Annotated in this window: 77 protein-coding genes and 1 pseudogene; 32 read left to right on the top strand and 46 right to left on the bottom strand. The window is 42.6% G+C overall.

Annotated features, from left to right (window positions below; all coding sequences use genetic code 11):
• Positions 1-280: 280 nt before the first annotated feature.
• The 4 genes from fusA to JMX95_RS10870 form a co-directional block, all read right to left on the bottom strand.
• Complete coding sequence (gene fusA / locus JMX95_RS10855) at positions 281-2,407, bottom strand: elongation factor G (protein ID WP_055125899.1); 2,127 nt, start codon at positions 2,405-2,407, stop codon at positions 281-283.
• Positions 2,408-2,752: 345 nt separating this feature from the next.
• Positions 2,753-3,226, bottom strand: a complete 474-nt coding sequence (gene rpsG / locus JMX95_RS10860) for a 30S ribosomal protein S7 (RefSeq protein WP_021814163.1) — start codon at positions 3,224-3,226, stop codon at positions 2,753-2,755.
• 206 nt (positions 3,227-3,432) lie between these two features.
• Positions 3,433-3,807: a 30S ribosomal protein S12 gene (gene rpsL, locus JMX95_RS10865; protein ID WP_011281154.1), complete on the bottom strand. Its 375-nt coding sequence runs from the start codon at positions 3,805-3,807 to the stop codon at positions 3,433-3,435.
• Between the two features lie 458 nt (positions 3,808-4,265).
• Positions 4,266-5,459, bottom strand: coding sequence for an EcsC family protein (locus JMX95_RS10870; RefSeq protein WP_201560797.1), 1,194 nt, complete (start codon positions 5,457-5,459; stop codon positions 4,266-4,268).
• Positions 5,460-5,955: 496 nt separating this feature from the next.
• On the opposite strand from JMX95_RS10870, the gene JMX95_RS10875 reads away from it, so the two are divergent.
• Both JMX95_RS10875 and JMX95_RS10880 read left to right on the top strand, forming a co-directional pair.
• Positions 5,956-7,191, top strand: coding sequence for a beta-ketoacyl-ACP synthase II (locus JMX95_RS10875; protein WP_201560798.1), 1,236 nt, complete (start codon positions 5,956-5,958; stop codon positions 7,189-7,191).
• A gap of 38 nt (positions 7,192-7,229) precedes the next feature.
• Positions 7,230-8,897 carry an anthranilate synthase component I family protein gene (locus JMX95_RS10880; RefSeq protein WP_227676051.1) on the top strand — a complete coding sequence of 556 codons (1,668 nt, stop codon included), beginning with the start codon at positions 7,230-7,232 and terminating at the stop codon, positions 8,895-8,897.
• A gap of 124 nt (positions 8,898-9,021) precedes the next feature.
• Here JMX95_RS10880 and hisC read toward each other — a convergent pair whose 3' ends face one another.
• The 8 genes from hisC to JMX95_RS10920 form a co-directional block, all read right to left on the bottom strand.
• Positions 9,022-10,155 carry a histidinol-phosphate transaminase gene (gene hisC / locus JMX95_RS10885; RefSeq protein WP_198330253.1) on the bottom strand — a complete coding sequence of 378 codons (1,134 nt, stop codon included), beginning with the start codon at positions 10,153-10,155 and terminating at the stop codon, positions 9,022-9,024.
• Between the two features lie 79 nt (positions 10,156-10,234).
• The gene (gene hisD, locus JMX95_RS10890; RefSeq protein WP_201502556.1) at positions 10,235-11,530 is read right to left on the bottom strand and encodes a histidinol dehydrogenase; all 1,296 of its coding nucleotides are present in this window, start codon (positions 11,528-11,530) and stop codon (positions 10,235-10,237) included.
• Between the two features lie 289 nt (positions 11,531-11,819).
• Positions 11,820-12,515 (bottom strand): ATP phosphoribosyltransferase, encoded by a 696-nt coding sequence (hisG, locus tag JMX95_RS10895; protein ID WP_201560800.1) that lies wholly within the window; start codon positions 12,513-12,515, stop codon positions 11,820-11,822.
• Between the two features lie 130 nt (positions 12,516-12,645).
• A complete protein-coding gene (murA, locus tag JMX95_RS10900; RefSeq protein WP_201540651.1) occupies positions 12,646-13,914 on the bottom strand; it encodes a UDP-N-acetylglucosamine 1-carboxyvinyltransferase in 1,269 nt (422 codons plus the stop codon).
• A gap of 105 nt (positions 13,915-14,019) precedes the next feature.
• Entirely contained in the window at positions 14,020-14,271 is a 252-nt protein-coding gene (locus JMX95_RS10905; RefSeq protein WP_010200621.1) for a BolA family protein, read from the bottom strand.
• A 122-nt stretch (positions 14,272-14,393) separates the two neighbouring features.
• Positions 14,394-15,401, bottom strand: a complete 1,008-nt coding sequence (locus JMX95_RS10910; RefSeq protein ID WP_227676052.1) for an alpha/beta hydrolase — start codon at positions 15,399-15,401, stop codon at positions 14,394-14,396.
• A gap of 448 nt (positions 15,402-15,849) precedes the next feature.
• The gene (locus tag JMX95_RS10915) at positions 15,850-16,689 is read right to left on the bottom strand and encodes a BON domain-containing protein (RefSeq protein ID WP_201560801.1); all 840 of its coding nucleotides are present in this window, start codon (positions 16,687-16,689) and stop codon (positions 15,850-15,852) included.
• 216 nt (positions 16,690-16,905) lie between these two features.
• On the bottom strand, positions 16,906-17,391 hold the full coding sequence (locus tag JMX95_RS10920; RefSeq protein ID WP_201560802.1) for a YraN family protein: 486 nt from the start codon (positions 17,389-17,391) through the stop codon (positions 16,906-16,908).
• A 135-nt stretch (positions 17,392-17,526) separates the two neighbouring features.
• On the opposite strand from JMX95_RS10920, the gene rsmI reads away from it, so the two are divergent.
• Positions 17,527-18,495 carry a 16S rRNA (cytidine(1402)-2'-O)-methyltransferase gene (gene rsmI / locus JMX95_RS10925; RefSeq protein WP_201560803.1) on the top strand — a complete coding sequence of 323 codons (969 nt, stop codon included), beginning with the start codon at positions 17,527-17,529 and terminating at the stop codon, positions 18,493-18,495.
• Positions 18,496-18,549: 54 nt separating this feature from the next.
• Positions 18,550-19,569, top strand: coding sequence for an adenosine kinase (locus JMX95_RS10930; RefSeq protein ID WP_198330257.1), 1,020 nt, complete (start codon positions 18,550-18,552; stop codon positions 19,567-19,569).
• A gap of 139 nt (positions 19,570-19,708) precedes the next feature.
• Here the strand turns inward: JMX95_RS10930 and JMX95_RS10935 are convergent, their stop codons facing one another.
• Both JMX95_RS10935 and nfuA read right to left on the bottom strand, forming a co-directional pair.
• Entirely contained in the window at positions 19,709-21,031 is a 1,323-nt protein-coding gene (locus JMX95_RS10935; RefSeq protein ID WP_201502561.1) for an O-acetylhomoserine aminocarboxypropyltransferase/cysteine synthase family protein, read from the bottom strand.
• Positions 21,032-21,237: 206 nt separating this feature from the next.
• Positions 21,238-21,921, bottom strand: a complete 684-nt coding sequence (gene nfuA / locus JMX95_RS10940; RefSeq protein ID WP_045455268.1) for a Fe-S biogenesis protein NfuA — start codon at positions 21,919-21,921, stop codon at positions 21,238-21,240.
• Between the two features lie 859 nt (positions 21,922-22,780).
• Between nfuA and JMX95_RS10945 the strand changes: the two genes are divergently transcribed.
• The 4 genes from JMX95_RS10945 to JMX95_RS10960 all read left to right on the top strand — a co-directional run bounded on the left by JMX95_RS10945 (position 22,781) and on the right by JMX95_RS10960 (position 27,345).
• On the top strand, positions 22,781-23,740 hold the full coding sequence (locus tag JMX95_RS10945) for an alpha/beta fold hydrolase (protein ID WP_201560804.1): 960 nt from the start codon (positions 22,781-22,783) through the stop codon (positions 23,738-23,740).
• A gap of 177 nt (positions 23,741-23,917) precedes the next feature.
• On the top strand, positions 23,918-24,967 hold the full coding sequence (locus JMX95_RS10950; RefSeq protein WP_201560805.1) for a bifunctional nicotinamide-nucleotide adenylyltransferase/Nudix hydroxylase: 1,050 nt from the start codon (positions 23,918-23,920) through the stop codon (positions 24,965-24,967).
• A gap of 133 nt (positions 24,968-25,100) precedes the next feature.
• Positions 25,101-26,498: a nicotinate phosphoribosyltransferase gene (locus JMX95_RS10955; protein ID WP_201560806.1), complete on the top strand. Its 1,398-nt coding sequence runs from the start codon at positions 25,101-25,103 to the stop codon at positions 26,496-26,498.
• 4 nt (positions 26,499-26,502) lie between these two features.
• Entirely contained in the window at positions 26,503-27,345 is an 843-nt protein-coding gene (locus JMX95_RS10960; RefSeq protein WP_201560807.1) for an SGNH/GDSL hydrolase family protein, read from the top strand.
• Positions 27,346-27,485: 140 nt separating this feature from the next.
• Here the strand turns inward: JMX95_RS10960 and JMX95_RS10965 are convergent, their stop codons facing one another.
• Positions 27,486-27,767: a type B 50S ribosomal protein L31 gene (locus JMX95_RS10965; protein WP_011281173.1), complete on the bottom strand. Its 282-nt coding sequence runs from the start codon at positions 27,765-27,767 to the stop codon at positions 27,486-27,488.
• Positions 27,768-28,234: 467 nt separating this feature from the next.
• Here JMX95_RS10965 and JMX95_RS10970 point away from each other — a divergent pair, with 467 nt between their 5' ends.
• Together JMX95_RS10970 and JMX95_RS10975 are read left to right on the top strand one after the other, a co-directional pair.
• Positions 28,235-28,858 (top strand): YceI family protein, encoded by a 624-nt coding sequence (locus JMX95_RS10970; protein ID WP_201560808.1) that lies wholly within the window; start codon positions 28,235-28,237, stop codon positions 28,856-28,858.
• 228 nt (positions 28,859-29,086) lie between these two features.
• A complete protein-coding gene (locus tag JMX95_RS10975) occupies positions 29,087-30,175 on the top strand; it encodes a peptidoglycan bridge formation glycyltransferase FemA/FemB family protein (RefSeq protein ID WP_201560809.1) in 1,089 nt (362 codons plus the stop codon).
• A gap of 109 nt (positions 30,176-30,284) precedes the next feature.
• Here the strand turns inward: JMX95_RS10975 and JMX95_RS10980 are convergent, their stop codons facing one another.
• Positions 30,285-30,719 carry a hypothetical protein gene (locus JMX95_RS10980; protein ID WP_045447953.1) on the bottom strand — a complete coding sequence of 145 codons (435 nt, stop codon included), beginning with the start codon at positions 30,717-30,719 and terminating at the stop codon, positions 30,285-30,287.
• A 499-nt stretch (positions 30,720-31,218) separates the two neighbouring features.
• On the opposite strand from JMX95_RS10980, the gene JMX95_RS10985 reads away from it, so the two are divergent.
• Positions 31,219-32,859: an FAD-dependent oxidoreductase gene (locus JMX95_RS10985; RefSeq protein WP_201560810.1), complete on the top strand. Its 1,641-nt coding sequence runs from the start codon at positions 31,219-31,221 to the stop codon at positions 32,857-32,859.
• A 122-nt stretch (positions 32,860-32,981) separates the two neighbouring features.
• Here JMX95_RS10985 and JMX95_RS10990 read toward each other — a convergent pair whose 3' ends face one another.
• Positions 32,982-33,659, bottom strand: a complete 678-nt coding sequence (locus JMX95_RS10990; RefSeq protein ID WP_045455284.1) for a TIGR00730 family Rossman fold protein — start codon at positions 33,657-33,659, stop codon at positions 32,982-32,984.
• A gap of 286 nt (positions 33,660-33,945) precedes the next feature.
• Here JMX95_RS10990 and JMX95_RS10995 point away from each other — a divergent pair, with 286 nt between their 5' ends.
• Positions 33,946-34,833 carry an alpha/beta fold hydrolase gene (locus JMX95_RS10995; protein WP_201560811.1) on the top strand — a complete coding sequence of 296 codons (888 nt, stop codon included), beginning with the start codon at positions 33,946-33,948 and terminating at the stop codon, positions 34,831-34,833.
• Positions 34,834-34,872: 39 nt separating this feature from the next.
• Here the strand turns inward: JMX95_RS10995 and JMX95_RS11000 are convergent, their stop codons facing one another.
• The gene (locus JMX95_RS11000) at positions 34,873-35,562 is read right to left on the bottom strand and encodes a putative quorum-sensing-regulated virulence factor (RefSeq protein ID WP_201560812.1); all 690 of its coding nucleotides are present in this window, start codon (positions 35,560-35,562) and stop codon (positions 34,873-34,875) included.
• Positions 35,563-35,757: 195 nt separating this feature from the next.
• On the opposite strand from JMX95_RS11000, the gene JMX95_RS11005 reads away from it, so the two are divergent.
• Entirely contained in the window at positions 35,758-36,360 is a 603-nt protein-coding gene (locus tag JMX95_RS11005) for a M23 family metallopeptidase (RefSeq protein WP_201560813.1), read from the top strand.
• Here the strand turns inward: JMX95_RS11005 and phoR are convergent.
• The 3 genes from phoR to dtd all read right to left on the bottom strand — a co-directional run bounded on the left by phoR (position 36,357) and on the right by dtd (position 38,857).
• Positions 36,357-37,460, bottom strand: coding sequence for a phosphate regulon sensor histidine kinase PhoR (phoR, locus tag JMX95_RS11010; RefSeq protein WP_201502572.1), 1,104 nt, complete (start codon positions 37,458-37,460; stop codon positions 36,357-36,359). The genes JMX95_RS11005 and phoR overlap by 4 nt on opposite strands.
• Positions 37,461-37,540: 80 nt before the next feature.
• Complete coding sequence (gene phoB / locus JMX95_RS11015) at positions 37,541-38,245, bottom strand: phosphate regulon transcriptional regulator PhoB (RefSeq protein ID WP_201560814.1); 705 nt, start codon at positions 38,243-38,245, stop codon at positions 37,541-37,543.
• A 156-nt stretch (positions 38,246-38,401) separates the two neighbouring features.
• Positions 38,402-38,857 (bottom strand): D-aminoacyl-tRNA deacylase, encoded by a 456-nt coding sequence (dtd, locus tag JMX95_RS11020; RefSeq protein WP_201560815.1) that lies wholly within the window; start codon positions 38,855-38,857, stop codon positions 38,402-38,404.
• Between the two features lie 112 nt (positions 38,858-38,969).
• On the opposite strand from dtd, the gene asd reads away from it, so the two are divergent.
• On the top strand, positions 38,970-39,806 hold the full coding sequence (asd, locus tag JMX95_RS11025) for an archaetidylserine decarboxylase (RefSeq protein ID WP_201560816.1): 837 nt from the start codon (positions 38,970-38,972) through the stop codon (positions 39,804-39,806).
• A 287-nt stretch (positions 39,807-40,093) separates the two neighbouring features.
• Here the strand turns inward: asd and JMX95_RS11030 are convergent, their stop codons facing one another.
• The 7 genes from JMX95_RS11030 to fadB all read right to left on the bottom strand — a co-directional run bounded on the left by JMX95_RS11030 (position 40,094) and on the right by fadB (position 48,811).
• Positions 40,094-40,699: a DUF1287 domain-containing protein gene (locus tag JMX95_RS11030; RefSeq protein WP_201560817.1), complete on the bottom strand. Its 606-nt coding sequence runs from the start codon at positions 40,697-40,699 to the stop codon at positions 40,094-40,096.
• Positions 40,700-40,814: 115 nt separating this feature from the next.
• A complete protein-coding gene (locus tag JMX95_RS11035; protein WP_201560818.1) occupies positions 40,815-41,444 on the bottom strand; it encodes an HD domain-containing protein in 630 nt (209 codons plus the stop codon).
• Positions 41,445-41,624: 180 nt separating this feature from the next.
• Complete coding sequence (locus JMX95_RS11040; RefSeq protein WP_045447933.1) at positions 41,625-42,200, bottom strand: isochorismatase family protein; 576 nt, start codon at positions 42,198-42,200, stop codon at positions 41,625-41,627.
• 202 nt (positions 42,201-42,402) lie between these two features.
• Positions 42,403-44,121: a rhomboid family intramembrane serine protease gene (locus JMX95_RS11045; RefSeq protein ID WP_201560819.1), complete on the bottom strand. Its 1,719-nt coding sequence runs from the start codon at positions 44,119-44,121 to the stop codon at positions 42,403-42,405.
• A 17-nt stretch (positions 44,122-44,138) separates the two neighbouring features.
• A complete protein-coding gene (locus JMX95_RS11050; protein ID WP_201560820.1) occupies positions 44,139-45,068 on the bottom strand; it encodes a hypothetical protein in 930 nt (309 codons plus the stop codon).
• Positions 45,069-45,220: 152 nt separating this feature from the next.
• Entirely contained in the window at positions 45,221-46,393 is a 1,173-nt protein-coding gene (gene fadA, locus JMX95_RS11055; RefSeq protein WP_201560821.1) for an acetyl-CoA C-acyltransferase FadA, read from the bottom strand.
• 258 nt (positions 46,394-46,651) lie between these two features.
• The gene (gene fadB, locus JMX95_RS11060; protein ID WP_201560822.1) at positions 46,652-48,811 is read right to left on the bottom strand and encodes a fatty acid oxidation complex subunit alpha FadB; all 2,160 of its coding nucleotides are present in this window, start codon (positions 48,809-48,811) and stop codon (positions 46,652-46,654) included.
• A 771-nt stretch (positions 48,812-49,582) separates the two neighbouring features.
• Here fadB and JMX95_RS11065 point away from each other — a divergent pair.
• The 3 genes from JMX95_RS11065 (at position 49,583) to JMX95_RS11075 (ending at position 52,574) form a co-directional block, all read left to right on the top strand.
• The gene (locus JMX95_RS11065) at positions 49,583-50,686 is read left to right on the top strand and encodes a polyprenyl synthetase family protein (protein ID WP_201560823.1); all 1,104 of its coding nucleotides are present in this window, start codon (positions 49,583-49,585) and stop codon (positions 50,684-50,686) included.
• 41 nt (positions 50,687-50,727) lie between these two features.
• On the top strand, positions 50,728-51,546 hold the full coding sequence (locus JMX95_RS11070) for a DUF72 domain-containing protein (RefSeq protein ID WP_201560824.1): 819 nt from the start codon (positions 50,728-50,730) through the stop codon (positions 51,544-51,546).
• An 83-nt stretch (positions 51,547-51,629) separates the two neighbouring features.
• Entirely contained in the window at positions 51,630-52,574 is a 945-nt protein-coding gene (locus tag JMX95_RS11075; RefSeq protein ID WP_201560825.1) for a hypothetical protein, read from the top strand.
• 93 nt (positions 52,575-52,667) lie between these two features.
• Here JMX95_RS11075 and JMX95_RS11080 read toward each other — a convergent pair whose 3' ends face one another.
• Positions 52,668-53,297 carry a superoxide dismutase gene (locus tag JMX95_RS11080; protein ID WP_045448006.1) on the bottom strand — a complete coding sequence of 210 codons (630 nt, stop codon included), beginning with the start codon at positions 53,295-53,297 and terminating at the stop codon, positions 52,668-52,670.
• A 557-nt stretch (positions 53,298-53,854) separates the two neighbouring features.
• Between JMX95_RS11080 and rdgB the strand changes: the two genes are divergently transcribed.
• The 6 genes from rdgB to JMX95_RS11110 all read left to right on the top strand — a co-directional run bounded on the left by rdgB (position 53,855) and on the right by JMX95_RS11110 (position 61,463).
• On the top strand, positions 53,855-54,508 hold the full coding sequence (rdgB, locus tag JMX95_RS11085) for an RdgB/HAM1 family non-canonical purine NTP pyrophosphatase (protein ID WP_201560826.1): 654 nt from the start codon (positions 53,855-53,857) through the stop codon (positions 54,506-54,508).
• A 513-nt stretch (positions 54,509-55,021) separates the two neighbouring features.
• Positions 55,022-56,365: a trigger factor gene (gene tig, locus JMX95_RS11090; protein WP_193008522.1), complete on the top strand. Its 1,344-nt coding sequence runs from the start codon at positions 55,022-55,024 to the stop codon at positions 56,363-56,365.
• A 448-nt stretch (positions 56,366-56,813) separates the two neighbouring features.
• Complete coding sequence (clpP, locus tag JMX95_RS11095) at positions 56,814-57,518, top strand: ATP-dependent Clp endopeptidase proteolytic subunit ClpP (RefSeq protein WP_270896824.1); 705 nt, start codon at positions 56,814-56,816, stop codon at positions 57,516-57,518.
• A 115-nt stretch (positions 57,519-57,633) separates the two neighbouring features.
• Complete coding sequence (gene clpX, locus JMX95_RS11100; protein ID WP_201560827.1) at positions 57,634-58,947, top strand: ATP-dependent protease ATP-binding subunit ClpX; 1,314 nt, start codon at positions 57,634-57,636, stop codon at positions 58,945-58,947.
• A gap of 225 nt (positions 58,948-59,172) precedes the next feature.
• Positions 59,173-60,183 (top strand): SDR family NAD(P)-dependent oxidoreductase, encoded by a 1,011-nt coding sequence (locus JMX95_RS11105; RefSeq protein WP_201560828.1) that lies wholly within the window; start codon positions 59,173-59,175, stop codon positions 60,181-60,183.
• 329 nt (positions 60,184-60,512) lie between these two features.
• Positions 60,513-61,463 (top strand): c-type cytochrome, encoded by a 951-nt coding sequence (locus JMX95_RS11110; RefSeq protein ID WP_201560829.1) that lies wholly within the window; start codon positions 60,513-60,515, stop codon positions 61,461-61,463.
• Between the two features lie 104 nt (positions 61,464-61,567).
• Here JMX95_RS11110 and JMX95_RS11115 read toward each other — a convergent pair whose 3' ends face one another.
• The 3 genes from JMX95_RS11115 to argS form a co-directional block, all read right to left on the bottom strand.
• Positions 61,568-62,662 (bottom strand): PTS transporter subunit IIC, encoded by a 1,095-nt coding sequence (locus tag JMX95_RS11115; protein WP_201560830.1) that lies wholly within the window; start codon positions 62,660-62,662, stop codon positions 61,568-61,570.
• Between the two features lie 145 nt (positions 62,663-62,807).
• Positions 62,808-63,623, bottom strand: a complete 816-nt coding sequence (locus tag JMX95_RS11120) for an SPOR domain-containing protein (RefSeq protein ID WP_109592480.1) — start codon at positions 63,621-63,623, stop codon at positions 62,808-62,810.
• A 102-nt stretch (positions 63,624-63,725) separates the two neighbouring features.
• Positions 63,726-65,555, bottom strand: a complete 1,830-nt coding sequence (gene argS / locus JMX95_RS11125; protein ID WP_201560831.1) for an arginine--tRNA ligase — start codon at positions 65,553-65,555, stop codon at positions 63,726-63,728.
• A 732-nt stretch (positions 65,556-66,287) separates the two neighbouring features.
• Between argS and JMX95_RS11130 the strand changes: the two genes are divergently transcribed.
• The gene (locus JMX95_RS11130) at positions 66,288-66,506 is read left to right on the top strand and encodes a DUF2788 domain-containing protein (protein ID WP_045448016.1); all 219 of its coding nucleotides are present in this window, start codon (positions 66,288-66,290) and stop codon (positions 66,504-66,506) included.
• A 156-nt stretch (positions 66,507-66,662) separates the two neighbouring features.
• Here the strand turns inward: JMX95_RS11130 and JMX95_RS11135 are convergent, their stop codons facing one another.
• The 4 genes from JMX95_RS11135 to cmoA all read right to left on the bottom strand — a co-directional run bounded on the left by JMX95_RS11135 (position 66,663) and on the right by cmoA (position 71,404).
• Positions 66,663-67,790, bottom strand: a complete 1,128-nt coding sequence (locus tag JMX95_RS11135) for a DUF1176 domain-containing protein (RefSeq protein WP_201560832.1) — start codon at positions 67,788-67,790, stop codon at positions 66,663-66,665.
• Positions 67,791-67,827: 37 nt separating this feature from the next.
• Positions 67,828-68,889: a tRNA 5-methoxyuridine(34)/uridine 5-oxyacetic acid(34) synthase CmoB gene (gene cmoB / locus JMX95_RS11140; protein WP_201560833.1), complete on the bottom strand. Its 1,062-nt coding sequence runs from the start codon at positions 68,887-68,889 to the stop codon at positions 67,828-67,830.
• A 186-nt stretch (positions 68,890-69,075) separates the two neighbouring features.
• Complete coding sequence (locus tag JMX95_RS11145; RefSeq protein ID WP_201560834.1) at positions 69,076-70,443, bottom strand: P-loop NTPase fold protein; 1,368 nt, start codon at positions 70,441-70,443, stop codon at positions 69,076-69,078.
• A 160-nt stretch (positions 70,444-70,603) separates the two neighbouring features.
• Entirely contained in the window at positions 70,604-71,404 is an 801-nt protein-coding gene (cmoA, locus tag JMX95_RS11150; RefSeq protein ID WP_201560835.1) for a carboxy-S-adenosyl-L-methionine synthase CmoA, read from the bottom strand.
• A 203-nt stretch (positions 71,405-71,607) separates the two neighbouring features.
• Between cmoA and msrA the strand changes: the two genes are divergently transcribed.
• The 4 genes and pseudogenes from msrA to JMX95_RS11170 all read left to right on the top strand — a co-directional run bounded on the left by msrA (position 71,608) and on the right by JMX95_RS11170 (position 75,442).
• Positions 71,608-72,129 carry a peptide-methionine (S)-S-oxide reductase MsrA gene (msrA, locus tag JMX95_RS11155; RefSeq protein WP_045448022.1) on the top strand — a complete coding sequence of 174 codons (522 nt, stop codon included), beginning with the start codon at positions 71,608-71,610 and terminating at the stop codon, positions 72,127-72,129.
• Between the two features lie 172 nt (positions 72,130-72,301).
• Positions 72,302-72,955, top strand: a pseudogene (tmpT, locus tag JMX95_RS11160) (thiopurine S-methyltransferase).
• Positions 72,956-73,016: 61 nt separating this feature from the next.
• Entirely contained in the window at positions 73,017-73,730 is a 714-nt protein-coding gene (locus tag JMX95_RS11165) for a DUF1499 domain-containing protein (RefSeq protein ID WP_201560836.1), read from the top strand.
• Positions 73,731-73,960: 230 nt separating this feature from the next.
• The gene (locus tag JMX95_RS11170) at positions 73,961-75,442 is read left to right on the top strand and encodes a lytic murein transglycosylase (protein ID WP_201560837.1); all 1,482 of its coding nucleotides are present in this window, start codon (positions 73,961-73,963) and stop codon (positions 75,440-75,442) included.
• A 130-nt stretch (positions 75,443-75,572) separates the two neighbouring features.
• Here JMX95_RS11170 and JMX95_RS11175 read toward each other — a convergent pair whose 3' ends face one another.
• The 4 genes from JMX95_RS11175 to JMX95_RS11190 form a co-directional block, all read right to left on the bottom strand.
• A complete protein-coding gene (locus JMX95_RS11175; RefSeq protein ID WP_201560838.1) occupies positions 75,573-75,872 on the bottom strand; it encodes a hypothetical protein in 300 nt (99 codons plus the stop codon).
• 276 nt (positions 75,873-76,148) lie between these two features.
• Positions 76,149-77,147 (bottom strand): DUF4062 domain-containing protein, encoded by a 999-nt coding sequence (locus JMX95_RS11180; protein WP_201560839.1) that lies wholly within the window; start codon positions 77,145-77,147, stop codon positions 76,149-76,151.
• Between the two features lie 165 nt (positions 77,148-77,312).
• Positions 77,313-78,320, bottom strand: coding sequence for a glutamate racemase (gene murI / locus JMX95_RS11185; RefSeq protein ID WP_201560840.1), 1,008 nt, complete (start codon positions 78,318-78,320; stop codon positions 77,313-77,315).
• Positions 78,321-78,495: 175 nt separating this feature from the next.
• The gene (locus tag JMX95_RS11190) at positions 78,496-79,191 is read right to left on the bottom strand and encodes a DUF1285 domain-containing protein (RefSeq protein WP_201560841.1); all 696 of its coding nucleotides are present in this window, start codon (positions 79,189-79,191) and stop codon (positions 78,496-78,498) included.
• Positions 79,192-79,804: 613 nt separating this feature from the next.
• Between JMX95_RS11190 and JMX95_RS11195 the strand changes: the two genes are divergently transcribed.
• Complete coding sequence (locus tag JMX95_RS11195) at positions 79,805-81,442, top strand: electron transfer flavoprotein-ubiquinone oxidoreductase (RefSeq protein WP_060492314.1); 1,638 nt, start codon at positions 79,805-79,807, stop codon at positions 81,440-81,442.
• 113 nt (positions 81,443-81,555) lie between these two features.
• Here the strand turns inward: JMX95_RS11195 and JMX95_RS11200 are convergent, their stop codons facing one another.
• On the bottom strand, positions 81,556-83,052 hold the full coding sequence (locus JMX95_RS11200; protein ID WP_060491926.1) for an alanine/glycine:cation symporter family protein: 1,497 nt from the start codon (positions 83,050-83,052) through the stop codon (positions 81,556-81,558).
• 1,109 nt (positions 83,053-84,161) lie between these two features.
• On the opposite strand from JMX95_RS11200, the gene JMX95_RS11205 reads away from it, so the two are divergent.
• The 3 genes from JMX95_RS11205 to JMX95_RS11215 all read left to right on the top strand — a co-directional run bounded on the left by JMX95_RS11205 (position 84,162) and on the right by JMX95_RS11215 (position 87,201).
• Positions 84,162-84,422 carry a DUF4212 domain-containing protein gene (locus tag JMX95_RS11205; RefSeq protein WP_045448034.1) on the top strand — a complete coding sequence of 87 codons (261 nt, stop codon included), beginning with the start codon at positions 84,162-84,164 and terminating at the stop codon, positions 84,420-84,422.
• Between the two features lie 4 nt (positions 84,423-84,426).
• A complete protein-coding gene (locus tag JMX95_RS11210) occupies positions 84,427-86,295 on the top strand; it encodes a sodium:solute symporter family protein (RefSeq protein WP_055125849.1) in 1,869 nt (622 codons plus the stop codon).
• A 360-nt stretch (positions 86,296-86,655) separates the two neighbouring features.
• A complete protein-coding gene (locus JMX95_RS11215; RefSeq protein ID WP_060491928.1) occupies positions 86,656-87,201 on the top strand; it encodes a hypothetical protein in 546 nt (181 codons plus the stop codon).
• 84 nt (positions 87,202-87,285) lie between these two features.
• On the opposite strand, the gene JMX95_RS11220 is transcribed toward JMX95_RS11215, so the two are convergent.
• The 5 genes from JMX95_RS11220 to JMX95_RS11240 all read right to left on the bottom strand — a co-directional run bounded on the left by JMX95_RS11220 (position 87,286) and on the right by JMX95_RS11240 (position 92,210).
• A complete protein-coding gene (locus JMX95_RS11220) occupies positions 87,286-87,891 on the bottom strand; it encodes a rhomboid family intramembrane serine protease (RefSeq protein ID WP_045448040.1) in 606 nt (201 codons plus the stop codon).
• A gap of 40 nt (positions 87,892-87,931) precedes the next feature.
• The gene (locus JMX95_RS11225) at positions 87,932-88,981 is read right to left on the bottom strand and encodes a 5'-nucleotidase (protein ID WP_201560842.1); all 1,050 of its coding nucleotides are present in this window, start codon (positions 88,979-88,981) and stop codon (positions 87,932-87,934) included.
• 336 nt (positions 88,982-89,317) lie between these two features.
• Positions 89,318-90,607, bottom strand: coding sequence for a TRAP transporter large permease (locus tag JMX95_RS11230; RefSeq protein WP_045448043.1), 1,290 nt, complete (start codon positions 90,605-90,607; stop codon positions 89,318-89,320).
• Positions 90,604-91,131, bottom strand: a complete 528-nt coding sequence (locus JMX95_RS11235; RefSeq protein ID WP_201560843.1) for a TRAP transporter small permease — start codon at positions 91,129-91,131, stop codon at positions 90,604-90,606. The genes JMX95_RS11230 and JMX95_RS11235 overlap by 4 nt, the downstream gene beginning before the upstream one ends.
• 17 nt (positions 91,132-91,148) lie before the next feature.
• Entirely contained in the window at positions 91,149-92,210 is a 1,062-nt protein-coding gene (locus JMX95_RS11240) for a TRAP transporter substrate-binding protein (protein WP_045448046.1), read from the bottom strand.
• Between the last annotated feature and the right edge of the window lie 423 nt (positions 92,211-92,633).

Here is a 92,633-nt window from a genome sequence, read left to right on the forward strand (position 1 = left end):
CCGATTGTACCGACGTTGACGTGTGGCTTTACGCGTTCAAACTTGGCCTTTGCCATGGGTATTTCCTCTTTTTTTGGGGTCAAATGCTAAGCTCGTATAAATACGATAACAAAGACGATCTTGACCACATTAAGATAATTGTTAAAAGGGTACACATACTAATGTGCAGATATTATAAGAAAATCACCGCCAATAACAAGTCTTTTAACCAATTATTGGCGTATTCTTCTATGACAACATAGAGATAATAGCTACATTGTCATATTTAATAGACGATTACTTACTCGTCATCATCTTTATTGTTGAATTTAGAGATGATGTCAGCAGCAACTGATTTTGGAATCTCAGCGTACTTTTGGAATTCCATTGAATAAGTAGCACGGCCTTGTGACATTGAGCGCATTTGTGTGGCATAACCAAACATTTCTGCTAATGGCACTTCGGCACGGATCTGCTTAGTACCGCCAGGTAGGTCTTCCATACCCTGTACCAAACCACGACGACGGTTAAGATCGCCCATGATATCGCCCATATAATCTTCAGGCGTTTCAACTTCAACTTTCATGATTGGCTCAAGTAGCGCTGGATCTGCTGCCATGAAGCCTTTTCTGAATGCCATAGAACCAGCCATCTTAAATGATAGCTCATCCGAATCGACGTCATGATAAGAACCGTCATACAAGGTCGCTTTTACGCCAACCACTGGATAACCAGCAAGTACGCCATTTTTCATGCGTTCTCGGATACCTTTATCAACAGCACCATGGAATTCTTTCGGTACAGTACCACCAACAACTTCTTCAGCGAATTCATATTCAGTATCGCCTGCTGGATCAAGTGGCTCAAGACGTAACCAAACGTGACCGAATTTACCACGACCACCAGTCTGACGTACGAATTTGCCTTCTTGCTCAACCGTGTTACGAATCGTTTCACGATAAGCAACCTGCGGCGCACCGATGTTCGCTTCAACGTTAAACTCACGCTTCATACGATCAACAAGAATCTCTAGATGCAGCTCACCCATACCACTGATGATCGTCTGACCAGACTCTTCGTCAGTATGTACACGGAACGATGGATCTTCTTTCGCCAAACGACCTAAAGCGATTGACATTCTTTCTTGGTCAGCTTTGGTCTTAGGTTCAACCGCTAAGCTGATAACTGGATCTGGGAATTCCATGCGCTCAAGCGTGATAACATTTTGCTCATCACATAGCGTATCACCAGTCGTTACGTCTTTCATGCCGACCAATGCAGCGATATCACCAGTACGGATTTCTTGCAACTCTTCTTGAGAGTTAGCCATCATCTGTACAATACGACCAACGCGCTCACGCTTCATTTTGACTGGGTTATAAACACTGCTGCCTTGCGTTAAAACACCTGAATAAACACGAACGAAGGTTAAGTTACCAACGAATTTGTCATTCATGATTTTAAATGCTAAAGCTGAGAATGGCGCTTCATCTGAAGCTTCACGAGTGCCTTCAGTTTCATCTTTGTCATCAAGGATACCTTTAATAGCAGGTACATCCATTGGTGCTGGAAGATACTGAATAACCGCATCCAACATCTTTTGTACACCTTTGTTCTTAAAGGCAGTACCACAAAGTAATGGAATGATTTGGTTATCAATAGTCAATTGACGAATAGCAACGTTGATCTGCTCTACAGACAACTCGCCATTTTCTAGATACTCATTCATCAATTCTTCTGTTGCTTCAGCCGCATTTTCTACAAGAATCTCACGATACTCTTCTGCTTTTTCTTGTAATTCAGCTGGGATTTCGCGCTCTTCAAACTCCATACCTTGAGATGCTTCATCCCAATAAAGAGCTTTCATCGTAACTAGATCGATAACGCCTTCGAAATCATCTTCTTTACCAATTGGAATAACCAATGGCACAGGATTACCGCCTAGACGAGTTTTGATCTGCTCAATAACACGATAGAAATCAGCGCCAACGCGATCCATTTTGTTTACAAATGCAAGACGTGGAACTTTATATTTATTTGCCTGACGCCATACGGTCTCAGACTGTGGCTGAACGCCGCCTACTGCACAGTAAACCATGCAAGCGCCATCAAGTACACGCATAGAACGTTCAACTTCGATCGTGAAGTCAACGTGACCTGGGGTGTCAATGATGTTGATACGATGTTCGTCAAACTGTTTTGCCATACCTGACCAAAAACAAGTCGTCGCTGCTGAGGTAATAGTAATACCGCGCTCTTGTTCTTGCTCCATCCAGTCCATAGTGGCTGCGCCATCATGTACTTCACCAAGTTTGTGACTAACACCGGTATAAAATAAAACACGCTCAGTAGTGGTTGTCTTACCAGCATCGATGTGCGCTGAGATACCAATGTTGCGATAGCGTTTTAGGGGAGTTTTACGAGCCATAGTGTTTTCCTAGGAAAAGTCGTGTATATAATAATGTATTGTGTCTCTACCTCATACTCTATGACAAAGCGGTCAGCTTCATATTACTTACTGATTATTAAGCCTAATACGGACAAAAAAAGAGCAAATACTAAGAATAGTGCGGCATCAGATTTGGGATGCTCTCTTGTGACAAGCATACTTAATTAAGAGAGACATCTTGATAGATGTCCGCCATCTCGTTGTTGATAGTCAAAAACTACTTACAACAAGATAAACGATGGCGGCAATCAATAGAATAAATAACAATGTAAGATTAGCTGACTTCAGCCAGCTAATCTAAAGCTACTACTAATAAACAGTAGCTTAGAAGCGGTAATGAGAGAACGCTTTGTTAGCATCTGCCATGCGGTGAACTTCGTCACGCTTTTTCATAGCAGCGCCTTTGCCATCAGCAGCATCATTCAATTCGCCAGCCAAACGCAAAGCCATTGATTTTTCAGAACGCTTAGCAGCAGCTTCAGCTAACCAACGCATAGCCAAGGCAGTACGACGGGAGGGGCGTACTTCCATTGGTACTTGGTAGGTTGCACCACCAACGCGGCGAGCTTTCACTTCTACCATTGGGCGTACATTTTCTAAAACTTCTTCGAAGAAAGATACTGGATCTTCGATTTTACGTTTTTCGCTTACTGTTTCAAGTGCACCGTAAACGATACGCTCAGCAGTAGATTTTTTACCATGACTCATTACATGGTTGATGAATTTTGCAACAGTTTGGCTACCAAACTTAGGATCCGGTAGGATCTCACGGGTAGCAACGACGCGACGTCTTGGCATAATAAATATCCTTTTCTTCAGGAGTGTCTGACATTCACAATCTCGCACCAATTAATATTGGATGGCGTTATATCGAGTTGTCAGTCAGCCTTACTGCACGGCGGTATGTTTTAACAGTGAATTACTAATTTAATAATACTGTCAACACCAGACCCATGCACAGTTAATGTTTGGTATAAAAAAGCTTAGCTAATAACGATTAGTTATTAAACTTTAGGCTTCTTAGCACCATATTTAGAGCGACCTTGCTTACGGTCTTTAACGCCTGCGCAATCTAATGCACCACGAACGGTGTGATAACGTACACCTGGTAGATCTTTTACACGACCACCACGGATAAGAACAACACTGTGCTCTTGTAGGTTATGACCTTCGCCGCCGATATAGCTTGATACTTCATAACCTGAAGTCAAACGTACACGACATACTTTACGCATGGCCGAGTTAGGTTTTTTAGGGGTAGTAGTATATACGCGAGTACATACACCACGACGTTGTGGGCACGCTTCCAACGCAGGAACTTTTGACTTTTCCTTGATGGTTTTGCGACCTTTACGAATCAATTGGTTAGTTGTTGCCATGAGGCATCCTTCTCCCGTTTGGTATAAAACAAAAAAATGGGGAAACGCACCATCCATCTGACTTTAACGACAGATTTTGGTACACCCATTTTTAGGACAGTGTATTATAAAGAGTTGTTGCTGCTATTTCAACCACTTATGCGTGATTGCACTTTACAACATTTGATAGATATGCATTCACCCTACTACTATAACACTTTATCTATTTTTAGTTAAAAATCAGCTAAAAAGTAGATTGTCATACAGTATATCGAAAGTAGCGTCACGAACGATTTAAATAAGATGTTTGACTATAAATAAATAGCAATTTATAAGTACTAAATGGCGATATTATCTTGTTTTTCAAGAGAAAGAAGACACTATCGCCAAAATTAGTAGTAGATATCCAGCTCATAATCCTTCTATGATATAAGCTAGCTTAAGACAGAAGGTACTTAAGTCTGATTATTTAGACGCCCTTATTTGCTTTTCTTGTTAGCCGTCTTGTTTGATTTGCTGTCAGAGGATTTGTTCTGACTGCCTTGCTTGTCATTGTTGTCATTGTCGTTTTTCTGCGTTTCTTTCACGATCTTTTCATCAGCTTCTTGATGGTTGTTTTTTTCTTCAGCAGTGTCTTTCTTGCTATCGGTATCCTTGCTTGACTCTTTCTCAACATCTTGCTGCTTGTCATTGTCAGCTGTTTTGTTTACCTTAGCTTCATTACCGCTATCATCAGTGATTGCACGATTGGCAAGTTTGGCTTCTGGGGCAAAAGTCGCTTGAGCCACGCCAATCACTTCATCAATGAGCTGGCTGTTGTAGCGCATACCAACGATAACAGCGGTAACTGGTAAGAATTTGCGTATCCATGTTAAATTGATTTTATCCAAGTCAATACCGACCTGACTGGCAATACTGTCAACTTGTTCTGCATAAAAGTTGACATTTTTATCCTTTAGACCTAGGTTTTTTAGCTCATTATGTAGACCACTGCTTTGGGCATTATCCAATAAGCCTTTTCCGATACCAATACCTGCTAGCAATGCTTGTTTTTCTTGCATCTTGCTCAGATCAGCATTCGCTAGCAGCTCGTATGCCATTTTGACGCCTTGCTTACCTGTGAGTGGTTTATTGTAGACAGCACCCAACTGATAGACGGTACGTAATGATACCAATAAAAGCCAAAGCGTATCAGCCAGCAGACCAGGAAGCCCAGCCAAACCTGTTAAGCCCCCTATCGTTGCCAATGCACGATTTTGATTGGCGATATCAGTGGCTAATGCATAACGCTCTTCATCATCTAAGCTTGCGATATTAGCGAAACGATGCTCATTAGGTAAATCAATCTGACTCCAGTTAGAAGCAAGGTTTGCCACTTGTGCAAAAGCGCTATCGACCGTCGACTGAAAAAAACTGTTTGGCACTACTTTTTTGGCATATTTACCATAAGTGGCAAAACGTGGCCCTAATAATTGCTGAGTGGCTTTTAACGTTTGCTCACGGAATAAATCCTGCTGATAGTCTTCATCGCCTAAGTTGACTGCCTTGTATTGACGCGGTTTTCCCGTCTTAGCATTCATGCTATCAATCATAGCGCCCATGCGCTCTAGATTATTGCGAGTAAAAGAGCCAACGGTAGTGATACCTTTAGAGAGAGTGCTACGCTTCGCCATCGTGATGTCCTTAATGTGATGAGTAATTTTGTTTTATTGTAAGCGATTTATAATAATAGATGTGCCATTCTAGTCAATCACTATAATCGATGTCAGTGCGAACAATGTTATCGCAATCACAAATTTTGTATCCAAAAGTATCACTTGATGTATGATTGATACCATCATATAAGCTGTCTTTAAGCAAATGGTCTTTTTAGATGGCTTTAGACAGCAAGCGCGATTTTGTCGTTATTTTGCACTTGTACAAAGATTTTGGACGCTCGATACGTTATCATGTGCCATAACTCACAGTACAGTTGTACTTCTATTTATAAGTAGTCCGTTACTTATAGATAATCAGTTACCAAGCATATAGTTTTACTATGATCATCACAATGATTGTAAAATGAGGCTTTGACGCTCAATACATCCTAATATTGAATAATAGAAATACATACTTAAAAACGATTATTAAAAATAATTGTGAAAAATCGTTACTCATAAGGAATAGAATATGCGCCGCGTTGTTATCACTGGAGCAGGGATCGTCTCTTGTATCGGACATGATTTAGCCACGGTTACTGCCGCTCTCAAGCAAGGGCAGTCTGGCATTACATTTAATGAGGCTTATGCTGAGCATGGGTTTAAATCACACGTTAGCGGCAGTATCGACCAGTCGACGCTTGATACTAGTGGTATCGATCGTAAGTTGAAGCGGTTTTTTAGTGATGCCAGTCTATACGCTTATGTCAGTGCTTTAAACGCCATTGAGCAGTCTGGTTTGTCGCTTGAAACCATCAACAATAATCCACGCGTGGGCGTGGTCGCAAGCTCTGGCGGCGCATCGACAGAGAATATCGTCAATGCCATAGATGCCATGCGGGATAAAGGTCTGCGCGGTGTCGGCGCGATGGCTGTGCCAAAAACAATGGGCAGCTCAGTATCAGCGGCGCTTGCTACCGGTCTAAAAATCCAAGGCGTATCATACTCACTCACCTCTGCTTGTGCCACCTCAACCCATTGCATCGGTCATGCGGCTGAACTTATTCAGTTAGGCAAAGCAGATGTGATACTCGCGGGTGGTAGTGAAGCGGAACATTGGACACAGTCTTGTATGTTTGATGCCATGGGTGCAGTCAGTACACAGTATAATGAGACACCGCAGCGCGCCTCAAGAGCTTATGATAAAGATCGTGATGGCTTTGTGATTGCTGCTGGTGGTGCGATGGTCGTGGTTGAAAGTCTAGAGCATGCACAAGCACGTGGCGCCAACATATTGGCTGAAATCGTTGGTTATGGTGCCAGCTCTGATGGTGCTGAAATGGTTGCGCCAAGTGGTGAAGGTGCCGTGCGCTGTATGCAGCAAGCACTAGCCGAAGCTGGTTTGCAAACTGTCGACTATATCAATAGCCACGGTACCAGCACACCGTTAGGTGACATCACTGAGCTTAAAGCCATTGCTAAAGCATTTGGTGATGATATCAGTCAAGTACCTGCGATCAGCTCTACCAAATCTATGACAGGTCATAGCCTTGGTGCCGTTGGTGCGCAAGAGCTGATTTATTGCTTGTTGATGCTACAAGAAAGCTTCATTGCGCCTAGTATCAATGTTGATAATTTAGACCCTGCGGCTGAAGGCTTTGATATTGTTACCGAAATGCGTGAAGCCAAGCTTGAGACGCTAATGAGCAACAGCTTTGGCTTTGGCGGTACTAATGCCACATTAATCATTAAAAAGTTTGACGCCTAACTATGCTCGCAGCACATCCTCTCAAAACTGAGCAGATAATGTCTGACCCATCGCCAGCTACTAAACCTAGCTGGCGTTTTGGTGACCTATCGGCTGCAGAACTTATGCCGCTGTTACAGCAGTATTTAATCGCACAAGATACTAAGGCCAACTGGCAATTGGTTTGGCTCAACAATGATGGTCAACCAGTGATTGGCTTATTGCCAAAAGTAAGCTGGTCTGTTTATGATTGCGCTGAAAACACGCTAGATTCGAACGAACAAGCAGTCCTTTATCAAGTCACGAAAACCTATCGTGACGCCGTTCACAATGATATCACTAGCACTCATATGAGTTATAGCGACTGGCAAGATGAGTTAATCAGTTATAGTCAAACTTATGAGACTGATAATGAAAACTCAGAATCAGTAAACGATTTAAATGAAAAACCAAGTTATCATCATGGTCTGATAGGTTTTATTGGTTATGATATTGCGGCTCATGAGCTAAGCCCAGCCGCCAAAATTGAGCGAGCAGCACAGCCTTGTGCCGTATTAGGGCATTATGATATTTACCTAGCACCTGATGGAAATCATGGCAACACAGGTTGGGAATTAACGATAAATGCAATTGCTAACGACTCTGAAAACGACTTTAATAATCAGCAAAAAAATAAAATAATCACGGCACTTGTCTCTTATTTAGATATAGTAGATAAAAAGCTGGCTGATAACTGTCTCAATAAAACGCAACTGACAGCATCACCACTGCCTGCTCCTTTAGTATTAAAATCACGATGGCGCAAACAAGACTATCAACAAGCATTCAATCAAACCCAAAAATATCTACAGCAAGGCGACTGTTATCAAATCAACCTAACCCAAGAATGGCAAGGTTTTTTTGATCATAATCCTAGTGATAATACCACCTTGCCGATGCTGATTGATTATTTGCCTGCTTTACATCGTAATACCCAAGCACCTTTTGCTGGATACTTAGCGGTTAATCCCTTTAACCGTGAAATCAAAAATAATACGTCCCAGCATCCGTTTGAATTATTGAGCTGCTCGCCTGAGTTGTTCTTTACATTTACCAAAGATATCGATACTGGCAAGCACCATATCATCACTAAGCCCATCAAAGGGACCATGCCGCGCAGCACCAATATTCAACAAGACCATGCTTATAAACAGCAACTGACTGATAGTGAAAAGGATCGCGCCGAAAATGTGATGATTGTCGATTTATTGCGTAATGACTTGGGTAAATATGCCAAGATAGGCAGCGTAAAAGTGCCGCAGTTATTCGCGATTGAGAGTTTTAGTAATGTGCACCATATGGTCAGCACTATTACCGCAGAATTACAGACGGACACTCACCCACTCGCCGTTTTATTTGGTAGTTTGCCTGCTGGCTCAATTACTGGTACACCAAAAAAGCGAGCGGTTGAAATTATATCTGAACTAGAAACTGCGCCGCGCGGTGCTTATTGCGGCACATTGGGCTATATGAACTTTGATGGTAGTGGTCAATGGAATGTACTCATTCGTACGCTGCAAGCTAACACTTCATCACATAATGGGCTGAAAAAAAGACATATCAGCTTATGGGCAGGCGGTGGTATCACTGTCGCCTCTGATTGCGATGCTGAATACCAAGAGTGTTTGGATAAAGTCGGTAATCTATTAAGCGTTTTAACTCAAGACAATATCAACAAATGTCCTTAAGGTTGTTCTAAAAGTACGACCAAAGAAATCCATAAAAAAGCCTGCTCAACATAATGTTGGCAGGCTTTTTTATCAATACAAGCATCGTGATGCAATTATCAAGATTTAAATCGCGAACCAGATATTAATCAGCAATGATTTCAGCCTCTTTCTGCAACGTTTGTAAAGCATCTATCAAACGGTTGTTTTGCTCTGCTGTACCGGTAGTGATACGCAAATACTCATTGATGCGTGGCTTGTCAAAATGACGGACGATAATGCCTTGCTCACGTAACGCATTCGCTACCGTATTGGCATTACCGTCTTTAGGGCGGGCAAAAACAAAGTTGGCATGCGATGGCAACACATCAAAACCTAACGCTGTCAGCTCTGCTGTAAGAGATTGGCGTAAGTCGATGACTTGCTGGCAGGTCTGAGTAAAATACTCAACATCCAATACACTGGCAGTCGCCCCTACTTGCGCCAGCTTATCCAGTGGATAGCTATTAAAGCTGTTTTTCATACGGGTTAAGGCTTCAATCAATGAGGCATTACCAAAAGCCATACCAACGCGTAATCCAGCAAGCGAACGTGACTTTGAAAAGGTTTGGGTCACAAGAATGTTGTCAAACTCATTGATTAAGCTCACTGCTGAAATTTCTGCATCTGAGCTACCGTCAACTGCCCGCGCAAAATCAATATAAGCCTCATCAATCACAATCACTGAGTTTGAGTGCTCACTAGCCAGCTTGCGAATATCGGCAAGCGATAATAATAATCCAGTTGGGGCATTTGGATTGGCAATGATAATGCCGCTACAAGGCTGGCGATAAGCATCAGGATCAATACTAAAATCTTCTTCCAAGGCAATTTGTACCAGCTCGATACCAAAGGTCTGCGCATAGACTGGATAGAAACTATAGCTGATATCGGGTGCTAAAACAGGTCGCTCTTTTAGGAAAAAGCTGGCAAATACTAGCGCCAACACTTCATCAGAACCATTGCCAACAAACACTTGGTTGATATCAATATCATAAAGTTGTGCCAATGCGGCACGCAAATCATCAGACTCAGGCGCTGGATATAAACGCAGATCAGCCGCTTGCTGCTCTAGGACTTTTGCGATTGCCTCGCCTACTTTCGGTGACGGCGGGAATGGGTTTTCATTGGTATTTAATTTGCATAAATTTTCATGCTGAGGCTGCTCACCAGGAACGTAAGGTGACAAATTACGCGCTTTAGATGACCAAAGTCTGGTGTCTATCTTTAACTCACTCATAAGTTATCCTACTATTAGCCACATAAATTATTAAATATAAATCTCAAAAGTACAATTCAAAAGCAATCATTAAGCCACGTTACTGATAACGATAACGGGCTGAGCGCGCATGGGCTTCTAAGTCCTCACGTTGCGCTAAAATATCTGCGGTCTCAGCCAATGGCTTACTACCGGCTTCAGTACAATAAATAATAGAGGATTTCTTTTGGAAATCATAAACACCAAGCGGTGAAGAGAAACGCGCAGTGCCAGAGGTTGGCAACACGTGATTGGGTCCTGCGCAGTAGTCACCAATCGCCTCAGGCGTGTGACGTCCCATGAAAATAGCACCTGCATGACGAATATCGTTGAGTAGCACATCAGGATGATCAACTGACAACTCTAAATGTTCTGGGGCAACCCGATTAATCACCGCCATACCTTCAACGCGGTCTTTGACTAAAATAAGTGCGCCACGATTTTTTAGCGAATCGCGGGCGATATCGGCTTTTGGCAACTCTGCCAGCGCTTTTTCAATTTCAGCCGCTACGTCTGCAAGCTGCTGTTCACTGGTCGTGACAAAGATAGCTTGAGCGATACGGTCATGTTCAGCTTGTGACAATAAATCCATCGCCAACCAATCGGCGCGATCTTGCGCCTCGCCCTCTGCATAGACCAATACTTCAGAGGGACCAGCGATCATATCAATCCCAACTTGACCAAATACTGCGCGCTTGGCGGCAGCAACATATTTATTACCAGGGCCAGTGATTTTATCCACCGCTGGAATCGTTTCGGTACCGTAAGCCAAGGCAGCAACCGCTTGCGCACCGCCGATGGTAAAGACACGGTCGACTTGTGCCAAATGTGCGGCGGCTAGCACCAATGGATTGAGCACGCCTTTTGGCGCTGGCACTACCATGATGACCTCTTTAACACCCGCCACTTTGGCAGGAATGGCATTCATCAATACAGAAGATGGATAAGAGGCCAAACCACCAGGGACATAGATGCCTACTCGATCAAGTGCAGTGACTTTTTGACCCAAGCGATTACCAAGCTCATCTTCATACTGCCAAGTCTCTTGTACTTGGCGCTCATGAAAAGTCTGCACACGCGTTGCTGCGGTAGTCAATGCGGATTTCACTGTATCATCAAGATTCGCAAACGCTTCAGCAAGCGCCTCTTTAGACAGCTCTAGCTCTTGCATCGTTGTCGCTGGATGCTGATCGAATTGCTGGGTTAACGCCAGTACGACGCGATCGCCATCATGCCGAACTTGCGCGATGATATCATCAACGGTCTTAAGTAAATCGGCATCATTGACGGTTTCAAAGGCAAGTAACTCTGTCAATTGACTGTCAAAATCGGCATCTTGGGTACTTAGTTGGCGCATGACTTAATCCTATATCTGAGCATAAAAGACTGCTGAAAATTAGCGATGTAAAAATGAGGGGTATTGAGTATTAATAATAATTGTGATGGCTGATATACCAGTTTTTATATATTTAGTTTGTTCAGATTATACTAACCTCATACTTTCTGGCAAGCAAATACAACAAAACCAGTTTAGCACGCTATATCTATCTTATAGCGCTAAACTGGTTTAAAAATTTGTATGACAATGCTTAAGATTACCAATGATTATTACCATTTGATAAGACATTGATTCATTGGGAATTAATTTATGAAGCGCTGGCAATGCTATTTTTGAAGCTATCTAAAATCGGCTCAAGTAACGCAAATTTACGCTTGTAGCTCACTTGATTGACGATAAGGCGTGAGGACACATCGCAAATATGATCGCGTGCTTCAAGACCGTTGGCGCGCAACGTATTACCTGTATCAACCACATCGACGATCAAATCACCCAATCCAACCAACGGCGCAAGCTCCATAGAGCCATACAGTTTAATCACATCCACTTGCTGACCTTGGCTGGCAAAGTAAGCGCGGGCAACATTGACGTATTTGGTCGCAATACGTAGGCGACGATTGGGTAGCGGCGCATCTTTCACGCCAGCTGTCATCAACTTACACTGAGCAATTTGCAAATCAAGTAACTCGTAGACATGGTTGGCACCATGCTCAAGCAACACATCTTTACCCGCCACTCCAAAGTCAGCCGCGCCATGCTCAACGTAGGTTGGCACATCACTGGCACGCAAAATCAATACACGCACATTGGGGTTTGAGGTTGGAAAAATAAGTTTGCGTGAGGCTTCAGGATCTTCTAATAACTCAACACCAGCTGCGCGTAGCAATGGCATGGTCTCTTCTAGAATACGACCTTTTGATAAGGCCAGTGTTAAGCCTGAAAACGCATCATTTACTTCATTTAATAAACCATCATTTGGTAGGCTATTGCTTGCTTCAGTCATAATGACATCATGTCCATGTGCAGTTAACACCCCCGCTGAAGGGGGCTTTTAGTGGTAGGTTACTAAGCTATTCATATCAACGCCAATCGTATCAATCATTCAGATCATGGATTTGATAAGAAAATCGATATTAGTCATTAGTATTGATACGTTCGATATTGACCCCAAGCGCACGCAGCTTTTCTTCGACATGCTCATAACCACGATCGATATGATAAATGCGGTCGATTAAACTTTCACCTTCAGCAGTTGCCGCTGCCATCACCAATGACATAGACGCACGTAAATCAGTCGCCATCACAGGGGCAGCGGTGAAGTTTTCGACGCCTTTTACTACGGCCGTATGACCATCTACTTGGATAGAAGCGCCTAGACGATTAAGCTCAGGGACATGCATATAGCGGTTTTCAAAGATATTTTCGATAAAGGTACTCGTACCATCCGCCAAACACGCAATAGCCATGACCTGCGCTTGCATATCGGTTGGGAAACCTGGATGCGGCTGAGTACGGATATCAACCGCTTTAGGGCGACCTTTCATCTGCGCACGAATCCAACCATCACCAGTGGTAATAATGGCACCCATGTCTTCGAATTTTTCTAATACAGGTGTTAGTAATAGCGCAGAGGTGTTTTTAGTCAACACATCGCCACGCGTCATGAGTGCGCCAGCAAGGTATGAGCCTGTTTCGATACGATCCGGTACCACCGAATACTCACAACCGTGTAAGCGCTCAACGCCTTCGATGGTCATAATCGAAGTACCGATACCGCTGATTTTAGCGCCCATCGCGACCAACATATTGGCCAAATCAACGACTTCTGGCTCAAGGGCACAATTACCTAAGACGGTCGTACCTTTAGCAAGTGCGGCTGCCATAATAACGTTTTCAGTACCGCCCACGGTAATCATATCAAAAGAGTAGTTACAACCAATCAGCTTACCGCCTTTTGGCGCTTGTGCTTTTACGTAACCATTTTCGACACTAATTTCAGCACCCATCGCCTCAAAGGCTTTTAGGTGTTGGTCAACAGGACGTGAACCAATGGCACAACCGCCGGGCAATGACACTTCTGCCTCACCAAAACGTGCTAGCAATGGTCCAAGCACTAAAATTGAGGCGCGCATGGTCTTTACTAAATCATACGGTGCATAGAAATTATCGATATTTTTGGTATCGCAGGTGACAGTATCGTCCTGCTTTTGGATTTTGATACCCATGCCACCGATCAATTCAATCAAGGTCCGCACATCTTGTAACGATGGCACATTGTGCAATGTCGTTGGCGTCTCGGCCAATATCATAGCGGCAAGTAACGGCAAAGCAGCATTTTTGGCGCCTGAGATAGTAACTTCCCCTGCGATACGACTACTACCAGTGATTAAAAATTGATCCATAGAAGTGACAACCTAACGATGAGTATTAAAATAGTGAAAATCAGACCAATCACACCTAGCCAACATAATAGCCAGTCTAACAAGCCAAATCATATGTATAACGGTCTAGCCCTTGGATTGAACGTCCCATTCAGCAGGCGTCAGCGCTTGAATATTGAGCGCATGAATATCGCCACTGGCGATCTTATCATTGACTAATGCATAAATCGCCTGCTGACGTTGCACGGCACGCTTACCTTCAAAACTGGCATCAACCACGCGTACATCAAACTTATTACCTTGATTGGCAGCTTGAATAAAAGCGTCTGGGAAGTGAGTCTGTAAAAATGCAATCAAATCGTCAGCGTTCATGCTCATAAAATATTCTGCCTTAAAGTGTCAGATAGGGTATAGATTTAAAGTGACGACATTATAACAAGAGTTTAAGCATCTTACAGTACTGTCTTACGCAACTGCACCTAACTTCTGATTGCCGTCCATTATTTGAGCATTTTATCCAAGTACGTCAGTACTTGCGCGCGTACATCATTGACCCAACGTAGCGGCGGTGCCATCGCACCAATACTGGTCGCATGACTGGCACCTTTTATTTCACCATTTTCTACGGTGACGCCCGCCTCTTGCAACGCTTTGGTCATTTTAATCGTATTGGTCGCGTACACTACTTTGTCTTTTTCGGCAGTCAACAATAAATACGGGGGCTGCTCACCTTTGATTTGACGGTCTGGCATGACCTCGTCTGGCGTAGCATCAGCAGCAAAGGCAGTGGCGCTATCAAATTTACGGAAGTCATAACTATAAGGACCCGCAATACCCACGACCGCGGTAATATCCTTTGGCTTAATACCATAAGGCGCTAAAAAATCTTCATTGGCGACCGCTGCAACCGCGTTAAATGCACCAGCAGAATGTCCAATGACCGCCAAGCGTTTAGGATCAGCATGTAAGCTCGGAGCATTATTGATACTCCAAGCAATCGCTTGCGCTGTATCTTTGACATAATCAGGGTACACATGCTCAGGCGCTTTACGATAATTAATCACGGCGGTGACATAACCTGCTTGCGCCAAACTCTGACCGACAAAGGCATACTGTTCTTTATTGCCACTCTCCCATGAGCCACCGTGCACAAACACCACCATCGGATAGCTATCATTAATCGTACCATCATTGATGGCGCTTTGGGCTTTCATCGCTTGTGCTAATGGCTTGGGATAATAAATATCCAAATCTTGATCGGGCTCATCACCATAAAGAATATTTTTGCTGACGCCAACGCCGCCACTAGCAGTAATGCCATTGACGATAGCCAGTGGCGATAGAGCTTGCGCATTCTGGGTGGCTAGGGCAACGCTACCCAGTGCTAAGGCAGCGACACCTGTGAATTTTAGAATGCCTACTTTGCTAGCAGTATTATTAGTCATGCTTTCATTATTTATTTTTTGACGGCTTTTATTATATTCTAAGTGCTTGTTTGCATCCTTCATTGCCAGTATCCCTATTATATTTATACATGAGTCAAAAGTAACAGCACTGCGATAGTCCTTTTATAAAATAAGCACTAGGGCGTGTCTTCAATTCACTCAATAGTCATCTAAATGGGCTAAAAATGGATAAATATTGCCAAACATCGTCAAATAGCTGGTTAATATCCCGATATTATCTACGCTATTTTTCTTGTTTGACGGCAATTTATCTCATTTTTATCGCCATTTTTGAAATGAAGACACGCCCTAGTACTGTCTTGTCTATTCTTCGCTTTTTATATCTTACTGGCTGGCTCAGAAGTTCTCGTGTTTTTCCTGTTAACAGTGTTTAGGTTTCTTGTCATTAAACACGGTTTAAACTGACGGGGCAAATAGCTTACGCTACAAGCTATTTAGCCACTGTTTTTTTGTTTTATTAATAAATAACAGCTGTGTTTTAGAACACTTTTTACGGATCTTGATACAGGTCTATATATGGGCTTGATGATGGTTGCTCAACGGTTGTGCCATCTTCGGTCACGACGATAGGAGTCGATGTAGCAACGGACGCTGGCGCTTCAGAATTATTAACGCTAGCAGCAGCTACCCCGTCCACAACGACTGGTGCTGAAGCAGGATTTACCAAGTTATTTTCAGACATAATGTCGTCTTTACTTATCTTTACGCCCCTGTCATCAACGACGGTCGTCAGCAGCACCAGCTCAGTCACACCAACGGTGCTATTGGCGATATCGATTAGGTGACTCTGCTGAGTCGGTGTCATACGTCCCATGATATAAACCACACCATCATTGGTCACTGCTTTGATCTGTGAGGCTTTGACGCCATCACTCGCGGCGACTTTTGCCAGCAGTTTTGAGGTGATATAGCCATCATGAACCGTCGAGCTATAGCCTTTAGACGCGCTGACGTTTAGCTCATTATAGACATGACGCACATCTGGCATAGAGCTGACGACTTTTTCGACTTCTAGTTTGATGGCTTCAGTGGGTACTTCACCTGTCAATAACACTTCACTATTAAAGCTATCAATACCCATACGGCTGGTTTGTTGCAGGTCTTCTTTTAACCCATAAACATTGATTTTAACGGTATGTTCGATACTGCGATCCAGTAGTCGCTGCGGAATGGTACGCTCTGTCATCGGCACACCATACGTACCTTCTGTACTATTGGTCAAATAATTGGTGGTACAGCCCGTAGTAACGATGCTGGTCATTAGCATAACGCCTATCGCGGTGCGGCGTGATGAGCCAAAAATAGCAGTGCGCAAATGCATCCGTGTCATGATTTACCTCTTAGAACATGAGTGTGACGATCGTATAAAGTCAATTGATTGAGCCAGTTTTAATCTAATAACATTTGTTTTGACAACTGTTAATTCAGTTAATAACAACTTAGCTACTTTACTTAATTTTTACTATCAGCGGTTAGGTTTTTGGTAACGCTCACTCGATGATAAGTACTTACTACCTTCTAGTTGGGTAGCTTTTGCATCCTAATATCACGTATCTGCTATAAAAGCACCTTTGAGCCATTGTGGTTGATTTGCTATGTTTTGACCACTAGTCTTAATATGAGTACCTACCGTATCATAAGCGATGACATCGAACCGGCAGTCATAATCCTCATACTCAGGATGCTGTTGCAAAAAATATTGCGCCGTTCTAATCACTTTACGTTGTTTGCTTGCCGTCACGCTCAGTGCAGCACCACCAAAACCTGAACGCTGCCGTTGACGCACTTCGATAAATACCAATGTTGACCATGCTGAACCTGTCTCCAGCATAATCAAATCCAGCTCACCCACTTTGGGCTGCTGCCAATTTTGGGCAATCAAAATCAATCCTTGCGATTGTAAAAACTCACACGCCTGCTGCTCAAACAGACTGCCTTGACGCTGCCTTGGTGAAGTGAGGTTCAAAGGTTTATGACTGCACATAAGGTCGATGGGTCTCGTTAACATTTCAGAATTATCATAGCACATCATGCTAAACTAGCCACTTTCGCGTGCAGATGCTGGTATGGTGTTTTATGCTTTGCTTAAGTTCTATTTTTAACCAGTTTTGTCAGTCAGCGCGCCACATTATATTTTAATTCCCGCTTTTAATACTCCGAGGTTTTCATGTCTAGCCCTACCGCGATGCCAGCTTGTCTATATATCGTTGCCACGCCGATTGGCAATATGAGCGATATGACGCCGCATGCCATCGATGTTTTAAAACAAGTCGCCATCATTGCCTGTGAAGACACCCGTACCTCAGGTAAGCTATTGTCGCATTTTGGCATTGATACCAAAGGCAGTAAAGCCGACGACGAAAAAGAGTCAGAAGCTCCTAACACTAAAAATAATACCGATAATAACGTGACAGACGCTGATACCGCGACCAAGCAAAAAGGTCATAACAAGCTTTGGGCATACCATGAGCACAATAGTGCCATTCAAACACCCAAAATTATCGAGATGATCGAGCAAGGACATTCGGTTGCTTTGATAAGTGATGCTGGTACGCCACTCATCAGTGATCCAGGTTATCAACTGGTACAGGCCGCTCATGCCGCAGGCGTTAGAGTCTCTCCTATCATTGGTGCCTCTGCTGCCATTGCTGCACTGTCAGTCGCAGGACTGCCCTCAGACCGCTTTAGCTTTATTGGGTTTTTACCCGCCAAAACCCACGGTCGCCAAAAGCAATTAGCAGCATTAAACTCACGTACCGAAACGCTGATATTTTATGAAGCACCGCACCGTATTATCGCCAGTTTAGAAGACATGGCGACTATATTTGGCGCAGATCGTGAAGTCACTTTTTGCCGTGAATTGACTAAGACCTTTGAGACTGTCCATAAAAGCACTCTTGGGGATTTGGTGGAATTTGTCAAAGCTGATGACAATCAACAGCGCGGTGAGATAGTCGTGGTCGTCGCTGGCGTGAATGTGGTGCAGGATGCGGATGACATCAGTATTCATGATAAATTATTGCAGCGCTTGCTTGAGGACTTATCGGTTAAAAAAGCCGCTGCATTGGGCGCTGATATCACTGGCGTCAAAAAGAATGCGCTATATCAGCGCTTACTTGAGCTACAAGCTGAATAATTTTTGGATATTAATATTAAAGACAGTTATAAAACCATTGAGGAGAAGTGAGCGATGTACAATGTAATGGCGATAGGCAACGCATTGGTTGACCATGAATATGTGCTGTCAGATGCGGCGCTAGAAGAGACTGACTTGACCAAAGGCAATATGACGCTGGCAGGTATCGACGAGCAACAGCAATTGTTGGCGTATTTTAAACTGGCAGAAATTGCACCATCAAAGCAGGCTGGTGGTGGCTCAGCGGCTAATACGATGTATACCTTTGCCAGTTTAGGCGGCAAGCCATTTTATGCCTGCCGCGTTGGTGACGATCAACAAGGCGAGTTTTACCTCAAAGACTTACATGAAGCAGGCGTTGCAACTTCAGAGAAATCTATCCATGCAGGCGGAGTAACGGGTTCATGTGTGGTCGCAGTGACTGAAGATGGCGAGCGCACCATGCAAACTTATCTCGGCACTTCAAGCGAAATCACCGCAGAAAATGTCGATTTTGATGCGCTGACACAAGCTGACTGGTTATATATAGAAGGCTACTTGGCCATGACTGAGAGTATTCAGCCTGCCATGACTCAGTTGCGTCATCAAGCAGGGATTCATTCTGCAAAAATTGCCGTAAGTTTTGCTGATCCTGCCGTGGTGAAGTTTGCCAAAGACGGTTTACTCAATATGCTGGGCAATAAAGTGGCAGTGATATTCTGTAATAGTGAGGAAGCCAAACTCTTTACGGACAAAAAACAAGTCAAGGCAGCCGCACGCGCACTGCTTGAGTATTGCCAGACAGCAGTGGTCACTGATGGTGCCAATGGTGCAACAATCGCTCATAAAGCTGATGATAAATCAGAGATTGAGATTTATGAAGTTGCTACACCAATCGTTACTAATGTCATTGATACCAACGGTGCCGGTGATAATTACGCAGGAGCATTTTTATACGCGTTGTCGCAGCACTATAGCTTGCCTGAATGTGGTCGTCTTGCCAGCGAAGTGGCGGCGCAGGTGATTCAACAGTTTGGACCACGATTAGCCTCACAAGATTATAGAGATATTGCGAAGCGTGTACTATCTGCTTAACTTATAAAAATCTGTCATTGCCAATAATAAAAAAGCCCATCTCAATTGATATGGGCTTTTTTATTATTAATCATGAGACAAGTTACTCAGCTCACATTGCTCAGCTCACATTGCTCAGTTCAATAAAAAGCGTTTAATACTAAGCCGAGGCTAATGCTTGCGCAAGATCCGCTTTGATATCTTCGATGTGCTCGATACCAATTGATAGACGTACCATATCAGTGCTTACACCTGCATTTTCGAGCTCTTGCTCATTGAGCTGGCGATGGGTGGTCGTCGCTGGATGACAGGCTAGTGATTTGGCATCACCGATATTGACCAAACGAGTAATCAGCTGCAGCGCATCGATAAAGCGAGCACCAGCTTCCAAGCCACCTTTTACTCCAAAGGTCAAAATAGCAGAAGGCGTGCCTTTCATGTATTTTTTGGCAAGCTCATGCTCAGGATGATCTGGCAAACCCGCATACTTTACCCAAGCAACCTTGTCATGGTCACGCAGATATTCCGCAACGGCTTGCGCGTTCTGTACATGGCGCTCCATACGTAGACTCAATGTCTCCATACCCTGCAAAATACCAAAAGCATTGAGCGGGCTAAGTGCCGCGCCAGTATTACGCAGCGGTGCCACACGAGCACGAGCGATAAAGGCTGCTGCACCGACATCTTTGACAAAGTTCACACCGTGATAACTATGATCTGGCGTGTTCAATAAGGGAAAACGCTCAGGATAGTCGCCCCATGCGAATTTACCACTATCGACAATCGCCCCACCAATTGAGGTACCTGTACCACTCATATATTTGGTCAATGAATGAATCACGATATCCGCACCAAACTCAAAAGGACGACATAACGCAGGCGTGGCAACCGTACTATCAATCACCACTGGCACACCATATTCATGTGCGATATCACTCAGCGCTTGAATATCAACGATGTTACCTAATGGATTACCGATACTTTCTGCAAAGACCATCTTAGTCTTATCATCGATCAAATCACGAATCGCCTCAGGATTTTTGTGATCAAAGAAGCGGACTTCGATACCTTGACGCGGCAATGCATGGGCAAACAAATTATAAGTACCGCCGTACAAGGTCGACACAGCAACGATATTATCGCCCGCTTCACAGATGGTTTGAATCGCATAAGTAATGGCTGCCATGCCAGATGCTACTGCAAGGGCACCGATACCGCCTTCGAGTGCCGCGACGCGTTCCTCCAACACGGCATTGGTCGGGTTCATAATACGGGTATAAATATTGCCTGCAACTTTTAGATCAAACAAATCAGCACCATGCTGAGTGTTATCAAAGGCGTACGAGCTGGTGTGATAAATCGGCACTGCGACCGCTTTGGTCGTTGGCTCAACGCTATAACCGGCGTGAATCGCCAAGGTCTCAAGACGTTGAGGCGTCTCTGATTTTTGGGCTGTTTGCTGGGCTGCTTGTTCGTCACTCATCATATATTCCTTTATTTCGATAAAAGTTATTAATCAATAAATGACTAATCAACAAATTATTAATCAACAATATGTCACTGAAAATTCAGCTAAAAAACAATCTCCCAAATCATAGCAATAAAAAAAGCCAAGTTCATCAAAACTTGGCTTTTTAATTAAAATAACTCTTCAGATATTACTTAACGCTTTGGCTTTTACTGAGATTTCTATTTATAGTAAGCGTTTTCGGTACGGGTATGATCGGTCTCATCAATCACTTGCGTCAACTCTGGTATTTGCTGCTTAAGTTGCACTTCAACGCCTTGACGTAAGGTCATGTCAACGGCTGAACAGCCTTGGCAACCACCACCAAACTTCAATACCGCAGTCAGACCAACGCCTTCTTCATCAATCAGTTCAAGCAGTTGTACGTCGCCACCATGCGCCGCTAAGCCGGGATTAATCTCTGACTGCAATACGTAGTTGATACGCTCTTCGACACTGGCATCCGCACCCACTTTAGGCACTTTAGAATTTGGTGCACGGAAGGTCAGCTGACCACCAAAACGGTCTTTATTATAATCAATCACCGCATCTTCTAAATAAGGAACAGACGCCGCTTCGATAAAGGCAGAAAAACTGTCATACGTAAAACGCAGGTCCGCACTATCCTCTTCGCCCGGTTGGTTATAAGCCATACAGCACTCTGCACGCGGCGTACCTGGATGCTCAACGAAAATACGCACGCCGATACCATCGGTATCCTGCTTGGATAACAAATCTGCTAAGTAGCTTTGGGCTGACTCAGTAATAGTAATATTGCTTTTTGCTACAGTTTGCTCAGTATCTAGCGCTGATTCATAGTCTGCTGACTGGTCTAGTTGGCTCTCAGCTTGGTTGTGCTCACTCATAATATGTCCTATGCGTTATGACACAAACGCTATATCTGTTATGGCTACTGTGTCGTGAATTTAAAATTAGGTAGCGGGTATAAGTTATGCGGGTTATCAATCATTACAGTCTGTTGTCTTAAAATATTGACTGCCGTTGTTATAACATTTTGCTCAATTTATAGCAGCTATTATAACGTACTCAGCCGACAATTCCGACTGCGCTACTGTGAATTAAACCAAAATGCTCACAAATGACTGCTATCGGTTTTATCAATGCTTTATTAACAATGACGAAATAGACACGACAAATAGCACTTATCTAATGATTGATATATCCCCTACTATATAAAGACAGCAACCGTGATTATCAAGCACCTAGAACACTAACTAACCACCTACTTTCTTCCGAATGCTACGGCATGTCTAACACTGTGTGAGACCATACAACCAAAGCACTTATCATGCTTGCTATTTTCTAGCGCTAGTTTTAGATCTATTTACAAGGTAAAGTGTATTGTCCTAAATACCTTTTTATAGGTTTACTTATTGATCATTATATTAGGCATTCTTGTTGCCCTTATTATAGTCGTCGCGCTTTTAGTACCGGAGGGTGTTGACTATACCAAAGCTGTAAAAGAAATTATGTCCCGCTATATCAAAATTCATGTAGCGTTGGTATTTTTTCGCAATCCATTACTCCAGTTGATATTCTTTTATATTGACTATAGAGATCGCTTAGATATCGAAGAAAAGAGGATGTTCAAACGCTATTTTATAACGCAATTTTTTAGCATCTTTATATTTATTACTATAATTTTCATTGTTAAACATTACATTTAAGCTAGCAGAAATTTCATATTTTAGTTGAATCAATCTTATGATGACACAAACACTGAATCTAGTAACGACCAAAGACGACGAACAAGTAGCCGTTTGGAAGATTGTGGATAATACAAAAAATAAAACAAAGAGCGATACCCTTACCACCAATACCTTTGCCATAAAATCTCAAAACATATTTTTGACGCACGGCACGTTTTCGGACAAACAAACCTGTTTGAAAATCGCTGAGTATCTAGCCCGCCTCGGTCATCATTGCTACATCATGGAATGGCGCGGTCATGGCGCAAGCTCAATACCCAAAGAAAAATTCAATTTCGAAACGGTTGCAACCTATGACTATGAAGCGACTTTTCGCTATCTTTTTGAGGAATTAAAACTCGATAATCTACATTGCGTCACCCATAGCGGCGGCGGGGTTGGCTTAACGATGTTTTTGATCCAGCATCCCTGCTATATCGATAAGATTAATAGCGCTAGCATGTTTGCCTGCCAAGCTTATGGCGCTGCAATAAATCCGATAAATCATACTAAAATTCTTATAGCAAAATTATTCACGCGGCTGGTTGGCTATATCCCTGCTAAAAAAATCAAGCTAGGGCCTTTTAATGAAAGCTATCATATGATGAGCCAGTGGTACGACTGGAATCTACAAAAAAACTTTAACAGCAGTTTTCTTAAGCAACGTACATTTAAGACAGCCAGCATGGATACATTCGCCGCTGATGATGCACCTTTAGACTACCGGCAACAGATGCCAAAAATCACGATACCTATCTATGCTATCAGCGCAAAAGGCGACAATTTCATCTCCCCTACTCGTGGTTGTCAGCTATTTTTTGAACCCTTTAAAAACCCTGCCAATATTTTTCGAGAATACTCGCTCAGCCATGGAGATTTGGACGATTATACACACAGCCGCATTATGATCAGTCGTAACGCCGCTCACGAAATTTGGCCAACAGTTACCGCGTGGGTTGAGCAGCATGCCCGTTAAAATAGCGGTGCGGTTGTAGCCTAACTACAACATGGTACGGACTATAACCAAAAACCGCACACCTCTAAACATCTTTATACTTGTCAGCGAGTGATAGGCTGTGTCAGTATTGGCGTCATTACTTTTTACTCAATAAATTTTAACCAATGAAATATCCGTAGTAGGAAAGTGGCGTATATGAGCGAATCATCAGAGCAAAGTTCAGCTAAAGACAATAAACACTATCGTTATTTGATTTTTATCGGGCGTTTCCAGCCCTTCCATCGTGGACATAAAGCGGTCATCGACGAAGCATTGAAGCGTGCTGATAATGTCATTATGTTGATCGGCTCTGCTAACTTACCGCGTAGTTTACGCAATCCCTTTAGTGTCGCTGAGCGTGCTGCCATGATTAAAGGCGCATATTCAGCAGCAGAAGCAGCACGTATTCACTGCGTTGCTCTAGATGATGCACTCTACAACGACACACGCTGGCTACAGTACGTGCAAGCAGGCGTGAAGTCTGTTACTGGTGATTTGCAAACTGATATCGGCTTGATTGGTCATTCCAAAGACAGCTCCTCGTATTATTTATCGCTATTCCCCAACTGGGCGTCCGTCTCAGTACCGAGCTATCACAACCTATCCGCTACCCCGATTCGCGATAGCTATCTAATGGGTGCGACCCCGACTCCTGAACGCACGCCTGAGTCGACGCGCAAGGTTCTAAATGATTTCAAAAAGACAGACGAATATCAAAATCTGCACGAAGAAGCCGACTTTATTGATAAATATAAAAGACAGTGGGAATCAGCGCCTTATCCACCAACCTTTATGACAGCAGATGCTCTGATTGTCCAGTCAGGACATATTCTATTGGTTGAGCGCCGCAGCATGCCAGGGCGCGGACTGTGGGCATTACCAGGCGGATTTTTGAATCCAAAAGAGACCTTATTCGATGCATGTATCCGTGAGCTACGTGAGGAGACTCGCCTAAAAGTCCCTGAGCCAGTATTGCGCGGCTCTTGTCATAGTCAGCATACCTTTGATGACCCATATCGCTCAGCACGTGGTCGTACGATTACCCAAGCCTTTTATTTTCAACTTAAAAATGACCCAAAAGGCTTGCCAAAAGTCAAAGGTGGCGACGATGCTGCCACAGCATTCTGGCTACCACTCGCTGAGCTTGACGCCACCATGATGTTTGAAGACCATTATGCAATTATTACTAAAATGGTCGGTTTGTAGGATTTTATCAGGCGATTATCCGACTTTTCATCAACAATTTTTCACGCCCAAGCTGATAGACAGCAAGGGCTAATCGCCGTAACTGTTCTTTCATTAACGCAGCTACGGCATCTCAAAGCAGAGGAGTTCTGTGATGTATACCAGCAATTTAAACAATTTAATTCTAAATAGCGACAGTTACAAAACCTCACATTGGGTGCAATATCCAAAAGGTAGTGAGTATCTGTCCAGCTATATTGAGGCGCGTAAAGGCGACTACGATGTGGTGTTCTTTGGCTTGCAAGCCTTTATTAAAGAATATCTAAGCACGCCAATCACTCATCAAGACATTGATGAAGCCGAAATGGTCATTCAAGCACACGGTTTGACCTTTAACCGTGCTGGCTGGGAGCGTTTGGTTGATAAACATGGCGGTTATTTACCACTGCGTATCGAAGCCATACCTGAAGGTAGCATCGTACCCGTGTCCAACGTCGTCTGCCAAGTTATCAATACCGATCCTGAGTTTTATTGGCTGCCAAGCTATATCGAGACTGCTTTGCTTCGTGCCATTTGGTATCCATCAACCGTCGCTAGTGTCTCGCATTATTGCAAAAACATTATTCGTCAGGCGTTAGAAAAATCAGCAGACAATACCGAATCACTCACTTTTCGTTTGCATGATTTTGGCTCGCGCGGGGCATCTAGTCAGGAGTCTGTCGCGCTCGGCAGCTTAGCGCATTTAGTGAACTTTGCTGGAACCGATTCGATGACAGCGTTGGTGGCTGCCAGCCGCTGGTATCACATGGATAAGGATATGCCCGCGTTTTCTATTCCTGCTGCTGAGCATAGCACCATGACCGCGTGGGGTCGTGATGGCGAAACCGCTGCTTTTGCCAATATGATTGAGCAGTTTGGTGGCGTAGGTAAAAGCTTTTCAGTGGTCTCTGACAGCTACGACTTATGGAACGCCATCGATAATATCTGGGGCGGCAGCTTAAAAGATGATGTGAAAAATATGGGCGGGACTTTGGTTATCCGACCCGATAGTGGTGAGCCTGCCAAAGTGGTTCGCGAAGCCTTAGAGCGCTTGGCAGTAAAATTTGGAACAACGATTAATAGTAAAGGCTATAAAGTGCTGCCTGATTATGTACGTGTCATCCAAGGGGATGGCATCAGCCCACAAAGCTTAACTAAGATCATTGATGTGGTCATGAAAGCAGGGTTTAGCGCAGAGAATGTGACCTTTGGTATGGGCGGTGGTCTATTACAGCAAGTCAACCGCGACACCATGAGCTGGGCGATGAAAGCCAGCGCTATCTCTATCGATGGCACATGGACAGACATCTATAAAGACCCGATTACCAGCCGCTCTAAACGCTCAAAGAAGGGACGTTTGGCGCTGGTCAAAAGCAGCAATGGACAGCTAAAAACCATCAAGGCTGAAGACCTATCTGCAGACGCAGATAACCTACTGCGTGATATTTATGTCGATGGTAAATTATTAATTGAAGACAATCTCACCACTATTCGGGAGCGTGCAGGATGGTAGCAATATGATAAATAACAATAAAATCGCCTCGGTGGCAAGAGATGTACTGCTTGCTCCTATTTATTTTTATCAAGGGCGCAAAATTAAGCGTAATACGGTACGTCTACCTGAGCCAAATGGTGAAAGGCACGGGCAAGTTCAATTAAATGACGCGATTGAGTCGCCAAAAGAAGCGCACAAGCGGACATTAAACCTAATGGTCGTTGGCGATTCGGCGGCGGCTGGCGTCGGTAGTGAGACGCAGCAAGAAGCGCTTGTCGGTAACTTAATTCCTGTTTTGACGCAGCAGTCTGCTATCCAAAATCAGTTTGATATACTGAACTGGTCATTGCAAGCGACGACGGGGCATACCAGCTTTGATATCTTGCGTAGGCTTTATGTTCTACCCGCGCCTAGCCAGCCTGTTGATGTGATGGTGCTGAGTGTCGGCGTTAACGACACCACCTCTAAAGTCTCGGTGGATAAATGGCAACAGCAAATTGAAAGTATTATCGCTATCGCTCAGCGTAAATTTGGCGTGCGAGAATTGATTTTTTTAAGCCTGCCGCCGATGGCACAGATGCCTGCGATACCTGCCCCGCTAAGTAACTTTGTGGGTGCTAAAGCCTCTATCCTTGATAAGACATTGCAGCAAGTTTGCGCCGCTCATGATAGTGTCACCTACATGGCCACTGACTTTCCACGAATGATAGCAGAGCATTCGAACGGTACTCCAATCGATATCAAAGTGATGTTTGCCAGTGACGGTTTTCATCCTAGCAGCCTCATGTATGGCTATTGGGCGCAGCAATTGTCAGAGTTGATTATACAGTTACTGAACCCTTACGATGCTGAGTTGACTGATTAAAAACCATTGAGGCGTTACTTCTAAAAACTTAAACAAAAAAAACCGCTGAATAGTCAGCGGTTTTTTTATGTTCTTAATACTATAGCTGTGCATGTTTGAAAAAACACATGCTCAAAATAATATCACGCAATACGTGTGAATTATTCTGCAGCGTCAGTATCAGCAGCTTTCTTACGGCCACCAAATGCACCAAAGCGTTTGTTGAAGCTAGCAACACGGCCTTCAGTAGAAGTTTTGCGTTGTTCGCCAGTATAGAATGGATGCGACGCACTTGAGATATCAAGCGGGTAGTATGGATATTCTGACCCTTCGTATTCACGAGTGGTTTTGGTTTTAACGGTTGAACGAGTTAAGAAAAAAACGTCAGCGTTAGTGTCATGGAATAAAACTTCTTGGTAATTAGGATGGATATCTTTACGCATAATAAACTCTCTATGTCCGATGTATGTATAGCACTCTTGAACACCATCTTAGACGATGTGTCAAGCAAGTCATGACATACGTAACTGAGGCACTAAGGGACATTGATAAGTATGGCGGCTGCGTCACTGGCTTATTCCAGCACCCAACACCATTCCTCTGCTCACTTAGCCTTTCCCCAGCGGGAAAATCAAACCGCGATTTTAACGGTTTTTATCGCTAGACGCAAGCAGCAGTTGTGAGTGATATATGTGATAAGTTGTCACCAAAATCTCTATTTTGTTGAGAGGTATACGGTATGTAAGTATAATATTAAATTAGTTTAAATAATCAATATATATTGTAGATTTAGATTTAGTTAATAATTTATTTTTGATATTAATCATTTGTTAATGATGATGGATACCGTCTTATTTCGCCTCATTAATCAAGCACCCACTATTTATAAACACTCAATAAGGACAATATAATGATAAATACTGTTATGAATAATAGCGCAAAAGCCCTGCTTATCAGCTCAGCACTGGCACTCACCACTGTTGCAAGTGCGGCATTACCTAGTCAATGGCAATTAGACGACTCGCACACCCGTGTGGGATTTTCTGTCAATCACTTAGGATTTTCGACCACCATGGGTCATTTTAACGACGTCAAAGGGGTCATTAATTACGACGTCAAATCACCCAGTAAAACCAATATGAGCTTCACCATTGCAACCGATAGCATTGACACCAATTGGGATGCACGTGATGAGCATTTAAAAAAGGCTGAATTTTTTAACGTCGCCAAATATCCAACCATGATCTTTAAATCAACCAGCGTAAAATTTATAAATCCGCAACAAGCCAAGGTCACAGGTAACTTTACTATGCTGGGTCAAACCAAACCACTAACGCTGGATGTGACTTTGAATAAAATCGCCAACAGCCCTCTTACCAAAGAGCCAGTTATTGGCTTCCGTGCAACGGGTAATATTGATCGCGCAGCCTATGGTATGACAGCTTTCGCAGATGGCATTACCACCAATGTCCCGATCCAAATCGATGGTGAGTTGATAGAGAAAAAATCGCAAACCAACAAAAAATCTAAATAAGTCTAATTTTTAGCCAAGCACAAATCGCTACCTCCTCTACATACTCTAAAAAAAGCAGCCATTATGATGGCTGCTTTTTTGACAATAATGAATCAACTCACTCGACATTTATATATATTTAATAAATCGCATAAATACTTTCCATTTGCTTGTTAACCTCAGTTTTTATTGTTATATTCATATATACGGATTTACGAATATAAAACATAACGCTGAGGGAGCAGAAAGATGGATACAGTACAGGTAGACTTTGCCGAGATAAATAAAGACTGGGATAAAAACATCGCTGATTATCACTTTGATATTTATCACTTATCTGGTTGGATTGCTGCGTCAGCTATTGTAGATAAAGGCACTCCTCAAGGAGTGATTGCCACTTATAACAATAAAAAAATCTTTTTACCTCTCATTATAAGAGAAATCGACTCAGAGCATTGGGATGCTACCTCTACTTATGGTTACGGCGGTCCTGTCATGGATAAGTCTCTCACTGATGCCGAATTAGACATAATATTGGCAGAAGTAAGGGGCTTTCTCTTAGAAAAAGGCTGTGTGTCTTTATTCATGCGACTGCATCCAATCATCAATAAAGAGTGGCTACCAACGGTCGGCAAAGCACTCACTCATGGATTGACATTGATGTCTGACTTGAGTAAATCTGAAGAGGAGCACTGGAGCGAGACTCAAAATCGTCATCGTAGAGGTATTAAAAAAGCCTTAAAAATGGATGTCGTGACAAAAATTGAGCGTTTAACCAGAGAGAATGTAGTGATGTTTTCCAATATATACAAAGAAACGATGGCGCAGGTGAAGGCAGATCAGTACTACTTCTTTGATGATGATTACTTTTTTAATTTGCTCGAAAATCTGCAAGACAGAATACTACTGATAACTGCCTATCAGGATAATAAAGCCATTGGTTCCTCTATCTACACAATCTGTAAAGAATCGGGCATTATGCAATTTCATCTCGGAGGCACGCTCAACGCTTATACCCATCTACAACCTTCCAAACTTATTACCCATGTGGCTCGTGATTGGGGCCGAACCAATCATTATAAATTACTGCATCTTGGCGGCGGCGTAGGCTCTAATCTAGATTCTTTATACGAGTATAAAAAAGGGTTTAGCTCACAAGAGTCATTATTCAAAACTTATAGACTCGTCGTTAATCCAGCAAAATACGCAGCATTAGTCGCTGATAGCTGGTTCATCGAAAATGATTTACGCTCCGATTTTTTCCCTTTATATAGAAAAGAGCCTACTAAAGAAACTATCTTGGAGACTGAACAAGCTGAAGCTTTGGCAGATATTTGATCGCGTTATTTTACGATTCTAATCAGTCAAGCCAATAAAAAAGCAGCCATTACAATGGCTGCTTTTTTGATGCTAATTGTCTTTCATTTCGGTAGACAATGGGCTTACTTTACTTGGTTTTGACAATATGCCAAACGCCCAGTTTATTGTCGCCATCTTTATCGCCCACCTTTGTATCATTGGCGTAGAAATATAACGGCTTACCATTTACCGCCCATTGATACTTGCCATCTTCGCGTTGAAACGCTGCAAACTGCCCTGACGCTTTGGCATTACTCGGTGCCATAAATGCTGGCCAAGCAATTAGACAGGCACTACCACACTCTGATTTGTTCATCCCATCTTTGTCAAAGGTATATAAGGTCATGTGATTGCTTGCATCGACTAACATGCCGTTTTTACTCGCGACTGGCGCGGTATTTTTATTGGTGGCTTGTACATCATGCATGCCAGAATCATCATTGCCGAATACATTGTTTAACGTAGTACAACCAGTAAGCGTTAAAACACCGGTGAGAGCCGATAATATAAGCATACGTTTCATAATAACTTCCTTGTCATTTTGATTGTGATTATCATCATAAGTTTTTATTTGGATTTTTCTCATCGTCAGATGATTTCAATGGCAAAAAAACCCTACCGCTGACTTTGAGCAGTTTTAATATAGCATATGCAACAGCGCAGTCGTTTCTATCCCTATATAAATTTACAAAAGCTTATATATTTGCAAATTGGTTAAACTGGCATAGCCATTCATTGACAAAACTCACGTATCTACTTACGTATTTGCCGTCATATTGGCTGTCATTTTTCGTAGAATACCCTATATAAATTAAGAATTACTACACAATGACAAATATGACCCTTGCGGCTTCATATGCATATTGAACTTGACGTCCTTTGCACGCATATCAATAGTTATAAACGGCTTAGAACAACATCCATTAGGACAAATTTTTTAAAATAAGATTTTAGAATAAACTATTTAACAAATACACCGAGCATGACCTGCTGTAACTGCTATTAAGGATATAACAACGACAATGACTCACTCTTTCATTAAAAACCCAGTGAAAAACCAAGCGCACTCTGCCAAACGCGTCGGTATTCTTGGTGGTGGTACGGCAGGAGCAACCATTGCTATTCGCCTTGCGGCATTGGGGCTTGAAACTTATGTATTTGAAAAAAACAAATCGCTGATTGATGGTCCACCGATGTGTCACTTGCATGCTGGCGGCAATCTATACCGCGAAATTCCTGATGAAGATTGTGTGGCTCTCCTCAAACAATGTATCGATATATTGCGCCTTTATCCTTATACCATCGATGTTCGCCCAACAGTATTTGCCGTACCAACTCGCGATGAAGGCTTGCCAGAAGACTTGCTACCACGTCTTGATATCTTGACTGATGCGTATCGTAAGCTTATCGCCGAAGATGCTAATAACAAAGTGTTGGGCGAACCTGAAAACTACTATCAGCTTTATAGTCATGAGCAACTCATTGCGCTGTCAGAACGTGAACAAGTCACTGTGCCGCGGTCAGTTGATGAATGGATGATACCAGTCGCTAAGTATTTGGACTTAAATAAAGTCAAGTTTCCACTGATTGTCGTGCAAGAGTACGGCTGGAATATTTTTCGCTTGGCGGCCTCTGCGCAATTGGCATTAGCAGATTATGAGCATGCACACGTCTTTACTGATACGCAGGTTAAGCAAGTTATGCCTGTTGATTGTGAAAACTGCTCAAACGCTGACCATCATGTTACTAAATGGCGTATTGATTATCAGCAAGCTGCCAGCTCTGAAACTAAGCTTACAACCAAATTTGCAACTGAAAATACAACTGAAAATACAACTGAAAATACAACTGAATCTATCGAAGTGGATTATTTAATCAACGCTTGCGGTTTTCGTACGGGCGTCATCGACGATATGGTCGGGGTCAAAGTCACGCGTATGGTCGAGTTTAAATCGTCTTATATTACCCACTGGGATGATACTGGCGGACAGATACCAGAGATTATCGTTTATGGCAGTCGCGGCACACCTGAAGGCATGGCACAACTCACGCCTTACCCCGGTGGTTATTTTCAAATACATGGCATGAGCAAATTTATCACACTATTCGATGATGGCTTGGTCGCCTCTAGCAAAGACAGCGCCCAACCTAAGCTGCCGCCACAGTATGTGCACTACATCGAAGATGGCTGGGATAAAGCACCGTTACAAGCGCGTAGTCAGCAAGCGATTGATTATGTAGCGGAGTTTGTACCGACCTTCCATAGCGCACGTACGGTCGGTAACGCGCTATATGGTGGGCAGCAAATTCCCGGTGAGGACGATACGCTGCGAGTGGCTGATGTAAGCTTGTACTCTAATATTCGCTATGCTCGTGCGGAAAACGTCAAAGCATCATCAACTTTGATTGCTGCCGATCAAATCGTTGATGAATTGACTGAACTTGGCTTAATCGATCATGACACGCCAGCCAACCGCAATCGTTATGCTCATAATTGGGCGTATTTAACAAAACACGATAGCATGGCGATTGATGAAGTCGCGCGTACACTGGCTGAGCAACGAGGCTTTCCATTGGCAATGGCTGATGTGAATCACGGTATTGGCGAGACAACTTTAAAGGGTTTCAACACGGTTAATGATGCAGGTGCTACTGAGATATAAAAAGCGTTCTATTAAAAATTGAACAAAAAAAAGGAGAGAAGGGCTAATGATCAGCCCTTCTCTCCTTTTTTATAGATGAAATATTTATATATAAAAGTATTCATCTATAGAAATATGTACTCTTAATTACCAGCCATTTTTTCGGTATCGACTGCATCGTCTATTTTTACGACTGTTTTTAATAGCTCAATGGCTTCATTAATCGTGTTACATACTACCAAACGCTCCAGATCTTCTTGTTTCATAAAACCTTGGTCAGCCGTATATTTTAAGTGCTCGATCATACGATCATAGAAACCATTGATATTCAGAATAATCATCGGTTTTTCATGTTGATATAGCTGACGCCACGTAGCGATTTCCATAATTTCTTCTAAGGTACCAAGCCCGCCCGGCAAGGTAATAAAAGCATCCGCGTACTCTGCCATCACGGTTTTACGGGTGTGCATGGTATCGGTTAAATGCAGACGAGTCAGCTGCTCATGAGCAATTTCGTGCTTGAGCATAAACGTTGGAATCACACCGACCGCTTGCGCACCGCCTTGAATCACCTCATCTGCAACGGCACCCATCAGCCCGATGCTCGCGCCGCCGTAGACCAAACCCATGCCATTGTCAGCAAGCGCACTACCCAACTCGCGGGCTGCCTGCTCGTAGACTTCATTATTGCCCAAACGCGAACCACAATAAACCGCTACCAACGGCATCGTTAACGTTGATTTATCCACTGCTTTTTCAATATTGGTAATGTCTTGACTGGTAATGACTTCATAAGTGTCATTGTTAATTTTCATTTGCATATAGCTTCCTTAATTTTTATATCGATTGTTTTTGTTAAATACTCGTTAAAACCCTAATGGATAATACCACCCAAGATAAATAGCATAGAACTTGAAAGTCACAATTGAACGCCTTGCTTGCCAGCATTTATCTTAACATAAGCGATGCTATCAGGTGGTTATCAGCTAATTTAAGCGGTTTATCACTACGTAATGACTACATTTTAAGAGCAAATTATTGATAAATAATTGCAAATAAATAGCCACTCCACACCGCATAGAACCCTAACAATATGAAGGTTAAAGCATGAAAAATAAACAGTACCAGACGGATATTTACTCACTGAGTATCATGACTGAGCGCAATCAGGCACTGGCAGCGACTGTCTATCGCCCTAAAAATGAGGTAAAAAAAACGGTTATGATCGCGCCAGCAACGGGTATCAAGCGCCAGTTTTATCACAATTTTGCCACTCACTTAGCAGAAAATGGCTTTGGTGTACTAACCTTTGACAATGAAGGCATCGGTGAATCGCTGTCGTCTGCATTGGCTAAATGCGATGCATCGCTGATTAGCTGGGGTCGCCATGATATGCCAGCCGTCCTTGATGCATTGCAAGATGAATTTTCCGACGCCACCTATCATTTAATTGGGCATAGTGCAGGCGGTCAGCTGATTGGTTTGATGCCAAATTATAGTGCGCTCGCTTCAGTGTTCAATGTCGCCTGCTCATCAGGTCGTATTAAAAATATGAGCATGCCCTATAAACTCAAGGCGATGGGTTTTATGGATGCCTTTATTCCACTCGCCAACTTGACGTTAGGGTACACGCCGTCAGATAAAATTGGTATGGGCGAACCGCTACCACGGGGCGTGTCTCGGCAGTGGCGCGAATGGTGTAATGGCGCAGGCTATATCAAAACAGCCTTTGGCAAAAGTATACAAACGCACTTTTATGATGACATTACTATGCCATCATTATGGCTGGGGTTTAGTGATGATGACATTGCCAATAGCAAAAATATGGATGATATGATTCGTGTTTTTACTAAAATGCCAGTCGAAAAACAGTTTTTAGATCCTAAAGACTTTGGTCTAAACAGCATCGGTCATATGCGCTATTTTAGTAGCAGAACCAACGCTAAAGCCCCACAGCTGTGGCAAATAGCGGTTGATTGGCTAGCTAAGAAGTAATAAGTTCGGTTTAGTTAACCTATTCAAATGCAATTCTATTTAGTCTTGCGTATTTTTTGCTGCCTGTTCTGCTTTGACACGCTTGGTTAAGGCAGAATAAAGCGACGGCTGCATATTATGGATATTACCTAGCATCCATTTTACGTAGCTGATGGGCACGTCTTTAATCAGCGTACCTTTATGTTTGCCAAAGGGCATTTTGCTCACTGGATTGGCTTTATTGGCGATAGCATGGACAGCAGCAAAATCCATCGGTGCAATGGCTAGGCGCTCACAACACGCCTGATAAAGCAAATAACACATACGCGCATCGCCCAGCGCATCATGAGCGGCAATCGTCATCCTACTTGCTTGCTTTTTGCCTAATAATTGCTCGATACATTTGGACTGACCATAAGCACTCCACTCTGGAAAAGCCACACGCGCCAGCCGAACCGTACATATCAACTTAGTAGACGGACTGCCAATAACCCGCCAATCAAAGCGGACGTTATGACCAATCAAATACTGCGGCAACTCAAACGCCTCTAAATCAAAGCGCTCAAGACCAGCGACATCCTCATCAGTAATACCATGAATTCTAATGACAACTGGTGATATCGAACGACCACTATTAAAGTACTTCATCCACTCAAAGCCCGTCATCGCATTAATAGTCGCCACTTGAATCGGACGCGGATCACGACCTTGGTCGGTTTCGGTATCGATAATCAGCGCAGTATCAGTCATAAAAGTTCAGCCATGGATAACAATAATAGATAACAACATTGGTATTTTATGTAACGTTTTAAAAATACGTAAACTTTAAAAGAAACGTTATGTTTATGGGGATAAAAACTAGAGATAACAATGGCATACAAAGAATAGATAACTTCACTTATATAATATCAATTGAAGTCCATTTAAAAAACTGAAGAGAGATAGATGCCAGCAGATGACAGTAATCCACAATTAAAGCCAAAGAAAAAGCCAACCTTTTTAAATCGTGTACTCAGTGTGCTTATTAAAGCGGCTGTATTGTTGATGCTATTATTTGTATTTGATAGGCTCTTACCCAGTATCAGCCAACAAACTCAGTCATTTGTGATGGCAAAATGGCAACAGCTCAGTTTATTACAGCAGGAACTACCGACGGAAAACAGCTTACCCAGTCCACTTCCAGAGCAACATCTAACAGATACATGGGGCGCTGCACGCAGTCAAGGTCGCAGTCATGAAGGTATCGATATCTTTGCCGCACGAGGCACACCAATACGAGCCACGACACAAGGCATCGTCAGCAAAGTTGGTGAAAATACGTTAGGCGGTCGTGTGGTGGTGGTGGTTGGACCAGGCAGCGCAGGGCATTATTATGCGCATTTAGAAGATTATGCAGATATTAGTCCAAACGACTGGGTTAATGCCGGCGATATCATCGGCTACGTCGGCGACAGTGGCAATGCAAAAGGTACGCCGCCACATGTACATTACGGTATTTATATCAGCGGCAGTGCAGTGAACCCCTATCCACTTTTACAAAAAGATTAGGGTACCGCAGCTGATCTAATGTGGGCAGCTGGAAATACCATACTGAACGTCGAGCCTACCCCTTCTACTGATTCAATTTGTAAGTTAGCCTCATGCTGATATAAAACGTGTTTAACGATTGCCAAACCTAGCCCTGTGCCGCCAGTCGCCCGACTACGACCTTTATCAATACGATAAAAACGCTCCGTCAACCGTGCGATATGCTCAGGTGCAATACCAATACCGTTGTCTTCGACGGCAAATCGGCAACCTTCTGACGTTTTTGTCCAACTAATGGCGATATTACCGCCCTTGGGCGTGTATTTGATGGCATTAATCACCAGATTAGAAAGCGCGCTATTTAGATACATCTCTGAGCCATACAGTCCGTCATAAGTATCTATCTGCAAGTGAATGGTATGCCCATACTCTTGATTGTACGCTTGCGCATCATCATAAACATGGGTCAGCAGCTTGGTCATATCAATATAACTGAGCTCATGGGTTTCTTCGATTTCGATGCGAGATAACAGCAATAAGTCATTCACAATTCTATTCATACGCGCAGTCTGTTGGCTCATCAGCTCAAACCCGCGCTTCCAATGCGGCGGCATATCTGGCTGATCCGAAAAATTTTCTAGATAGCCCATCATGACGGTCAATGGTGTGCGTAACTCATGCGAGACATTCGCCACAAAGTCGCGGCGCATCTCCTCCAAATGATGCAAGCGCGTCACATCATAAATAATGAGCAGCTTCTCATCACCAAAAGGCGTGAGCTCACATTTCAGATAACGCTTGGGCGCGCGCCACGAGACAATGTGCACACCATCCTGAGCACCATCGTTAGGGTTGGTCGTCGCCTGATAATACTGACGAAATTCAGGCGCACTAATAAAGTCAAAAATGCACTTACCTTTATCTGACAACTGTAACAACATTAAATCTTCGGCGGCCTGATTCCACCATTCAAGCCCATCATCGTCATTGAGCAAAACCACCGCATCACGCAATGCACGTAGTGCGCTTCTAATTTTTTTGAGTTGATCCGTTGTATTCTGCTGAGTTGCTAGCAGTGACTTATTTTGTTGGTCGCCTTGAGCCGATATTAGGGTGTTCATCCATCATCCTTATCACTATTCGCCGTTTTTCACTGTGCTGCGATTAACATACTGCTTTTATAGCGAATAAAAACCGTCAGTTAAATTGGTTCAATAAAGCTAGAAAATCGATAGCCTGTCCCACGCACTGTCTGTATCAACGTATCACATTGATGCGGTCGTAATAATGTCCGCAAACGTTTGATATGCACATCAATGGTTCTATCTTCGATATATACATTACCGCCCCATACTTGGTCTAGCAGCTGCGTCCGCGTATAGGCACGCTCTGGATGACTCATAAAAAATGCCAATAATCGATATTCCGTAGGCCCGACATCAACCACTTTACCAGCCGCTGTCACTCGCTGACTTTTGGGATCAAGGCTCAAATTGCCGATTTCGATAGGTTTATCACTATTGAGCGCGTTACTACGCCGCAATACTGCTTTGATTCTGGATATCAACTCACGTGTCGAAAAAGGCTTGGTCATATAATCATCAGCACCAGCATCAAGGCCATGCACCTTGCTGTCCTCTTCACTTTTAGCTGTCAACATAATGACTGGTATCTCAGCGAGTAGCTCATCGTTTTTGAGCAATCGGCAAAAATCAATGCCACTTTTATCACCGGGCAGCATCCAATCTAGCAAAATCAGCGCAGGGCGGTGATCGACCACTTGTTGGTGCGCCTCAGATACATCCGCTGCCTGCAGACTATCAAATCCCGCCATCTCTAGCGTCATGACGATCATTTCACGAATCGCAGGTTCATCTTCAACAATCAAAATTTGCTCATTATACATACGGCATTCTCAGTGTTAGAGGACAACATTTAGCTGACAAAAAAGGCGATAAATGCTCGCCTGCTGCTCCCTATTAAACGGGGTAATTATGACAGTTTAATGACATTCGACTTTTAAGCGGTTCATAAGTCTCGTGACGGCTAATGCTTGGTTTACTCAATTTACTTCTAACAAGAAATTCAATGGCCCATCATTGACGCTCGACACTTGCATATTGGCACCAAATTGACCAGTTGCCACGTTTGGATATTGCGTGTTGGCATAAGCGACCAATTGCGCAAACAACGCTTGCGCCGCATCAGGTGCCATCGCACCACCAAAGTCAGGGCGACGACCCTTGTCTGTTTTTGCCATTAGCGTAAACTGTGATACCAATAACAGTCCGCCACCAACTTGCTGGACATTTTTATCCAGTTTGCCGTACTTGGCAGGATCATCATCATTGTCAAAAATACGATAGGTGAGGATTTTATCCACCATTCGCTGTGCGCTTGTTATGTCGTCATCAGGCCCTAAACCAATATAAGCCAATATGCCTTGCTCAATCGTACCAACACACTGCGCATCGACGGTGACACTAGCATGGCGTACGCGCTGTATAAGTGCTTTCATTTATAGATTCCTTACCAATTATGCCCATACAATAATACGCCGTCCATGATAAAATACGGCCATTCTCTTGCTTATTAATTATTACATTACACCCTATTTTGGTAGCCTCATTATGAATGTATTCACTACTTTACAACAGCTTGTCCCGCAGCAGCAACTGAGTAAAGTTGCTGGGCGCCTAGCCGCTAGCCGCCATCCTTATGTCAAACGCACGTTTATCCGTAGCTTTGCCAAAGCCTACAACGTCAGCTTGGACGAGTATGAGCGCCAAAGTCTCAACGCCTATGAGAGCTTTAATGACTTTTTTACTCGTGAGCTAAAAGAAGACGCGCGCCCTATCGACATGACGCCTCATGGTATCGTCAGTCCTGCCGATGGTATTATCTCGCAGTTGGGTCAAATTGACGACCATAAATTGCTCCAAGCAAAAGGTCACTATTATGACGTTGGTCAACTGCTTGCTGACAGTGAAGATGGCCGCTATTTTGCGGATGGGAGTTTTGCGACGGTTTATCTTGCCCCTAGTAACTATCACCGTGTACATATGCCCTTCGCTGGCACTCTGACCAAAACCCGTTATGTACCGGGTACGCTGTTTTCGGTCAACAATACTACGGCGGCGAACGTGCCAGACTTATTTGCGCGTAATGAACGCTTGGTTTGTCTGTTTGATACAGCATATGGCAAAGCAGCGGTGGTGATGGTTGGGGCGATGATTGTCGCTGGTATCGAAACAGTGGCGACTGGCAAAATTGCCCGCACTGATGATATTCAAGAAGCTGAGCACAATATGAGCTTTGAAAAAGGCGATGAGCTGGGTCGTTTTTATTTAGGCTCAACCGCAATTGTCATTCTACCAAAAGGAGCAAAAGCAGATTGGCAAGACAGTATGAAAGCCGATAGTGTGGTAAAAATGGGACAGCTACTGGGTGTCGCTAACACTCCATAGGCAAGTGATTTAACGACTCAAAAAAGCTCAGTTCAGCATCCTAATCTATGTTGAACTGAGCTTTTTATTATGGGTAATTATCTTATCGCAACATATTAGGGCGTGTCATCAATTAGCACATGAATACATTTAGTGGTCTTAAAATAGCTAAATTTTGCTAAATATCGTCAGAAATTTTGTCAATATGTTCATATTAACGGCAATTTCTTCCTTGTTTATCTACAATTTTTCTCATTTTAAGCCTCACAATCTAATTGATGACACACCCTAGTTAATAATGAAAGTAGTTAATAACGAAAGTGTTTGAGAATAGGATAAGCAAATAAGATGTTTTCTTCTTGCGTACCGCGTCCGATATTGTGAATAATCAGCGGTATACCATCCGCAGCGACTTTATCGGAGACGATACCTGTATGCGGCAAATTACCATTCGGTAATCGCCACGTCACCACATCCCCTGCTTGAAAACTGTCTTTATCAGTCGTCGATAATGTCTTTGCGTGACGCGCAAAAAACACTTCAAGATTGGGCACTCGGCGATGATCGATATTCTTATCGGTTGATTTCAGCCCCCAAGTCTTTGGATAAGCCGACCAATTTGACTTCATATCATGGTTGACTAATTGCTGTAGATCTATATTTTGCAAGCGATAAGCACGGACGATAACATCGGTACAGACGCCAGTTTCTATCGGTACATCACCACGCGGAAAATCCAACTTGCGGTAAGCAGGATCATAGCTGGTGGTAATACCTATCTGTTTTTTTGCATCGTGCGCCAGTTTATCACCATTACTAATAGGTGCGGCGGCCTGCGTTAGTTGCGCCAAAGTTAATAGGCTAACAAAGACGAGCGATTTAGCAAAAACCTTATAAGTGCCAGTGACTCTCATTTAACAATCTCTCTATATAATGTACTTAATCGCTCATTTAGCTAATTCTAAATGCTTTAATAGTTGAAAAAGATGAATATTTGCAAACATGTAAACGGCAAAATGATGGCTTTACTTAAGCATCAACCAACCATCCTTGCTGGGTCGCATAGTCGATATTTTTTGATAGCCAATCATGAATGGGAGGAAAGCTGTCTTTGATAAAAGCAAGTGCCGCAGTCACTTGCGAACGCGTGACGTTAGCATCAATCCACGTTTTTCCATTGGTATTTAAATTAAGTAAAAAAGGCAATAAGCGGTCAACCACTCTGAGCAGCTGGGTTTCTTTACTACTACCCGTCTCCTGCTCTTCCCAAATCTCATTTAAATCCATGATGCCATTGCCACGCTCAGCTTGCAATCGAGCAATACCAGCGCGTTCTTCAATGTGCGCCTCGCTACGACTGTTTGCGAATAAAAATGTATCGCCAGCGTCAATCTCACCCAAGTCATGTACCAATGCCATCTTGAGTAGTTTTTCATGATTGACATCTAGCTCAAACTGTTCAGCGATAGACCAGCACGCCATCGCTAAATGCCATGAATGTTCGGCAGAGTTTTCTTTGCGTGTGGTATGCGTCACATAACTACGACGATTGATACGTTTAAGCGCATCAAGCTCTAATAAGAAATGAGTGACATGATCTATATCAATGTTTGAGGCAAGCGTTGGGTTGGTTAATAAAAGGGGTTTGGTTGATGGCATAAATTTTCTCTTAATTTTTCTACGAAGATATAGCGCTTCATTTTACCTTTACGCATAAGCAATTATTATACATTTTATGAGCGCTATAAAAGAGCATGCCAACCTATAGCTAATTAACACCACTATAAAAAATAGCGCTTATGTGAGTAAGCGCTATCGGTTCTATTTTGAACAAAAGAACTATTTAATCAAGTTGCTAATAGTTTTAAATGCAGGATCTTGACTACTGCGGCATAGCTCAAAAAGAATGGTTTCAACCGTGGTAATCACGCCACCAGCACGGCGAATACGGCGAATTGCTTGCTTTTTATCATATGGAAAACGCGAACCGACCGCATCACCAATAATAACCGGCTGCATACCATTATCTAGCAAATCAAGCGCTGTTTGTAGTACGCAGACATGTGTCTCTACGCCAAATAGCAAAACAATACTTCGATTTTGCTGCGCTAAATAATGCCACGAATCATCATTATCACAAGCGCTAAAAGTGACCTTTTCAAAGCTTTTGGCGTTATCGCCTTCTAACACCTCGCGTATTTCAGGTAGCGTATCGCCAAGCCCTTTTTTATACTGTTCATTGAGCATGATAGGGATATTCAGTGCTTGTAGACCTTTAATAAGCGTCACTGTTTTTTTGACGATATTTTCATGGTCATAAATATGCGGTGTTAAGCGTTCTTGAACATCGATTATCATCGCTTGGGTATTTTCGCGAGCGATTCGATAGGTACGATCGGTAATCATAGTAGACATGGCACACTCCTTGTACGGCTGACTTTATTGTTAAAGGCTATGTTAGTTTTATCATTGATATTGTCTTTATTAGCCTTACTCTTATTTAGTCATAGTTTGCTGAGGGCGTCAATGGAGATAGTCTCTAATAATGATTAATAACAATTCATCACGTTTGATTCATACTGCTTGATATAGTTTCTTAATGAAGAGTAGCCAATAACTATATATTATGGCGTCTAGCATTCCTTAATAACGACTGTTTTTGAGTCATGACTATGACCACACCGAAAACAATACCAAAACACAAGGTTAAAAGATAATACACCATATAACTGAGCGTGTTTATAAATGCAAAGAACATGCTGGTTAAAGTAATGATTAATATCGCAGCGATAGTACCGCCGAATAGCTCTCGATATTTTTTATTAAAAATCTTAAAGGCCACCAACGGTATCGCGATACCAAACAAGCCAAATGTAGCACCCCAAACACCTGCCATGTCCATATCAAAATATAGCACCCCTAAAACATTAGCGAAAATACCACATATAAAAAAGGCCATCGTAAAACGTATAGGACCCAATACTTTTTCCAAAATATAACCTGTCGCAAAAAGCATCCCCAGACTCATTACTAAATGCATAATTCCTACATGCACAAAAAGCGATGTCACTACTCGCCAATATTGACCAGCTTGCAGCGCGTCCATCGTCAACCCACCTACACCATTTACCTGTCTAGATAAAGGGTCAATGATATCCATACCCATGAATACGGTCAGTATAAATGCACCTATACAGGTCAGTATTAACACCAACGTCGCAGGTCGCTCTTTATTATTTTTAAACCAAACTACTAGGCTTTTTGATAGATCACTTACTGGTGCTCGTTTTTTTACAGGCTTCTGTTTTTGTATATGTTTTCGCTTTTGTATATGTTTTTGCGTACTTTTCTTTTCTTGACTATCAAACTCTGCTGCGAGAACGAGCAACAAGCACAGCACCATACCAATAAAAAACGAACCAAATCCCCAAACAAAATCACGATCTAAGCTATCAGCAAGTAATCCTGTTTCTGGCTTCAATATCAAGGGTGGCAAATTAGATTGCCTATTAGCCGTAGAAATCGTGTGTAAGTAAGCATTTCTGCTATTTGATGATTTAAGTTTCTTAAAGTAGCTGATAGTAGAGAGGTCGTTGGCTTCGTACTTATGGCGCGAGTCGTTAATAAATGCTGAATATTGACTGTCTTTAATACTTTGGTCTGCACGATTATCATATTTCGTGTGGTAGCTAGAACCTAGCCAAATATTCTCAGCGGCTATAAATGGCGTCGCAATGTAATAATCAATATGCAATGTTGAGTCAAAATTTCGTCCACTGATTACTTGTGTTTCTATATAAGAAACGCTCTCTAATTTGAGTGGCTCAAAATCATTTACTCTGAAATACTTTTGCTTTGGATAATGACGAATATCATTCAAGCTATTTACTTCAATGACCTCGTAAGCCGCTTTAGACAAATAGTTTTGGCTGAGAACGAGCGGTATCACTAATGCTAGAACCATCGTTATAAAAAAGTAGCCTGAACTACTGCGCTTAACCCATTTTAAGGTTAAAAGCTCATACCTCGGCCACATCCAAATACTAACGACTAAAACAGATAACAGAAAAGGAATACCAAAATCCCAATAGCCCTCCTTTAAAGGTAGAATATCTAGATAAATATCTAGCAACCAACGTAAAGCACCGAAAAGTAGAATGGTCAGGATACTAAGACCTAAATATGGCAAGAATACTTGCTTTAGTTTTAGTTTGATCGATTCTTTAGCGCTTAGGCTTTGTCTTCGCCTCTGTTTATCCCTTTTGCTTACTCTATTCCTGTTTCTGCTTCTATTTTTATCCTTATACCTATACTGGCTTTGCTTATTATTATCCATACCCTATCACCACAAATCTAGCGTAACTTAAACTGTTGAAATGCTTTTTTATCAATCGTTGCTTTTAAGACTAATAGTAAGCAAATAAACATGCCAATGATAAAAAATCTAAAGAATTTTGCTAACTCTTTATCTGCTTTTTCGTTAAGTGTGCTCAACTGAGATACAAGTATTATTGGGTCATTAATATGTTGCTGACCTGACAATCTAATCGCTTCTAAATAACCATACTTAGTATCTGAGTTTTGCAATTTTTCAAAATAATCAGCAGTAGATATCTCTTCATTTGCATATTGTTGTCTAGAAATCCTTTTAAAATTTTCTATTTGTTGAACTTTCTCTTTTTCTTCAAGATCATTATCAATAACCTTAGTAAAAGCCTGTCCCCACCAGATATCTTTATCTCCATAAAAAGGAGTGGCAAAATATAAGTATATTTTTAACTCTTGTCTAGATTTCCCCATCTCCCTAGTATTGAAGTAAGAAACAACCCCTTGTTTCTCAATACTTTTATTATCAAATTGGAAGTATTTTTGTTTTGGATATAATTTAATATCACTTATATTACTTATATCAATAATGTCATATGCTGCTTCATATAAGTAAGCTTGACTGATTGATATAGGCGGAAATAAAGCAAGTATCATCACCAAGTAAAATACATTAGCGCTATTATCATCAAATAATTCAAATCGTAGCAGTCTAATCCTTGATCGCATTATGACAAGCACTAAAATAACACTGACAATTATTGGGATAATTAAGTTCCAGACCGTATCTTTTAGAGGCCATATCCCTAGACAGATGTCCAACATCCATCTTATGATGTTGTAGAATAAAATGGCGCCAATACTAAAACCTAAAAAAGGAAGAAAGATATATCGCATTTTTAACTTAAACACCTCTAAATCTAAGCGCCTCTTATCTGACGATTTATGATGTGCCATTTATACTCTACCTTTCATTAATATGACTTAAACCAAAAAAAGCGCCTCCAACATTAAGTGAGAGACGCTCATTTTACAAGACATTAGTACAAATTTAATCGACAAATATCAGCTTTATTAATATTTACTGCTATTTGGAGATTAGAGAAAAATTACACACGCTCAATAATAGTCGCGATACCTTGGCCAAGACCGATACACATAGTCGCTAGACCGATTTCAGTATCCGACTGCTCCATAGCGTTAAGCAAAGTAACCGTGATACGAGCACCTGAACAGCCCAGTGGATGACCTAATGCAATCGCGCCACCATTAATGTTGACGATGTCTTGCTTATCCGTCAAATTCAATGCTTTTAGTACTGATAGACCTTGCGCTGCGAATGCTTCGTTTAGCTCGATGGTTTGCATATCATCGATGCTCATGCCAGCACGCTTAAGTGCTTTTTGCGTCGCAGGTACTGGACCATAACCCATGATAGCAGCATCACAACCAGCGACTGCCATGCTACGAATACGAGCACGTGGCTTTAGACCTAGCTCTTTAGCTTTTTGCGCGCTCATCACTAACATTGCTGATGCACCATCAGATAGTGCAGATGAGGTAGCAGCAGTTACTGTACCGCCTACTGGATCAAAGGCTGGACGTAGCTTTTGCATTTGCTCCATCGTCGCATCAGGGCGAATCACTTCATCGACAGTACATAGTTGCAAGCGACCCGCTTCGTCATGACCTTCGATACCGATGATTTCATTGTCAAAACGACCTTCGGTGGTCGCAGCCCATGCACGGCGATGCGACTCAAGACCAAAGGCATCTTGCTCTTCACGAGTGATATTGTTCATGCGACCAAGCATTTCAGCGGTCAAGCCCATCATGTTTGAGGCTTTAGCATAATGCTTTGACGCTTCAGGGTTAAGATCAACGCCATGCATCATGCCGACGTGACCCATATGCTCAACACCACCGATGATGAAAACATCACCTTGACCGGTCATGATTTGGGCAGCAGCAGTATGTAGCGCCTGCATAGATGAGCCGCACAGACGGTTAACGGTTTGACCGCCAGCAGTCTTTGGAATACCAGCAAGCAAGCCGATGTTACGACCGATGTTTAAGCCTTGCTCTAGTGTCTGATTGACACAACCCCAGATAATGTCTTCGACGTCACGTGTGTCAAAGTCGTTACGCTCAACCAATGCACGTACCAATTCGGCAGACATGCTATCAGCGCGGACATGGCGGAACATACCGTTTTTGGTTTTACCCATCGCTGAGCGTACGCCATCTACGATGACCACGTCTTTTGGACTTAAGATTGTCATACTATCTTCCTTTTCAATTTTTATTGTCAGTGTAGTCAGCCCATTTCAATGCTATTACTTCGTCAATCTCACTTGAAGTACAATACGTACCTCTGCGCTCGATTTCCTTGTACTAGCATTAAATGAAGCCAACTATAATCGTACGTGTGCTATTAAAGATTTGTTATTAAAAAATAGTGCCATTAAATATAAATAGATTAATAGCTCTCACCCTCAAACAGCACACGTACGGCACTTCATCCTAGTAATGACTGCCTATTACGCGGTGGCGTAAAAGGTCTCGCCTGCTGCTGCCATGTCGCGAATCTTCTGCGGGGCTTCATAAGCTTTACCAAGGTATGCGTATTTTTCACACAGTGCCAAGTAGTTATCTAAACCCATTTGGTCAATATAACGGCAAGGTCCACCGCGGAATGGCGGGAAACCAACGCCCATAATCATCGCCATATCAGCTTCTGATGGCGTGCTGACGATGTTGTCTTCTAGGCAACGTACAGTCTCATTACAGAACGCTAGCATAGTGCGGTCAATAATCGCTTGATCTTCAAACGTTTGCTTGTCGCTATCTGTGGTGGTTTTTAATAGCTCATAGGTGGCTTCATCAGCAACTTTCTTTGGCTTGCCGCGTTTGTCCATTTCATACTTGTAGAAACCAACGCCGTTTTTCTGACCTAGGCGTTTGTTTTCATATAAAAGCTCAATCGCGCCTTTATAATCAGGCTTCATGCGGTCAGGGAAACCTTCTGCCATGACTTCTGCGCCATGAACACCAGTATCTAAACCAACAACGTCGATTAGATAAGCTGGACCCATCGGCCAGCCGAATTTTTCCATGACTTTATCGACATGAGCAAAATCAGCACCTTGCTTGAGGAGCAAATCAAATGCACCAAAGTATGGGAACAACACACGGTTCACTAAGAAACCTGGGCAGTCATTAACCACAACTGGCACTTTGCCCATTTTAGACGCTAGCGCAACAGTGGTCGCAATCGCTTCTTCAGAGGATTTCTCACCGCGGATAACTTCAACCAATGGCATACGGTGTACTGGGTTAAAGAAATGCATACCAACGAAGTTTTCTGGACGCTCAAGTGCTTCAGCCAAGAAAGTAATAGAAATCGTTGACGTATTTGAGGCTAAGATACAATCATCTTTTACTAAGCCTTCTACTTCTTTTAGCACCGCACGCTTAACGTTTGGATTTTCTACGACCGCTTCGATGACGATATCCGTTTCAGCAAAATCGCCATAATTCAAAGTAGGACGGATACGGCTTAAGGTTTCACCCATTTTTGCTGGGGTCATTTTGCCGCGATCGACCATTTTACCAAGTAACTTGCTGGCTTCGCCCATACCAAGGTCTAATTGCTCAGACTTGATGTCTTTCATGATGATTGGCAAGCCTTTGCTGGCTGCCTGATAAGCGATACCACCGCCCATGATACCAGCGCCAAGTACGGCCGCTTCATTGATTTCATGTGCTTTTTTGCTATGCTGCTTGGCTAACTTCTTAACCAACTGATCGCTTAAGAACAAACCAACCAAGCTTTCTGCTTGTGGGGTTTTCGCCGCTTTTGCAAAACCTGCGGCTTCTACTTCAATCGCTTTATCACGTGGTAAGTTAACGTGTTTTTCCATCGCAGCGATAGCAAGTGCTGGCGCAGGATATTGCTTCGGATTGGCTTTAGCAAAGATCATACCTTTTGCACTGTTAAACGCCATCGCTTGCTCAAGCTGATTTAATTTAACTGGATTCAGCTTCTCTTCACGCTTCGCTTTCCAATCAAGCTCACCTGAGATACATTTTTTGACCAAATCAATGGCCGCATCTTGCAAGTCATCAGCAGCAACGGTCGCATCAACCAAGCCTAGTTTTAGGGCATCAAGTGGTTTTTTTGGTGTACCCGTCGCAATCAGCTCAAGCGCATTATCGATACCGATGACACGCGTACTACGAACCGTACCACCAAAACCTGGGAAGATACCCAGTTGGGTTTCTGGTAGACCGATGATGGCTTTGTCACTCATGACACGGTATTCACAAACCAAGGTCATCTCACAACCACCGCCAAGTGCCGCGCCATTGATAGCCGCTACTTTCGGAAACGGCAGGTCTTCAAAGCGGTTAAAGGCGTCATTGATACCTACGACCCAATCTTTAATCTCGCTTTCTGGCTTTTTAAAAGAGCCAACGAATTCTGTGATATCAGCACCAGCGATAAAGACGCCTTTGCCTGACGTCACGATTAAACCTTTGACGTTATCGGCTTTTTCTAACGCAGTAACCGCTTCACCAAATTGCTTGTTGGTCTCAGCATCAAACTTGTTCACGCTCTCATTTTCGGCGTTGTACTGCATGTTGGCGATGCCATCCTCTAGCATTGTCACCGTGATGCGATTTCCTTGGTATACCATTTGGAACTCCTTGCTATATAACGAAAGCTAGTTTTAAAATTAAAAGTTTTAAAATTAAAGGTCATAGCCAGTTATTGTTAGTAAAACGAGTAATAACACTGCCAATATACTGTGTTATAAAGTCAGTATAGAGTAAGCAGTGAAGATGTCTTTATTATCCAGCGCTCATGGTTATATATTCATTTTTTATGCTTAATGTTACCGCGTTAGCACAAGTGAATACGGCGCTTCATTTATATATATTGTGACCAGTACTGATATTGAACATACTGACATTAAAAATATGGACTGAGAGTTGAGCAAATTTTTCGCTGAAATAAGCACGCAAACCTCCAACCCTGAATCATCAGATCATTTTTACGCCAATTAGTGTAGGGGATTATGCCCCTAACTGTCACAAGCTAATACCATACTCACAAGTCACTCTTAAATCAGCAGCAGCCCTTTACCTGACTAGTAATGTGCTTTAAGTGACGGTTTGTATACTGAAATTGTATACTAAAAATTCGTCTTTTAAAGATTATAATGACAGATGCTTATCATCACACGCCGTCACACGCTTAACGTGATTCTTTATCAAAACATATCCACTGACTAAGTTAAATCACCAATACGTAACGAGGGCTTGTTGCATTATTTCGGTGTGCTTAATAGAATTTTTAACAGTAAGCTGCAAAAATATGGCATTGATGATGCTCACCCCATAAGCTATATAATCTATCATGCTACACTAGCGATATTTTTATTATTCACCTGATAAATGGTTGGGTTATGACTGTTTCTTCTACGCCAAGCTTTATACCTGAAAGCCTTATGCCTTCAAGACTTGTATCTTTTACTAGCTTTAATAACAACACCGAGCAATTTCATAGCGCCGTGCGCGCGCAACTGTCGCAAGATATCGACGTGCTGTTTGCGTATGCCAACCTGCCAAGCCCGTTGATTGATGCCTGTCGTTATGTGATGACCGGTCAAGGTAAATTGGTGCGTCCACTATTGGTCGCCAGCGCCTTTGATAGTGTTAATCAAAGCAATGCTAATGCCAATGAAAATACAGATAAAAGCACTGACAATAAAAACAGTATGGCTAACGCTGATGGTTTGGAAGCTCTATTAGAAAACGACTCCGATTATGATATGGCGCGCCGTGCGGCATTGGCGGTGGAGCTGCTGCATACCTATTCATTAGTACATGACGACTTGCCCTGTATGGACGATGATGACTTGCGCCGTGGTCAGCCAACGGCGCATATCGTCTTTGAAGAATCAACCGCCCTACTCGCTGGCGACGTATTGCAAACATTAGCCTTTGAAGTATTGACCGCAGAGCTGCCCACTTTTGCACCCTTTGATTCAGCCATCTCAAGCCAGCTTATCGCAATATTTGCACCACGTGCACGGCGTATGGTTTCTGGTCAAATGCTTGACCTGAATGCTGAGGCTAGTGCTAATATTTCACAAGGCGATCTAGAAGCTATTCACCGTGATAAAACCGGCGCATTGATTGAAGCCGCTATGCTTATGGGCGGCATCTGTGCTGGTGCGACCGCTCCACAGCGTATGGCATTGCAAGAGTGCGCGCAGCATATTGGTCTCGCCTTTCAAGTACAAGACGATATCTTAGATGTGACGACTAGCACCGATACCCTTGGCAAACCTGCTGGCAGCGATGAAAAATTAGACAAATCTACCTATGTGAAATTGATGGGTGTCGAAGACGCGACCAGCTATGCGCAATCGCTATTTAATGATGGACGCGCGGCAATCATTCGTGAACTGAGTCATCATAAACCAAGCGGTAGCGAGCTTGGTAATGACGCAAACAATGATGCTTTACTGGCATTAATAGAATGGCTATGGGCACGTAAAAAATAGCCAAAAATTTAATCATCAAAGAACAGCAGTGAGTGGTCAACATGGACAGTAACCCTACCCCGCGTATTTACCTCGGCACTGGCGGCTATAGCGATACCGACCTACTCGGCACGCTGTACCCAACGAGCACCAAAAAGACGGACTTCCTACGTGAATATGCCAAGCAATATGGTGCGGTAGAGATTAATAGCACCTTTTACGCACCTATCGGACAAAAAGCCTTTGCAGGTATGGTCAATAAAGCCTATGCCGAAGCAAATAGTGAATTGAAATTTGCAGTCAAACTCCATCAAGACTTTACTCATGCACGTAAAGGCACTGCCGAGCACGCGCAAGCTTTCTTGACTGCGCTAACCCCACTTATCGAAGCCAATGCTCTAGCTCCACTACTATTACAATTCCCACACGGCTTTGATCGTACCCGTGAGCATCGTTTATATCTGGCAAATCTCGTTAGTTGGTTTAAGGATTATCCATTAGCCATCGAGTTCCGTCATAACGGCTGGCATACCCCGCAAGTGGTCGATAGCTTCGTCAAGCAAGGTTTGATTTGGTGTAGCGTCGATTATCCTAAGGTCAGCGGTCTGCCGCCATCACGATTGATATTTACCGAGCGAACTGGTTACCTGCGTATGCATGGTAATAATCTAAACTGGTGGGATGCGATGAGCGCTGCTGACCGCCATGATTATCGTTACTCTGAGGCTGAAATGAACGACTGGGCGCAAGCGATTGCCAATCAGCGTCAGCACTTTGATACGCTATATATCTTCTTTCAAAACACCGTCAATGCGCATGCTTATTATAATATTGCAATGCTGCGAGAAGCGTTGGATAATTTTGGGTTTGAGGTGTTGTGAAATTATATTTTCATATGAAATAAAATTGAGAATAATAAAATAATGAAACTTTAGTTTGCTATCTTACTCAATAAGGATCGTTTATGAAAGACGTACAACACTCAATATCAACGAAGTTAACAGCTGATGTGTTTAAAGCAATAAACACGGGAAATTCTGCTAAAAACATAATCAAAAAAAACAAAAGTATGCCTGATCGACTATTAAATATGGCAGGTCGACATGTGGGTATAAAGGAAGAACACTTGCCTATATATCGAAAATTAGTACGTGGTGAAAATAATGAGTTTCTTGAAAAACTGAAAGGTTTTAACCATCAATTACAACCCGGCGACTTAATTCTTGTTACTGGTATTGGCACATCTTCCAAGACACTAGTTAAATTGCAAAAGAGTTTCTATGAGAAAGCAAGGTCAAGTCATATTGCAGTAGCTCATTCCGAGTTTGTATGTGTTGATGCCATACCAAAAACAGGGGTCTCCTTAAGATTGGTTCCAGAAATACTTAGAAACGTTGAAAATAACTGGCGTGTCATTCGCCTAAAAAATATACCAGAATCAAGTTTTGAAAATATTAGTAAATCATGTATTTATTATACTGAACAACCATATTTAATATTTCTAAAACGTAAACCAGCTAAAAATTATTCTTACTGCTCTGAACTTGCTCGTAAAATATATATCAGTAGTGACATTAAGGAATGTGGTATCCCAAACAAACCTATCATAAAACCTTGCGATTTTGATAACCTCGCCGATAGAAACAGTGAATGGGAAGATATAACTGAATCGGTTAGAAGCTATATCGAATTCTGTGTAGAGTATGAAGGTTTTTTGATGTTTATGAGTAAATTACTACTAAACGGAATAAACCTTAACCGCCAAAGATTTGATGAGCGTATAGAAATTAAACGCAAGATAAGTAGGATGGTAAAGAAAGGTGAAATCACATCTCAAACTGCATCCAAAGTTAATGAAAATATAAAAACACGCGAAGACTCATTGAACTATAAATTTTGGAATAAATAGTTGAAATAGCAGTCTTATTTAACAGAATAAAAACCAAAAAAAAGGACGCCTCTCAGCGTCCTCTTTTTTAATCAAATACTTAGTTGTTAAAGATTACTCTTCAACACCAGCATCTTGACCTTTGTATTTAGCATTTGCGTAGTCCCAGTTCACTAGCTTGTCTAGGAACGTATCAACATAATCAGGACGACGGTTACGATAATCGATGTAGTACGCATGTTCCCATACATCACAAGTCAATACCGCGATTTGGTCATGTGCAAGTGGTGTATCAGCGTTAGCAGTTTTGGCGATTGACAGTTTGCCACCGACTTTATCAGCGACTAGCCATGCCCAACCTGAACCGAACTGAGTCAATGCTGCGTTTTTGAACTCTTCCCGGAACTTGTCATAGCTACCGAAATCTTCTTCGATTTTCGCTTTTAGATCACCAGTAGGTTCGCCGCCGCCGTTAGTTGGCGTCATGCAGTTCCAGTAGAACGTGTGGTTCCATACTTGGGCTGCTTGGTTGAACATACCTTGCTTGCTGTCATCTTTAGCAGTTGCTACGATGATTTCTGGCAATGTTTTGTCTTCTAAACCAGAACCTGGTAGCAATTCGTTAAGCTTAGTCACGTAGGCGTTGTGATGCTTGTCATGATGGTATTCTAGCGTCTCGGCACTGATGTGTGGCTCTAGTGCGTCTTTTGCGTATGGTAGCTCTGGTAAAGTAATGTTTGACATAGTTATTTTATCCTTGCTGTTTTTAGCCGTCATTTGATAAAAACTCATTATAGAAACTGAATTTTACGCTATTTTTACATGATAAAAAACACGATAAAATGGCGGACTAAATTGGCTGAGTTTATTGTTTGAAATGAATGTTATTGCTTAATACCGTTTATTGTTTAACACAGTATCACGTATTATTATGAATCCAAAATTAACTTACTTTTGTTACTGTTTGCTCAAAAGCCAAGTGCTTGACTTCATAAGCATTTATTAACTTAATATTCACAAGCCATAAGATATCATTCACGGTAGCTTGGCGGCTATTATAGCAACAGTGGCGACAAATATCAGTTACCAAATGTTATGGATAACACTGTTAGTATAGCCTTTGGTTGTCTATAGACTAAGTGTAGAATGCCTTGCCATGCCAATCGTACTAGGCACTTAGCTAACTGATAAACTGATGAAATTGGCATTAAGATACCGCTATAATTTAAAAACCGACCATACTTTCAATAATGATACTTTCACTAATCATATTCTTAATTATGACATAACGGAATAACCCTATGAGCACCACGAATACCTCACGCTCCTCCATCCAATCGACCCCTGATAATCAATGGGTGCTCGCCAGTAATAATAAAGGCAAACTGGCTGAGTTTAAAAGGCTGTTTGCCGAGGCAGATTTGGATGTGACAATCATCCCGCAAGGACAGCTTGATATCGAAGATGCAGTTGAGGATGGCTTAAGCTTCGTAGAAAACGCCATTATCAAAGCGCGTCATGCCAGCCGAGCAAGCGGATTATCCGCAATTGCTGATGATTCAGGACTATGTGTGCCAGTATTAGGTAACGCACCGGGGATTTACTCTGCTCGCTATGCTGGCGAACACGGTAACGATGCTAAAAATAACGCCAAGCTCATCGCTGATTTGCAGCCTATTCGTACTGAGCAAGCGAGCGAGCCTATTAAAGGGTTATTTGTTTGCGTACTGGCGATGGTGCGCCATGCTGATGATCCGCTACCGATTATCGCGCAAGGTCTATGGCATGGTGAGATTTCAGAGACAGCGCATGGTGACGGCGGTTTTGGTTACGATCCGCTGTTTTGGTTGCCAGAGTTACAAGCTAGCGCCGCAAGCTTAAGTGCTGCTGATAAAAACCGCATCAGTCATCGTGGTCAGGCGATTCAGCAATTATTGGCGCAGTTACCGTTGTAGATAACCCTTAAATCTTATAGTCGATTCAATTTATTCCTTTAGCTATTAATGCTGATACAAGAAAGTCGAGCACAGAGGGACAAATCGTAGTTTAAGCGAGATTGACGATGTAGCAGATTCAAAGGGAATGGACGATAAAGAGATAATTTTTACTTTAATAAACAGATAGATTATACTGTTCTACTTTTAAAATTTTGTTGAAAGCCGTTATTTGTCTGTATAATTCACCAAAAAGCGTTATTATGCGGTGCATTAACGGTTTATGATTGATATCTGATAGCGCCTATTACTAAGATAACCGTTTCACATTTTAGTATCAGTCAGCGCCAGTGGTGACCAAAGGCGATTGCTCAAGGTACTGACTTTGACATTGCGCGCTATCGCTATCCCCTATTTATTCCAACGGCAACCCATGGTACACGCCCGTAATTTGAGGCACGGTTTGTCTATTACCATTTAACCCTAAGTACTATTTAATCAAACGTACTATTTAATCCTAAAGGTGTAATTAACATGGCTACAGATTTACAAGTCACAACCAACAAGCTATCTAATAAAGAAACCCAATTGACAGTTAAAGTGCCTGTCGAAAAAATTCAAAACAAAGTCGAAGGTCGTATTCGCCAAGTTGCGAAAACTGCCAAGATTGACGGTTTCCGTAAGGGTAACGTCCCTATGTCACATATCCGCTCTCAGTACGGTGCTGGCATTCAACAAGAAGTCATCAACGATGTGATCCGTGATACCGTTTTTGAAGCGATCAAATCTGAAGACATCCGCGCGGTTGGCATGCCTAACATCGACGACGTAAAACTTGAAGACGATTTCTTGGTATATCAAGCGACTGTTGAAATCTTCCCAGAAGTAGACGTGCAAGGTATCGATGAGATCGAAGTTGAGCGTCACACGGCTAAAGTAAGCGAAGAAGACGTCGACACTATGATCGAAAACCTTCAAAAGCAACGTGAAGAATTCGTTGAGAAAAAAGGTAAAGCGGACAAAGGCAATCAAGTAACTTTTGATTTTGAAGGCTCTATCGATGGCGAAAAATTCGAAGGCGGTTCTGCTGAAGACTTTAAACTGGTTATCGGTAGCAACCAGATGATTCCTGGTTTTGAAGCGGGTATCAAAGGCATGAAAGCTGGCGAAGAGAAAGTTATCGACGTGACTTTCCCAGAAGATTACCAAGCTGAGAACTTAGCTGGTAAAGAAGCTCAGTTCAAAATCAATGTAAAATTGGTTGAAAAATCTAAGCTACCAGAAATCAACGAAGAGTTCCTTGAGCTATTCGGCGTGAAAGAAGGCGGCGTTGAGAAGTTGAAAGAAGACGTTCGCAAAAACATGGAACGCGAAATCAAAAACGCGGCTCGTAGCCAAGTTAAGCAAGCGACTTTTGACGCATTGCTAGAAAAGAACGAATTTGACGTACCAAACGCCATGCTAGAGCAAGAAATCGAGCGTCAACGCAACATGATGATGCAACGTTTTTCTCAGCAGTTCGGTGCCAATGCTGATAGCTTCGATAAAGACATGCTGCCAAATGAGCTATTTGAAGAGCAAGCGCTACGTGCTGCCCGTCTTGGCATCATCGTTGCTCGCGTTATCGATACCAAAGGCTTAGAAGTCGATCAAGAACGCGTTGAAACCTTCATCAAAGAAGCCGCTGAAAACTACGAAGATCCAAGTGAAGTAATCGAGTATTACACCAATGACAAGCAGCAGCGCGCGAACATTGAGTCTGTGGTACTAGAAGACCAAGTGGTTGATTATCTAATCGAGCAAGGTAAAGTAACTGATAAAGAAGTTAGCTACCAAGACCTATTAGCTGCACAGCAACAACAGCAGCAAGGCATGTAATTTAGTGAGATAACCTAGCAGTTTGCCATTCAATGGCAAATTGCTAATCTCAATCTAAACACGCTCTAACATAATGCTCTAACGCAATGCTCTAACATATGTGTTAGGGCATTTTTATTGGGGATTTATATGCTATCTTTATGGACAGTTTATCACCAAGCCCCTTGATAAATGGTTACAGACGCCTTATTAATAGTGAGTCAATCATTTTATTAATAGCACTCATGTTATAAATAGAAAATTATTTTTCACATGAAAAAGTTACTATTGCCTCAATAAAAAAGTTACCATTAGCTCAATTATTTTTAGCGATATCTGGCGCTTATTATTTCAGCTAGCGAATATTATTAAAAAGCGGCAACATCTAGCATGATGAGCAGCCATACAAGCGTAGCCGCTCGCTCGCTTCAATCCCTTTATTTTATGTACTTATAAACAGGACATCTTTATGACAGATTATGATCGCATCACTGCCAACCCACATTTTGATATGCTGATGAGTGCGCACAATGACGCACAAGGCATGCAATATACCCAAAGTGCCCCTCAAGCTGCGCATGCAGCATTAGTGCCAATGGTCGTTGAACAATCCTCTCGCGGTGAACGCTCGTTTGATATTTTCTCGCGTCTATTGCGTGAGCGCGTTATCTTTTTGACTGGTCAAGTCGAAGACCATATGGCCAATCTGATTGTTGCACAGTTGCTATTTTTAGAAGCAGAAAACCCAGACAAAGACATTCACTTGTATATCAATTCACCAGGCGGCTCAGTGAGTGCAGGCTTGGCAATCTTTGATACCATGAACTTCATCAAACCTGAAGTGTCAACTATCTGTATGGGCGGTGCTTATAGCATGGGCTCGTTCTTGCTCGCGGCTGGTCAAAAAGGCAAACGTTACTCTCTTGCCAATGCTCGTGTCATGATTCATCAGCCTTCAGGCGGCGCGCAAGGTCAAGCAACCGATATCGAAATTAATGCGCGTGAAATTCTAAAAACGCGTGCCCGTTTAAATGAGATTTTGGCAGAACGTACTGGTCAACCATTAGAGAAAATTGAAAAAGACGTTGAGCGTGACTTTTGGTTAGATGCGAAAGAAGCCAAAGAATACGGTCTGGTTGATGAAGTATTAGAGCGCCGCCCTACTTCTTTATAATTACCGCATAAGAGCAAAAGCTTTGATGGACATCAAAAGCCTGAGCGTTATACGTTTTGGCTTTGATGTAAAAAATCAAAATATTTGTAAGTTTTAAATTTTAGGAGCGCCTTTTATGGCAGAAGATAACACCCCGCATTGCTCGTTTTGCGGCAAAGCCAAAAGCGATGTACAGCAGCTGATTGCCGCTGACGATGCCAATATCTGTAATGAATGTATTGAGCTATGTACCGATTTAATCGCTGACAGCGCCGAAGATGGTAATGATGACAGCGACATTGATACTTCTTGGGTCAATAAAAAGCTACCAACGCCAAAAGAGCTGCGTGCCAAGCTTGATGAATACGTCATTGGACAAGACGCTGCTAAAAAAGCACTAGCAGTTGCCGTCTATAACCATTATAAACGTCTAAAAGTTAGCCAAACCTTAGCCAATGACAGCAAAAAAGCGAAGATTGGCGCTGACGATGCCATGGTTGAATTGGCTAAGAGCAATATCTTGCTGATTGGCCCGACGGGTTCTGGTAAGACCTTACTGGCGCAAACCTTGGCTCGTCTACTGGATGTGCCTTTTGCGATGGCCGATGCGACGACCTTGACCGAGGCCGGTTATGTCGGTGAAGATGTCGAAAACATCGTGCAAAAGCTACTACAAGCATCAGATTATGATGTGAGTAAAGCGGAACAAGGCATCATCTATATCGATGAGATTGATAAAATCAGTAAGAAAGGCGACAACCCGTCTATCACCCGTGATGTGTCAGGCGAAGGCGTACAGCAAGCCTTGCTAAAGCTTATCGAAGGTACGGTTGCTGCCATTCCGCCACACGGTGGACGTAAGCATCCTCAACAGGAGCTGATCCAAGTTGATACGAGTAACATCTTAATCATCGTCGGTGGCGCGTTTGCCGGTCTTGATGCGGTTATTCAGCAGCGTACAGAAAAAGGCGGTATCGGCTTTAATGCGGATGTCAGCTCAAAAGATGATAGCAAACGCAGCTCAGAATTACTGCAACAAGTAGAGCCTGAAGATTTGATTAAATTTGGTCTCATTCCTGAGCTCATCGGTCGTCTTCCTGTTCTCGCTGCGCTCACAGAGCTGGACGAGGACGCATTGGTTCAGATATTGACAGAACCAAAAAATGCCTTGGTTAAGCAATATAAGTATCTATTCGATATGGAAGGCGCTGACATTAGCTTTACCAAAGAAGCGCTCGATGCGATTGCCAAAAAAGCCATGGCGCGTAAGACTGGTGCTCGTGGTTTGCGTTCTATCGTTGAAAATGCGCTCCTTGAGACCATGTACGAGTTGCCTTCGATGAAAAACGCCAAGACTGTCATCGTCGATGAGCAAGTGATTAATGAAGGTAAAACACCTGAAATCATCTTTTCTACCGACGACTCAGAGCAAATAGCGATCGACGCTTAGCGGTTGTTATCAGCTTTATTAAAACTGTCATTGAAGTAAAGGCGTCTAGCATATCTTATGCTAGACGTTTTTTTATGGCTGCTCACTTATGATCGTTTTATGACAGCCAATGTATGGATAAAGTGACAGCGGCGTCTATCAATCGTTCATAGCTAAAGCCACAAAGCATGCTAAGGTAAATGTGCTACCAACACCTATCACTGATGAAACAAAGGACTGTTTATCATGCTTAACAATGTTACTTCTATCGCAACCTCATTACGTCAACACTTGCCTTTTCATACCACGACAGACCAAGATATTGCCCCTTATTATCATAATCATGTCGCGGCTATTACGGGTGCAGGCTCTGGTATGGGGCGCGAGTTGGCTATTCATTTGGCAAAAATGGGCTGCCACGTGGCGCTCTCTGATATCAACGCGGCGCAACTGGCACAGACCAAAGAATTGCTCGTCGGTTATAATATAAAAGCGGCTATGACGGTGCTTGATGTCTCAGACAATAAAGCCGTGGAAGCGTGGGCAGATAGCGTCATGGCAGACCATGGCAAAGTGAACTTCATCTTTAATAATGCAGGCGTGGCGCTATATTCGACCGTAGAAGGCAGTAGTATTAGCGAGCTTGAATGGGTCATGGACATCAATTTTTGGGGTGTGGTCTATGGCACTAAGGCATTTTTGCCATTGATTAAAAATAGTGTCAAACAAAGCGAATCGACGAATGGCAGCAAAAAAAACAGATCGCGCCAATTTAACGAGCATGGTCACATCATTAATATCTCAAGCCTGTTTGGCTTAACCGCGCAGCCGTCACAATCTGCGTATAACGCCAGTAAATTTGCTGTACGCGGCTTTACCGAAAGCTTACGTCAAGAGCTAGATATTCAGCGCTGCGGTGTGTCAGCGACCTGCATTCATCCCGGCGGGATTAAAACCAATATTGCCAATAGTGCCCGTGGTAATGACAGTATCAATGATATTGGCATGCGTACTGGCTCCAAAGCCATTCAGAGCTTTAATAAATTCCTGAAATTTGATGCAAGCAATGCCGCTTGGATTATTTTGCAGGCTGCCGCGACCAATCAACCGCGCTGTCTGATTGGCAATGATGCCAAAATAATCGACGCGGTACAGCGTGTCTTTCCAGCGACATACAGTCAAATATTGAACGATGTCCATAAGCTCTCTCGTAAACTCAAACCACGCCGCCATAAAAAACCAAGCACGCCAAAATAAATATCCTAAAAATACTTACCCACAAAAAAGCGCTTAAATATTATCAATATTTAAGCGCTTTTTTGTGGGTAAGTATTTCAATAATGTCTTTTAATATAGTTATTCATACGGTATGAAATTAATTCATATCACTCTAAAGCCAAAACACTTTATCTATTTATATACTTTAAGTATTTAATATTTGGTACAATTATGTTTCTAGCAACTTACAGATTGATGACTCATTCAGATTTTTTGCACAAAAATTAAGATTACTTCTGTCACTCTGACAGCTAAATTATCATAAAAATATATTATTACATATTATTTTTGATAATAAGGATATTCCAATGAAAATACTTTTAAGGGTCAAACCCTCTTCCTCCGTTTTACTGGCTGCTATCTTTGCTATTGGTGCGGTTAACCTGTCAGGCTGTAGTGAATCAGATACCAAGGCCGTTGACCGTGTCGAAGAAGCTGAAGCGTTAGCCCGTGTTAAGTCACTTGAGGCACGTGCCGCAGAAATTAAAGACGAGATGGCTGCAAATCCAAGCGCCAAACTGAGCGTTAGCATGCCAGATGAATCCACTATTCCAGATGATGAGTTCGGCGCAGCAGTACGTCGCGGCTTACAAATCGCCAATCATACTTATAAAGAAATGCCTGACAATGTCGGCAACCAGTTGAATTGTACCAGCTGTCACTTGGGTAACGGCTCAGAGGCCTATGCGGCGCCTTGGAATGGCATGCCGGGCATTTATCCTATTTATCGGTCACGTGCTGGTCGCGTGAATTCAATACAAGAGCGCATCAATGGCTGTTTTGAACGCTCAATGAATGGCAAAGCACTTGATCTAGGTTCAGATGATATGAATGCGATGGTGTCTTATATGAGCTGGCTATCGCAGGGCTTGCCTTATGGTGTCTCGCCTGAAGGTCGCGGTTTTGTTAAGGTAGACAAAACTTTAGAGCCAAATACGGACAATGGCAAAAAGCTGTTTGCTGAAAAATGTAGCGTTTGCCATGGTGAAAATGGCGAAGGTCAATATAACGACGATGGCACTTATATCTATCCAGCAGTAGCCGGAGACAAGTCCTTCAACGATGGCGCAGGTATGGCACGAACTTATACAGCAGCGGCCTTTATCAAGGGCAAAATGCCCTTTGGTCAAGGTAACTCGCTTAGTGACCAAGAAGCGGTCGATATTGCTGCTTACTTTACCCATCTGCCGCGACCTATCAAAGCCAACAAAGACAAAGATTGGCCCAATGGTGATGCCCCTAAAGATGTACGCCGCTAATTAAAACAAGCTCATAATTTATATAGTAAAAAAGCCCAGCTATTTAAATAGCTGGGCTTTTTTATTATTGATAGTTAGGACAGTTTGCGTCCTTTATCTTTAATTTAAGGCAATTTCATATCACCATCAACCAGCCAGCCCATGCGGCGCATTACATAAGCGACCACACCTGCAATTAGCGCAGGTAATACAAACATCAACAGGATAATCGCTGTCCATAATTGACCCGTACTCATGATGTCTTGTGACGCTTCAATCACTCCAAATACGCCGACCAATCCAGCGGTACCCATACCCGCACCCGTTGCCGTACATGCCAGTCCAAAACCTACTGTCGCAATAGGACCAACGATGGCGCTGGCAATCACAGCAGGCAACAACACCAGCGGTTTTTTTAACACATTAGGAATCTGTAGCATACTGGTGCCCAGACCTTGAGATATTACGCCACTGACGCCGTTGTCTTTAAAGCTTGCAACGGCAAAGCCAATCATGTGTGCCGCACAGCCTACTACTGCTGCCCCGCCTGATACGCCGCCAAGCCCAATTGCGATACAAATAGCAGCGCTGGACGTTGGCAATGTCAATAAAATACCCACTACCACTGCAATCACAATACCCATTAACAGAGGCTGTAACTCAGTGGCCGCTTGAATACCTTGACCAATGGCAGCGACCGCAGCGACGATAGGTGGATTCAATAGGGCGCAAACTGCTAATGCTACCGCGCATACCAATAAAGGAACCAATAGAATATCGAGCTTGGTTTTGCCAGCGACCCAAGTACCAGCACGATAAGCAAATACCGAGGTCAAATACGCCCCTATCGGATTCCCCGGTAAGGCGGCAAAGGTCGCAGGTCCACCTACTTGGGGCGTAAATAACGTCCCTGCCATTAATGCTTCAGAGTGTGCGCCAAGCATACCCGCCACCAAGCAGCTGAGCATGACGAGCGTCGGTGCTTTAAGGTAATAGGCGATACCTACTCCGATACCCGCACCCATTAGTACTGAGGCAAGCTTGCCCACCGCAACCAATGCGGGCAAATCTAACCAGCCACCGATTTGCGAGATGATTAGACCAGCAATCAACGTGACAAATAGCCCTAAAGCCATGCCAGTAAACGCATCAATAAAATACTTTTGGAAAAATGCTTTAATGAAGCTGGTAGGCGGTGTTGCTAAATGAGAGACAGTCATAGCCACGCTCTTTATAAAATTTTTGATGAAAGGTAATAAACCAACAGAAAAATAACTTTGCTAAAAATCAGAGATAAAAAAAACGTCATTGCGACGCTTTTTTTATTATTCATAAAGAACTATAACTGTTATTAAACAGCGCAACTTAACGACGCTGTTCAACGATGATGGAATCAATACCGTTATTCTGTAGGCGCTGCTGAGCAGTGGTTACTGCTTGGCGGTTATTCATCGGGCGAGAAATAACTTGATAGATTGGCAAACCATTACCCGTCGTATTCTTGACCACGCGAGCGTCTACACCTGCCATCAACACTTGAGCACGGCGGCGATCTGCTTCATCCGCATCACCGAAGCTGTTGATCTGCAAAATATAAGTTGCCGCAGGTTTTGCAGCCTGAACGCTAGCAGTACCTGCGCCTGCATTATTGGTGGACGTATTATTGCTACTAGCAGGCGTCGATCCATCATAGGTCGCGTCTTCTTCAACGATCACAATGTCATCGCCGCTATTACTGGTAGCAGCGTTATTGCCACGACTGGGCGCAATAACCGTGTTTTCAGAGATACCAAAGTTACCAGTATCATCATTGCGACTGGCTGAGCCATCCTCAGGTTGAGTCACCACCACATCAGGCTCAAAGGCACTGATATCCCCTATGCGATCATTGCCTGTCTCAGCAATATCTTCATCAGGAATAGTCGCCATCTCTTGATTGGGCAAAATATCATAGAACTCATAATCACCATTATCAGTATCAGTGTCGACACGTGGCTGCACCTGACGATCAGGATCATTACCAGCGGTGCTGTCAGCGGGACTGAAATCAAATAATGGTGACAAGTATATAAATACCCCTATCATAAGGGTCAATACCGCCCCGACAAACATCCACAATAAGCCTGATACGCTACTTGTTTTGCGTTTTTCAGTCGCACCTTTAGGTTTTTTGGCTAGCATGGATCTGTTTCTCCCTACTGAATCTAACTATCATCAAATTATGGCTGGCAGTCATCTATACTCATACTACATGTTAGAAAGTTACTATATACTAGAAAAAAACTACATGCTAGATGGTGCCGACAACCCTAACAAACTAAGACCATTGGCCAATACTTGACGTACGGCTTTAGACAAACGCAAACGGGCTTGCATCAATTCCATCTCATCCGAGCTTGGTGTCTCACCTGAGGTCAAACTCACTGGCAAAATGCGATTACTGTCATACCAACCATGAAATAGCGCTGCCAACTCTTTAAGATAGTTGGTCAAGACATGTGGCTCATAACCCGTCGCGGCGCGTAATAATGTCGCTGGATATCCTGCTAATAATTTAATCAGCTCGTCTTCGTTTGGTGCACTAAGTAAGTTTTGGTGTTCTAAACCAATCGCATCATCTACCACAAGACCACTGTTTTGTAGTTTTTCTAATACTCGGCAAACACGAGCATGCGCGTATTGAATGTAATACACTTGATTGTCTTTGCTTTGTGATTTAGCCAGCTCCAAATCAAAATCAATATGCACTTCAGGCTTACGGGCGACATAATAAAAACGCGCGGCGTCGTTACCAACTTCGGTACGTAAATCACGCAGGGTGACAAATTGACCTGAACGCGAGGACATTTGCACTTTTTCACTACCACGCCATAGTGCAACAAATTGCACAAGCACCACATCTAAACGATCAGCATCAATACCAAGCGCCAATAAAGCAGCTTTTACGCGTGGCACATAACCATGGTGATCGGCACCCCAAACATTGACCACTTTATCAAAACCGCGATCAAATTTGTTTTTGTGATAGGCAATATCAGAAGCAAAATAAGTAGATTGACCATTGGCACGGCGCACAACACGGTCTTTTTCATCACCAAAATCGGTTGATTTAAACCAAATATTACCGTCTTTTTCGTATAGATAGCCTTTTTCATCTAAGGTTTGCAAGACTGGCTCAATATCGCTATCAATAGACCGTTCGCTAAACCAGCACTCGTAGCGCACACCAAAGTCATTTAAGTCATCTTTGATATCGGCTAAAATACTGCTCAATGCCGCATTTAAAAACAGCTCATAACCTTCACCAAGCAAGGCTTTACTGTTGGCAATCAAGCCATCAATATGCGCTTCTTTGTCACCTGATAGCAGTGTTTTTTCGCCGTCCGCATTGATCTCAAACTCAGCATCTGCTGGCACATCTTTAGCGATTGCTGCAAAGCTATGAACGTAATGATCACCGTGTTGCGCTTTTAACGTTTGGGCGATGTCACTGACATAATCACCTTGATAACCATTGACTGGGAAGATTATTTGCTCGCCATTGGTTTCCAGATAACGCAAATAGGTACTGGTCGCCAAGATGTCCATCTGCCGACCCGCATCGTTGACATAATACTCACGCGTGACGTCATAACCAATCGCTTCAAGCAGGTTTGCCACGCTCATACCGAACGCTGCACCGCGACCATGCCCAACGTGCAAACTTGACGTTGGATTGGCAGAGACAAACTCAACCTGAATTTTTTGCCCGTCAAACTGATCGCTTAAACCAAAGCGATCTTGCAAGGCAAAGATATCATCTAATACCGCAAATTTGGCTTCCGCATTTAAGAACACGTTAATAAAGCCTGGACCTGCAATTTCTACTTGGCGAATGTCTTGGTTTTCAGGCAGCGCATTGACGATTTTTTCGGCAAGCTGTCGTGGATTGACCTTGGCAGCTTTGGCCGCTGTCAGCGCGATATTACTGGCGAAATCACCATGGCTTAAGTCTTTAGTACGGGTGATTTGGCTATTATTTTGCCAATCGCTTGGTAACGTGCCATCTGCTTGTAGGGTTTGAATCGCATCGTTAAATAGTGATGCAAGTGTATCAATTTGGGCTTGTGACATAAGGATTTGAACTCAGTTAAATAAACAACAAAAACGGTATAAAAATGTGGCGAATGCGAGCAGCCAATAACTGCCTATTATAATAGCGACCGACATTGCAGGGGATAAAATAATACAAAAAAGATAAGTAACCTGTAAATATAACAATCTTTGCCCTGCATTGCACTATGTGCACCAAAATTAGCACTAAAATCTTACGGTTATGACAGTTAACACTGATAATTTAGGTGACTAGGGCGTGTCCTCATTGTAAAAATGGTGATAAAAAGGAGATAAATTGCCGTTAAATAAGGAAAGTAGCGCAAATAATATCGAGATATTGATAAGCTATTTGACGATGTTTGGCAAAATTTAGCCATTTTTAGCCATTTTTATCCCATTTAGAGGATAATCGATTGAATTGGAGACACGCCCTAACAGGCGTTGTCTGTGCTTTCATTCACGATAAGTCAGATTGAAATGCTTTAAATAGATCAGGATTTAGCGCTGTTACCGATCAGTCAGCCCTGCAAATTGTAGCGTTACTGTTGTCTCATACTTAGCAGCAGTTTATACCTGCTCGCTTCCGCGTTATAATAACGGTTTGTATTGCTGCCTGCTTTTTTCTGACTTATTTTATGGATTACTGCTTATATCATGAATGGTGATACTTCATTTTGAAGGCAATTATTATCAAAAGATCCATAAAATAATATAAATAAAGGCGGCGTTACTACTTTATAGGATTATGCCATGTTTGCTATTGCTGCCAGTACGGTTACCAGTTGGGGATTGTATGTTTTACTACCCATATTCATCGCCTTCTTATTTTTTATTATGTGGGATATCTCTAAAGAATCTCAAGCTGGGCGCGCGGGTACATTTTGGATTTTCTTAGCACTAGGCGCAGGGTTTGTGGGATTCTTACTCAAGCTATTGTTGGAAGTCGCTTTTAAAAGGTGGTTGATATAATTTTTATATAACTGGGCCGTGTCCTCACTGTCAATGATAGGTAATAAATAACTCACCTATCACTGATAAATAGACAGTTAAATGATCAATTAAAAAATGCATGGCTCATAACGGCTTCACTTTATAGTGTGTCAATCATTCCTATCAAAATATCACTCACTGAGCCTTGCTATCATTTTTTACGACTTCACTCACGTAAGTTGGTAAATCCCACGCACCACCAGCAAAACCGCGACACATTCCTGAGCTGGAATCTTCTGATTTGGCAAATTTTTGACCATTCCAAACCCATATCGCATGATTCCAGCAATCACCAACCCCTCGATCTTTATGTGTTGCCCAAATCTCGCCATCAGAATAGTCATTGCCTGCCGTAGTGATCAGTTTTGGCTTGCTTGGTTTGTCATGATTAATAAGCCAATAACCCGAACTCTCATTATAGGCGCCTTGCCAGCACAGATGGCTAGCAAGCGTATGGAGGGCATCTACGGGTGTAAACGTCCAATTCAGTCTATCAGAACCATACTCTTGCATTCGTTGGTACGCGTCGGTCTTTGGATTAATCAGCTCACAGTCTCCCATATCATCTTCAGAGCCTATAAGCTCCTTGGCATCAATATCGATCCACTTATTTATATTCGCTTGAAAATAGGCCCACTTTGACGAATCCAGTTGCTTATTGTCAGCATAGGCATATGCTTTTTTAATCACAGGTTTCGCTTTAGCAGATTTGGGTATTTGCTTACTAGCGTGATTTTTACTTACCAATGCTATTGGCGTGCCCACTCTGCCTTGTACCTCATCAAGTTTTAGCAGCACGGCACTCATGCCTTTGTCACTAACAGACCAATTTTTACCACCTGCTTTTATCTCTATCTTAGTATTTTGACGCGCATGGTTAATAAAGTGTTGCGTTTGCTTGGCGGTTAAATCGTACGCTGAACCATCAGCATCTGGTTGTAGCATGCCTTGGTTTTTGCCATTTAACCACAGTTCAGCACTATGGTAGGTTTTGTCTGAGGTTTCTGATAAAAACTGGATTTGGGCAATCGGCAAGGCTTTTTTGGGTATGACGGTTAATAAAATAGAAGCTGGCGTATCGAACATACTCTCATCTGCATAACCTGCTGCGCGACAAGTCAATGTATTATCACAAACCACTTGCCAATCGTCCTGCACAAAGCCCCACCCTTCAAATGGCGTACCATAGGCAGCATGAGCTGATATGGACGTCAATGGCAGCAAGCCCTTCATAGCGCTGAGCAAAATCGTTAATTTTTTCACTGTCCATATTCCTTATGAGTGATACAGTACGCACGCGCTACTTTTTGGCAATCAAAGTCGCACGCATCGGCGCAGGATAGCCTTCAAGCGTTTTGCTAGCATCATTAGGATCTAAGAAGTCGGCCAGCGAATGATAAGTCATCCATTCCGTTTTACGCTGCTCATCGATAGAAGTCGTTGCCACATCGACACAACGTACCTCTGAGAATCCTGCTTTTTCTAGCCAGCCTGTCAATGCCGCGACTGATGGTAAAAAATACACGTTATTCATCTGGGCATAGCGGTCGTGTGGCACCAGTACGGTATTGGCATCACCTTCGATAACCAAGGTTTCAAGCACCAACTCACCGCCTTTGACCAACTGCCCTTTAAGATGTTGTAAATGCTCAAACGGCGATTGGCGATGATAGAGCACCCCCATGCTAAATACGGTATCAAACAGCTGACTGTGCTCGGGCAAGGCTTCAAGTGGTACGGGGATATAATGCGTTTTATAGCTATCAGCAGCCCCGACAAAATGACGAATCGCCATAAACTGATGATAAAATAAGCAAGACGGATCAATGATAATGACTGTATCCGCGCCAGCGCCAGCCATACGCCAGCCGTGATAGCCAGAGCCACCGCCCACATCTAATACGCGACGACCTTTTAAATTACCCAAATGCGGTGCGACTCGCTGCCACTTCCAATCACTGTGCCATTCGGTATCAATCAATATTGGCGCGGCTTGTTGGTCTTCATTCTGACCACTATCAATTTGATTTTCGAGCTGACCACCAATTTGAAAAGGCCCTTTGCGCCACGGCATCAGCTGTTTTAATAATGCCATTGTTTGTTTGCGCTGAGACTCACTAAGATTTGCCTCAATCGTCAGGACATCACTGTTCAGATCGACATGATTGACCGTCAAATTCGGCAAGCGTGCTACCGATGCTTGATAAGCAGGTGCATGCGCGTAGTTGGCTTTGTCTTTGATATCATTTAACCATGTTGGCAAGCGCGTAAGCCATTCATAAGCACTCGGCTGCTGCTGTGCTAACTCCAACAAAGTTAAATATAATTCGCGTTCAGCGTGAGTAATAGTGTCGTTAAGCATAAGATTTCAGTTCGAGTTGATTTATATTTAAATGAATAAAATTAAGAAAAGGTTAAAATAAAAGAAAATGCACCTCAATATATGAATTCTTCAGAGGTGGTGAAATATGCGTGGCATAGGTTATCTATCTTTAATAACTCAGTTTACGTTTTGTTGTTACCTAATCTTAAGGTTTAAACTTATATATTATTCAAATGCCATTATATTTGCCGTTTCTAAAATTTGAGCTACAGCTCTATCTCTATATGGAACTTCTTCCATATAGCTGACATATCTCATGTATGAATTCCATTTTTTTTGCTGATCTTCTGATATAGCATAGTTAACCTTATTTTCATTGAAGTCGGTAGTCAGAGAAGCCATGATAAATTCGCATACTTCAGGTATTTCACGACCGCCCTCTTCAAGGTAAGGTAATTTTTTTACACCCAAGAAATCACCGAGCAAATCAGCATCAACAACGCCTTTTCTAATCTCTCTTAAAATATCAGGTCTAAAGCAAACTAGCATAACACCAACTAATCTCAACAACGAATAACCAATATATTCGTCAGGAATAAAACGATTCGAATTGGATAGTACTTGTACAACTTCTATATGTAGAACTAATGTCTCTATCTCTCTGAGAGAAAGACCTTGATGACCAATGAATTTTGCAATAAATTTTTTCAAAAGGGTATTTGATAGCAGGCTACTAGATAAGAAACCTTTTTCTCCTATCAGCTGGTAAAAGTAAGCATTAGCAGCTAAAACGGGATTTGTCATGTGTCGTTGAGAATGCGGTGACAACTCAAACCTAAATTTTATAAATTTATCCAAGTAGCGTTGTGCATCAACTGCCTGACCATAGCAATGGTTTATAGAAGCTCTCAACTGCTGAGTATTAGTAACAAGTACGAAGCTAACACCTTCAACATCAAAAGTATGCTTGATTATCTCAAGCATATCGACTGCGAAGTTTGGTCTACAGCGATCAAGTTCATCTATAAATATAATAATAGGGTCTTGAGATGCAATGGCAGTAAGAGCGGTTTGTAATGTTTTTAAACTCTTTTCTGCCTCCACATGATCTTTGAGTATCAACTCTGCTGTTTTATCTATTGAATCATCAGCTGCTTTTTGAATTAATTCATTAAAATCATTTGCAACGTCAGCAAAATCTTGTCTCAGAAGATGAGAAACACCAGCTTTAGCAATTGTTTTTAGTGTGTACCGTACAGCTGGCAATACTCTGTTTATAAAAGCTTTTCTACGTGGCCCTTCAGGTAAGATTTTAATAATTTCTGCTAATACAGTCATCAAAGGCTCATCAACATGATCAGCTTTGAAAGCGTCAATATAAATTATATTGTGTGTATCATCTTCCTTCATCAGATTGATAAGTTTATGACAAAACTCAGTTTTACCTGTACCCCAACTGCCGTCGATGACCATTGGCGAAATATCTATATTAGATTTTAGGAGCTTAATAGCTTTTTCAGCGATACTTTTACGTTGAAATTCGTCACGCCCACCTTGTCCATCGAATGTTTTTGCCGTAATGTCCATATCCATTTTATCGTTCCTTCTTAATTTCAATCTAGCTCAGAAAAAATATACGATGCTGTAAAGCGCATCTAGCACACTGAGAAAATGAATGCCTATTTCAACTAATGTGTGAAACGCAGGTAATAGCAGATGGAAGGATCAATTCTCACTATGTATTCAAACAACCCTACTTAAACGCCACAATAGAGACGAAGTTCAAAAACTGAAACCATGTCAGATGACGTTTAAAACCAACATCACTCAAGCGCGCATGATGCTCGTCTAACGTATCAGTAATTAATACGTTTTCTAATGCATTACGCTTACCGCTAATTTCCATCTCGCTATAACCATTGGCACGTTTAAAATCATAATAACGCTCAACCAACCACGCATCATATTGCTCATCAAAAGCATGGGTTTTTTCAGTTAATACCAGTATGCCGCCTTCGCTTAATGCTGCATAAATTTTCTCTAATACTGCGACTCTATCGGCAGCTGGCAAAAACTGTAGCGTTAAATTTAAAATCACCATATCGCAGGGTTCAAGTTCCACATCGCGAATATCAGCGGTAATGACTTCAATATCATGCGCAGGATAATTTTCACTCAGTAGCGTGGTCGCTTCGGTGGTCATCGCTGGTGAGATATCAATCGCTTTAATCTGCAAATCTTGCGGCTCAAACTCACCCGCCAACGTCATGCTTGCTGCGCCAAGTGAACAGCCCAAATCATACACTCGACTGACGCGCTGACCACTATCGCTCTGTTGACGATACTTACAGTGACGTCGGGCAAATATGGGCAACATCGCTAGCACCTGACCATAACCCGGCACGCTGCGACGAATCATATCAGGGAAACAAGCCACCACTTGCTCATCAAAAGAGAAGCGCGCTGCTTTATCAAGTGGCGTGGTAAACGGTTTGTCAAATAGGGTGTCGTGTTTAACAATAGCAGGCTTAGATTGACTCATGGTGCGACTCATTTTGTGATGATAGAACTTAAATTAGGAGATAATTAATGGTCTTGCTTGTCATTACTAGCTGAAAGCGGCACAACGTAGCAAAAGCCCATTATAACATTACTGTTTGTTACTTATCGCGGTCAGATGCCCTGCTAAGCTAAATACGTATTGCTAAGTAAGTAACATTTGGCTCATATTTTATATTTATAAAAATAGGAAAAATTATGCAAACCATTATTTTAGGCGGTGGCTGTTTTTGGTGCACCGAATCGGTATTTTTATCCGTAAAAGGTGTGCAATCTGTCGTTTCAGGCTACATGGGCGGTGACGCTGTTTCTGCCAACTACGAAGCGGTCTGTAGTGGCAATACAGGGCACGTTGAAGTCATCAAAATCGAGTTCGATGACTCTATCGTCCCGTTAGAAGTGATACTTGATGTTTTCTTTGCCACCCATGATCCCACCACAATGGATCGTCAAGGCAATGACGTCGGTAGCCAGTATCGTAGCGTGGTTTTTTATACTGAAGAAAATCAGAAACCAACGATTGACCGCACTATCAACAAACTGCGCGATATGGGCGTCAATGTGGTCACCGAAGTACATCCAGCTGTTGAGTTTTATCAAGCAGAAGAGACCCATCAGGATTTCTTTAATAAGAATCCAGGACAAGGGTATTGCAACTTTGCCATACCGCCAAAGCTTGCCAAATTGCGTAAAGAGTTTAGTCAATATATGGTGAGCTAAACCACAAAATGAAGATATTTTTTTATTTAGAATAAAAAAATATTTCAGCATTTTATTATAGCCAAACGCTTATTGTACGAGCGTTTGGCTTTTTAACATCTTTAGCATTCTCACTCAAACAGTTATGATAGAAACAACTCAAATATAACCCTCAACGAATAAAGGCGAAGGTATGAACGCTGAATTTTGGCACAGCCGCTGGCAAGAGAAACGCATTGGCTTTAATCAGTCTGCGGTGAATCCATTATTAATAAATTACTTTAAGCAGTTAAACCTGCCAGCTGGTAGCCTTGTCTTTGTCCCTCTTTGCGGTAAATCGATTGATATGGCTTGGCTGGCAGCGCAAGGCTACGACGTTGTAGGCGTTGAATTGGTGGAAACAGCTGTACAAGCATTCTTTACTGAGTAGAATATCTCCCCTACTGTGCACCAGCATGCAGACAATCCAGCCATTAAATACTATCAAGGTCAGTTGTCAGGACAAACCATTACCCTATGGGTTGCTGATATTTTTGCACTAACGACTGAGGATATTGGATCTGTAAATGCCGTATATGACAAAGCCGCATTGATTGCGCTACCGGCTGATATGCGTGTGCAATATAGTGCGCAAATGTACCAGCTCAGTGCTAATGCACCACAATTTATCATCACTCTCGCTTATGACCAAAGCAAAAAAGCGGGACCGCCGTTCTCTATCAGTAGCGAGCAAATACAGCAATATTATGGCGATAACTATCATATCAACGAACTGACGAGTGAACCTACTTCTATAGGATCGGCACCTGAGCTAACAGCCTCTGAGCATGTTTGGTTGTTGAAATGAGTGGTTAATAAAGCCGTTTGCGTAGCGATTAATCAGTACTAAATTATGATGGAGAAATTGAATGAAAATATTCGTTGGGCTGATAAGTTTAATCTCTATTTTGCTAGTCACACTCGCAGGTCCGCTTTACAAGTTTGGCTTAGTCGATTTAGCGACTGCGTTTGCAGGGTTTAAGTTTGGTGTATTTGCTGGTATCGCAGCATTGGTACTATTAGGCATACAGCTTTTATTTAAACGAGACACGGCTAGCCTTGGTAGCGTATTAACATCAGCAGCGTTTGCTATCATTGCCATTGCTATTCCACTAAGCATGATGAATAGCGCCAAAAATGTACCGCCCATTCACGATATTTCAACCGACCTAGTGGATCCACCTGAATTTGTGGCCATTGCCCCACTGCGCGCTGATGCACCAAACCCAGTTGAGTATGCAGGTGTAGAGACTGCAACGCAGCAGCGCGCCGCCTACCCTGAATTACAAACATTGCGCTATAGCCAGTCAAAACCTGAGTTGGTTGGGGCAACCAAACAAGCCATCGATAATTTAGGTTGGGAGCTTGTCAATATCGATGCTGACAAAGGCGTCATTGAAGCGACCGATACGACTGCTTGGTTCGGTTTTAAAGATGATGTCGTCGTGCGTATCACAGATAACAGTAGTGAACGTCTAGTAGATATTCGTAGCAAGTCACGGGTTGGTGGGAGCGATTTGGGAAAAAATGCGGCGCGTATTCATAAGTTGATTGAAGAGTTGGATAGGATTTTGGGGGATTAGTTGGGTTTTGAATGAAGTAGAAATGATTAATTGAATTTTTTTAGCACTTTATCCATTTTAGCCTATCTACCTTAAACCCTCTCCTAACCTCACGCCACCGTCAATTTATAGTAACAGCTTACTTCGATACCTTTTCTTTACCAATGAGATTGGTTACTCTAAGTCCATACTGCACCAATCCGCTTTGCTTTCTCTTTTAATAACTATTTCAACGTTTATAGGATATTTTCATGCGTTTGACTCCAGTTTCTACTTTAACGTTACTTAGCCTTGCTGTTGGGCTGAGTTTTGCTAGCACTGCTCAAGCAGCCAAACCACCAGCGCCAGACTTATCTAATGCCGAGTTTCAACAATGCTTAGACGGTTTGAAAAACTCTAGCAAATTTCGAGGCGTCGATAGTTCTACTTTTAATAACTATCGCCCTAGCCAGCCTGATCCTAGCGTGATTCAGTCATTGAATTATCAGCCAGAGTTTCAAAAAGACGTTTGGGATTATTTATCTTCATTGGTCGATAAAGAGCGTGTAGAAGATGGCATCCGCGCCAAGCGTCAATGGGCGGATACGCTACGTCAAATTGAATCACGCTATGGCGTCAAAGCCGAGCACGTACTAGGTGTATGGGGCGTTGAGTCAAACTTTGGGCAGACATTGGGCAAAAAACCTTTGTTTGAGTCTTTAGCGACGCTGTCTTGTTTTGATCGCCGTCAGAGCTACTTCCAAGGTGAATACGCTAATGCGCTAAAAATCGTCCAAAACGGTGATATCGCGCCAAGTGATATGACCGGCTCATGGGCAGGCGCTTTTGGGCAAACGCAATTTATGCCAAGTACCTTTTTAGAGCTGGCAGTCGATTTTGATGGCGATGGTCGCCGTGATTTGGTCAATAGTGTGCCTGACGCGCTCGCCTCTACCGCCAACTTCTTGGACAATCGTGGCTATCGCACGGGCGAGCCTTGGGGCTACGAAGTCAAGCTGCCCAGTGGATTTTGGGCTGCGTCTGACCGTAAAAACAAGAAGTCTATCAGCCACTGGCGCAATCAAGGTATCACGCTCGCCAATGGCAGTCCATTGCCAAACGACTTGAGTAGCGCCGGGTTATTATTACCCGCTGGCAAAGATGGTCCTGCATTCTTGGTCGGTAAAAACTTCGATACGTTTTATTCTTATAATGCGTCAGAAAATTATGCATTAGCAATCGCCCATTTATCAGACTTAATCACCAAAGAGGACAGCAGCAAAACTGACTTTGTCACGGCATGGCCTACCGATGACCCTGGTATCAGTCGCCAGCAAGCTAAAGATATCCAGCAGGCGTTATTGAACGCGGGTTACGATATTGGTGGTGTTGATGGCATTATTGGCGACAATACCCGTATCGCGATTCAGCAATACCAATCTAGTCGTGGTATCTTGCCAGCGGATGGACGCGCAGGACAGAAATTCTACCGCGCAATCATTAGAGATGCTGGAAACACAGCCCCGAAAAGCACGCAATACGGCAATCAATACGGGCAGCCGTCGAATAGCCAGCCTTTAAACCCTGCCTCTGCTGATCGCATGGGACAGCTGATTCAGCAGCAAACGAGTACTCCTAATGCTTACTCGACGCAGCCTTCTGCACAATCACCGACCTCTGGTAACACACGCTATCGCCGTGTCATCGGTAGCGACGGTGTGGTGAAGCTCGTTCGTGTTGACGAAGGTTCTTAGTATTCCACGGATGTAGCTTAGGTTAAGCACATACTAGACTAAGCACGCCCTAGATTAAGCACATAAAAAAAGCCACGTTAATAATAACGTGGCTTTTTTCATAGGGTTTACTTTTTAGTCAATTTTTAACTTAAACGATCGGTGGTGGGTTCGGTTTACCATTGTCACCATCCCAGTTCTCACGTGCTTTTTCATCTAGATCCGCAGGCGTTTTTGGTTCCCACTTGCCGTTTTCTTTCCAAGTAGCATCGCCCCAATCAGCATCTTCTTCTTTTCTGTCCAAGTCTTTGTAAGCTTGGCTAGGGTCGATACCGCGACGTTTCATGTCCGCTACTTGCTCGTCTAAGGTATGAAACTGCTCGGCAGCATGCATAGATTCTTCTAAGCCATCAAGCTCTTTTTTTAATGCATCGTTTTTAGCGTTACTCATCAGTTGCTCTCCTTAGTCAGTATTATTATGCGATTTATATACATTCGACTTATATGTATACAATATATACGTCAGTAATTTTAATATAAATAATGTATTTATTATCAATCTCTGATTAGTCTCAATATTACCAGTCTTAAATGGATTCACAACCGTTGACGCGTATGCTTTGTATTACAAAACGTAGTCACAGCCACACGTGTACTCTTTACAGCAGATAGGCTATGACTATTTTGAAATAAGGAAGGCAGGAATATTATTAGTGCAGAGTGCGAATCATTGGGAGTTATGATGGACTTCGTTCAAGAGATTTTTTGCATGAAAGGTCAACTTCCAAAGTTCTTGCGAGACGCGAGTGCCATAGGTTGTGAGCTGTATCCAGTTTGCACCCACTAGCTGACGTTGTAGCTGGTTCAAATCATCTTGAGAAATTTGGCAGCGCGAGACCGCATGGACATTCGGCATCTCTTTTTTGATGTCTTGCTCAGCTTTTGACGCTATCAAGCGGTTCATAGCATTTTGCAAGCCATAGCTCGAAAAGGTCGCTGGTATTTTCATCAAGGCGATCAATATCTCTTGCCATGTTAAGGTCATGGGTCTGGTAACATCGGTCAGGTTGCCACCTGCATAAGCTTGAGCACTATATTGAATATCAAAAGCTTCTAACAATACAATTGGCTTACTCACATCATCAGAGACGAATTCATCAGCAGGTGGGCTATTTTCCTTTAGCGTTTTGTCAGTAGACAATAGATCTGCAAACCGTTCCGCTACTGTTTGTTTGCTAAATTTGATCATCTCTTCATTAGCTCTCAGCCATCCACCAACGACCTGATGATTGGTCACTGCGTTATAGTAAGCTTGTACAAGTAATGGCTCAATATCCGTTTCTGTATCATAATAATATATCGTATTGTCCTGCCGAGTTACCGACTTAATAAATTCTTGCAGTTGACGACTGATACTCGCATCTGGATGATGATTTTTGACTAAAATGAGTAACGGTTTGAGTTTGGCTTTGGCATTCAAATAGCTCAAATGCATTTGGCTAACGCCATTCCTTTGCACGGTGCCGTAACTGTCTCCAATGAGCATCAGTGCATAATCGCAGGAGTCAATACATTGTCGACCATATAGCGATGCTTTTGGCAATTGGCTCGACACATCATAGGTCAAGAAAGCCCGCGACTGAAAAAATATCGCCAAGCTGTCCAAGACCAACAATTGATCATTGTCAGCGCATATGATGTGAATATGATAGCGACGGTCTGGCACAATCACCTCTAAGCTTAGGTCATGACATAGAATAATATGATATAAAATAGAGCACAAATATCTTGTTTTGCACAGCCTAGCATAATCTTATAAAAATAAGCTCAATTTATTTTTATTATATCAACATTATGGTTACGGGTTTGATATAAACACCTTTAGCTGCGCCTATTCAGAATAGTATTGCAAGATGGCGTCTTTGCCAAGCAAACGCGCTATTAAAGTACCCAGTTTATCGTCAAACTTAGTCGCATAAAAAATCAATGGCGGTCGAATGACAACTTTTGTTTTGTCAGTTATTTCTAAACAATGATCATCTGAGGTATTGTCAACCAATGCAGACAGCTGATTTGCAGCCAATAGCTGCTTAACTCGCTCAGCAATCGCTTGTCCAGAATCAACGACCTGCATCGCCAATCGCTGCTGAGCAATCTCATCTAACAAAAACGTTTTGAAAAATGGATAGTGCGTACAGCCTAGTACCAATTGATCAACGCCATCATGAGCAAATAATGTGAGCTGCTGGCGTAATCTTAAAGCAGTATCGTCCTGCTCTGGCATTCCCGCCTCGACCCAAGGTACCAATTGCGGATCAAAATATTTGGTCACTACCGTATTGTTGGGTTTAGCAAAGTGATCGATGACCTCATTAAGCAATGTGCCATTCAAGGTAGCCTTAGTCGCTAAAACGACCACGCGACCAGTTTTGCTCGCCGATATGGCTGGCTTTAGCGCCGGGACTAATCCGACGATAGGCAGCTGCGGATAACGCCGTCTGGCTGTTTCCAAAGCATAAGCTGAGGCGCTATTACAAGCAATAACAATGAGCTTGCAGCCCTGCTCATACAACCAATCAACGGCTGTTAAAGTCAACGCTTCAATATCGGCGCTATCACGATTACCATAAGGCACATTTAAGGTGTCTGCATAATAGACATAATGCTCGGCAGGCAACTGCTGTGCCAAATGTAGATAAACTGACAGTCCACCGACACCAGAGTCAAACAATCCGATTGGCGCATTGCGCTTTTTATTATTTATAACTGTGCCAATATTCGTTTTATGGATGTCAGCTTTAGTATTAGTTGCACTTTCAACATGCTCAACATGTTTACCATCAAAGCTATCTGAGCGCATTTTCACCCTATTTAAGCTATCACTTGCAGCAATATCCATCACTACTCTACTGCCATTTTTATATACATATTGTCATCTTTATGCTGTTTGCTGTTTGCTGTTTGCTGTTTGCTGTTTGCTGTTTGCTGTTTAGCATACTACAGTAATTATCTGGTAATTTATCGCTATCTAAGCCGTAAATCATTTGACGGATACATAGCTTTGAGCCCTTGCGTTAACTGGCTGGCATCGACAGCTCATAGGATTTTCCGCCACTTTGTAACGTCAGTATCGTCTCACCATTTTGCTCTGTCAACTCACCAATTTCGGTCAAGTGATAAAAAGTATTACGCCCAATAAGTGCGTCCAAACCATTTCTAACGGGCATATAAGGACGTACCTGCATATCCATTGCTGTCTGCTGATCAATCGTATCATTGTCTGTAGGATTATACGCCTTTAATGTGATGGTGTGCTCATCATCTAAACGCACCACATCGCCAGTCGTCGTGGTAAATTCTAGCCAACGGTTATTGCCTTCGTTGACGATACCGACGTCATTGATTAACAAAGGGGCATCTTCAACTTGGATACGGATTTTCTGTACTGGCGTCTTCAAAAAATATTCAATGATGCCATTATTGTCTTCTTTCCATAAAATAGTCGCAAATAAACTCACCAATGACTCTCTGGTCATTTGTCCGCCTTCATGCCACCACTCGCCATTTGCCTTTATGACCAGATCCATATCGGCCACATCTTTTGGGTGCCATTTATCCAATGGTGGGATGGCACGTCCTTCACGTTTGCCTACGGTAGACTTTAGATACTGACTGAGCGAATCCATATTACTTAGCTCAGATGGCACGTCTTTTGGCGGTTTAGCTGCCGATTCATCAATTTGAATTATGTCTTCATTATTGTTATTCATCGTATAATCCTTTACTTAGCATTCAAAGTTTGGCAAATCTATTATTACTATAAATTTTAGTTTCGGGTATGATGAAAACATATCATCTTAGCACCCTCATTAGTTCAATCTTACCTTAACATCGATACTCATAAATGCGTATCGTGTTTGTAGGACTTTTCTTTTATAATGAGTAACGATTTTTTATTGAAATGGTCAAGTGGGTGTTGTGTTAATGACACATTTTACGTGATGTGTTGATATCCTTATATACATGGATCTCAACAGTAACATGGTCAATTGATGTCGCAAAGACAGTTTTTATCGGGCAGCCATATGTCTGAGTAATGTTAGCGCCGCAAGTCTATTATTCAATGGTTAAGCTAATGATGCCCTGAGATAAGCCACTAAAAGTTTAGGAGTAGGTATGCAAGAGCAAGACAATCAAAAGCCAGTCATTGATAGTGACACTGTGAATACTGACCCATCAGTAGCGACAGAGACGGCAAATCTAGATAAAGCAGAGTCAGCCGTTGTGACCCAAGAAGCGCCAGCTGAAAAAGTCGCTATCGACAAAGCGCCAGAGCCAGTAGTAGAAGCTGTCGCGGCAGAGCCTGAGATTGAACGTGAATCCATGGAATTTGACGTTATCATCGTCGGTGGTGGACCTGCTGGGCTATCTGCTGCTATCCGCCTGCGTCAACTCGCTATCGCTGCTGGTAATGATGAGTTTATGGTTTGTGTGGTCGAAAAAGGTTCTGAGTTTGGTGCGCATACCTTATCAGGTGCTGTCATCGAACCACGCGCTTTGAACGAGCTGATACCAGACTGGAAAGAAAAAGGCGCGCCGCTTAATGTGCCAGCGACCGAAGATCGCTTTTATTATCTAAACTCAGCCACGCGCTCTACTAAAGTACCTGACTCGTTGATTCCAGGACCGATGCACAACAATGGCAACTATATTGTTTCATTGGGCAATGTGGTGCGCTGGTTGGCGGTACAAGCTGAAGAGCTTGAAGTCATGATGTTCCCAGGCTTCCCTGCAGATGATATTTTATATAACGACGACGGTTCTGTACGTGGTGTCTTAACGGGCGATATGGGTGTGGCTGCCAATGGCGAAGCCAAGCCTAGCTTTGAGCCAGGTTATGAGTTACTTGCTAAATACACTATTTTTGCCGAAGGCAGCCGTGGTCATTTAGGCAAACGCTTAATCAGCCGTTTTGATCTTGATAAAGACTCAGATCCTCAGCATTATGGTATCGGTCTAAAAGAGCTGTGGGACGTAGCCCCTGAGAAACACGAGCAAGGCGTGGTCATGCACGGTCTTGGCTGGCCCTTGACCGAAACAGGCTCTACTGGTGGCTGGTGGTTGTACTTCGATGAAAACAACCAAGTAAGCTTTGGTCTTGTCGCTGACTTGTCTTACCACAACCCATATATGTCGCCATTCGATGAGATGCAGCGCCTAAAGACCCATCCCGTCATCAAAAACGTATTGGAAGGCGGCAAGCGTATCTCTTATGGCGCACGTGCTTTGACCAAAGGTGGCTTAAACTCTTTACCGAAATTCACTTTCCCAGGTGGTGTATTGGTCGGTGATGATGCTGGATTCTTGAACCCTGCTAAAATCAAAGGCACACACACATCGATGAAGTCAGGCATGCTAGCCGCCGAAGCCATCTTTGAGGCACTACAGGCCGATCGTCAGCATGATGAAGTGATTGCTTATACCACCATGTATAAAGAGTCATGGTTGTATCAAGACAACTATGAGTCACGCAACTTCTCGCCTGCAATACATCGCATGGGTCTGTTTATGGGCGGTGCTTTTACCTTTATCGAGCACAACTTATTAAAAGGTAAAATGCCGATTACCTTACATGACAGCCTGCCAGATTATGATCAGTTAGAGCGTGCCAATCATGCTTTTCAGCCAACCTACCTCAAGCCTGATGGCAAACTGGTATTTGACAAGCTGTCATCGGTATTTATCTCTAATACTAACCATGCAGAAGACCAGCCGGTACATTTGAAATTGACTGATCCAACGGTACCTGTTTCAATTAACTTACCGCTATATGCTGAGCCTGCTCGTTTATATTGCCCAGCTGGTGTGTATGAAATAGTGAAAGATGCAGAAGGAGCTAAGTTTGTGATCAATGCGCAAAACTGTGTGCATTGTAAAACTTGTGACATCAAAGATCCTTCACAGAATATCACTTGGGTAACGCCAGAAGGTGGCGGTGGCCCTAACTATCCTAATATGTAAATATAAACAATGTTAGAATTAATCACTAATACTAAAAACCGCCCTTATGAATTCATAAGGGCGGTTTTTTTAACTTCGACACATGAGACAAGTTTATCTTTAATCAGGTGAGATTAATCCGTCCATGCATCACGATTGGCTTCGTTTTTAAGCTTCACAAAGTCATCAGGATTAAACTTGATTTGATCGCCAGTTTTACCTTCTTTAATCTGACGCTCGTAATCACGCAATATGCGCAGTGCTACGGGTGACAAGATTAAAATAGCCACTAAGTTAACGAGTGCCATTAGACCCATTGATAAGTCAGCGAAGTTCCATATGGCAGGAAGACTCGCAATAGCACCCACAAATACCATGCCAAGTACCATAAAGCGGAATATCATGATCATGACTTTGGCATTTTTGGCACCAGAGATGAATTCAAGATTTGACTCACCATAGCTATAATTGGCAATGATAGAGGTGAAAGAGAAGAAGAAAATAGCAATCGCAACGAAGATAACACCCATATCACCCACATATTGCGACAGTGCCAACTGCGTCAGCTGAATACCTTCTTGCTCAACACTAGGATCGACCACACCGGACAAAATAATAATTGACGCCGTTGCCGTACAAATGACAAGGGTATCCATAAACACACCCAGCATTTGCATAAATCCTTGCACCGCTGGATGATCGGGGTGACTCTTCGCCGTTGCCGCCGCATTAGGCGCTGAACCCATACCCGCTTCATTTGAAAACAGACCGCGCTTGATACCGTTAATCATTGCCTGAGCAATACCATAACCAATCACCCCGCCTGCTGCTTGCTCAAAACCAAATGCTGATTTAACAATTAACACAATCGCCGCTGGGAATTGACTAAAATTCGTCACGATAATGAACAAGGCCAATAAGATATAGAGAATCGCCATAACGGGTACGATTTTACCCGCAATACGAGCAACCGAGCGCAAACCACCGAATACCACTGGCGCAACTAATACGACCAATACCAAACCTGTCATCCACGTTGGAACCCCAAATGCTTCGTTGGTCGCTTGTGCGATGGTATTTGACTGCACGCCATTAAAGGCTAAGCCGAACGCTACTAATAAGCATAATGAGAAAAATATCGCTAGCCAGCGCTGACCGAGACCTTTTTCGATATAATAAGCCGGTCCACCGCGGTAAACATTGTCATTGTGCGGCACTTTATAGGCTTGTGCTAATGTTGATTCGATAAAACTGGTCGACATACCGACGATCGCAGTCATCCACATCCAAAACACGGCACCCGGACCGCCAAGGTAAATCGCGATTGCAACCCCTGCTAAATTACCTGTACCGACCCGCGCTGCCAATGAGGTCATCAGCGCCTCAAATGAGCTGATACCGCCATCTTTACGCCCTTGATTGGACACGCGCAATAGCTGCCACATATGCCCAAAGTGGCGAAACTGAATAAAACGTGTGGCAATGGTAAAATACAAACCTGCACCAATCAGTACGAACATCAGTAATCCATACCAAGGGTTACTTGCAATCAACCAATCATTGTTGCCCCAAATAATACTGACACCATAATTGACGATGCTATTAAACCAACCTGCTATCCCTTCACCCATACTGCTATCCTCTCACTTACATTTTATACTGCTAGTATATTTTATGGATTGATGTGATTAATGATATTTAAAAATGCTTACTAATCCCTCTGCCTACTCATGAAACAGTAAATATCTGATCAATATACTGGCAAAGTAAATCACTAACATCCTGTCGCTACATTTTAACTGACTAGAGATTATTTAACTATTTCAAACCTCTATTATAAAATTAAATAACTACGAACTTTTGTAAGGTATTTAGATAAAAGTCAAAAAAATATTTTTTATATGAAATACTAAAGAAAACTTTTGAGACTAGGTCAACAAATAGATTTTAAAACGTATTCATATAAACACCATTCCAAAAAAAATAGTCACTGCCATAATATTTATTGAGTAAAGTATTGGCTATATTTATAGAATGAATGACTTTTATTGCTAATAATGCTCTAATACCTCTATAAAACTAAATCCTTAATATAAATAGGGTTTTAGCACAACACCTGAGCAACGGCCTTTTTTTTAGCTGCTCTCTCTAACATAAGTTGACCATGGTTTCCATAAAGCAAACATTTAGTTACATAAAGTAAATAAAATTTATTTATTGTTAATTAAGTCAATATTGTATATATTCCCAATAAGTTCATAAATATTTCTTGCAATACTTATTGGCATGAATAATAAGTTGAAATATTAAGACAATATCATCAGGGATGATGAGCATAATAAGACAGAGGACTGTCAATCAATAACGACCCTCCTCCATAAATCCTCATCTCTATATACTATAAATCCAGTCATTCTATAGCCCATAATTCTTGTTAGATGTTTAGGTTATAGTCGACCCACAGCCATATTTTACAATGTAAATTTTTAGCAAAATCGAACCACAGAAAAGTATTTTTCGTAGTGCTTTGATTAATAGAAATCTGCTTTTTTTTCGATAATATTGGGTTACTTACTACTGGTTGGTCATTCTGCTTTATCAGCCTATAAACTGATTTTAGGATTCGTTTATAGACAACGTATCGAACTGTCTTCCATCATGTGATACATGCTAAAGCAAAATAACTTGTCAGGCTCAAATCAGTAATCTTGTTTTTATGTTAGGCAAAAGGAGTTGTCCTATGGAAAACCACAACGATCCATCCGGTTATTGGCGTGCCAATGTCCGTCTCATTTTAGGTAGCCTATTTATTTGGGCGCTATGCTCATACGGGTTTGGGATTTTGTTACGTCCTCTCTTAGCAGGTATTAAAATCGGTGGTACCGACTTGGGCTTTTGGTTTGCTCAGCAAGGATCCATTGGGGTATTTATCGTTTTAATTTTCTTCTACGCTTGGCGTATGAATAAGTTAGATAAACAATACGGCGTAGACGAGGAATAGCCCCATGAGTCAATTTACGATTAATATTATTTTTGTAGGTCTATCTTTCGCTCTATACTTCGGTATTGCAATTTGGGCACGTGCTGGCACAACGAGTGAATTCTACGTAGCAGGCGGCGGTGTTCACCCTGTCGTCAACGGTATGGCAACGGCTGCTGACTGGATGAGTGCTGCGTCATTTATTTCGATGGCAGGTATTCTTGCCGCTGGCGGTTATGGCGCATCAACTTATTTGATGGGTTGGACAGGTGGTTATGTACTACTGGCAATGCTCCTAGCACCTTATTTACGTAAATTTGGTAAGTTTACGGTACCTGACTTCATCGGTGACCGTTTTTATTCAAAAACGGCAGCAATGATTGCCGTAATTTGTTTGATTATCGCGTCAACGACTTATGTTATTGGTCAGATGACGGGTGCTGGTGTCGCTTTCTCACGCTTCTTGGAAGTTGAAAACACTACTGGTCTACTGATTGCTGCGGTTGTTGTCTTCTTCTACGCTGTACTTGGTGGTATGAAAGGGATTACTTATACGCAGGTAGCGCAGTATGTGGTTCTAATGATTGCATATACCATTCCTGCTGTTTTCATCTCACTTGAGTTAACAGGCAATCCAATTCCAGGTTTGGGCTTGTTTTCAAACCATGTGGAAGCAGGCGTTCCTATCTTAACCAAGCTAGATCAGGTGGTTACTGATTTGGGTTTCACGGCTTATACCGCTGACGTTCCTAACAAGCTAAACATGGTGCTATTTACCTTATCGCTCATGATTGGTACAGCAGGTCTACCACACGTTATCATCCGATTCTTCACCGTCCCTAAAGTCGCTGATGCGCGTTGGACTGCTGGTTGGACGTTGGTATTTATCTCGCTACTATACTTCACTGCTCCTGCCGTAGGTGCAATGGCACGTTTAAACCTGATTGATACGATTTATCCACAAGGGGTGGCAGAAGCACCTATAAACTATGATCAACGTCCAGACTGGATGAAGACATGGGAAGATACCGGCCTTATTAAATATAATGATCTTAATAATGATGGTCGTATCCAAATGTACAACGACAGTGGACTTGGTGCCGCTGAGCTTGCCTTGAGTGCTGCACAAGCGGATGGTGGCGATGTAGCCGCTGCCACTGCAGCTGTAGAGACTGCACGTGTCGCACAGGATCTAGAACTTGATGGACGCTTTACCGCAGCAGGCTGGAAGGGTAATGAGCTGGATGTCAATGCCGATATCTTAGTATTAGCTAACCCAGAAATTGCGAATCTTCCACCATGGGTTATTGGTCTTATCGCCGCAGGTGGTTTGGCAGCAGCGCTTTCAACAGCAGCAGGCCTACTACTCGCTATTTCGTCAGCGATCAGTCATGACTTGATTAAACGAAACCTTAATCCAAACATTACTGATAAAGGCGAATTAAGAGTTGCGCGTATTACGATGGGTGTTGCGATTGTAGTTGCTACTTGGTTAGGAATAAATCCACCAGGGTTTGCCGCACAGGTAGTCGCATTAGCATTCGGTATCGCTGGTGCATCGCTCTTCCCTGCACTGATGATGGGTATTTTCTCTAAACGGATCAATAATGTTGGTGCCATCGCTGGTATGCTAACAGGTCTGATTAGTATCCTTGTTTATATCTTTGTCTTTAAAGGTTGGTTCTTCATTAGCGGTACAGCGAACTTCCCTGATACGGCAGAGTATTGGTTGTTTGGTATCTCACCACTATCATTTGGTGCGATTGGGGCGTTGCTTAACTTTATCGTAGCGTTTGCTGTCTCTTATGCTACTGCTCCCCCACCATTACACATTCAAGAGTTGGTTGAAAGTGTCCGCTCTCCACGTGGCGCAGGCGGTGCAGTCGACCACTAAGTGTATAAATGAGAATATATCTTCAGTTACTATATATCACTCACAGGCAGTAGCTGCTTGTGAGTGATTTTTTTATCTCTTATTGATTATAAAAAATGTTAGATTTTTGCTTTATTGAATATACTTTATTAACTATGCTTAGGGCGTGTCCTCAATTAAATCGATTACCCTCTAAATGGGCTAAAAATGGCTAAATTTTACCAAACATCGTCAAATAGCTTATCAATATCTCGATATTATTTGCGCTACTTTCCTTGTTTGACGGCAATTTATCTCATTTTTATTACCATTTTTAAAATGAGGACACGCCCTAGTTAAAAGCGCTCAACTAAAAGTGCTTAACGCATTAAGGAAGATTTTATGCTTTTTGAGTTTATCGCTACCATTGCTGCCGCATTTGGCATGGCTGGTCTGGCACTCATTATAACTCACCTCAGTAAACTGGCTGGCAAACGCGCACCAAAGTGGCTTATTCCTTTGTTTGCTGCGATTGGTATGTTTGCCTTTCAAATACACCAAGAGTATAACTGGTATGGTCAGCAAGTGAGCAAGTTACCAGCAGGCGTGCAAGTCGTCAAAGTAGCAAAAAGCACCGAGTGGTTTCGCCCATGGTCTTATATCAAACCGCAAATATTACGTTTTATCGCTGCCGATACCGCCAACGCTAGCGTGCAGGTAGACAATCCAGATGTATATTTGGTTAATTTATATCTGTTTGAAAGACGCAGAAGTGTGCAGAAAGTACCACAAGTTATAGACTGTCGTATTCCTGCGCGTGCCGATTATGTCATACCCGAAAAAGACAGTAAGCTAACGATTGATGAACATGTCAAGCAAACAACAGCATGGCGAGAGTTGGCAACCGATGACCCGTTGTTCATTAGTATCTGTACTGATAAAAGCTAACCTCCTCATAAATATGCAAATAAAACCCTGCTAAAACATCTGATTACTAAGGGATTTAAGACAGCTTATATTATAGTCATGTATTCAGTTGCGCTGAGAAGTTGCAGTATAAGTATGCTTAGAATTAGCGCCTAACAGCAATCCAGCGCATAGACCACCGAAGTGCGCCGCAAACGAAATACCTTGTTGCGGCATCAATCCTTGCTTGATGGTCAACCAATAGCCAGTACCCATGACAATACAGGCAATCAAATAACCCCAACGCCGCGCAAATACAGCACCACCTATCATATAGCCGAGCATCGCGAAGCATAGCCCTGATGCGCCAACATGAATTGACAATGGCGAGCCAATGATCCAAGTGACCAATCCAGACGCGATAATGAGCTTAATCACTGTTCGATAAGCATTCTTCTCAAACAATCCAAACAAAAATAAAATCTGTAACAACGTCAAAGTGTTACCAAGCAAATGTGAAAAATTGCCATGCATCGTCCATGACGCAAATACTCCAATCATGCTGCCCACATCCAAGGCACGAGGCACAATCCCAAAGATATTCCACATGCCAAATAATGCCACTTCATTTAAAAAAAACATGCCCCACATCGGTATTAATACAAAAGCATATAAGCCTATAACCTGCTTTATTCGTATCATAATCAAGCTAAGCAGTTGCTGCCAATTCATATAATGCCCTATTCTTTTAATCCATGTTTTTAGCGATATTTTAATGACTCAGCGTAGCAGTGGAGCGTGTTACAGGTGTAAAATCTAACAATGCAGCCTCTTTGCCAGTCATCAAATAACTGTCACTATGTAATAACGACGTCGAGTGATAAGGCACTAAAGCGGTGGGCACAAAACGACGAGCGGCATCGATATGTTTGATAGAATCATCAAAAAAGATATGAGGTGCAAACGTTCTAAGTACCGCTGTTTTTTCTAAACCTCCTAAGAAAAACGCCATATCAACATTGACGCCCCACTCTCGCAATGTCTTAATCGCACGCAGATCAGCAGGTGCGTTGCGAGCTGTCACCAATGCAATCTTTATTGGAGAATACTTGAGACCAGCAGGTAGACGTTCCTGTAAATTTGATAGTTTAATCAACAATTCAGCATAAGGGCCTTTTTCAATGGGTAAATCACGCATCTGTATTTCGCGATCGTGAAAAGCACGCAGTCCTTTTTGCTTGTACAGTAGCTCACCTGAATCATCAAACAGCACCGCATCACCATCAAAAGCAATACGTAGCTGATCGGTATCTAACTCATAAGTATTGACAGGGGTTGCGTCGAGTATCGCACAAGCGCAGATATTGGCATCAGCCACTTGCTGGGCATCTTCGCGATTGGTCGTCAAAAATAGATCGACATTGAAGTCTTTAATATAAGGAGCCACAGGACTGCCTGAAATAAATGCCGAGCGTGAGATAGTCAGCTCATGTTCAAGAATTGCATTGAGGACTTGAATGCCCGTATCTGGACTACTCTTTGAAACAATGACCACTTCCACCAAAGGTGTCTCAACCTGTAAATCTTGCATGCCATCATTGCAATAATTATTCAGATTTAATAGAGCTTTAATTAATGGATAACCAGCACCAATACTGAGAGCATCGTTCTCACGCTTGGTCATATAGTCTCGAAACTCTTTTATGGCGCTTGCAGGTCTCTGCTCTAGCAGCTCTAGCAAATAATTTTCTGATTCTGTTAAATTAAAAAGTGCCGTTGCAGAAATCGCGACGATGAGCGTATTACTAAAATCGACTGCCATGATTTTCTCTACTTATAAAGTTATCTATTCGGAAATGCCAACCAGTTTACTACATTCACAAGCCCTTAGAATGATAAGAAAAGTTATCCACGTATAATGTCATTTAGTATAAAAACTACTTTTTAAGTAATCAAAATGACCGCTCAGAAAGTGTCTCATAATGTGACTTTATGTGGAATAATTTAACCATAGAATTATTACGCCGATTTTTTCTTTTATCATAAAAAAGCCATATTGTTATGAAAACAATATGGCCCTATTAATGAACAATACAGATGAACAGTGTAGATGAACGACGCAGCTATGATTTTCTAAGCTTCCTTTTATCAATAGCGCTTACGTTAGCAGCACTAAAGATATTGCTGGAAAGGCGACCAAAATAACCAGTCGAATCAGATCAGAGACAATGAACGGTGCGACCCCGCGAAACATATCAGACAGCTTAATATGCGGTGCCATTGCCTTAATCACAAAGATATTCATCCCCATCGGCGGCGTAATCAGTCCAAGCTCTACTGTCAATACAGCGATGATACCAAACCATACGGGATCAAACCCTAACGCCACAATGATTGGATATACCACTGGAATAGTAATGACCAGCATCGCCAAAGCATCCATGAACAACCCTAAGAGGAAGTACATGATTAAGATACAGATCAGTACAATCATTGGGCTAACTGCTAATGTACCAATCCAAGTCGCTAGCGTATAAGACAAGCGTGAGACGGAGATAAAGTAACCCAAGGCTTCTGCACCCAGCAGCATAAAGAATACCACCGCTGATAATGCAAGCGTTTCAATCAAAGATTGCTTTAGACCTTTTATACGCATACCTTTGGCAAAAGCATAAGCCCAAGAAACAAACGCACCGACTGCTGCTCCTTCTGTCGGAGTAAATAACCCAAAGAAAATACCAGCGATAATCACAATGAAAATAAAGCTAAATGGTATGAGTCCCGTCAATGACAGCAGCTTGGCTTTCCAAGAAGTAGGCTCACCGCGACGCGCTAAATGCGGCTTCCAGCGTACCATAATCATAACAGTGATTGAATACATCACCATGCCCAAAATCCCAGGCAAGAAACCAGCGATGAACATGTCACCGACTGACTGCTGGGTTAAGATGGCATAAACCAGTAGCGCAATGCTAGGCGGAATCATAATACCTAACGTGCCACCCGCTGCTAAAATACCACAGGCAAAACCTGGTTGATAACCATACTTCTCCATTTGTGGCAGCGCAACCTTGGTCATAGTGGATGCTGTGGCTAAGGATGAGCCTGAGATAGAAGCAAAAATACCAGACGATCCTATGCCAGCGATACCCAAACTGCCCCTCACTCCCCCAAAAATAGTTCGGGTAGCTTCAAACAATTTCCCTGCCATCCCTGAATGGGTAGCAAAGACTCCCATTAAAATAAATAAGGGAATCGCACTAAAGTCATATTTGGCTAACACATCTACCGGAATATCTTTAAGCATTTGTAATGCACCACTGGGTGCCGTCACTGCGCCAAAACCAACCAATCCAACACCTAACATGGCAAGCGCCACTGGAACTCGCAGGACAACAAGCAGGATCATGACGATTAAGCCAATGGCTCCAATAATTTCTGGACTCATGCGCCTGTCTCCTCGGCGTCAAAGAACTCGCCCGTTTTAAAGATATTGATGGATTCGATTAATGAGCGAATGGCGAGTAAGAGACTTAAAAATGCACTAAATGCATAGATGGGCATCATTGATAATCGAAGGTCTTGAGTGACTTTGCCGTATGCTATGGCATCAACAGCACTCTCATAAAGCCCCCAAGCAAAAACGATACCGATGATAAAAAAGCCCATCATAAAGACGCCCATCATATAGCCTTTAACGGCTTGCGGCATTTTTTGGGTAAAGACATCAACGATGATTTGTGAGCGTTCGACGAAAGCGCCAAAGGCAGCAAGTAAAGCAAAGAGCATGAAGTAAGAAACGATCTCTACACTGCCTTTAACAGTAAAGCCAAACTCACCACCAGTCAGCTTGAAAATATAACGAGCAGTCACATCGAGCATCGTTGTGAGGACAATAATAATAAGACTGACACCACCAATAAACTGGCATAATCTAGAGATTAAAATGCTGATTTTTACTAAAAATGCCATGTGACACCTCCAATGGGTTATACCACTTTACAAGCGGCACTGGCAGCTTTTGCTTTCTCATAGACACTATCAGCATCTAAACCCAAAGCATTGACATCACTTAGATATTTTTTAGTACCCTTTTCAAGTGGTCCTTTCCAATCAGGATCATTCAATGGATCAGGAATTTCAACGATCTCATCGCCTTTAGCTTTAGCAGCTTGAATGGCCATTTGATCATGCTTATCAAACACTTCACCAACTTTATTCGCCAATGCCATTCCTGAGTTTTTATCCAACACTTGCTTTAAATCATCAGGTAAGTTGTTATATTTATCCTTATTCATAGTAACCATCAGCGCCGAACTATAAAAAGGAATGTTGGTATGATATTTGGTGATTTCGTCAATTTTGAACGCTGTTACGGCCTCCCATGGAAAGCTCAACCCATCGACGACGCCGCGCTGTAGCGAGGTATACATATCATTAGCAGGCAATCCTACTGGTGACGCCCCAGCACTCTCGATAATGTCACCCGCGACCGCAGAAGGGCGGCGGATGCGCATGCCTTTCATGTCTTCAGGAGTCCGAATCAACTTATCCGTAGTATGCAGTGAGCCAGGCCCAGCACCATACATAAATAGCAAATGAGAATCTTCGTATTCACTAGCAAGCGTGCCATCCTCATAAAGAGTCTGAAGCATACAACCCATTTGAGTCGCTGAGTTTGATAAACCAGGAAGTTCAGTGATTTGAGTTAAAGGAAAACGACCACTGGTATAACCATGTGCTTGTGAGCCGATATCTATCGTACCTTTAGCAGCAGATTCGTACGTAACATCTGCTTTGGCAAGACCCGCGGAAGGATACAACTCTACTTTTAAGCGACCATTAGAATCTGTTTCAATTTGCTTTGCCCAAGGTTCAAAAACCTCTGTGCTGATAGAAGAGGTTGCTGGCCAAAAGTGAGAGAAGCGTAAAACGGTCGTTTCTTGAGAGGTTGCTGATGAGCCATCAGTCGTGTTAGAAGATTGGTTAGAGCAGCCTAAAAGACTAACAGCCGCTAAGGCACCAATTGAAAAAAGAGGAGCTAGCTTCATTATCAATTCCTTTTGATAATCGTGAAAATAGGAGTAATACATCACTGGTAAATAATCCAATCTATACCAGATGTAATAACTTACAAGTTTCAAATATATCTTTTACATACCTGTAATAAAAATCTAGTTTAAAATTAGCAGCTATAATGATATAAGTCAAATCATTTTGATGGCAGGACTAGAAAATATATTCATAAAATTGCATAGCATTTAAACAAAAAAATCGTCAATTCAAATAGAAAATACACTTATAGAGTGTGAATTATAAAAGTAAGTTAGATTAAGTGTAAAATTATACTTAATGTCCCAACCCCTAGACAAAGAAAACCCCCTTACACTTTCGCGTAAGGGGGTTTTACTTTAGAATAGAGAGCTGACGATGACCTACTCTCACATGGACGAATCCACACTACCATTGGCGCA

It is taken from the genome of Psychrobacter sp. NC44, from assembly GCF_904846655.1.
In the GTDB taxonomy this organism is placed as follows: domain Bacteria; phylum Pseudomonadota; class Gammaproteobacteria; order Pseudomonadales; family Moraxellaceae; genus Psychrobacter.

Bases quoted from the DNA above. Each gene is read 5' to 3' on its own strand.
- fusA (WP_055125899.1), bottom strand. From the start codon at position 2,407: ATGGCTCGTAAAACTCCCCTAAAACGCTATCGCAACATTGGTATCTCA.
- rpsG (WP_021814163.1), bottom strand. From the start codon at position 3,226: ATGCCAAGACGTCGCGTCGTTGCTACCCGTGAGATCCTACCGGATCCT.
- rpsL (WP_011281154.1), bottom strand. From the start codon at position 3,807: ATGGCAACAACTAACCAATTGATTCGTAAAGGTCGCAAAACCATCAAG.
- JMX95_RS10870 (WP_201560797.1), bottom strand. From the start codon at position 5,459: ATGGCGAAGCGTAGCACTCTCTCTAAAGGTATCACTACCGTTGGCTCT.
- JMX95_RS10875 (WP_201560798.1), top strand. From the start codon at position 5,956: ATGCGCCGCGTTGTTATCACTGGAGCAGGGATCGTCTCTTGTATCGGA.
- JMX95_RS10880 (WP_227676051.1), top strand. From the start codon at position 7,230: ATGTCTGACCCATCGCCAGCTACTAAACCTAGCTGGCGTTTTGGTGAC.
- hisC (WP_198330253.1), bottom strand. From the start codon at position 10,155: ATGAGTGAGTTAAAGATAGACACCAGACTTTGGTCATCTAAAGCGCGT.
- hisD (WP_201502556.1), bottom strand. From the start codon at position 11,530: ATGCGCCAACTAAGTACCCAAGATGCCGATTTTGACAGTCAATTGACA.
- hisG (WP_201560800.1), bottom strand. From the start codon at position 12,515: ATGACTGAAGCAAGCAATAGCCTACCAAATGATGGTTTATTAAATGAA.
- murA (WP_201540651.1), bottom strand. From the start codon at position 13,914: ATGGATCAATTTTTAATCACTGGTAGTAGTCGTATCGCAGGGGAAGTT.
- JMX95_RS10905 (WP_010200621.1), bottom strand. From the start codon at position 14,271: ATGAGCATGAACGCTGACGATTTGATTGCATTTTTACAGACTCACTTC.
- JMX95_RS10910 (WP_227676052.1), bottom strand. From the start codon at position 15,401: ATGAAGGATGCAAACAAGCACTTAGAATATAATAAAAGCCGTCAAAAA.
- JMX95_RS10915 (WP_201560801.1), bottom strand. From the start codon at position 16,689: ATGACACGGATGCATTTGCGCACTGCTATTTTTGGCTCATCACGCCGC.
- JMX95_RS10920 (WP_201560802.1), bottom strand. From the start codon at position 17,391: ATGATGTGCTATGATAATTCTGAAATGTTAACGAGACCCATCGACCTT.
- rsmI (WP_201560803.1), top strand. From the start codon at position 17,527: ATGTCTAGCCCTACCGCGATGCCAGCTTGTCTATATATCGTTGCCACG.
- JMX95_RS10930 (WP_198330257.1), top strand. From the start codon at position 18,550: ATGTACAATGTAATGGCGATAGGCAACGCATTGGTTGACCATGAATAT.
- JMX95_RS10935 (WP_201502561.1), bottom strand. From the start codon at position 21,031: ATGAGTGACGAACAAGCAGCCCAGCAAACAGCCCAAAAATCAGAGACG.
- nfuA (WP_045455268.1), bottom strand. From the start codon at position 21,921: ATGAGTGAGCACAACCAAGCTGAGAGCCAACTAGACCAGTCAGCAGAC.
- JMX95_RS10945 (WP_201560804.1), top strand. From the start codon at position 22,781: ATGATGACACAAACACTGAATCTAGTAACGACCAAAGACGACGAACAA.
- JMX95_RS10950 (WP_201560805.1), top strand. From the start codon at position 23,918: ATGAGCGAATCATCAGAGCAAAGTTCAGCTAAAGACAATAAACACTAT.
- JMX95_RS10955 (WP_201560806.1), top strand. From the start codon at position 25,101: ATGTATACCAGCAATTTAAACAATTTAATTCTAAATAGCGACAGTTAC.
- JMX95_RS10960 (WP_201560807.1), top strand. From the start codon at position 26,503: ATGATAAATAACAATAAAATCGCCTCGGTGGCAAGAGATGTACTGCTT.
- JMX95_RS10965 (WP_011281173.1), bottom strand. From the start codon at position 27,767: ATGCGTAAAGATATCCATCCTAATTACCAAGAAGTTTTATTCCATGAC.
- JMX95_RS10970 (WP_201560808.1), top strand. From the start codon at position 28,235: ATGATAAATACTGTTATGAATAATAGCGCAAAAGCCCTGCTTATCAGC.
- JMX95_RS10975 (WP_201560809.1), top strand. From the start codon at position 29,087: ATGGATACAGTACAGGTAGACTTTGCCGAGATAAATAAAGACTGGGAT.
- JMX95_RS10980 (WP_045447953.1), bottom strand. From the start codon at position 30,719: ATGAAACGTATGCTTATATTATCGGCTCTCACCGGTGTTTTAACGCTT.
- JMX95_RS10985 (WP_201560810.1), top strand. From the start codon at position 31,219: ATGACTCACTCTTTCATTAAAAACCCAGTGAAAAACCAAGCGCACTCT.
- JMX95_RS10990 (WP_045455284.1), bottom strand. From the start codon at position 33,659: ATGCAAATGAAAATTAACAATGACACTTATGAAGTCATTACCAGTCAA.
- JMX95_RS10995 (WP_201560811.1), top strand. From the start codon at position 33,946: ATGAAAAATAAACAGTACCAGACGGATATTTACTCACTGAGTATCATG.
- JMX95_RS11000 (WP_201560812.1), bottom strand. From the start codon at position 35,562: ATGACTGATACTGCGCTGATTATCGATACCGAAACCGACCAAGGTCGT.
- JMX95_RS11005 (WP_201560813.1), top strand. From the start codon at position 35,758: ATGCCAGCAGATGACAGTAATCCACAATTAAAGCCAAAGAAAAAGCCA.
- phoR (WP_201502572.1), bottom strand. From the start codon at position 37,460: ATGAACACCCTAATATCGGCTCAAGGCGACCAACAAAATAAGTCACTG.
- phoB (WP_201560814.1), bottom strand. From the start codon at position 38,245: ATGTATAATGAGCAAATTTTGATTGTTGAAGATGAACCTGCGATTCGT.
- dtd (WP_201560815.1), bottom strand. From the start codon at position 38,857: ATGAAAGCACTTATACAGCGCGTACGCCATGCTAGTGTCACCGTCGAT.
- asd (WP_201560816.1), top strand. From the start codon at position 38,970: ATGAATGTATTCACTACTTTACAACAGCTTGTCCCGCAGCAGCAACTG.
- JMX95_RS11030 (WP_201560817.1), bottom strand. From the start codon at position 40,699: ATGAGAGTCACTGGCACTTATAAGGTTTTTGCTAAATCGCTCGTCTTT.
- JMX95_RS11035 (WP_201560818.1), bottom strand. From the start codon at position 41,444: ATGCCATCAACCAAACCCCTTTTATTAACCAACCCAACGCTTGCCTCA.
- JMX95_RS11040 (WP_045447933.1), bottom strand. From the start codon at position 42,200: ATGTCTACTATGATTACCGATCGTACCTATCGAATCGCTCGCGAAAAT.
- JMX95_RS11045 (WP_201560819.1), bottom strand. From the start codon at position 44,121: ATGGATAATAATAAGCAAAGCCAGTATAGGTATAAGGATAAAAATAGA.
- JMX95_RS11050 (WP_201560820.1), bottom strand. From the start codon at position 45,068: ATGGCACATCATAAATCGTCAGATAAGAGGCGCTTAGATTTAGAGGTG.
- fadA (WP_201560821.1), bottom strand. From the start codon at position 46,393: ATGACAATCTTAAGTCCAAAAGACGTGGTCATCGTAGATGGCGTACGC.
- fadB (WP_201560822.1), bottom strand. From the start codon at position 48,811: ATGGTATACCAAGGAAATCGCATCACGGTGACAATGCTAGAGGATGGC.
- JMX95_RS11065 (WP_201560823.1), top strand. From the start codon at position 49,583: ATGACTGTTTCTTCTACGCCAAGCTTTATACCTGAAAGCCTTATGCCT.
- JMX95_RS11070 (WP_201560824.1), top strand. From the start codon at position 50,728: ATGGACAGTAACCCTACCCCGCGTATTTACCTCGGCACTGGCGGCTAT.
- JMX95_RS11075 (WP_201560825.1), top strand. From the start codon at position 51,630: ATGAAAGACGTACAACACTCAATATCAACGAAGTTAACAGCTGATGTG.
- JMX95_RS11080 (WP_045448006.1), bottom strand. From the start codon at position 53,297: ATGTCAAACATTACTTTACCAGAGCTACCATACGCAAAAGACGCACTA.
- rdgB (WP_201560826.1), top strand. From the start codon at position 53,855: ATGAGCACCACGAATACCTCACGCTCCTCCATCCAATCGACCCCTGAT.
- tig (WP_193008522.1), top strand. From the start codon at position 55,022: ATGGCTACAGATTTACAAGTCACAACCAACAAGCTATCTAATAAAGAA.
- clpP (WP_270896824.1), top strand. From the start codon at position 56,814: ATGACAGATTATGATCGCATCACTGCCAACCCACATTTTGATATGCTG.
- clpX (WP_201560827.1), top strand. From the start codon at position 57,634: ATGGCAGAAGATAACACCCCGCATTGCTCGTTTTGCGGCAAAGCCAAA.
- JMX95_RS11105 (WP_201560828.1), top strand. From the start codon at position 59,173: ATGCTTAACAATGTTACTTCTATCGCAACCTCATTACGTCAACACTTG.
- JMX95_RS11110 (WP_201560829.1), top strand. From the start codon at position 60,513: ATGAAAATACTTTTAAGGGTCAAACCCTCTTCCTCCGTTTTACTGGCT.
- JMX95_RS11115 (WP_201560830.1), bottom strand. From the start codon at position 62,662: ATGACTGTCTCTCATTTAGCAACACCGCCTACCAGCTTCATTAAAGCA.
- JMX95_RS11120 (WP_109592480.1), bottom strand. From the start codon at position 63,623: ATGCTAGCCAAAAAACCTAAAGGTGCGACTGAAAAACGCAAAACAAGT.
- argS (WP_201560831.1), bottom strand. From the start codon at position 65,555: ATGTCACAAGCCCAAATTGATACACTTGCATCACTATTTAACGATGCG.
- JMX95_RS11130 (WP_045448016.1), top strand. From the start codon at position 66,288: ATGTTTGCTATTGCTGCCAGTACGGTTACCAGTTGGGGATTGTATGTT.
- cmoB (WP_201560833.1), bottom strand. From the start codon at position 68,889: ATGCTTAACGACACTATTACTCACGCTGAACGCGAATTATATTTAACT.
- JMX95_RS11145 (WP_201560834.1), bottom strand. From the start codon at position 70,443: ATGGATATGGACATTACGGCAAAAACATTCGATGGACAAGGTGGGCGT.
- cmoA (WP_201560835.1), bottom strand. From the start codon at position 71,404: ATGAGTCGCACCATGAGTCAATCTAAGCCTGCTATTGTTAAACACGAC.
- msrA (WP_045448022.1), top strand. From the start codon at position 71,608: ATGCAAACCATTATTTTAGGCGGTGGCTGTTTTTGGTGCACCGAATCG.
- JMX95_RS11165 (WP_201560836.1), top strand. From the start codon at position 73,017: ATGAAAATATTCGTTGGGCTGATAAGTTTAATCTCTATTTTGCTAGTC.
- JMX95_RS11170 (WP_201560837.1), top strand. From the start codon at position 73,961: ATGCGTTTGACTCCAGTTTCTACTTTAACGTTACTTAGCCTTGCTGTT.
- JMX95_RS11175 (WP_201560838.1), bottom strand. From the start codon at position 75,872: ATGAGTAACGCTAAAAACGATGCATTAAAAAAAGAGCTTGATGGCTTA.
- murI (WP_201560840.1), bottom strand. From the start codon at position 78,320: ATGGATATTGCTGCAAGTGATAGCTTAAATAGGGTGAAAATGCGCTCA.
- JMX95_RS11190 (WP_201560841.1), bottom strand. From the start codon at position 79,191: ATGAATAACAATAATGAAGACATAATTCAAATTGATGAATCGGCAGCT.
- JMX95_RS11195 (WP_060492314.1), top strand. From the start codon at position 79,805: ATGGAATTTGACGTTATCATCGTCGGTGGTGGACCTGCTGGGCTATCT.
- JMX95_RS11200 (WP_060491926.1), bottom strand. From the start codon at position 83,052: ATGGGTGAAGGGATAGCAGGTTGGTTTAATAGCATCGTCAATTATGGT.
- JMX95_RS11205 (WP_045448034.1), top strand. From the start codon at position 84,162: ATGGAAAACCACAACGATCCATCCGGTTATTGGCGTGCCAATGTCCGT.
- JMX95_RS11210 (WP_055125849.1), top strand. From the start codon at position 84,427: ATGAGTCAATTTACGATTAATATTATTTTTGTAGGTCTATCTTTCGCT.
- JMX95_RS11215 (WP_060491928.1), top strand. From the start codon at position 86,656: ATGCTTTTTGAGTTTATCGCTACCATTGCTGCCGCATTTGGCATGGCT.
- JMX95_RS11220 (WP_045448040.1), bottom strand. From the start codon at position 87,891: ATGAATTGGCAGCAACTGCTTAGCTTGATTATGATACGAATAAAGCAG.
- JMX95_RS11225 (WP_201560842.1), bottom strand. From the start codon at position 88,981: ATGGCAGTCGATTTTAGTAATACGCTCATCGTCGCGATTTCTGCAACG.
- JMX95_RS11230 (WP_045448043.1), bottom strand. From the start codon at position 90,607: ATGAGTCCAGAAATTATTGGAGCCATTGGCTTAATCGTCATGATCCTG.
- JMX95_RS11235 (WP_201560843.1), bottom strand. From the start codon at position 91,131: ATGGCATTTTTAGTAAAAATCAGCATTTTAATCTCTAGATTATGCCAG.
- JMX95_RS11240 (WP_045448046.1), bottom strand. From the start codon at position 92,210: ATGAAGCTAGCTCCTCTTTTTTCAATTGGTGCCTTAGCGGCTGTTAGT.